Source organism: Phaeospirillum tilakii (genome assembly GCF_042683125.1).
Taxonomy (GTDB): domain Bacteria; phylum Pseudomonadota; class Alphaproteobacteria; order Rhodospirillales; family Magnetospirillaceae; genus Phaeospirillum; species Phaeospirillum tilakii.
In genome coordinates this window covers 1-113,515 of record NZ_JBHUIY010000001.1, presented here as the reverse complement: position 1 = coordinate 113,515, position 113,515 = coordinate 1, and the positions used below count along the sequence as shown (strand labels likewise).

100 protein-coding genes, 2 tRNA genes and 1 other RNA gene (1 of these 103 cut by a window edge) are annotated in these 113,515 nt (G+C 70.2%); 60 read left to right on the top strand and 43 right to left on the bottom strand.

Annotated features, from left to right (window positions below):
* Nucleotides 1-130 carry the 3' portion of a tetratricopeptide repeat protein gene (locus ACFSNB_RS00515; RefSeq protein WP_377313451.1) on the top strand. Its footprint begins 2,159 nt before the window's first position, so only the last 130 of its 2,289 coding nucleotides appear in the window; the start codon falls outside the window, past its left edge; its stop codon occupies nucleotides 128-130.
* Nucleotides 131-139: 9 nt separating this feature from the next.
* Here the strand turns inward: ACFSNB_RS00515 and ACFSNB_RS00510 are convergent, their stop codons facing one another.
* Complete coding sequence (locus tag ACFSNB_RS00510; protein ID WP_377313449.1) at nucleotides 140-634, bottom strand: hypothetical protein; 495 nt, start codon at nucleotides 632-634, stop codon at nucleotides 140-142.
* A 208-nt stretch (nucleotides 635-842) separates the two neighbouring features.
* Between ACFSNB_RS00510 and ACFSNB_RS00505 the strand changes: the two genes are divergently transcribed.
* The 9 genes from ACFSNB_RS00505 to ACFSNB_RS00465 all read left to right on the top strand — a co-directional run bounded on the left by ACFSNB_RS00505 (nucleotide 843) and on the right by ACFSNB_RS00465 (nucleotide 9,821).
* Nucleotides 843-2,129 carry a GGDEF domain-containing protein gene (locus ACFSNB_RS00505; protein ID WP_377313447.1) on the top strand — a complete coding sequence of 429 codons (1,287 nt, stop codon included), beginning with the start codon at nucleotides 843-845 and terminating at the stop codon, nucleotides 2,127-2,129.
* A gap of 349 nt (nucleotides 2,130-2,478) precedes the next feature.
* Nucleotides 2,479-3,306 carry a nitrogenase iron protein gene (gene nifH / locus ACFSNB_RS00500; protein ID WP_465264555.1) on the top strand — a complete coding sequence of 276 codons (828 nt, stop codon included), beginning with the start codon at nucleotides 2,479-2,481 and terminating at the stop codon, nucleotides 3,304-3,306.
* 142 nt (nucleotides 3,307-3,448) lie between these two features.
* Entirely contained in the window at nucleotides 3,449-5,011 is a 1,563-nt protein-coding gene (anfD, locus tag ACFSNB_RS00495; RefSeq protein WP_377313445.1) for a nitrogenase iron-iron protein, alpha chain, read from the top strand.
* 12 nt (nucleotides 5,012-5,023) lie between these two features.
* A complete protein-coding gene (gene anfG / locus ACFSNB_RS00490) occupies nucleotides 5,024-5,374 on the top strand; it encodes a Fe-only nitrogenase subunit delta (RefSeq protein ID WP_377313443.1) in 351 nt (116 codons plus the stop codon).
* 13 nt (nucleotides 5,375-5,387) lie between these two features.
* Entirely contained in the window at nucleotides 5,388-6,776 is a 1,389-nt protein-coding gene (gene anfK, locus ACFSNB_RS00485) for a Fe-only nitrogenase subunit beta (protein WP_377313441.1), read from the top strand.
* Nucleotides 6,777-6,885: 109 nt separating this feature from the next.
* Complete coding sequence (gene anfO, locus ACFSNB_RS00480; protein ID WP_377313439.1) at nucleotides 6,886-7,629, top strand: Fe-only nitrogenase accessory protein AnfO; 744 nt, start codon at nucleotides 6,886-6,888, stop codon at nucleotides 7,627-7,629.
* Nucleotides 7,626-8,264, top strand: a complete 639-nt coding sequence (locus ACFSNB_RS00475; RefSeq protein WP_377313437.1) for a gamma-glutamylcyclotransferase — start codon at nucleotides 7,626-7,628, stop codon at nucleotides 8,262-8,264. The genes anfO and ACFSNB_RS00475 overlap by 4 nt, the downstream gene beginning before the upstream one ends.
* Before the next feature lie 77 nt (nucleotides 8,265-8,341).
* A complete protein-coding gene (locus ACFSNB_RS00470) occupies nucleotides 8,342-8,737 on the top strand; it encodes a hypothetical protein (RefSeq protein WP_377313435.1) in 396 nt (131 codons plus the stop codon).
* A 79-nt stretch (nucleotides 8,738-8,816) separates the two neighbouring features.
* Nucleotides 8,817-9,821, top strand: coding sequence for a DUF3298 domain-containing protein (locus ACFSNB_RS00465; protein ID WP_377313433.1), 1,005 nt, complete (start codon nucleotides 8,817-8,819; stop codon nucleotides 9,819-9,821).
* 438 nt (nucleotides 9,822-10,259) lie between these two features.
* On the opposite strand, the gene ACFSNB_RS00460 is transcribed toward ACFSNB_RS00465, so the two are convergent.
* Both ACFSNB_RS00460 and ACFSNB_RS00455 read right to left on the bottom strand, forming a co-directional pair.
* Nucleotides 10,260-10,808, bottom strand: a complete 549-nt coding sequence (locus ACFSNB_RS00460; RefSeq protein WP_377313431.1) for a sigma-70 family RNA polymerase sigma factor — start codon at nucleotides 10,806-10,808, stop codon at nucleotides 10,260-10,262.
* Nucleotides 10,809-11,004: 196 nt separating this feature from the next.
* Complete coding sequence (locus ACFSNB_RS00455; protein ID WP_377313430.1) at nucleotides 11,005-11,709, bottom strand: response regulator; 705 nt, start codon at nucleotides 11,707-11,709, stop codon at nucleotides 11,005-11,007.
* 189 nt (nucleotides 11,710-11,898) lie between these two features.
* On the opposite strand from ACFSNB_RS00455, the gene ACFSNB_RS00450 reads away from it, so the two are divergent.
* The 7 genes from ACFSNB_RS00450 to ACFSNB_RS00420 all read left to right on the top strand — a co-directional run bounded on the left by ACFSNB_RS00450 (nucleotide 11,899) and on the right by ACFSNB_RS00420 (nucleotide 22,549).
* The gene (locus ACFSNB_RS00450; protein ID WP_377313428.1) at nucleotides 11,899-12,855 is read left to right on the top strand and encodes a phytochrome family protein; all 957 of its coding nucleotides are present in this window, start codon (nucleotides 11,899-11,901) and stop codon (nucleotides 12,853-12,855) included.
* Between the two features lie 407 nt (nucleotides 12,856-13,262).
* Nucleotides 13,263-16,157, top strand: coding sequence for an autotransporter outer membrane beta-barrel domain-containing protein (locus ACFSNB_RS00445; protein ID WP_377313427.1), 2,895 nt, complete (start codon nucleotides 13,263-13,265; stop codon nucleotides 16,155-16,157).
* A gap of 2 nt (nucleotides 16,158-16,159) precedes the next feature.
* Nucleotides 16,160-17,014: an alpha/beta hydrolase gene (locus tag ACFSNB_RS00440; protein ID WP_377313426.1), complete on the top strand. Its 855-nt coding sequence runs from the start codon at nucleotides 16,160-16,162 to the stop codon at nucleotides 17,012-17,014.
* Between the two features lie 129 nt (nucleotides 17,015-17,143).
* Entirely contained in the window at nucleotides 17,144-18,175 is a 1,032-nt protein-coding gene (locus tag ACFSNB_RS00435; RefSeq protein WP_377313425.1) for a PstS family phosphate ABC transporter substrate-binding protein, read from the top strand.
* Nucleotides 18,176-18,450: 275 nt separating this feature from the next.
* Nucleotides 18,451-19,977, top strand: a complete 1,527-nt coding sequence (locus ACFSNB_RS00430) for a bifunctional aminoglycoside phosphotransferase/ATP-binding protein (RefSeq protein ID WP_377313424.1) — start codon at nucleotides 18,451-18,453, stop codon at nucleotides 19,975-19,977.
* A gap of 87 nt (nucleotides 19,978-20,064) precedes the next feature.
* Nucleotides 20,065-20,937, top strand: a complete 873-nt coding sequence (locus ACFSNB_RS00425; RefSeq protein ID WP_377313423.1) for a universal stress protein — start codon at nucleotides 20,065-20,067, stop codon at nucleotides 20,935-20,937.
* 349 nt (nucleotides 20,938-21,286) lie between these two features.
* The gene (locus tag ACFSNB_RS00420; RefSeq protein WP_377313421.1) at nucleotides 21,287-22,549 is read left to right on the top strand and encodes a methyl-accepting chemotaxis protein; all 1,263 of its coding nucleotides are present in this window, start codon (nucleotides 21,287-21,289) and stop codon (nucleotides 22,547-22,549) included.
* A 36-nt stretch (nucleotides 22,550-22,585) separates the two neighbouring features.
* On the opposite strand, the gene ACFSNB_RS00415 is transcribed toward ACFSNB_RS00420, so the two are convergent.
* A complete protein-coding gene (locus tag ACFSNB_RS00415; protein WP_377313420.1) occupies nucleotides 22,586-25,876 on the bottom strand; it encodes a response regulator in 3,291 nt (1,096 codons plus the stop codon).
* A 333-nt stretch (nucleotides 25,877-26,209) separates the two neighbouring features.
* Nucleotides 26,210-26,295, bottom strand: a tRNA-Leu gene (locus ACFSNB_RS00410).
* Nucleotides 26,296-26,484: 189 nt separating this feature from the next.
* Here ACFSNB_RS00410 and thrS point away from each other — a divergent pair.
* Both thrS and infC read left to right on the top strand, forming a co-directional pair.
* Entirely contained in the window at nucleotides 26,485-28,401 is a 1,917-nt protein-coding gene (gene thrS / locus ACFSNB_RS00405) for a threonine--tRNA ligase (RefSeq protein WP_377313418.1), read from the top strand.
* Between the two features lie 95 nt (nucleotides 28,402-28,496).
* The gene (gene infC / locus ACFSNB_RS00400; protein WP_377313416.1) at nucleotides 28,497-29,018 is read left to right on the top strand and encodes a translation initiation factor IF-3; all 522 of its coding nucleotides are present in this window, start codon (nucleotides 28,497-28,499) and stop codon (nucleotides 29,016-29,018) included.
* Between the two features lie 89 nt (nucleotides 29,019-29,107).
* On the opposite strand, the gene ACFSNB_RS00395 is transcribed toward infC, so the two are convergent.
* Nucleotides 29,108-29,878, bottom strand: a complete 771-nt coding sequence (locus ACFSNB_RS00395; RefSeq protein WP_377313414.1) for a hypothetical protein — start codon at nucleotides 29,876-29,878, stop codon at nucleotides 29,108-29,110.
* Between the two features lie 207 nt (nucleotides 29,879-30,085).
* Here ACFSNB_RS00395 and ACFSNB_RS00390 point away from each other — a divergent pair, with 207 nt between their 5' ends.
* Nucleotides 30,086-30,568 (top strand): YdcF family protein, encoded by a 483-nt coding sequence (locus ACFSNB_RS00390; protein WP_377313412.1) that lies wholly within the window; start codon nucleotides 30,086-30,088, stop codon nucleotides 30,566-30,568.
* An 81-nt stretch (nucleotides 30,569-30,649) separates the two neighbouring features.
* On the opposite strand, the gene ACFSNB_RS00385 is transcribed toward ACFSNB_RS00390, so the two are convergent.
* The 7 genes from ACFSNB_RS00385 to ACFSNB_RS00355 form a co-directional block, all read right to left on the bottom strand.
* Nucleotides 30,650-31,741 carry a glycerol dehydrogenase gene (locus ACFSNB_RS00385; RefSeq protein ID WP_377313410.1) on the bottom strand — a complete coding sequence of 364 codons (1,092 nt, stop codon included), beginning with the start codon at nucleotides 31,739-31,741 and terminating at the stop codon, nucleotides 30,650-30,652.
* Nucleotides 31,742-31,933: 192 nt separating this feature from the next.
* Nucleotides 31,934-33,118, bottom strand: a complete 1,185-nt coding sequence (locus ACFSNB_RS00380) for a sensor histidine kinase (RefSeq protein ID WP_377313408.1) — start codon at nucleotides 33,116-33,118, stop codon at nucleotides 31,934-31,936.
* Nucleotides 33,119-33,150: 32 nt separating this feature from the next.
* Nucleotides 33,151-33,588: an NUDIX hydrolase gene (locus ACFSNB_RS00375; protein WP_377313407.1), complete on the bottom strand. Its 438-nt coding sequence runs from the start codon at nucleotides 33,586-33,588 to the stop codon at nucleotides 33,151-33,153.
* Nucleotides 33,585-34,358, bottom strand: coding sequence for an N-formylglutamate amidohydrolase (locus ACFSNB_RS00370; RefSeq protein WP_377313405.1), 774 nt, complete (start codon nucleotides 34,356-34,358; stop codon nucleotides 33,585-33,587). The genes ACFSNB_RS00375 and ACFSNB_RS00370 overlap by 4 nt, the downstream gene beginning before the upstream one ends.
* Nucleotides 34,359-34,412: 54 nt before the next feature.
* Nucleotides 34,413-35,741 (bottom strand): phenylacetate--CoA ligase PaaK, encoded by a 1,329-nt coding sequence (gene paaK, locus ACFSNB_RS00365; protein WP_377313403.1) that lies wholly within the window; start codon nucleotides 35,739-35,741, stop codon nucleotides 34,413-34,415.
* A 135-nt stretch (nucleotides 35,742-35,876) separates the two neighbouring features.
* Nucleotides 35,877-36,323 (bottom strand): hydroxyphenylacetyl-CoA thioesterase PaaI, encoded by a 447-nt coding sequence (gene paaI / locus ACFSNB_RS00360; RefSeq protein WP_377313402.1) that lies wholly within the window; start codon nucleotides 36,321-36,323, stop codon nucleotides 35,877-35,879.
* A gap of 193 nt (nucleotides 36,324-36,516) precedes the next feature.
* Nucleotides 36,517-37,548: a methyl-accepting chemotaxis protein gene (locus ACFSNB_RS00355; RefSeq protein WP_377313401.1), complete on the bottom strand. Its 1,032-nt coding sequence runs from the start codon at nucleotides 37,546-37,548 to the stop codon at nucleotides 36,517-36,519.
* A gap of 376 nt (nucleotides 37,549-37,924) precedes the next feature.
* Here ACFSNB_RS00355 and ACFSNB_RS00350 point away from each other — a divergent pair, with 376 nt between their 5' ends.
* Both ACFSNB_RS00350 and rlmN read left to right on the top strand, forming a co-directional pair.
* Entirely contained in the window at nucleotides 37,925-39,034 is a 1,110-nt protein-coding gene (locus ACFSNB_RS00350; RefSeq protein WP_377313400.1) for a GGDEF domain-containing protein, read from the top strand.
* Between the two features lie 47 nt (nucleotides 39,035-39,081).
* On the top strand, nucleotides 39,082-40,230 hold the full coding sequence (gene rlmN / locus ACFSNB_RS00345) for a dual-specificity RNA methyltransferase RlmN (protein ID WP_377313398.1): 1,149 nt from the start codon (nucleotides 39,082-39,084) through the stop codon (nucleotides 40,228-40,230).
* Nucleotides 40,231-40,284: 54 nt separating this feature from the next.
* Here the strand turns inward: rlmN and ACFSNB_RS00340 are convergent, their stop codons facing one another.
* Nucleotides 40,285-42,225, bottom strand: coding sequence for a protein-disulfide reductase DsbD family protein (locus ACFSNB_RS00340; RefSeq protein WP_377313397.1), 1,941 nt, complete (start codon nucleotides 42,223-42,225; stop codon nucleotides 40,285-40,287).
* Between the two features lie 176 nt (nucleotides 42,226-42,401).
* Between ACFSNB_RS00340 and ACFSNB_RS00335 the strand changes: the two genes are divergently transcribed.
* Complete coding sequence (locus ACFSNB_RS00335) at nucleotides 42,402-42,842, top strand: rhodanese-like domain-containing protein (protein WP_377313396.1); 441 nt, start codon at nucleotides 42,402-42,404, stop codon at nucleotides 42,840-42,842.
* A 176-nt stretch (nucleotides 42,843-43,018) separates the two neighbouring features.
* On the top strand, nucleotides 43,019-44,743 hold the full coding sequence (locus ACFSNB_RS00330) for a L,D-transpeptidase family protein (protein ID WP_377313395.1): 1,725 nt from the start codon (nucleotides 43,019-43,021) through the stop codon (nucleotides 44,741-44,743).
* A 16-nt stretch (nucleotides 44,744-44,759) separates the two neighbouring features.
* On the opposite strand, the gene ACFSNB_RS00325 is transcribed toward ACFSNB_RS00330, so the two are convergent.
* From ACFSNB_RS00325 to ACFSNB_RS00270, 12 genes are all read right to left on the bottom strand, one after another.
* Nucleotides 44,760-45,869 carry a saccharopine dehydrogenase family protein gene (locus ACFSNB_RS00325; protein ID WP_377313393.1) on the bottom strand — a complete coding sequence of 370 codons (1,110 nt, stop codon included), beginning with the start codon at nucleotides 45,867-45,869 and terminating at the stop codon, nucleotides 44,760-44,762.
* 29 nt (nucleotides 45,870-45,898) lie between these two features.
* Nucleotides 45,899-46,333 (bottom strand): CoA-binding protein, encoded by a 435-nt coding sequence (locus tag ACFSNB_RS00320; RefSeq protein ID WP_377313392.1) that lies wholly within the window; start codon nucleotides 46,331-46,333, stop codon nucleotides 45,899-45,901.
* Nucleotides 46,330-47,115 (bottom strand): enoyl-CoA hydratase, encoded by a 786-nt coding sequence (locus ACFSNB_RS00315; protein ID WP_377313390.1) that lies wholly within the window; start codon nucleotides 47,113-47,115, stop codon nucleotides 46,330-46,332. Before ACFSNB_RS00315 ends, ACFSNB_RS00320 begins: the two co-directional genes overlap by 4 nt.
* A 113-nt stretch (nucleotides 47,116-47,228) precedes the next feature.
* Nucleotides 47,229-47,305: transfer RNA gene (locus ACFSNB_RS00310), tRNA-Arg, on the bottom strand.
* 10 nt (nucleotides 47,306-47,315) lie between these two features.
* Nucleotides 47,316-47,630: an ETC complex I subunit gene (locus tag ACFSNB_RS00305; protein ID WP_377313389.1), complete on the bottom strand. Its 315-nt coding sequence runs from the start codon at nucleotides 47,628-47,630 to the stop codon at nucleotides 47,316-47,318.
* Nucleotides 47,631-47,665: 35 nt separating this feature from the next.
* Nucleotides 47,666-48,100 carry a hypothetical protein gene (locus tag ACFSNB_RS00300; RefSeq protein ID WP_377313387.1) on the bottom strand — a complete coding sequence of 145 codons (435 nt, stop codon included), beginning with the start codon at nucleotides 48,098-48,100 and terminating at the stop codon, nucleotides 47,666-47,668.
* A gap of 150 nt (nucleotides 48,101-48,250) precedes the next feature.
* Nucleotides 48,251-48,799 (bottom strand): peptidoglycan L,D-endopeptidase MepK, encoded by a 549-nt coding sequence (mepK, locus tag ACFSNB_RS00295; RefSeq protein WP_377313385.1) that lies wholly within the window; start codon nucleotides 48,797-48,799, stop codon nucleotides 48,251-48,253.
* Nucleotides 48,800-48,945: 146 nt separating this feature from the next.
* A complete protein-coding gene (locus ACFSNB_RS00290) occupies nucleotides 48,946-50,958 on the bottom strand; it encodes a sensor histidine kinase (RefSeq protein ID WP_377313384.1) in 2,013 nt (670 codons plus the stop codon).
* Nucleotides 50,959-50,997: 39 nt separating this feature from the next.
* Complete coding sequence (locus tag ACFSNB_RS00285; RefSeq protein ID WP_377313383.1) at nucleotides 50,998-51,522, bottom strand: adenine phosphoribosyltransferase; 525 nt, start codon at nucleotides 51,520-51,522, stop codon at nucleotides 50,998-51,000.
* A gap of 57 nt (nucleotides 51,523-51,579) precedes the next feature.
* Complete coding sequence (locus ACFSNB_RS00280; RefSeq protein ID WP_377313381.1) at nucleotides 51,580-52,575, bottom strand: glycosyltransferase family 9 protein; 996 nt, start codon at nucleotides 52,573-52,575, stop codon at nucleotides 51,580-51,582.
* A 229-nt stretch (nucleotides 52,576-52,804) separates the two neighbouring features.
* Entirely contained in the window at nucleotides 52,805-53,434 is a 630-nt protein-coding gene (purN, locus tag ACFSNB_RS00275) for a phosphoribosylglycinamide formyltransferase (RefSeq protein ID WP_377313379.1), read from the bottom strand.
* Entirely contained in the window at nucleotides 53,431-54,690 is a 1,260-nt protein-coding gene (locus ACFSNB_RS00270; RefSeq protein ID WP_377313377.1) for a DUF1015 domain-containing protein, read from the bottom strand. Before ACFSNB_RS00270 ends, purN begins: the two co-directional genes overlap by 4 nt.
* 257 nt (nucleotides 54,691-54,947) lie before the next feature.
* Here ACFSNB_RS00270 and ACFSNB_RS00265 point away from each other — a divergent pair, with 257 nt between their 5' ends.
* The 5 genes from ACFSNB_RS00265 (at nucleotide 54,948) to ACFSNB_RS00245 (ending at nucleotide 60,402) form a co-directional block, all read left to right on the top strand.
* Entirely contained in the window at nucleotides 54,948-55,235 is a 288-nt protein-coding gene (locus ACFSNB_RS00265; protein ID WP_377313375.1) for a hypothetical protein, read from the top strand.
* A 94-nt stretch (nucleotides 55,236-55,329) separates the two neighbouring features.
* Nucleotides 55,330-55,647, top strand: a transfer-messenger RNA (tmRNA) gene (ssrA, locus tag ACFSNB_RS00260).
* A gap of 65 nt (nucleotides 55,648-55,712) precedes the next feature.
* Nucleotides 55,713-56,210, top strand: coding sequence for an SspB family protein (locus ACFSNB_RS00255; RefSeq protein ID WP_377313374.1), 498 nt, complete (start codon nucleotides 55,713-55,715; stop codon nucleotides 56,208-56,210).
* Nucleotides 56,211-56,429: 219 nt separating this feature from the next.
* Nucleotides 56,430-57,290, top strand: coding sequence for a nucleotidyltransferase family protein (locus ACFSNB_RS00250; RefSeq protein ID WP_377313372.1), 861 nt, complete (start codon nucleotides 56,430-56,432; stop codon nucleotides 57,288-57,290).
* The gene (locus tag ACFSNB_RS00245) at nucleotides 57,283-60,402 is read left to right on the top strand and encodes a tetratricopeptide repeat protein (RefSeq protein ID WP_377313370.1); all 3,120 of its coding nucleotides are present in this window, start codon (nucleotides 57,283-57,285) and stop codon (nucleotides 60,400-60,402) included. Before ACFSNB_RS00250 ends, ACFSNB_RS00245 begins: the two co-directional genes overlap by 8 nt.
* A 64-nt stretch (nucleotides 60,403-60,466) precedes the next feature.
* Here ACFSNB_RS00245 and ald read toward each other — a convergent pair whose 3' ends face one another.
* Nucleotides 60,467-61,567: an alanine dehydrogenase gene (gene ald, locus ACFSNB_RS00240; protein WP_377313368.1), complete on the bottom strand. Its 1,101-nt coding sequence runs from the start codon at nucleotides 61,565-61,567 to the stop codon at nucleotides 60,467-60,469.
* Between the two features lie 308 nt (nucleotides 61,568-61,875).
* Here ald and ACFSNB_RS00235 point away from each other — a divergent pair, with 308 nt between their 5' ends.
* Entirely contained in the window at nucleotides 61,876-63,492 is a 1,617-nt protein-coding gene (locus ACFSNB_RS00235) for a fumarate hydratase (RefSeq protein WP_377313366.1), read from the top strand.
* 45 nt (nucleotides 63,493-63,537) lie between these two features.
* Here the strand turns inward: ACFSNB_RS00235 and rarD are convergent, their stop codons facing one another.
* The 3 genes from rarD to ACFSNB_RS00220 all read right to left on the bottom strand — a co-directional run bounded on the left by rarD (nucleotide 63,538) and on the right by ACFSNB_RS00220 (nucleotide 66,454).
* A complete protein-coding gene (gene rarD / locus ACFSNB_RS00230; protein WP_377313364.1) occupies nucleotides 63,538-64,428 on the bottom strand; it encodes an EamA family transporter RarD in 891 nt (296 codons plus the stop codon).
* Between the two features lie 98 nt (nucleotides 64,429-64,526).
* A complete protein-coding gene (gene murA / locus ACFSNB_RS00225) occupies nucleotides 64,527-65,825 on the bottom strand; it encodes a UDP-N-acetylglucosamine 1-carboxyvinyltransferase (RefSeq protein WP_377313363.1) in 1,299 nt (432 codons plus the stop codon).
* A gap of 230 nt (nucleotides 65,826-66,055) precedes the next feature.
* Nucleotides 66,056-66,454, bottom strand: coding sequence for a NifB/NifX family molybdenum-iron cluster-binding protein (locus tag ACFSNB_RS00220; RefSeq protein WP_377313361.1), 399 nt, complete (start codon nucleotides 66,452-66,454; stop codon nucleotides 66,056-66,058).
* 223 nt (nucleotides 66,455-66,677) lie between these two features.
* Between ACFSNB_RS00220 and ACFSNB_RS00215 the strand changes: the two genes are divergently transcribed.
* The 7 genes from ACFSNB_RS00215 (at nucleotide 66,678) to ACFSNB_RS00185 (ending at nucleotide 73,131) form a co-directional block, all read left to right on the top strand.
* Nucleotides 66,678-67,337 carry a response regulator gene (locus ACFSNB_RS00215; RefSeq protein ID WP_377313359.1) on the top strand — a complete coding sequence of 220 codons (660 nt, stop codon included), beginning with the start codon at nucleotides 66,678-66,680 and terminating at the stop codon, nucleotides 67,335-67,337.
* Nucleotides 67,338-67,466: 129 nt separating this feature from the next.
* Complete coding sequence (gene murI, locus ACFSNB_RS00210; protein ID WP_377313357.1) at nucleotides 67,467-68,339, top strand: glutamate racemase; 873 nt, start codon at nucleotides 67,467-67,469, stop codon at nucleotides 68,337-68,339.
* Between the two features lie 145 nt (nucleotides 68,340-68,484).
* A complete protein-coding gene (locus ACFSNB_RS00205; protein ID WP_377313355.1) occupies nucleotides 68,485-69,036 on the top strand; it encodes a SiaB family protein kinase in 552 nt (183 codons plus the stop codon).
* A gap of 1 nt (nucleotide 69,037) precedes the next feature.
* Nucleotides 69,038-69,436 carry a DUF1987 domain-containing protein gene (locus tag ACFSNB_RS00200; protein WP_377313353.1) on the top strand — a complete coding sequence of 133 codons (399 nt, stop codon included), beginning with the start codon at nucleotides 69,038-69,040 and terminating at the stop codon, nucleotides 69,434-69,436.
* 5 nt (nucleotides 69,437-69,441) lie between these two features.
* A complete protein-coding gene (locus ACFSNB_RS00195) occupies nucleotides 69,442-70,455 on the top strand; it encodes a sensor histidine kinase (RefSeq protein WP_377313351.1) in 1,014 nt (337 codons plus the stop codon).
* A 34-nt stretch (nucleotides 70,456-70,489) separates the two neighbouring features.
* Nucleotides 70,490-71,893, top strand: coding sequence for a diguanylate cyclase (locus tag ACFSNB_RS00190; RefSeq protein WP_377313349.1), 1,404 nt, complete (start codon nucleotides 70,490-70,492; stop codon nucleotides 71,891-71,893).
* Between the two features lie 131 nt (nucleotides 71,894-72,024).
* On the top strand, nucleotides 72,025-73,131 hold the full coding sequence (locus tag ACFSNB_RS00185; RefSeq protein WP_377313348.1) for a tetratricopeptide repeat protein: 1,107 nt from the start codon (nucleotides 72,025-72,027) through the stop codon (nucleotides 73,129-73,131).
* A gap of 186 nt (nucleotides 73,132-73,317) precedes the next feature.
* Here the strand turns inward: ACFSNB_RS00185 and ACFSNB_RS00180 are convergent, their stop codons facing one another.
* Entirely contained in the window at nucleotides 73,318-73,695 is a 378-nt protein-coding gene (locus ACFSNB_RS00180) for a c-type cytochrome (RefSeq protein WP_377313642.1), read from the bottom strand.
* A 332-nt stretch (nucleotides 73,696-74,027) separates the two neighbouring features.
* Entirely contained in the window at nucleotides 74,028-74,396 is a 369-nt protein-coding gene (locus ACFSNB_RS00175; RefSeq protein WP_377313346.1) for a c-type cytochrome, read from the bottom strand.
* A gap of 117 nt (nucleotides 74,397-74,513) precedes the next feature.
* On the opposite strand from ACFSNB_RS00175, the gene hrpB reads away from it, so the two are divergent.
* Nucleotides 74,514-77,015: an ATP-dependent helicase HrpB gene (gene hrpB, locus ACFSNB_RS00170; RefSeq protein ID WP_377313344.1), complete on the top strand. Its 2,502-nt coding sequence runs from the start codon at nucleotides 74,514-74,516 to the stop codon at nucleotides 77,013-77,015.
* A 194-nt stretch (nucleotides 77,016-77,209) separates the two neighbouring features.
* Here hrpB and ACFSNB_RS00165 read toward each other — a convergent pair whose 3' ends face one another.
* Entirely contained in the window at nucleotides 77,210-78,619 is a 1,410-nt protein-coding gene (locus ACFSNB_RS00165; protein ID WP_377313342.1) for a homospermidine synthase, read from the bottom strand.
* A gap of 493 nt (nucleotides 78,620-79,112) precedes the next feature.
* On the opposite strand from ACFSNB_RS00165, the gene ACFSNB_RS00160 reads away from it, so the two are divergent.
* The 11 genes from ACFSNB_RS00160 (at nucleotide 79,113) to ACFSNB_RS00110 (ending at nucleotide 87,161) form a co-directional block, all read left to right on the top strand.
* Nucleotides 79,113-79,562, top strand: coding sequence for a response regulator (locus ACFSNB_RS00160; RefSeq protein ID WP_377313340.1), 450 nt, complete (start codon nucleotides 79,113-79,115; stop codon nucleotides 79,560-79,562).
* A gap of 350 nt (nucleotides 79,563-79,912) precedes the next feature.
* The gene (locus ACFSNB_RS00155) at nucleotides 79,913-80,914 is read left to right on the top strand and encodes an FAD:protein FMN transferase (protein ID WP_377313338.1); all 1,002 of its coding nucleotides are present in this window, start codon (nucleotides 79,913-79,915) and stop codon (nucleotides 80,912-80,914) included.
* Between the two features lie 53 nt (nucleotides 80,915-80,967).
* Nucleotides 80,968-81,456 carry a SoxR reducing system RseC family protein gene (locus ACFSNB_RS00150; protein WP_377313336.1) on the top strand — a complete coding sequence of 163 codons (489 nt, stop codon included), beginning with the start codon at nucleotides 80,968-80,970 and terminating at the stop codon, nucleotides 81,454-81,456.
* Between the two features lie 14 nt (nucleotides 81,457-81,470).
* Nucleotides 81,471-82,052, top strand: a complete 582-nt coding sequence (gene rsxA, locus ACFSNB_RS00145) for an electron transport complex subunit RsxA (protein WP_377313334.1) — start codon at nucleotides 81,471-81,473, stop codon at nucleotides 82,050-82,052.
* Between the two features lie 12 nt (nucleotides 82,053-82,064).
* Nucleotides 82,065-82,610 (top strand): RnfABCDGE type electron transport complex subunit B, encoded by a 546-nt coding sequence (locus ACFSNB_RS00140; RefSeq protein WP_377313332.1) that lies wholly within the window; start codon nucleotides 82,065-82,067, stop codon nucleotides 82,608-82,610.
* Nucleotides 82,611-82,661: 51 nt separating this feature from the next.
* Entirely contained in the window at nucleotides 82,662-84,140 is a 1,479-nt protein-coding gene (gene rsxC / locus ACFSNB_RS00135) for an electron transport complex subunit RsxC (RefSeq protein ID WP_377313330.1), read from the top strand.
* Nucleotides 84,137-85,216: an RnfABCDGE type electron transport complex subunit D gene (locus ACFSNB_RS00130; RefSeq protein ID WP_377313329.1), complete on the top strand. Its 1,080-nt coding sequence runs from the start codon at nucleotides 84,137-84,139 to the stop codon at nucleotides 85,214-85,216. The genes rsxC and ACFSNB_RS00130 overlap by 4 nt, the downstream gene beginning before the upstream one ends.
* Nucleotides 85,213-85,812 carry an electron transport complex subunit RsxG gene (gene rsxG / locus ACFSNB_RS00125; protein WP_377313327.1) on the top strand — a complete coding sequence of 200 codons (600 nt, stop codon included), beginning with the start codon at nucleotides 85,213-85,215 and terminating at the stop codon, nucleotides 85,810-85,812. Before ACFSNB_RS00130 ends, rsxG begins: the two co-directional genes overlap by 4 nt.
* Complete coding sequence (locus tag ACFSNB_RS00120; RefSeq protein WP_377313325.1) at nucleotides 85,812-86,483, top strand: electron transport complex subunit E; 672 nt, start codon at nucleotides 85,812-85,814, stop codon at nucleotides 86,481-86,483. Before rsxG ends, ACFSNB_RS00120 begins: the two co-directional genes overlap by 1 nt.
* A gap of 16 nt (nucleotides 86,484-86,499) precedes the next feature.
* On the top strand, nucleotides 86,500-86,775 hold the full coding sequence (locus ACFSNB_RS00115) for an RnfH family protein (RefSeq protein WP_377313323.1): 276 nt from the start codon (nucleotides 86,500-86,502) through the stop codon (nucleotides 86,773-86,775).
* The gene (locus ACFSNB_RS00110; RefSeq protein WP_377313321.1) at nucleotides 86,772-87,161 is read left to right on the top strand and encodes a hypothetical protein; all 390 of its coding nucleotides are present in this window, start codon (nucleotides 86,772-86,774) and stop codon (nucleotides 87,159-87,161) included. The genes ACFSNB_RS00115 and ACFSNB_RS00110 overlap by 4 nt, the downstream gene beginning before the upstream one ends.
* A gap of 183 nt (nucleotides 87,162-87,344) precedes the next feature.
* Here the strand turns inward: ACFSNB_RS00110 and ACFSNB_RS00105 are convergent, their stop codons facing one another.
* A complete protein-coding gene (locus ACFSNB_RS00105; RefSeq protein WP_377313319.1) occupies nucleotides 87,345-87,962 on the bottom strand; it encodes a DUF4337 family protein in 618 nt (205 codons plus the stop codon).
* A 105-nt stretch (nucleotides 87,963-88,067) separates the two neighbouring features.
* On the opposite strand from ACFSNB_RS00105, the gene ACFSNB_RS00100 reads away from it, so the two are divergent.
* The 3 genes from ACFSNB_RS00100 (at nucleotide 88,068) to ACFSNB_RS00090 (ending at nucleotide 91,460) form a co-directional block, all read left to right on the top strand.
* Nucleotides 88,068-88,343 (top strand): YciI family protein, encoded by a 276-nt coding sequence (locus ACFSNB_RS00100; RefSeq protein WP_377313317.1) that lies wholly within the window; start codon nucleotides 88,068-88,070, stop codon nucleotides 88,341-88,343.
* A 274-nt stretch (nucleotides 88,344-88,617) separates the two neighbouring features.
* Nucleotides 88,618-90,552: an acetate--CoA ligase gene (gene acs, locus ACFSNB_RS00095; protein WP_377313315.1), complete on the top strand. Its 1,935-nt coding sequence runs from the start codon at nucleotides 88,618-88,620 to the stop codon at nucleotides 90,550-90,552.
* A 47-nt stretch (nucleotides 90,553-90,599) separates the two neighbouring features.
* A complete protein-coding gene (locus ACFSNB_RS00090; protein WP_377313313.1) occupies nucleotides 90,600-91,460 on the top strand; it encodes an alpha/beta hydrolase in 861 nt (286 codons plus the stop codon).
* A gap of 225 nt (nucleotides 91,461-91,685) precedes the next feature.
* Here the strand turns inward: ACFSNB_RS00090 and ACFSNB_RS00085 are convergent, their stop codons facing one another.
* The 4 genes from ACFSNB_RS00085 to ACFSNB_RS00070 are packed head-to-tail and all read right to left on the bottom strand — an operon-like array spanning nucleotide 91,686 to nucleotide 96,720.
* On the bottom strand, nucleotides 91,686-93,743 hold the full coding sequence (locus ACFSNB_RS00085; protein WP_377313311.1) for a glucosyltransferase domain-containing protein: 2,058 nt from the start codon (nucleotides 93,741-93,743) through the stop codon (nucleotides 91,686-91,688).
* A gap of 33 nt (nucleotides 93,744-93,776) precedes the next feature.
* Nucleotides 93,777-94,712, bottom strand: coding sequence for a WxcM-like domain-containing protein (locus ACFSNB_RS00080; protein WP_377313309.1), 936 nt, complete (start codon nucleotides 94,710-94,712; stop codon nucleotides 93,777-93,779).
* Nucleotides 94,713-94,715: 3 nt separating this feature from the next.
* Nucleotides 94,716-95,675 carry a glycosyltransferase family 2 protein gene (locus tag ACFSNB_RS00075; protein ID WP_377313308.1) on the bottom strand — a complete coding sequence of 320 codons (960 nt, stop codon included), beginning with the start codon at nucleotides 95,673-95,675 and terminating at the stop codon, nucleotides 94,716-94,718.
* Nucleotides 95,665-96,720: a DegT/DnrJ/EryC1/StrS family aminotransferase gene (locus tag ACFSNB_RS00070; protein WP_377313306.1), complete on the bottom strand. Its 1,056-nt coding sequence runs from the start codon at nucleotides 96,718-96,720 to the stop codon at nucleotides 95,665-95,667. Before ACFSNB_RS00070 ends, ACFSNB_RS00075 begins: the two co-directional genes overlap by 11 nt.
* A gap of 418 nt (nucleotides 96,721-97,138) precedes the next feature.
* Between ACFSNB_RS00070 and aspS the strand changes: the two genes are divergently transcribed.
* Complete coding sequence (gene aspS, locus ACFSNB_RS00065) at nucleotides 97,139-98,929, top strand: aspartate--tRNA ligase (RefSeq protein WP_377313304.1); 1,791 nt, start codon at nucleotides 97,139-97,141, stop codon at nucleotides 98,927-98,929.
* Nucleotides 98,930-98,989: 60 nt separating this feature from the next.
* On the opposite strand, the gene ACFSNB_RS00060 is transcribed toward aspS, so the two are convergent.
* The 3 genes from ACFSNB_RS00060 to mce form a co-directional block, all read right to left on the bottom strand.
* Nucleotides 98,990-99,643: a hypothetical protein gene (locus ACFSNB_RS00060; RefSeq protein WP_377313302.1), complete on the bottom strand. Its 654-nt coding sequence runs from the start codon at nucleotides 99,641-99,643 to the stop codon at nucleotides 98,990-98,992.
* 156 nt (nucleotides 99,644-99,799) lie between these two features.
* The gene (locus tag ACFSNB_RS00055) at nucleotides 99,800-100,339 is read right to left on the bottom strand and encodes a DNA-3-methyladenine glycosylase I (RefSeq protein ID WP_377313300.1); all 540 of its coding nucleotides are present in this window, start codon (nucleotides 100,337-100,339) and stop codon (nucleotides 99,800-99,802) included.
* Between the two features lie 14 nt (nucleotides 100,340-100,353).
* Entirely contained in the window at nucleotides 100,354-100,758 is a 405-nt protein-coding gene (mce, locus tag ACFSNB_RS00050) for a methylmalonyl-CoA epimerase (protein WP_377313298.1), read from the bottom strand.
* 174 nt (nucleotides 100,759-100,932) lie between these two features.
* Between mce and ACFSNB_RS00045 the strand changes: the two genes are divergently transcribed.
* The 6 genes from ACFSNB_RS00045 (at nucleotide 100,933) to ACFSNB_RS00020 (ending at nucleotide 110,689) form a co-directional block, all read left to right on the top strand.
* Nucleotides 100,933-103,290, top strand: a complete 2,358-nt coding sequence (locus ACFSNB_RS00045; protein ID WP_377313296.1) for a penicillin acylase family protein — start codon at nucleotides 100,933-100,935, stop codon at nucleotides 103,288-103,290.
* 201 nt (nucleotides 103,291-103,491) lie between these two features.
* Entirely contained in the window at nucleotides 103,492-104,403 is a 912-nt protein-coding gene (locus ACFSNB_RS00040; RefSeq protein ID WP_377313294.1) for an EamA family transporter, read from the top strand.
* 204 nt (nucleotides 104,404-104,607) lie between these two features.
* Nucleotides 104,608-105,873 (top strand): TolC family protein, encoded by a 1,266-nt coding sequence (locus ACFSNB_RS00035; RefSeq protein WP_377313293.1) that lies wholly within the window; start codon nucleotides 104,608-104,610, stop codon nucleotides 105,871-105,873.
* Nucleotides 105,873-107,027, top strand: a complete 1,155-nt coding sequence (locus ACFSNB_RS00030; protein ID WP_377313291.1) for an efflux RND transporter periplasmic adaptor subunit — start codon at nucleotides 105,873-105,875, stop codon at nucleotides 107,025-107,027. The genes ACFSNB_RS00035 and ACFSNB_RS00030 overlap by 1 nt, the downstream gene beginning before the upstream one ends.
* Nucleotides 107,028-107,112: 85 nt before the next feature.
* Nucleotides 107,113-110,277, top strand: coding sequence for an efflux RND transporter permease subunit (locus ACFSNB_RS00025; protein WP_377313290.1), 3,165 nt, complete (start codon nucleotides 107,113-107,115; stop codon nucleotides 110,275-110,277).
* Between the two features lie 28 nt (nucleotides 110,278-110,305).
* On the top strand, nucleotides 110,306-110,689 hold the full coding sequence (locus ACFSNB_RS00020; protein WP_377313288.1) for a cupredoxin domain-containing protein: 384 nt from the start codon (nucleotides 110,306-110,308) through the stop codon (nucleotides 110,687-110,689).
* 7 nt (nucleotides 110,690-110,696) lie between these two features.
* Here the strand turns inward: ACFSNB_RS00020 and ACFSNB_RS00015 are convergent, their stop codons facing one another.
* Nucleotides 110,697-111,410: an alpha/beta fold hydrolase gene (locus tag ACFSNB_RS00015; protein ID WP_377313286.1), complete on the bottom strand. Its 714-nt coding sequence runs from the start codon at nucleotides 111,408-111,410 to the stop codon at nucleotides 110,697-110,699.
* A gap of 34 nt (nucleotides 111,411-111,444) precedes the next feature.
* Nucleotides 111,445-112,020, bottom strand: coding sequence for a hydrolase (locus tag ACFSNB_RS00010; protein WP_377313284.1), 576 nt, complete (start codon nucleotides 112,018-112,020; stop codon nucleotides 111,445-111,447).
* A gap of 196 nt (nucleotides 112,021-112,216) precedes the next feature.
* Between ACFSNB_RS00010 and ACFSNB_RS00005 the strand changes: the two genes are divergently transcribed.
* A partial coding sequence (locus ACFSNB_RS00005) for a DEAD/DEAH box helicase (protein WP_377313282.1) occupies nucleotides 112,217-113,515 on the top strand: 1,299 nt, incomplete at its 3' end.

Below are 113,515 nucleotides of genomic sequence, written 5' to 3'. Positions count from 1 at the left end.
CTGGCGGCGGCGACGCGGCGAGATCCGCGCCGCCCTCGCCACCTCGGCGCTATGCGACGGCCCACGCTGGACCCGCCAGCTGGAACGGCTGTATCGCGCGGTGTGGCGGCGGGCGCTGGGCGCGGGCTGAGCGCCCCGCTCAGCCCCCGACCGAGGGCGCGACCGGCAGCCAGAATTCGCGATTGCGCAGAATCAGGGTGGAAACGGTCTGCGTGCTGCTGCGATTGTCGCAGGACACCATCTGGGCGTGGGGAATCCCGTCCACGGTGACGCGGATCGCCACCACCTTCCAGCTTCGTCCGCGCGGATTGCCCGCCTTGACGAACAGATCGCCCTCACTGACACCACAACTGTCCCGACTGATCATTCTACCCCCGCATGGTCCCTTGGCCGGCGCGCCGCCCGCGCGCCCGACCGGCTGACCCGGCCGATCATTACAAGCCGCGACCAAAAAGGAAAGAGACGATGCCCGGGGAAAATCGTCGTTTTCGCCAACGCCGACCCGGGCGGGGATCATCGCGGGCATCCCCCCACCCAGGATCGCGCCTTGCGGGTCGGTCGGGCGCGACGGAGTGTTGTCGCGCCGGAAAGGCATGCGCCGAAACCGCTGACGGGATATGATCGGGGCCGTCATGACGTCGGCACAGTTTTCCCGGGGCGGAGAATTCATCGACCCCCGTCAGGAAGCCGCTTTCCGCCAGTCTCATCTGGACGAAAGCGGCCGTCGTCTGGTGCTTGCCTTCAAATGGGCCGCTCTGGTTAATATTCTATTCTATGCGAACGACCTGAGGTTTCTTTCCGGGCCGCATTTCCCGGCCGCTGTCGCGGCGCGGACCGACATCGTGCTTGCCTCGCTGCTGTGCTGGCTGCTGGCGCGGCGCGGCACCACCCTCGCCGGCCAGCATCGCCTCGCCCTGCTGTGGGCGGCGCTGACCATTCCGGCCTGCGCCGTGCTGGTCACCCCCCATTCCGAACCGGCCTTGCTGATCCTGTTCGTGCTGCCCCTGATCTATTACCTCCTGCTGCCGCTGCGCTTCGCCTGGGCGGTGGGCTGCGGCGCGGCCTGTAGCCTCGCCACCCTGGCCGGCTATGTCGCCGTCACGCCGCCGAGCCAGGCCGATCTCGGCGTCGCCCTCGGGGTGGTGACCGTCAACGTGGTGCTGGCCCTGGCCCTGGTCGGGGCCAACCGCGCCCATCGCCAGGAATGGGCCGCGCTGGCCTCGGAACGCGCCGCCCGCCAGGAATTGGCCGAGCACCGCGAGATGCTCAACCAGCTTCTCCTCGCGGTGCCGGCGCCCTTGCTGATCCTGGCCCTGCCCGAAGGATCGCTGATCCGCGCCAACCGGGCCGCGTTCGACTATTTCGGCCCCGCCGCCGGCGGATCCGGCACGGTCGAGGGGGCGCTGGCCCGCCGCGATCTGACCCGTCTGGCCGCCCTGCTGCGCCGCCACGGTCACGTCACCGGCTTTGAAACCCACCTCGCCCTGGCTGACGGCCAACGCCGCGACGTGCTGCTCGACGTCACCGTGGCCCCGCTCGGCCAGCGCCGCGCCGCCCTGGCGGTGGTGGTGGACATCACCGAGCGCAAACGGATGGAGCGCACCCTGCAACGGCTGGCCCTGACCGATCCGCTGACCGGACTGGCCAACCGCACCCGTTTCTTCGCCGCCGCCGCCGCCGAGATCCGCCGCAGCCGCCGCTACGGCCATCCGCTGGCGGTGGTGATGATCGACATCGACTTCTTCAAGCGCATCAATGACGGCTTCGGCCACGATGCCGGCGACCGCGCCCTGCGTGGGTTCGCCGGGCTGTGCCGCGCCCTGGTGCGCGATCAGGATCTGGCGGCCCGCATCGGGGGCGAGGAATTCGCCCTGCTGCTGCCGGAAACCGCCCCGCCCGACGCCCTGGCGCTGGCCGAGCGCCTGCGCGCGGCGACCGAGGCCGGCCAGGGCCTGGACGGCCTGCCGCCGATGACCGTCAGCCTCGGCCTCTCTTCGCTGCGCCCGGGCGAGACGGCGATCGACCCCGCCCTGTCCCGCGCCGATCAGGCGCTTTACCAGGCCAAACGGGGCGGCCGCAACCGGGTGGTCTGCGCCGATCCGCCCCGCCCCGAACGCAGCCAAGCCTGACGGCGGGCGGATTTACCCGTTCCGCCCCTCCATCGGGCGAATTTACCGAACCGGAACAGGCGGTCTCGATCAATTAAAATTCGCAGGCCGCTGCGGGATTCACCGGATTGTAAAAATGATCCCGGGCTGAACCGGGAGCGGACATTCCGCCGCTCCCCGGCCGCACCGCGTTCGGGGCGAAAGCGTTATGTATCCTTGCTTTATAGCGTGGGGAGCCAACCGACCCGAAAAAAAGAGCGGGTCGAAGCGGGAGTGACCCGGCATCTGGCACGGTGGTTGCTTTCCTAATAACCACGAAGACGGGCTGGGTCCGTCGCAGAGGTTCCACCGACTAGGGAGTTCCCCCATCATGACCCGCAAAGTCGCCATTTACGGCAAGGGCGGTATCGGCAAGTCCACCACGACGCAAAATACTGCCGCTGCGCTGGCCCACTTTCACAACAAGAAGATCTTCATTCACGGCTGTGATCCCAAGGCCGACTCCACCCGCCTGATCCTCGGCGGCAAGCCGCAGGAGACCCTGATGGACGTGCTGCGCGAGCAGGGCGCCGAGAAGGTGACCTTCGACAAGGTGGTCAAGACCGGCTTCATGGACATCCAGTGCGTCGAGTCCGGCGGGCCGGAGCCGGGGGTTGGCTGTGCCGGCCGTGGCGTGATCACCGCGATCGACCTGATGGAATCGCTCGGCGCCTACACCAACGACCTCGACTTCGTCTTCTTCGACGTGCTGGGCGACGTGGTGTGCGGCGGCTTCGCGATGCCGATCCGCGACGGCAAGGCGCAGGAAGTCTACATCGTCGCCTCGGGCGAGATGATGGCGGTCTACGCCGCCAACAACATCTGCAAGGGCCTGGTCAAGTACGCCAAGCAGTCCGGCGTGCGCCTGGGCGGCATCATCTGCAACAGCCGCAAGGTCGATGGCGAGCGCGACTTCATCGAGGAATTCACCTCGGCGATCGGCACCAAGATGATCCACTTCGTGCCGCGCGACAACATCGTGCAGAAGGCGGAGTTCAACAAGAAGACCGTCACCGAGTACGACAACAAGGAAAACCAGGCGCTGGAATACGCCACGCTGGCCAAGAACATCATCGAGAACACCGACTTCGTCATCCCGAAGCCGCTGTCGATGGACCAGCTGGAAGTGATGGTCGAGAAGTACGGCCTGCTCGACTGACGCCGCCCTCTCCGGCGTCAGGCGGCGAAGCGTTCGATCGGGACCGGGGCGTCTGTCTGCCTGCCTGTCTCGCTCACCCCCGATTAACGCTTCGCCGCGCGCCGGCGCCGACCGCCCGCCCATTCCGCGAGGAGTTCCCCCTATGCCGTATCATCTGTTCAAATGCAGTGAATGCATCCCCGAGCGGGGCAAGCATGCCGTGATCAAGGGTCCGGGCGAAGACCTGACCCACGCCCTGCCGCTTGGCTATCTCAACACGATCCCCGGGTCGATTTCCGAGCGCGGCTGCGCCTATTGCGGCGCGAAGCACGTGATCGGCACCCCGATGAAGGACGTGATCCACATCAGCCACGGCCCGATCGGCTGCACCTACGACACCTGGCAGACCAAGCGCTACATCAGCGACAACAAGGACTTCCAGCTCCATTACACCTTCGCCACCGACGTGCGTGAAAAGCACATCGTGTTCGGCGCCGAGAAGCTGCTGAAGCAGAACATCGTCGAGGCGTTCAAGGCCTTCCCCCACATCAAGCGCATGACGATCTACCAGACCTGCGCCACCGCGCTGATCGGCGACGACATCGACGCCATCGCGGAAGAGGTGATGGAGGAGATGCCCGACGTCGACATCTTCGTCTGCAACTCGCCGGGCTTCGGCGGCCCCAGCCAGTCGGGCGGCCACCACAAGATCAACATCGCCTGGGTCAACAAGAAGGTCGGCACCGTCGAGCCCGAGATCACCAGCGACTACGTCATCAACTACGTCGGTGAATACAATATTCAGGGCGACCAGGAGGTGATGCAGGACTATTTCAAGAAGATGGGGATCCAGATCCTCTCCACCTTCACCGGCAACGGCTCCTATGACGACCTGCGCGCGATGCACAAGGCGCAGCTCAACGTGCTCGAATGCGCCCGCTCGGCCGAATACATCTGCAACGAGCTGCGCGTCCGCTACGGCATTCCGCGCCTCGACATCGACGGCTTCGGCTTCGGCCCGCTGTCGGCCTCGCTGCGCAAGGTCGGCATGTTCTTCGGCATCGAGGACCGCGCCGAGAAGATCATCGCCGAGGAAACCGCCAAGTGGAAGCCCCAGCTCGACTGGTACAAGGAGCGCCTGAAGGGCAAGAAGGTCTGCCTGTGGCCGGGCGGCTCCAAGCTGTGGCACTGGGCCCACGTCATCGAAGAGGAAATGGGCGTCAAGGTGGTGTCGGTCTACACCAAGTTCGGCCACCAGGGTGACATGGAAAAGGGCATCGCCCGCTGCGGCGAAGGCGCGCTCGCCATCGACGATCCCAACGAGCTTGAAGGCTACGAAGCCCTCGAGATGCTGAAGCCCGACATCATCTTCACCGGCAAGCGCCCGGGCGAGGTGGCCAAGAAGGTCGGCGTGCCCTACCTCAACGCCCACGCCTACCACAACGGCCCCTACAAGGGCTTCGAAGGCTGGGTCCGCTTCGCCCGCGACATCTACAACGGCATCTACTCGCCGATCCACCAGCTCGCCGCGCTCGACATCAGCAAGGACGAGATCCCGACCGACCGGGGCTTCGCCACCACCCGGATGCTGGCCGACGCCAGCCTCGACCCCGAGGTCGCCAACGATCCGAACCGGTGCGAATACACCGGCCAGTATGACCTCGTCAAAGACCTGCGCTCGCGGACCTATCCCGAGTTCCCGCGCAAGGCCGATGCGGCCGAATAAGGAGCTGACCCCATGAACGAACTGAGCAAGGACCGGGTCGAGCAGCTTCTCGACTGCATCATGAAGAATTGCCTGTGGCAGTTCCATTCCCGCGCCTGGGACCGCCGACGCCAGAACGAGGAAATCCTCAAGAAGACGGCACAGCTTCTGTGCGGTGAAGAGGTCGATCTCAGCACCCCGCATGACCGCTGCTACCACGTCGACGCCTACTGGCTGGCCGAGGCCTATCGCAAGGACTATCCCTGGATCAACGCGATGTCCAAGGACGAGATCAAGGCGTTGATCAAGGCCCTGCATGAGCGGCTCGACTTCGTCACCATCGACGGGTCGCTCAACGAAGAACTCACCGATCAGAAGTACTAGGAGGGCTCCCCCCATGTCCTGTGAAATGAAGCTCAAGGAGCGGATCGGCACCATCAATCCGATCTTCACCTGCCAGCCCGCCGGCGCCCAGTACGCCTCGATCGGCCTCAAGGACTGCATCGGTCTGGTCCATGGCGGCCAGGGCTGTGTGATGTTCGTCCGCCTGCTGATCTCGCAGCACCTCAAGGAGAGCTTCGAGATCGCCTCCTCCTCGGTCCACGAGGACGGGGCGGTGTTCGGTGCCCTCAACCGGGTCGAGGAAGGCGTCGACGTGCTGCTGATGCGCTATCCGCACGTCAAGATCATCCCGATCATCACCACCTGCTCCACCGAGGTGATCGGCGACGACGTCGACGGCGTGGTCACCAAGCTCAACAACGGGCTGCTGAAGGAGAAGTATCCGGGCCGCGAGGTCCATCTGATCCCGGTGCACACCCCGTCCTTCGTCGGTTCGATGGTCAGCGGCTACGACGTCGCGGTGCGGGACTTCGTCAAGTACTTCTCGCAGAAGAACAAGCCCAGCCTGAAGATCAACCTGATCACCGGCTGGGTCAATCCGGGCGACTGCAAGGAGCTGAAGCACATCCTGTCCGAGATGGACATCGAAGCCAACGTGCTGTTCGAGATCGAGAATTTCGACTCGCCGCTGGCGCCCACCAAGGATGTCGTCTCGCATGGCGACACCACCATCCAGGACCTGATCGAGACCGCCGACGCCCAGGGCACCATCGCGCTCAACCGCTATGAGGGCGGCGCGGCGGCCAAGTACCTCGAAAAGCGCTGGGACGTGCCGGCGATCATCGGCCCGACCCCGATCGGCATCCGCAACACCGACACCTTCCTCGCCAACCTCAAGGCGATGACCGGCAAGCCGATCCCCGCCTCGCTGGTCAAGGAACGCGGCATCGCCATCGACGCCATCACCGACCTGGCCCACATGTTCCTGGCCGACAAGAAGGTGGCGATCTACGGCAACCCCGATCTGGTGATCGGCCTGGCCGAGTTCTGCCTCGACCTCGGCATGAAGCCGAAGCTGCTGCTGATCGGCGACGAGAACCCCGGCTACGCCGATGATCCCCGGCTCAAGGCGTTGCAGGAAAACGTCACCCACGAGATGGAGATCATCACCAACGCCGATTTGTGGGAACTGGAAGACCGCATCAAGAACAAGGGCCAGGAATTCGACCTGATCCTCGGTCACTCCAAGGGCCGCTTCGTCTCGATCGACTACCAGATCCCGCTGGTCCGGGTCGGCTTCCCGACCTACGACCGCGCCGGTCACTACCGTCACCCGGTGGTCGGCTACAACGGCGCGATCTGGCTGGCCGAGGCGATGGCCAACGCCCTGTTCACCGACATGGAGTACAAGAAGAGCCGCGAGTGGATCCTCAACGTCTGGTGATATCCCCGGGGAATGGGATGTGGGCTCCGCCCACACCCGCCGGGGCCGCAAGGCCCCGGACCCCGTGACCCTTCTCCCCCCCCGCCCTTCGGCAGGAAAGGTCGCCGCCATGAAGATCGCCGCCTATGTCGATCAGTCCGGCCATGTCACCGGGCTGTTTTCCCCCGGCTCGCTCCGGGTCTACCAAAGCCAGGGCGATGCCTGGGCCGAAATCGGAGCCTTCGCCCTCACCGTCGATCCGGCCCAGGGGCTGGGGGCGATGAAGGCCCGCCTGCGCGACCTCTGCGCCCTGCCCGAATTGCAGGATTGCCGGGTGCTGCTGGCCGAGGGCCTGACCGGAATCCTGCCCACCCTGCTTGAATCCTTCGGCTTTCATTGCTGGAGCAGCGACGGCTACGCCAAGGCCCTGCTCGACGAGGTCGCCGGCCAGGAGCGCGCCCGCGCCGAGGCCGAGGCCGCCGCCCAGGCCGAAGCCTGTGCCAGCGCCGAGGCCTGTGGCACCACCACCGGCGGCGGCGGCTGTGGCGGCGGCTGTGGCGGCGGCGGCGGGACCTCGCGCCCGATCGGCCTCGGCCTGCCGACCCTGCCCGAGCCCGAGGCGCTGGGCGGTGGCCGCTTCCACCTCGACCTTGCCGCCGCGCTGGCCGGCGGCGGCGGGCTCAATTCACGCGATATCCTGCTGCCGTTCCTGCATCGCGGCGGCTTCGAACGGCTCGACCTCGATTGCGACCACCTGCCGCGCTGGTTCGGGCCGACCCTGGCCGAACTGGGCCTGACCGCCACCACCGAGGCGGCCGGGGCCGGGCTGCATGTGGTGGTCCGGCCCCGCCCCGGCGCGGAGCGTCCGGCATGAGTGGGGACGACGACACCCTCCCGGCCGAGAGCGGCGAGGACCTGCCCCCGCTGCTCTATTTCCTCTGCGGCCTCGACCTTCACCCCGAGGTGATCGCCCAGCGCTGCCGCAACCCGCGCTATTTCGGCCTCGCCACCCTGCCCGACCACGCCCTCGCCTTCCGCGGCTACAGCAAGCGCTGGGACGGGGCCGAGGCCACCGTGGTCGAGGCGCCGGGACAGACCCTGTTCGGCGCGCTGTACTGGCTCGACGCCGAGGATTCCGAGCGGATCGATTTGTGGCTGGGGGTGCGGTTCAACGGCACCGGCAGCGCCTTTCATTTCCCGGTCGAGGTGATCGACCAGGACGGGGTGATGCAGGAGGCGCTGATGCACAAGCCTGACAGCCTCGGCCCGCCCGGCCTGCCCAGCCGGGAATACCTCGCCCTGCTGATCGCCGGGGCCGAGGCGCGCGGCCTGCCCGCCCCCGAGATCGCCCGGCTGAGGGCGACGGCGTCGAAGCCGGCCGCCTACCCGGTGCCGCGCCGCAACCTGCTCGACGAGATCGATCTGGCCGGCGCCCTGCCCTGCTCGGCCTGCGCCAATTTCATCAGTCAGGACGAGGAAATGGACCAGGACACCGGCGAGGGATTCTGACCCCGCGCCGGCCGCCACGAAAAGGCCGCATTGGCGGCGCAGGCTGCGTTCTGCCTTCGAAAGAAGAGGAGGCCGCGATGAAAGCCTTGACCGTTTGCGGCGCCGCCGCGCTGGCCCTGACCATCACCCTGTCGGGATGCGCCACCCCCGAGGCCGGCCCCGCCCCCGGCTGGGGGCAGCCGGCCGCCCGCCGCGCCGGCCCGCCGGTCGCCATCGGCAACGGCCTCGGCAGCGAATTCGGCAATTACCCCGCCCGTCCCGATGGCGTGGCGACCGGAGCCAATGGCGAGACATGCACCCTGTTCGACTGGGACCGCCCGCTCGGCCACGATCTGGCGCTGCGGCTGCGCTCGGCCTCATGCGAGGCGCCCGGCCGGCCCGGCACGATGGTCTCGACCGAACTGTCGCGCGCGGTGATCCCGCTGGCCGCCAGCCCGCTGCGGACCGATTCGACGGTGACGCCGCCGCTGTAACCCGGATCAATATCCTCCCTGGTTGCTTCTTGACGCCAATGGGATAATCATTGGCTGAAATCGCCGCCGGGGGCCGCCGATGATCCAGCGCCCGTTTCCCCTTGCCGTCGCGGCCGCCGCCCTGATGCTGGCGGCCGCGCCACCGTCCCGGGCCGAGCCGCCCAGTTTCGACTGCACCCACGCCACGGGCAACGTCGAACAGGCGATCTGTGCCAGCGCCGACCTGTCGGCGCGCGACCGAGCCCTCGCCGCCAGCTTCGCCCAGGCACTGACGCAGTTGCCCGAGGACGGGCAGCAGGCGCTGCGCAATGGCCAACGCCAGTGGCTGCGGCTGCTGCATCGGTCCTGCGACGGCAGCCACCGCCCGGACGACGGCGACAGGGCGACGTGGCAGCAGGAATGCCTGACCCGCACTTACGAAATGCGCCAGAACCAGCTCGACCACACGGTCGAGCGACAGGGCGGACTGGTGTTCCGCCGGGTCGACCGTTTCGCGGTGTTCCCCCTCCCCCGCACCCCGCTCCCCTACGAGAATCCGGCCACCCTGGCGGTGTCCTACCCCCAGCTCGTCACGCCGGACACGCCGTCCCGGCAGGCATGGAACCGGGCCATCGCCGCCCGCTTCGACCGGATCACCGGCGACGCGGCGGAAGACGTCGCGATCGATTACCGCCTCGGCTGGGTTTCGCCCCGGCTGATCTCGCTCGAGGTCAGCGACTACCGCTTCGGCCATGGCGCGGCACATGGCAATGAAACCATCAGCCAGAGCCACTGGCTGCTCGAAGCCGGGCGTCCGCTGCGTGCCGGGGACCTGTTCCTGCCCGGCCGCGACTGGCGTCGGGCGATCGCCACCCATTGCCTCCAGGAGCTGTCGCGGCGCCCGCGCACCTGGGCCGAGAGCGCCGCCAAGCTGGCCCCGATCGCCGGCGATCCCGCCCGCTGGAGCTTTGGCGCCGACGGACTGACCATCCATTTCGATCCCTACGAGGTCGCTTCCCACGCCGATGGCCCCCAGCAGGTGCTGGTGCCGTGGGACCTGCTGCGCCCCTATCTGGTCGCCGATCCGCCGGTTCCGGTCCGCTAGGCCGGCGATCCTATCCCCATTGTTGTCGTAATCCCCCGACCAACAGCAACAATTGGGGGGCGGGATCGGTGGGAAAAACCGAACTCATCCCCATTTTCCGTGGGGAAAACTGTGGAAAACCACGTGAGATCGGCAGTTTCCCTGGCGATTTCACCGCCGCCCAATATTTAGGCACCGCCACGCCGCCCCAGACCCGCCGTCCCGCCCCGGGGGATGGAACAATGCGGCACGGGAGTCTTTCCCCATTTTTGGTGGGAAACGCTGTGGAAAACCGGGTGGGATTGGCAGTTTTCCTGGCCGGGGCCTGCCAGCCCGCTTTTTAGGCACCACCACGGGGCGGTGCCTGCCACGCGGGCGTTCACGGCGTGCAGAAACGGGAAAGGGCCAGGAATCCAAGGGCCTGCGGCCCTGGGCGGGCGCGGGCGGCGCCCGCCTCGTTCAGGTGACGTCCGCCACCCCGGTGACGCCGCGCCGGACCAGCGCCCCCCGCAAGGCGCGCTGGCCGCGCCCCAGCAGGGTTTCCACGACGGCGACCGGCAGATCCATCACCTCCGCCACCCGGGACACCGACAGGTCGGCGAAATAATGCAGGGCCAGCGCGGCGCACTGACGGCCGGGGATCTCGGTCAGGGCTTCGGCGATGATGTGGTCGCGCTGGCGGGCCTGAACCAGATCGGGCCGGACGGAGGCCTCGCCCCGGCTCCGGCGACAGCGGTCGAGGCTGGCATTGAGCACCCCGCGATAAAGCCAGGTCGAAAAGCGGGCCTCGCCCGGCCAGCGCCCGGCCAGTTCCGACACCTTGAGCAGGGTTTCCTGCAGGATTTCGTCGGCCTCGTCGGGACGGCGGGTGACCCGGACCGCCAGTGCCAGCATCGAGCGGACGTGGCGCGCCACCAGCACGGCGAAGGCGTCGCGGTCGCCGCCGGCGATCGCCGCCAGCAGACGCTCGTCGCCGACCCCGGCGAAGGCGACGCTCCGCTCCGCCACGTCCGGATCCGCGCCGGCCGCCGCCCTGACGGCCTGATTGTCACGGTCGTGCCCCACCCCATCCCCTTTTCTCGCCGGCCGGCGCCACCCCGCCGGCTGCCGCACTGTCGGCGCTCCGCCGCCGAAACACCATCCGGCCGGCAGAAACCGACACCCTGCCGAAGGATCTGGCGGCGCGGCGATCCCGCAGCGGGACTCAGCCGCCGACCAGACGGTAGCCGACGCCGTGCACGGTCAGAATGATCGCCGGGTGGCGGGCATCGCTTTCGATCTTGCGCCGCAGACGACCGACCAGCACGTCTATGGTACGGTCGATCACCGCTTCTCCGTCGTGCTGAGTGAGATCGAGCAGCTGATCGCGGCTGAGGGCGCGGCCGGGATGGCGGGCCAGCGCCGCCAGCACGTCGAATTCCCCCCGGGTCAGCCGCACGTTTTCCCCCCGGGGCGACAGCAGCTGGCGGGAATCACAGTCCAGCGTCCAGCCGGCAAAGCTGTAGACCCCGCTGCCGGACCGTTCCGCCGCCATGCTCGGCCCGACCCGGCGCAGCAGGTTGCGCACCCGCACCGCCAGTTCGCGTGGATTGAACGGCTTGGTGATGTAATCGTCGGCGCCGATCTCGAGCCCGACGATGCGGTCGGTTTCGTCGTCGCGCGCGGTGACCAGGATGATCCCCATCGTCGATTTGGCCCGCAATTCACGGGCGAGGATCAGGCCGCTCTCGTCGGGCAGGTTGATGTCAAGCAGCACCAGATCGGGCAGGGCATGGGCGATGATCGACTTGGTCTCGTGGACGTCGCCGGCCTCGCTGACCTGGAACCCTTCGGCCGCCATATAGGCAGCCAGCTTGCTCCGGGTGACCGGGTCATCCTCGACGATCAGGACATGCGCCTTACCCGCCACCACGCCCTCCTCCCGCACCAACTCTACCGGAGGCTATTCACCAAACATTTATATCGTATTACCGCGTTTTTCAATCTCAGGCAAAAATCCGTTGCCGGGGCGGGATTATAACGAAATCAACGGGAGGGCCCGCCATGGCCGGCGGCGGTCTCCCCCGCCCAGCTTCTTCCGGCCCACGATTCCTCCGCCATGACCGCCTCGCCCAGCCGCACCTACCAGCCTTTCGCCCGCCTGCTGCCGTTTCTCGGCGCGGCCGGGGTGGTGATGGTGTGGCTGTTCGGCGCCGATGGACTCGAGCCGCTGGCCCGCCGGCTGCCGCTCGGCGGCCTCGACGCGCTGGCCTGTCCGGTGCCGTTCGAGGTCGGCGAAATGGTGGCGACGGTGCTGCTCGGCCTGATCGGCGGCGGCCTCGGGGTGGTCCTGACCCGGGCGATCCGCCACCGCGCCCCGCATCCGGCCCGGCCCTCGCCATGGCGGCGGCGCGAGCTTGACCTGGGCGGACGCGGCCGGCTGCGCCAGCGGCTCGACGAACTGGAACGGTTCGCCGACATCGTCCGCACCGACCTCCACCCGCCGATCCAGCAGATGCTGCGCTCGGCCCAGTTGCTGGCCGCCACCGACCGGGGCGGGCTCGACGATGCCGCCCGGCTCTATCTCGGGCAATTGCTCGACGGGACGTTGCAGGTGGCCGAACTGCTGGCCGGGCTCGACCGCCTCGCCGCCAGCGCCGAGGCGGTCGGCATCGCCCCGGCCGGACCGCTGGCCCTGGCCCGGCGCCGTCTGGCCGCGACGCTGGGCCGGGCCGACGCCGTGCTGGTGGTCGGCCCGTTGCCGCCGGTGCTGGCGGTGGCCGAAGACCTGACCGAGATCTTCACCCGCCTGCTCGATGAGGCGGTGCGCGACCGCCCGCCCGGACAACGCCCGGTGCTCAACCTCGCCGCGACGACGGAGGAACGGACCGTCCTGTTCCATCTGCGCGGCGGCAACCCGCCCGGCGAGGACAGTGCCGACGGTGCGGCCGAGCCCGGCCTCGGGCTGGCGCGGCGGCTGATCGAGCGGCTGGGCGGCCAGCTGTGGCGCGAGGGGGACGGCACCCTGGCCTTCACCCTGCCGGCGGCGCCGGCAACCGGTGCGGCCGAAGACTGAAGCAGCCCGCGCCGCCAGGTCCTGGCCGGCCGCCATCCGCCTCAATTTCCTGACGATTTTCTCAAGAGCGCAGGGCGCCGCCCTGCACCCGCCAAGGGCCGAGGGCCCTTGGAACCCAGGTCTTTGCCTCAATCCGGAAGGAACCAAAATACCAAAAATTATCATAAAAACCAAACATTTGCCATTATAGCGGGTGGTCATTATCCTGCGCGCTTCCTTTAGGACTTTCGTGACGAGACGATGATCCCGCCCTGACCGCCCCCGCCCGTTCCGACGGTCCCCACGCCAGCGCCGCGATCGCGACCGCGATGGCCTGATCCCCCGGCCCGTCCCGCCCATCCATTCCCGGACCGCTCGCCAGAATCCCGGCGAAACCATCCGCCCCATCGGAGAGGAGAACCTCGGCCATGCGCGCGCGCGCCCTCTTTTTGCTTGCCACCGTTTCCCCCCTCGGCCTGCTTGCCACCCCCGCCGCCCGTGCCGACGACGGCATCAACCGGGCGACGGAGATCGTCAACGGCACCAGCTACAGCAACAACGGCGCCAACCTCGCCGGCGCCACCGGCGACGACGGTACCGGCACCGGCTGGGGCGGCGACGGCACCACCGTGGCGGTGACAGGCAGCGGCAGCCACGTCACCCTGACCGGCGGCACCATCACCGGCGGCACCGGTGGAGTTGGCGCCACCGGTGCCGACGGCGGCATCGGCACCACGGTCCACGTCGAGAGCACCGCCGACCTCACCACGGTGACGATCGGACACGGCACCACCGTCCAGGGCGGCACCGGCGGCGCGGGTGGGGCCGGCGGCACCGGCGGCGCCGGCTTCGCGATCGTGGTCGATGGCACCAACACCACCGTCGACAACAGCGGCACCGTGCTCGGCGGCACCAGCACCACCCCCTATTTCGGCGCCGCCGCGATCGGCGGTCCGAACTCGACCCTGTACAACCGGGCCGGCGGGGTAATCGACGGCCGGGGCGGCTGGGGCGTCGGCCTCGCCGGCACCGGGGTTTTGCTCGACAATGCCGGCACCATCCGCACCAGCGGCGGCAACCGGGCGGTGCTGGTCACCGATCCCGAGGTCCACGGCCAGCCCGCCGCCGTCGTCAATCAGACCACCGGCAGCATCAGCGGCGGCGACGGCCAGCAGACCCCGACCGCGGCGAAGGCCGGCAGCGGGATCGAGGTCGATGACACCGTCACCGGCGTGGCGATCATCATCAACCGGGGCACCATCACCGGCGGTGCGGGCGGGACCGGCTATCTTGCCGGCGCCGCCGTCGACATCCGTTCGGCCGGCACCACCACCATCGACAATTACGGCACCCTCGCCGCTGGCGCCGCCGGCGACGCCACCCTGCCGCGCATCGCCCTCGGCCTCGATCAGACCCTGCACGGGGTGAGCTTCATCAATTACGGCGGCAGCATCGACGGCGGCATCGCCACCTCGCAACACGGCGACCTGCTCAATTTCCTGGGCGGCCGGCTCAACGGCGACATCTACGGCAACGCCGCCGGAAACTCGACCGGCGGAGGCGCCACCGTGACGTTCGTCACCGGCACCACCACCCTGGCCGGCTCGATCGGTCAGGCCATCGGCGAGTCGGTCACGGTGCAGGGGACCACCACCTATTGGGGCCCGGTCAAGGAGATCGTGGTCGCCAACGGCGCCACCCTGGCGTTCGACGCCGACAGCAGCCTGCATGCCGGCGCCCTCAGCTTCCGCAATGGCGGCACGCTCGACCTCGGCACCCACCAGGTCCATCTGTACCGCTATGCCGGGCTGGGCGTCAGCGGCACCGACAGCGGGGCGATCGGGCTGCGCACCACCATCGACACCACCGCCGGCCGCCACGGCACCCTGGTGATGACCGAGATCGGCGGCACCGCGAGCCCGCTGTTCGCCAGCAACGCCCCGACCATCAATCCGGTGGTGATCGGCAGCGTCGCCACCGGGGCACAGTACATCGTGATCCAGGACAGCAACGGCCGCGCCGTCGCCAACCTGCCGTCGGTGGTCAATGGCGGCGGCTGGCGCTGGAGCGTCGCCAGCGTCGGGACCGCCGCCGGCTCGACCGCCGCCGACACCGACGGCTTCCTGTTCCGCAACGGCGCCAGCGCCGCCGGCGACAACACCACCAACATCGTCCTCACCGCGCTTGGCCGCAACGTCGCCGGCACCGCCGGCGGCAGCAACGGCGCGGCGGTGCAGGCGCTGGCCGGCTATGGCGGCGGCAACAACGGCCTGCTGGCGCTGTCGCAGGCGGTCAACGACCTGACCGCCCCCGCCGACATCCAGCGCGCCGGGGCCCAGTTGCGGCCCGAGACCACCACCAACACCGCCCAGGCGGCGATGGGGGCGGTGACCCAGGCGGTCAACACCATCGCCGCCCGCGCCGATGCGGTGCGCACCGCCGCCGCCGGCTACGGCACCGGCATCGCCACCGGTGAAACCCCGGTCGGGCTGGGGATCTGGGGACAGGCGTTCGGCGCCACCGCCAGCCAGGACAAGCGGGCGGAGATCGACGGCTACGATGCCGACACGGTCGGCCTCGCCTTCGGCGGCGATCTCAAGGTGATCGGGCCGCTGCGGGTCGGGCTGTCCTTCGCCTATGCCCGCACCAACGTCGATGCCACCGGCGACCGCAGCGGCAGCGGCCAGGAGATCGATTCCTACGTCACCAGCCTCTACAGCAGCTATTCGGCCCGGCGCTGGTATCTCGACACCAGCCTGACCTACGGCTACCACCAGTACGATTCGACCCGCGCCGTCACCTTCGCCGCCGGCAACGCCCAGAGCCTGACCGCCAGCTATGGCGGCCGGCAATTGGGGGCGCGGGCCGAGGCCGGGGTGCCGCTGCCGCTCGGCCGGGTGCTGGTGACCCCGCTGGTCTCGTTCGCCTACAACAACCTGCGCCAGGACGGCTACACCGAGCGCGGCGGCGCGGCGGCGCTGGTGGTGGGCTCGTCCTCGACCGATTCGCTGCGCTCGGGGCTGGGCGCCAAGCTGTCGAGCAAGGCCGCCACCATCGGCAATTGGGAAATCCGCCCCAACGCCCGGGCGGTGTGGCTGCACGAATTCGACGGCTCGGCCCCCACCCTGACCGCCGGCTACGTCGCCGGGGGCAGCGCCTTCACCACCCCCGGCAACGACACCGCCACCGAGCATGTCGATCTCGGCGTCGGCATCGATCTCGCCTCGGTGCGCGACATCACCCTGTCGGCCCGCTACGACGCCGATCTGGCCGATCGCTATGTCGGCCATTCCGGCTCGCTGCAAGTCCGGGCGGAGTTCTGACCATGCCCCCCCTCCCCCGGTTCCACCGCGCCCGGCTGGCCCGCCCGCTGGCCGCCCTGCTGCTGCTCGGCGGGCTGGCCGGCTGCGCCAGCCTCGACCGCGACGCCAACGCCGAGGCGATCGCCGCCCCGGCCGGGCTCAAGCGGATGCTGATCCGCACCGACCCGTTCTGGCTGACCACCTTCGCCCGGCTGAGCGACCCGGCCCGGCCGGTGACGGTCTATATCGAGGGCGACGGGCTGGCGTGGCAGTCGCGCAGCGAGCCGTCGCGCGATCCGACCCCGGCCGAGGCCCAGGGGCTGGCCCTGGCCGCCGCCGACCCCGGCGCCAACGTGGTCTATCTCGCCCGCCCCTGCCAGTTCACCGCCCGCGCCCGCAACCCGTCCTGCACCCCGGCCTACTGGACCGGGCGCCGTTTCGCCCCCGAGGTGATCGGCTCGATCGGACAGGCGCTCGACCAGATCGCCGCCCAGGCCCCCGGCCAGAAGCTGCATCTGGTCGGCTATTCCGGCGGCGGAGCGGTGGCGGTGCTGGCCGCCGCCCGCCGCCAGGACGTCGCCTCGCTGCGCACCGTCGCCGGCAACCTCGATCCGGCCGAGGTCAGCCGGCTGCATCAGGTCTCGCCGCTCGACGGCTCGCTCGATCCGCTCGCCGCCGCCGGGGCGGTGGCGCGGATCCCGCAGCTTCATTTCAACAGCGCGACCGACCGCGTCATCCCGCCGGCGATCGCCGAACGCTTCGTCGCCGCCACCGGCCCGGCCTGCGCCCGCGCGGTGACGGTGCCCGGCCCCAGCCACGATCGCGGCTGGACCGAACGCTGGCGCGGCCTGCTGGCGACCGAGCCGGTCTGCCGCTGAGCCCCCCGATGCCGGCCGGTGTCGGAAAATCTGTCATGATTCATTAACTCCGGCCGGCTCGGGAGCGCCTATATATTCCGGGCTCAGATTGTCGAGAACCGAACCCGGTTTTTCAGCAAGGAGCCTTTCATGAAGTTCCCGACCCACCTGATGATGACGACCGCCCTGGTCGCGGCGACCATCGCGCTGGCCCCGGCCGCCGAAGCGCGCGACCAGATCCGGATCGTCGGATCGTCGACGGTTTATCCCTTCTCGACCACCGTCGCCGAGCATTTCGGCAAGGCCGGCAAGTTCAAGACTCCGGTGGTCGAAAGCACCGGCACCGGCGGCGGTCTCAAGCTGTTCTGCTCGGGCGTCGGCCCGGACTTCCCCGACATCACCAACGCGTCGCGCCGGATCGAGCCGTCCGAGGTCGAGACCTGTGCCAAGGGTGGCGTCACCGCGATCACCGAGGTGGTGGTCGGTTATGACGGCATCGTCTTCGCCAATTCCAACCAGGGCCCGACCTTCACCCTGACCCGCGACCAGATCTACCGCGCCCTGGCCAAGGACGTGCCGGTCGACGGCAAGCTGGAAGCCAACCCCTACAAGAAGTGGTCGGAAATCGATAAGAGCCTGCCCGACATCGAGATCCAGGTGTTCGGCCCGGCCCCCAACCACGGGACCCGCGACGCCCTGCTCGAGCTGGTGATGGACCCGGCCTGCGGCAAGCATGCCGAGATCAAGGCGCTCGACAAGGACGCCAAGAAGAAGGCCTGCCACATGATCCGCGAGGACGGCGCCTTCATCGAGGTGTCGGAATCCTACAACGTCACCCTGCAGAAGATCGAGGCCTCGCCGACCGCTCTCGGCGTGTTCGGCTTCAGCTACCTCGACCAGAACCGCGACAAGGTCAAGGCCGCGACCGTCGACGGCATCGAGGCGACCTTCGAGACCATCGCCGGCCGCACCTATCCGGTGTCGCGCCCGCTGTACTTCTACGTCAAGAACGCCCATGTCGGCATGATCCCGGGCATCAAGGAATTCGTCAGCGAATTCGTCTCGGACAAGGCCTCGGGCAAGACCGGCTACCTGTCGGAAATCGGCCTGATCCCGATGCCCGACGCCGAGCACAAGGAAGAGGCCAAGAAGGCCACCTCCTTCTCGCCGCTGAAGCTGTAGTCTCCGGCGGATCGGTCGAGCGCGGCGCTCCCCCGGGGGGCGCCGCGCTTTCTTTTGGCGGGCTGCCGCCCTGCGCGCGCATAAACAGGTTAGGCGGGCTGCCGCCCGCCGGCCCGCTTGGAGGCTGGCGCCTCCAAACCTCCCCCTTTTTTGAAAAAGAAGGGGGTCCGGGGCATCGCCCCGGCCGGGTGCGGGCGGGAGCCCGCCCAGCCTCTCCCGCCCCCCGGCAAAGGGGCCTATACTCCGCCCCCGGCACGGCAACGGAGGGGGAGCGGATGGACGCGGCGGCGCAGCGGGAGGTGATCGCCTTTCTGGCCGATCCGGCCAGCCATGGCGGCGCGGCGGTGGAGCGGATCGACACCCACATCTCGACCCTGTTCCTGGCCGGCGAGCGGGTGTTCAAGCTGAAGAAGGCGGTGCGGCTGCCGTTCCTCGACTACACCGACCCGGCCGAGCGCCACCGCTGCTGTTGGGCCGAGCTGGAGCGCAACCGTGCCAACGCCCCCGGCCTCTATCTTGGCGTTGCCGCGATCACCCGCACCACCGACGGGCGGCTGGAATTCGACGGCACCGGCCCGGCGCTCGACTGGGTGGTGGTGATGCGCCGTTTCGACGAGCAAACCCGGTTCGACCACCTCGCCGCCGCCGGCCGGCTCGACAATGAACTACTCGACGGGCTGACCGACGCGGTGGTGGCCTGTCACGCCGCCGCCCCGCCCCGCCCCGACCTGGGCGGGGTGGCGCCGCTGGCGGCGGTGATCGACAGCAACCACGCCGCCCTGACCGCCGCCGCCCCGGCGATCCTCGACCCGGCGGCGATCGCGGCGCTGACCACCGCCTGCAAGAGCGCGCTCGACCGGCTGGCGCCCCGGCTGGAGCGGCGCCGGACCGAGGGACGGGTGCGCGCCTGTCACGGCGACCTCCATCTCGGCAATCTCTGTCTGTTCGAGGGACGACCGACCCTGTTCGACGCGATCGAGTTCCGCGACGATTACATCGCGATCGATCCGTTCTACGACCTCGCCTTCCTGCTGATGGATCTCGGCCAGCGCGGCTTGGCCGCCGCCGCCAGCCGGGTGATGAACCGCTATCTCGACCGCACCGGCGATTACGACGGCGCCCCGACGCTGCCGCTGTTCCTCGCCCTGCGCGCCACCATCCGCGCCCACGTCACCGCCACCATCGCCCTGGCCGCCCCGGTGGCGCGGCGCGCGGACCTCGCCGCCGAGGCGCGGGCCTATCTCGCCGCCGCCGCCGCCGCGCTGGCCCCGCCGCCGCCCCGGCTGGTGGCGATCGGCGGGCTGTCGGGCAGCGGCAAATCGCGGCTGGGGCGCGATCTCGCCCCGCTGCTGGGCGTGCCCGGCGCGGTGGTGGTGCGCAGCGACGCCCTGCGCAAGCAATTGCTGGGCGCGGCGCCGGAACAGCGGCTCGGCCCCGAGGCCTACAATCCGGCGATGTCGCGCCGCACCTACCAGGCCCTGGGCGAGACCTGCGCCGCCCTGCTGGCCGCCGGCTGTCCGGCCATCGCCGACGCGGTGTTCGCCCGCCCGGACGAACGCGCGGCGATTGAGGCGGTGGCCACCGCCGCCGGGGTGCCGTTCGCCGGCTTGTGGCTGGAGGTCGCCCCCGAGCAGGCCGCCCGCCGCATCCGCGAGCGCCGGCCCGAATTGTCCGATGCCACCCCGGCGGTGCTGGAACACCAGTTGGGCTACGATCTCGGCCCGATCGCCTGGGGCCGGATCGACAGCGGCCAGGACAAGCCTGCCACCCTCGCCGCCGCCCGCGCCCTCCTCGGTTTGTGAGGGCCTCGGTTGCGCCGAAGCGCGATTTGCATCGCTTTCCACCCGGCGCATAATGAGCGCCGCATTCGGCAGAGGGGGAGAAACACCATGCCCGCTTTCCGCACGATTTTGGTTCCGGTCGGCGATTCCGGCACCGCGCTCGGCGTTCTCGACGCCGCGCTGGGGCTGGGGCGCCGGTTCGGCAGCCATGTCACCGCGCTGCATGTCCGCACCGATCCGGCGCTGGCGGTGCCGCTGATCGGCGAGGGCCTGTCGGCCGCGATGGTTGATGAGATGATTTCGCTGGCCGAGACCCAGGCCGCCAAACGGGCCGAGACCGCCCGCGCCGCCTTCGAGGAAGCCCGCCAACGCTTCGACGTGCCGCTCGCCAGCAGCCCCGACACCGAGGGCCTGTCGGCCGAATGGGTCGATGTCACCGGCCGCGAGGAGGACGAAGTGGTCCGGCGCGGCCGGCTGTCCGACCTGATCGTCTGCGGCCACCCCGAGGGCGACGAGGAAATCCCGGCGATGACCACCCTCAACGCCGCCCTGCTGACCGCCGGGCGGCCGCTGCTGCTCTGCCCGGGCCGGCCACCGGCCCCGTTCGGCCGCAAGGTGGCGATCGCCTGGAACGGCAGCACCGAGGCCAGCAACGCCGTCGCCTGGGCGATGCCGTTCCTGCGCGAGGCCGAGTCCGTCACCCTGCTGACCGTCACCGAGCATGCCAACGGCCCGATCGCCGCCCCGGCCGGCGACCTCGCCGCCTATCTGGCCTGGAACGGGATCGCCTCGGCCACGGTGGCGGCCCAGGCTCCCACCTCCCAGGCCGGGGCCGAATTGCTGCGCCAGGCGGTGGCCTGCGGTGCCGACCTGCTGGTGATGGGGGCCTACACCCACTCCCGCCTGCGTCAGTTGATCCTGGGCGGCGTCACCCGGCGAATCATCGCCAATGCCCCGATCCACTGCCTGATGTGTCACTGATGCCGTCCGGCCTCGAAGGACCCGTGGGGTCCTTCGAGGCCGGAACGGTGCAGGAGACGGCGCCGACTTGGCGCCGCGCCGCCCGGATTCGGCCGAGATCCCGGCGAGAAAAACCCAGACGTGAAATGACAGGAAGGAAATGATCGCCCCTGATCTCGGGCCTTGACCCGAGGGGAGACACCGGCGTTCACCCATGTTTTTCTTTGATTCACAAAACAAGAGTTGAAAATTTTCAATCGCGCCATTGATTGTTTTTTGAATTTTTCATGGTACTTTTGCCGCATTTAAGGACACAGCATCCGTCGCGGCACCGCCCCCGGCCGGACGCCACCGTATTGGGAGCTACGCGATGAGCAGCCTGTTCCGCAAGCGCGGCCCGGATTTTCTCGATCTGGCCCGGCAGAGTTTCTTCGAACACACCCCCGACAGCGTGCTGGTGATCGCCGACGGCCGGTTCGTCGAATGCAACGCGGCGGCGGTCCGCCTGTTCGGCTATCCCGACAAGCCGTCCCTGCTCAATCTGACCCCGCAGCAGATGTCGCCGCCGGTGCAGCCGGACGGCCAGCGTTCCGAGGACAAGAGCGCCAAGCTGATCGGCGAGGCCCTGACCCACGGCAGTACCCGGTTCGAATGGCAGCATCGCCGCGCCGATGGCAGCGATTTCCCGGCGATGGTCTCGCTGGTCGCCACCAGCCTCGATGGCCGGCCGGCGGTCTATACCGTGATTGCCGACCTCAGCGACGTGCTGGCGGCGCGCGAGGCGAAGACCCATACCCTGCTGGGTTCGATCCAGCGGTTCGAAAACGAAGCCGCCTCGGCCCTGACCACGGTCGGCGGCGCCGCCCGCCAACTGGAATCGACCGCCCAGGCGATGAGCGCCACCGCGCTCCAGACCCGCAATCAGGCCGGCAGCGTCGCCAGCGCGACCGAGGAGACCTCGGGCAGCGTGCAGACGGTGGCGACCGCCGCCGAGCAGTTGGCGGCCTCGATCCGCGAGATCGCCCGGCAGGTCGAGCAATCGAACCACGCCGCCCAGACCGCCGCCGAGGAGGCCGACCACACCAGCCACACCGTGCAGGGACTGGCGGACAGTTCGGCGCGGATCGGCGCGGTGGTGCAGTTGATCAACGATATCGCGGCCCAGACCAACCTGCTGGCCTTGAACGCCACCATCGAGGCGGCGCGGGCCGGCGAGGCCGGCAAGGGCTTCGCGGTGGTCGCCAACGAGGTCAAGGGGCTGGCCAACCAGACGGCACGGGCCACCGAGGAGATCGGCAGCCAGATCGGCGCGGTGCAGACCGCGACCCAGCAGGCGGTGGTGGCGATCAACAGCATCGTCGGGCGGATCGGCGAGATCAACCAGATCGCCACCGTGATCGCCTCGGCGGTGGAGGAGCAATCGGCGGCAACCGCCGAGATCGCCCGCAACGTCCAGCAGGCCGCCGGCGGGATCCAGCGGGTGTCGGACAATCTGGGTGGCGTCAACGCCTCGGCCGCGACCACCGAGGGCGCGGCGGGCGAGGTGCTGACCTCCAGCCGCTCGCTGACCCAGCAGGCCGGCGCGCTCCGCACCCTGATCGACAGCTTCCTGCACGCCGTCCGCGCCGCCTGAACGGCGGAAAAGCGGGAACCGGGAGCGAAAGCCCGCTCAGTCCGGCGCCGGGGGAGTTGGGGCCGGCGCCGCCGCCTCGCCATCGAGGGCCAGAACCAGGGCACTCTGGGCGGCTTCAAGCTCGGCCAGCCGGGCCGCGATCAGCCTGGGGTCGCCGTCCGGCCGCCGCAACAGGTCGTCGAGGATCTGCGCCGCCTCGAACAAGGCGGTGAGACCGAGATTCCCGCTGGCGCCCTTCAGCGAATGCACCGCGCGTTCGGCCGTGGCAGGATCGCCCGCCGCCAGGGCGCTCTTGATCTCGGCGATGTTTTCCGCGTTGCCCTGCCGCAGCAGACGCATCAGCTTCAGATATTTGTCGCTGTTGTCCCGCAGCACCCCCAGCCCCCGCGCCAGATCGATCCCGCCGGTCGCGGCGAGCCGGGCCAGGATCGAATCGACGGACGCCGTGGTGGCGGGATCGGGAACGGGGACGGGAACGGGCTCGGCCGGCGGGGCCTGGGCGGGCAGCCAGTGCAGCAGGGTGGCGTAAAGCGCGTCGGGATCGACCGGCTTGGCGATGAAATCGTTCATCCCGGCCTCCAGGCAGGCGGCACGGTCCTCGTTGAAGGCGTTGGCGGTCATCGCCAGAATCGGGCGGTCGCCCTGGCCCGGCAGGGCGCGGATCGCCCGGCTGGCCTGGAGCCCGTCCATCTCCGGCATCTGCATGTCCATCAGGATCAGCGCGTAGGTGCCGGTCCGGGCTTTCTCGACCGCGGCGCGGCCGTTCTCGGCGACCTCAACCGACAGCCCGACCGCCTGCAACAGATCCTGGGCGACCACCACGTTGAGCGGATTGTCCTCCACCAGCAGGATCGGCGCGCCGGGAGGACGGCGGCGCAGATCCTGCTCGGCGCAGGATGGCGGCCGCTCGCCGGCCGACATCACCGCCTGACCGCGTTGCAGCCAGGCGGTGAACCAGAAAATGCTGCCCTGGCCGAGACGACTGTCGCAGCCGGCGGCGCCCCCCATCATTTCCGCCAGATGCCGGCTGATGGCGAGGCCGAGGCCGCTGCCGCCGAAACGGCGGGTGGTGCTGTTGTCGGCCTGCTCGAACTCGTGGAACAGACGGCCGATCGCCTCGGGGGCGATGCCGATCCCGGTATCCTCGACCGAGAACCGCACCTTCAGCCGGTCGCCGTCCTCTTCGAGCAGATCGGCCTTGAGGGTGACGTGGCCGCGTTCGGTGAACTTGACGGCATTGCCGGCGAAATTGAGCATCGCCTGCCGGATCCGCAGGGCGTCGCCGCGCAGCCACAGCGGGACATGGTCGGTGTCCACCCGGATTTCGAGCCCCTTGGCCCGGGCGGATTCGCCGATGATCGAGGCGGTGTGGTCGAGCACCTGGGCCAGGGCGAAATCGGTCATTTCCAGCGACAGCTTGCCGGCCTCGATCTTCGACAGATCGAGGATGTCGTTGATGATCGACAGCAGATGCTTGCCCGAGGCCTCGATCCGGCTCAGCCGCTCCGCCTGTTGCGGCGTCAGCCCGTCCTTGCGCAGCAGGTGAACCAGCCCGGTGATGGTGTTCATCGGGGTACGGATCTCATGGCTCATGTTGGCGAGGAAGGCGCTCTTCGACAGGTTGGCGGCCTCGGCCGCCTCCTTGGCCCGGCGCATCTGCAATTCCAGTTCCTTGCGCGCCGACAGGTCGATGTGGGTGCCGACCGCCCGCAGCGGCTTTCCGTCCGCGTCGCGCACCATCACCTTGCCCCGGCTGAGGATCCATTTGTAGCTGCCGTCCTTGCAGCGCATGCGGAATTCGAGTTCGTAGGCCCCCACCGTCGCCAGCAGGTGACCGGCGCGGGCAACGGTCTGGTCGCGGTCCTCGGGATGCAGCCGGCCGACCCAGGTCTGGTTGGCGTCCTCGACCAGTTCATCCATTTCGAAGCCGAGCATCCGCTTGTAGGCCCGGTTGAAGTAACAGGCGTTGGTCTGGGTGTTCCAGTCCCACAGCCCGTCATTGGTGGCGTCGAGCGCGTATTCGAGCCGCTCGCGGTCGAGCGCCAGTTCGGCCAGGGTCCGGGTCAGGGTCTGCGTTCTCTCCTCGATCCTGGCTTCCAGCTGCTGCTGGTATTCGATCAGCTTCTGCTCGGCCCGCCGGCGGCGCCGGTTCTGGACCGCCAGCGCGGCGGTCAGACCGGACAGCAGCAGAAACACGCCAAACGCCGCCAGGACGAGGTCGCGGTAATCGGCCCAGATCGAAGGCGGACGGTTGAGAAACAGGGTGGTGTCGGGCAGCCGCCCCGGATCGCCCCCCCACCGCCGCACCTGCTGCCAGTCGAACAGCAGCTGTGACGGCAGGGCGATGCGGTCGTCGCCGACCTGGGACGGAGGGGCACCGGCCAGCAGGGCGGCCCCGATCTCGCCCAGGCGGCGGCCGACCGTCGCCGGCATCACCACCGAGCCGCCGACCAGACCCCGACGGACATGGGCGTCATACAGCCCCAGCACCGGGCCATTGGCCTGCCGGGCCACCTCGGTGGCGACATCGGCCGGAATGAAGCGGCGCCCGGTGCGGTCGGTGAAATAATCCGCCAGCAACACCAGAGTGTCGGGTGGCGCCGTCGCAATCCGCCGCAACATCTCCTCGTGGGACAGCGCGGCGGTGTCCTCGACCTCGACCGGCGCGCGCGCGGCGGGGAGCGCCCCGGCCACCGCGGCGCGGAAGGTGGCGTTCTGGGCCGGATTTCCCACCACCAGGATCAGCCGCCGGGTCGCGGGAAAAAGCTGGAACCCGGAGCGGAGCGTGGCGGTGATGTCGTAGCGGTTGACCACGTTGAGGACGGGGTGCGGCGCCCCGCGCCACGCCACCGAGGGACTGACGATCAGGGTGGACAGCACCGGCAGGCCGGACGGCAGCAGGTCGTAGCCCTCCTGGGCCAGGAATTCCAGCGCCGCCTGGTTTTCGGTGATCACCAGACCAACGTTCTTCCCTGCCAGTTTTTCGCGCACCAGCCCGGCCAGGAGCGCGCGCCGCTGCGGACTGTCGGCGCGCTGGAGGTCGAGATGCTCGACATAGACGTCACGGGTGGACACCCCGTTTTCCCGCAGGGTGGCGAGGGTGCTGGCGATCAGGGCGTCGGCCACCGGCAGGCCATATTGCGCGCCGACCAGGAACAGTACCGCCTTGCCCTCGCCCGGCGCCGGCGGCGCGGCGAGGACGACCGCCGGGACCAGATGCAGGACCAGGATCGCCGCAAGGAGACGGATCAGGCCGGGCAGAGGCTGGATCGGGCGAAAAGACAGGATGGCCGGCCTCCCCCGCGAGCCCGTCGCCGCTGTTGCCATCGCATACTCTCCCCGCGCGTGATCTCCAGCTTGCAGCAACGAAACCAGGGCTTTTGGCGAAGAGGCGCCGTTTCGATTTTTATCCCGAACGCGGCCGGTCTGTCAAAAATGGGGCGGTCCGCCGGCGGCGGAGCAAAGAGCCCACGGACAAGAGAGATGGGGCTTTTCCTGATTTTTTCCAGACGGCGACTGGCCGGGCCAGTTCGGGACCAACGGTCCAGCCGCCGCCGACGACCTCACGGGCATGAGCAAAATCCGCTGTCCCCGGGACGAACCGCCCATGGAGCCATCGGGGCCAATGATGTCAGGAAGAATAGCGCGCCCTCGGAAGATTGGTGCCCCGTGCCGGAGTCGAACCAGCATGACCGGAGGTCGCCGCATTTTGAGTGCGGTGCGTCTACCAATTCCGCCAACGGGGCCTGTTCCGAGGGCGCGGCGGAATAGCCTCTAGCACAGGACGCGCCGCCCCGCCATACCAAATCGCTCCCCTGCCGCCGATAAAGCGGTGAAATGGACCGCCTTTCCTTGACTTGCTTCGGTTTCGCCGTAGACTCAGCCCCCCTCGCCCGTCCAGGACGAGGCCGAGCCCCCAACAGAAGAGTTGCTCCATGGTCGCCATCACCCTGCCCGACGGTTCGATCCGCCGCTACGAGTCCCCCCTCTCCGGTCTGGAGCTGGCGCGGGACATCGGCACCGGCCTCGCCAAGGCGGCCCTGGCGATCACCGTCGATGGCGTCGCCCGCGACCTCTCCTTCCGGATCGAGCAGGACGCCGCCGTCTCCATCCTCACCGCCAAGAGCGGCGCCCCGGCGCTGGAGCTGCTGCGCCACGACGCCGCCCACGTGATGGCCGAGGCGGTCCAGGAGCTCTATCCCGAGACCCAGGTCACCATCGGCCCGGCGATCGACAACGGCTTCTATTACGACTTCGCCCGCCCCACCCCGTTCACCCCCGAGGATCTGACCAAGATCGAGCAGCGGATGGCCGAAATCGTCGAGCGTGACGAGGCGATCAGCCGCGAGGAATGGGACCGCGACGAGGCGGTCACGTTCTTCGAGGCGCGCGGCGAAAAGTACAAGGCCGAGCTGATCGCGGCGATCCCCGCCGGCCAGACCATCAGCCTCTACCGCCAGGGCGACTTCATCGACCTCTGTCGCGGGCCGCATCTGCCCTCCACCGGCAAGCTCGGCAAGGCGTTCAAGCTGATGAAGCTGGCCGGGGCCTACTGGCGCGGCGATTCGCGCAACGAGATGCTCCAACGCATCTACGGCACCGCCTGGTTCGACAAGAAGGAGCTGGACGCCTATCTGCACATGCTGGAGGAGGCGGAAAAGCGCGACCACCGCCGTCTCGGCCGCGAACTCGACCTGTTCCACCAGCAGGAGGAGGCGATCGGCGCGGTGTTCTGGCACCACAAGGGCTGGACCCTCTACCGCGCGGTCGAGACCTACATCCGCCGCCGGCTGGAGGCCAACGGCTATCTCGAGGTGAAGACCCCGCAGCTGGTCGATTACTCGCTGTGGGAGGCGTCGGGCCACGCCGACAAGTTCGCCGAGAACATGTTCACCATCACCACCCAGGATGACCGCCACCTCGCGGTCAAGCCGATGAACTGCCCCTGCCACGTCCAGATCTTCCGCCAGGGGATCAAGAGCTACCGCGACCTGCCGCTGCGGATGGCCGAGTTCGGTTCCTGTCACCGCTACGAACCGTCGGGGGCGCTGCACGGCATCATGCGGGTGCGCGCCTTCACCCAGGACGACGCCCACATCTTCTGCACCGAGGACCAGATCGTCTCCGAGACGATCGATTTCTGCCGGCTGCTGAAGCAGGTCTACCAGGATTTCGGCTTCACCGACGTGCGGGTCAAGTTCTCCGACCGCCCGGCCAAGCGCGCCGGCAGCGACGCCACCTGGGACAAGGCCGAGGCCGCCCTGCTCCACGCCTCCGAGGCGGCCGGGCTGGAGACCACCCGCAATCCCGGCGAGGGCGCGTTCTATGGCCCCAAGCTGGAATTCGTCCTGCGCGACGCCATCGGCCGCGACTGGCAGTGCGGCACCCTTCAGGTCGATTTCGTCCTGCCCGAGCGGCTCGACGCCAGCTATGTCGCCGAGGACGGCTCGCGCCAGCGCCCGGTCATGCTGCACCGCGCCATCCTCGGTTCGTTCGAGCGGTTCATCGGCATCCTGATCGAGAATTTCGCCGGCCACTTCCCGCTGTGGCTGGCCCCGGTCCAGGCGGTGGTCGCCACCATCGTCTCCGACGCCGACGAGTATGCCCGCGAGGTCCGCGCCACCCTGCGCAAGGCCGGGCTGCGGGTCGATCTTGACGTCCGCAACGAAAAGATCAACTATAAGGTGCGGGAACATTCGCTGGCCAAGGTGCCGGTGCTGCTGGTGGTCGGCAAGCGCGAGGCCGAAACCCGTACCGTCGCCCTGCGCCGTCTGGGTGGAACCGAACAAGAAGTTGTTGCGCTGGATCAGGCAGTGGCTACACTGGTGGCACAATCCGCGTCGCCGGTCTGAACCGGCGACACAAGAGCCAGGTCGGGGCGACGATGATCGCACCGGCCTTTTGGTATAACTGAATCGATGGAGATTGTTCTATAGCTAGACCGCCCATGCAGACGCCGCCCCGGTCCGACGGGCCTCGCGTCAACCGTGAGATCGATGTGCGTTCCATCCGTCTGGTGGGCGCCGACGGTGAAATGATCGGGGTCGTCACCCTGCGCGAAGGCCTGTTGATGGCCGAGGAAGCCGGGCTCGATCTCGTCGAGGTCTCCCCCAACGCCGATCCGCCCGTTTGCAAGATTCTGGATTTCGGAAAGTTCAAGTACGAAGCCCAGAAGAAGAAGAACGAGGCGCGCAAGAAGCAGAAGGTCATCGAAGTCAAGGAAATCAAGCTTCGCCCCAACATTGACGAGCATGACTATGACGTCAAGATGCGGAGCATGAAGAAGTTCCTTGAGGAAGGTGACAAGGTCAAGGTGACCATGCGCTTCCGCGGCCGCGAGCTGGCGCACCAGGATATCGGCATGAAGCTGCTTGAACGGGTGCGCGACGAACTCGACGCCCTCGGCAAGGTCGAGCAGTCGCCGAAGATCGAAGGGCGCCAGATGGTGATGGTGATGGGCCCGCGCTGATTCGCCTCTCCCCGCGCGCCGGGTTTCCCCCGGCGCGCGGAGATGCTCCTCTCACCCCCGCCTCGCTTGCGACGACCCGCCCGAACGGATCAGTGTCCGCTGTGGATCCCGGCCTCGGCCCCGGTGCGGGCGATGATCGCCGCCACCAGGGCGCGGTTCTCCTTCAGCCACGCATCGAATTCGGCGATCACCTCCGGCGCCGTCCCCGACGACAGCCGGTAGGAATCGGCGATGTGCGGCAGGGCCGGGTCATAGGCCAGCGCCACCGTCGGCCCGATCTGGGCCGCCGCCGTCAACCCGACCGCGACATTGGCGTAGGCGCCATCGATCCGCCCCGCCGCCACCTGCCGCAACAGCGGCTCGAACCCCGGATTTTCGGTCAGGGTCACCGTGCCGTCGGCGATCTGCTCCCGCCACGCCAGCGGGGTAAAGCCAGCCACCGTACCCAGGCTGCGCAGCGCGGCGCCCCCCTGCCCCACCCGCTCGCGCCGCACCAGGGTGCCATCGACATAGGCGATCACCGGCGCCGAATAGCTGAGCGCCGCGCCCCGTCGCATCGCCGCCTGCCAGTCGGGGCTGTCGGGAAATTTCAGGTCGATCCCGCCATGGATCAGTTCGGCCAGCAGCCGCTTGATCGGATAGGCGCGATAGACCAGATGATGTCCGCGCGCGGTGGCGAAGGCGTCGAGAATCTCCCGCGCCGCGCCGTGAAATTCGCCGTCACGCCAACTGTAGACCGGGGTGAAATCGATCGCCTCGACCCCAACCGTCAGGTCGCGCGCCTCGGCCGGCACGGTCGCCAGCCACACCCCAAGCCCCAGCGCGGCGGCCAGCCACCGCCCGGCCTTGCCTGCCGTCATCTCAGCAATCCTTTCCGCCCATCCCGGGCGGATTGAACCACGCCCGCCACCACCGCCGCAAGAGAGCGCCACCCAGCAATGACGCGGGCGCTGCCCGCACCCGCCAAGGGCCGGAAGGCCCTTGGATCCCACTCCCTGTTGGGAAAGGGCGCCATTGTCGTCCGTCGCGGCGCCGGGTAGGGTCGATCGAAACGGGAGAGAGAGAGGATGGAATTCGAGGCGGCGATCGTCCTGGGAGCGCGGATCGGCACCGATGGCAGCCCAGGACCGGCGCTGCGCCGCCGGGTCGCCCACGGCGTCGCCCTGGTGCAGGCGGGCCGCGCCGCCCGGCTGCTGATGAGTGGCGGCGCGGTCGGCCATCCCACCCCGGAGGCCGAGACGATGCGCACCCTGGCCCTCGCCGCCGGATTGGCCCCCGAACAGGTGTGGGTCGAGGCCACCTCGCGCAGCACCATCGGCAACGCCCGCGCCTGCCGGACGATCGTCGTGGCCGAGGGCTGGCAGAGACTGGCACTGGTCACCGATGCCTGCCACCTGCCGCGCGCCCTGTACGCCTTCCGCCGCTACGGGCTGCGCCCGGCCGGACTGGCGGCGGCGCCGTCGCGCTGGCGCGCCTGGCTGCGCGAGGGCCTCGCTTTGCCCTGGACCGTGCTGCGGATCGAACTGGGCATCGGCGAAGGCCGCCGCTGAGCCCCCCCCCCCCCCGACAAAAACAAAGGGGGTCCGGGGCATCGCCCCGGGCGGGTTCGGGCGGCAGCCCGACGCCCTGCCTCAGGCGGTCGCCAAGGCGTCGGCGGCCCAGATCGCCGCCTCGACCTTGTCGGCGGTAACCTCGAACCAGGTGGTGTGGATCGTCTCGCCCGGGGCGGTGGCGGCCTCGGCGACGAGACGGATCTCCTCGTCGCCGACATCGTCGAGGCCAAGGTCGGCCAGACAGACCGGCAGACCGACGGCGCGGCAGAAGCCCAGCACCTCGTCGATATCGGCGGCGGGGCGGCCTTCCAGCACCAACTGGACCAGGGTGCCGAACGCCACCTTTTCCCCATGCAGCCGATCATGGCAGCCGGGCAGCCGGGTCAGGCCGTTATGGATCGCGTGGGCGGCGGCGAGGCCACCGCTTTCGAAACCGAGGCCGCTCAGCAGGGTGTTGGCCTCGACGATCGCCTCGACCGCCGGGGTGACGCAGCGCCGTTCGACCGCCAGCCGGGCCTGATCGCCATATTCGAGCAGGGTGTCGTAGCACAGCCGGGCCAGCGCCAGCGCCGAGCGCAGCGGCGGGGTGGCGCCGGTCACCGGGTTGGGGCGGCAACTGCGGGCGCAGGTGTCGGCCTCCCAGTAGGTGGCCAGGGCGTCGCCCATCCCGGCCACCAGGGTCCGCACCGGGGCGTGGGCGACGATGCGGGTATCGACCAGCACGCAATCGGGATTGTGCGGCAGCGACAGATAGCGGTCGAAGCCGCCATCCTCGCGATAGAACACCACCACCGAGGAACAGGGGGCATCGGTCGCCGCCACCGTCGGCACCACGATCACCGGCCGGGCCAGGGCATGGGCCACCGCCTTGCCGGTATCGATCGCCTTGCCGCCGCCGGCAACGATCACCAGATCGGCCCCCTCCGCGCGGGCGACGCCGACCAGCCGCTCGACCTCGCGGTCGCAGCATTCGCCGCCGAAGCGTTCGGGATGACAGCCGACCCCGCGCGCGGCCAGCGCGGCGCGGATGGTGTCGCCACAGGCGGCCAGCGCCCGGGTTCCGCCGAACAGCAGCGCCCGCCGGCCCAGCCGCGCCGCGTCCTCACCGATCCCGGCGATCGCGCCCTCGCCCTGGACGTAGCGCCGGGGCGCCAGCAACACCTGACTCATCCTGTCTCTCCTCGCCTGCCGGAGGGCCACCCCTCCGCCCGCGAGGCTAGCCTTGCCGCCCCGGCCCGGCAACCCTCATACCGCCCGGCCCGTGACCTGACCCGTTGGGTCAGGTCAGGCCGAGACGGTGACACTCAAGCGCCGCGCGGGCTGGCCGGCCGCCGAACGGACCCCCTCAAAGGGCGGCCGGCATCAGCGGCGCGGCCAGCGCAGCAGGAACACCGCGCCCTGCTCGGCCGGCTCGACCCGCAGGGTGCCGCCGTGGCGTTCGGCGATCTTGCGGGCGATGGCGAGGCCGATGCCGGTGCCGGGATAGGCGTCGCGGGGATGCAGGCGCTGGAAGATGCCGAACACCCGCTCGGCCTGATCGGGCGGGATGCCGATGCCGTTGTCGATGATGCGGATCGCCCAGAACGAATCCTCGGCGACACAGGTCACCCGCACCCGGGGCGGCCGGTCGGCGGCGCGGTATTTGAGGGCGTTGCCGAGCAGATTGAGCCACAGCCGCTCCATCTCGCCCTGATGGCCCATCAGCACCGGCAGGTCGGACGGCACCGACAGCATCGCCCCGCTTTCGGCGATCTCGAAGGCGAGGTCGGCGCGGGCCGTCGCGATCACCGCGTCGAGCGGCACCGGACGATCCTCGGCACTGCGGCCGACCCGGGCATAATCGAGCAGATCGGTGATCAGCCGCTCCATCCGCCGGACCCCGTCGCGGACATAGGCGAGCGATTCGGCGGCCTCGCCGCTCAACTGGCCCTGGAGATCCTCTTCCAGCAGCGAAACGTAGATCGTCACCACCCGCAGCGGCTGGCGCAGATCATGGCTGGCGACCGAGGCGAACTGCTCCAGCTCCTCGTTGGAGCGCAGCAATTCGCGGATCAGCCCGTCCAGTTCGGTCTCGAGCGCCCGCCGTTCGGTGACGTCCTGGAGGCGCAGCACCACCCGCCGCACCCGCCCCTGGCGGTCGGATTCCGCCTCGGCGCGGGCGGCCAGCACCCGGGGGGATTCCGGGCCGGAGCGCAGCCGGATCTCGCGCAGCGGCAGGGCGCGGCCGAGCGCGGCGGCGGCGAGATCCTCGCGCAGGCGGTCGCGATCGGCCGGGTCGAGCCGCTCGAACAGCGGCTCGTCGCCGGTGCCGGGCGGTGGCGCGGTCAGGCCGAACAGGCGCAGCGCCCCGTCCGACCAGTCGAAACGCCCGTCGGGGACGCCGCGCACCAGCCGGCCGAGATGGGCAAACCGTTCCGCCGCCACCAGCTCGGCCCGGCCGCGCCGCCGCGCCGCCGCCGCGCCGCCGCGCCAGCCCAGCCACGCCGCCCCGGCCGCGACGGCCGGCAGGCTGGCGGCAAGGACGGTGTCCCACCCGGCCTCGGGCATCTGTTCTCCTTCCCTATGGGCCGCCGCCGGCCTCAGCCGATCAGGCGGGCGAGACGGCCGACATTGACGCTGCACGGCCACGCCGGATCATCGATCTGGCCCGGCGTCACCCAGGCGACGGCGTCCGCGTCGTCGCCCGCCTCCCCCTCGCCTTCGCGCCAGTGGCACAGCACCACCGACAGCACGAAATGATAGCGGACCCGCCCCGACCCGTCGCGATCGATCACGTCGAACACATCGACCACCCGCCCGGCCTCGGCCGCCACCCCGGTTTCCTCGGCCAGTTCGCGCAAGGCGGCGGCGGTGACGCTTTCGCCCAGTTCGATCAACCCGCCCGGCAGGCCCCACTTGCCCCGGTCGGGCTCGCGTCCGCGCAGCACCAGCAACAGCCGGCCGTCGCGTTCGACCAGGGCCAGCACCCCGGGCAGCGGATGGGCCGGATAGGCGCGCCCGCCCGTTTCGCCGCTCATTCCGCCGCCCGGGCGGCCCCCCCGGCCGCTCCCAGCAGCGGGGCGAGGCATTCGGCCAACAGCGCGGCCCAGCGGGCCGGGGCGTCGGCGGCGGCCAGCAGATCCTGGCGGATCTCGATCGAGACATGCGGCAGGCCGGCGGCCCCGGCATGGCGGTCGAGGGTGTGGTTGGTGTCGCGGCCGGAATAGGGCTCGTTGTCACCGACCACCAGCCCCGGCCGCGCCCTGAGCGCCGCCAGCAGCGGCGCGGCGAGGCGGTCGTCGCGGTTCCACAGCACGCCGACCTGCCACGGCCGGGGGTCGGGCCGGCTGGCGAGGCAGGGGGTGAAGCTGTGCACCGCCACCAGGGCCGGCGCCGGCCCGGCAGCGGCCAGGGCGGCGGCGACCGCGTCATGATAGGGGCGGAACCAGCGTTCGATCCGCGCCTCGATCGCGGCGGCGGTCAGGCCCCGGTTGCCCGGCACCGCCACCCCGTCCGACTCGGCCGGCACCGAACCGGCCCCGCCGGGCGGGCGGTTGCAGTCGATCACCAGCCGGCTGACCCCGCCCAGCACCGCCCAGGCCCCGAGCCGGCGGGCCAGATCCCGCGTCACCGCCGCCGCGCCGGGATCCCAGGCGATGTGGCTGTCGCGCGCGGCGGCGGGCAGGCCGAGATCGCCGAGGTCGGGCGGAATCGCCGCCGAGGCGTGGTCGCAGATCACCACCACGGCCGCCCGCCCCGGCACCAGCGCGAACGGCGCCGGCGGGGCGATCTCCTCGCTGTCCCTCATCGCCTCTCCCTGACAGAGGGGGCGGCACCGGCACGGCACCGCCCCGGGCACGCCCTATTCCTTCGGCCGCAGATCGATCACCCGCCGGGCCTTGCCCATCGAGCGTTCGATCGATTCGGGGGCGAGGACGCGGATGCGGGTGGTGATGCCGACCAGGCTCTTGATATGGTGCTGGAGGTCGCGCGAAACAGCCTCGGCCACCGAACCATCGCCGGCATTGTCGGGGCGCAGCTCGACATTGACGGTGACCTGATCGAGGTGCTTGTCGCGGCTGACCTCGATCTGGTAGTGCGGGCTCAACCGCCCATCGCGCAGCACCAGTTCCTCGATCTGGGTCGGGAAGACGTTGACGCCGCGGATGATCAGCATGTCGTCGGAACGGCCGGTGATCTTGCCGATGCGGCGGAACGAGCGGGCGGTGCCGGGCAGCAGCCGGGTCAGGTCGCGGGTGCGGTAGCGCACCACCGGCAGCGCCTCCTTGGTCAGGCTGGTGAACACCAGCTCGCCGATCTCGCCGTCGGGAACCCGCTCGCCGGTGGCCGGGTCGATCACCTCGGGGTAGAAGTGATCCTCCCACACATGCGGGCCGTCCTTGGTCTCGATGCATTCGCAGGCGACGCCGGGGCCGATCACCTCGGACAGGCCGTAGATGTCGATCGCGTCGATGCCGAGGCGATCCTCGATCTCGGCCCGCATCGCCCCGGTCCACGGCTCGGCGCCGAAGATGCCGATCTTCAGCGGGCAGGTGCGCGGATCGTAGCCCATCCGCTCCATCGCGTCGGCCATCGCCAGCATGTAGCTGGGGGTGACCATGATGATCTCGGGCTGGAAGTCGAACATCAGCCGGATCTGCTTCTCGGTCTGGCCGCCCGACATCGGGATCACGGTGCAGCCCAGCCGCTCGGCGCCGTAATGGGCGCCAAGGCCGCCGGTGAACAGGCCATAGCCGTAGGAAATGTGGCAGCGGTCGCCGCGCCGGCCGCCGGCGGCGCGGATCGAGCGGGCCATCACCGTCGCCCAGGTGTCGATGTCGTTCTGGGTGTAGCCGACCACGGTGGGGCGGCCGGTGGTGCCGGAGCTGGCATGGACCCGCACCACCTGATCCATCGGCACCGCGAACATCCCGAACGGGTAGGTCTGGCGCAGGTCGTCCTTGGTGGTGAAGGGGAAGCGGACCAGATCGTCGAGGCTTTTGAGATCGTCGGGATGGACGCCGCGGGTCTGGCAACGCTGCCGGAACGAAGCGACGTTGTCGTAGGCGTGACGCAGCGACCAGGACAGGCGGCTCAACTGGAGCGCGGCGATCTCGTCACGGCTGGCGGTTTCGATCGGGTCGAGCAGCGAGGCCGGCGGCGGGCTGCGACGATCAAGGCTGGTGGTCAAGGATCAGGTCCTCCCTCGCGGGGTTCGCGCCAGCCCCGGCCACGACCCGGCCGGGAACTGGCGGCAGTCAGTCGATGAGAACGGGGCCGGGCGCCGCCCCCGCGGACAGGCGCCGGGTCGTGACGGCGCCATCGCTCACGCCGCCCCGTCCTCGAGATGATGGCCGTCGAGAAAACGGCAGTGGCCCCGGAACAGCGCCACCGTCACCCCGGCGGCGGTGGCGACCACCACGTCGTAGACGCCGCTGCGGCCCTGGCGGAACACCTCCCGCCCGGTCGCCACCAGCCGGTCGCCCAGCCGGGCCGGGGCCGGGTAGCTGACGGTGCAATGCTGCCCGACCGCGATCCGGTTGTGGGAATTGCAGGCATAGGCGAAGGCGTCGTCGGCCAGCTTGTAGGTGAAGCCGCCATGGCAGATGCCGACGCCGTTCAGCATCGATTCGGTCACCGTCATCGAAAGCTGGGCGGTGCCCGGACCGATCGCGTCCAGGGTGATGCCGAGGAAATGCGACGAGGCATCGCGCTGGAAAATCAGCGCGCCCACCCGCTCGGCCAGGCCCTGGGCCTTGGCGTGGTCGGTCATCGGCGTCCCCCTGCCGCAGTCGCAAAGCGAGTGTGATAGCGGCTCGGCCGCGCCGACGCAAGCCGACGGCGGGGCGGCCGGACCGAATTCCGCCGCCGCCGCTTTCCCGCCGGGGTTGCCCCCAGCGCCGCCCCGTGGGGGCCGGCAGCCGATCCGGCTTTTATTTCAACAAGATGACCAAGAAGCCGTGCCCTCAGTGCTGCTGCTGGACGATCACGCCGTACCAGCCGAGACCGCGATAGGTCTCGTAGCCCGGGGTGCGGGCATAGGCGACCAGGGCGCCCTGCTCGTCGGTGTAATAGCCCATGCTGGAGGCGGCGGCCCGCAGCGGGAAGGTCTCGCTCAGCACCCCGGCCTGATCCGAGGCGGCGATGACGCGATGACGGGAATCGAGCAGCAGGCAGCGGCTGCGCGCCTTGTCCTCGGGGGCGAGGCGGACGCCATCGACCACCGCCTGGGCCTGGACCTGCCAGTCGAAGAAGATGCCGAGCGCGCCGATCGGACGCCCCTCGGCCTCGCCGCCCTCGCGCACCGCGGTCGAATAGGTGGCGACCAGCGACTGGCCGAGGCTGGAGGCACGCTCGATATCGACCACGGCGAAATCGGCGCCGGTGCCGGTGGCCATCGCGTCGCGGAACCAGGGCTGGCGCGACACGTCGCTGCCGATCGCCCCGGGATAACGGTCGGGGCGGCCATTGGCGATCACCCGCCCGCTGGCGTCGGCCACCCACAGATCGAGATAGACGGTATAGGAATCGAGGATCACGCCCAGCCGGCGGCAGGCCTCGGCGCGGGCCTCGGCGCTGTCGGCGGCGACCGCCTCGACCACGGCGGCGTCGGTGGCCCACCAGCGCACGTCGCACGAGCGTTCATAGAGATTGCGGTCGATGATCTCGACGGTGTTGTGGGCGAGGTCGGACAGGCGCTCGCCCTGGACCTCGCGGATGCGGGCGGCCATCTCGGCGCCGAATTTCGACAGGTGGTCGAGCCGGCCGCGCAGGTCGCTTTGCAGCGAGCCGGTCAGTTGGGAGATTTCCTGCGAGATCGCCTTGACCTCGTCGGCGACCACCGCGAAGCCCCGGCCGAGCGCACCGACGCGGTGGGCCTCGATGGTGGCGTTCAGGGCCAGCATGCGCGAGCGTCGGGTGATGCCGTTGATGCGGCGGATCTTTTCGTCGGTAGCCTGGGCCACGCCCCCGGTGATTTCCAACAATTGATCGATCATCCCGCGCCTCTCGTCGTCCTGTGACAAACTTTAATGACCAAATGCTTCTTTCTGTCGCGTTATAACCACATGGGTGATAACGCGTGCCGTAGTCGTAAGCAAGAAATGTGCCGAAACGTTCCCCAAGGGAATCGGCGCCCCGAGGCGAGCTGCCTCACTTCAATGCACTCTGTGCGGGCACCCCCTGCCCGCTTACTAAGCACAGGTCCCGACCGCATTGCGATTAGGCGCTCGACCTATGCCTTTGGGATAGAACCTCTGCCGCGAGCGGCCGAATCGAACGCGGTGACGGAAGCGGCGGGGTGCTTGCGTCGCCGCCGGGGGCCGGGGTACGGTCGGGTGCGGCGGGACGGGGCCCGCCGGACGGAGGGGCGCGATGGTTCAGGGGGCAAGGCAAGGATTGCGGGCCGCGCTGGCCGCGCTGACGGCACCGCCCTGGCCCGGCCTGCTGGCGCCGTGGGCGCTGTCGGCGGCGGTGCAGACCCGGCGGGCGCGGCTGGCGATCGGCCGGGTGCGGCTGGTGGCCGGGCTGTTCGCCGCGCTGACCCTGCTGTGGATTCCGCTCGACCTCGCGATCTTCAAGCCGGCGCTGGCGTTCGACCTCGCCGCGCTCCGGGTGCTGGCCAGCCTGGCCTTCGCCACCCTGGCGCTGTCGTTCCGCCGCGCCGACGGGCCGATGCCGGCGCTGCTGGCGCTGACCTGGCTGCTCGGCATCCCCACCCTGTTCTTCCTGGTCAGCCATCCGCTGCTGGCCGGCTTTCCGCTGCCCGGAGCGGGGGCGCAGGTGGTGGCGACCGGCTATGCCTTCCTGCCGTTCGTGATGCAGGCCGGGCTGGCGCTGTTCCCGATCACCGCGCTGGAAGGGATCCTGCTCAGCCTGATGCCGCTGACCGCCTTCGTGCTGACCGGGCTGGTCAGCGACCAGTTGCTGCCGTTCGCCTCGCATCTCGGGGCGGAATGGCTGCTGCTGCTGCTGGCGGTGGTCGCCACCCTGGCCGGGATGAGCCAGCTGCATTTGCTGGCGCTGCGAATCGACCAGGGGGCGATCGATCCGGTCACCGAGGCCTTTTCGCGTCAGGCCGGCGAGCGGCTGCTGACCCAGGCCGACGGCACCGCCGCCCGGCTGCGCGCGCCGCTGAGCCTCGCTTTGGCCGAGATCGACGAACTGGGCGCGCTGATCGAGCGCCACGGCCCCGACGAGGGCGACGCCGCGCTGCGCGCCCTGGCGGCGGCGCTGCGGCGCCAGCTCGGGCCGGGCGACCTGCTGATCCGCTGGGACGAAACCCGGCTGCTGGCCGCCCTGCCCGACACCCCGCGCGCCGACCTCGCCCGCCGGATCGAGCGGCTGCGGGCCGAGGGAATCGGCCCCCGCCCCGACGGGCGGCCGCTGACCGCGACGGTGACGCTGGCCGAGCGCGGCGCCGAGGCCGCGGAAGACTGGCGCGCCGCGCTCGACCGCCCGGTGCTGGCGGAAAGCGCCGCCTGACGTTTTGCCCTGGCATCGCCGCCGGGACCTCGCTTATTGTTCCGGCGATGAGCGAAAGCCTCGATCCCAGACCCAACCTGATCGGCCTGTCGCGCCCCCAACTGGTGGCGGCGATGGCGGAGATCGGGGAAAAACCGTTCCGCGCCAAGCAGATTTGGCACTGGCTCTACCATCGCGGCGAATCCGATTTCGCGGCGATGAGTTCGATCGCCAAGACGATGCAGGCCAAGCTGGCCGAGCATTTCGTGGTGCGCCGCCCGACGGTCGAGCGTGCCCTGCTGTCGGCCGACACCACCCGCAAATGGCTGCTGCGCTTCGAGGACGGCCAGGAGGCGGAAACCGTCTACATCCCCGACGGCGACGAGGAGCGCGGCGCCGCCTGCGTCTCGACCCAGGTCGGCTGTACCCTGACCTGCCGCTTCTGCCATACCGGCACCCAGATGCTGGTGCGCAACCTGACCGCCGCCGAGATCGTCGGTCAGGTGATGGTGGCGCGCGACACCCTCGGCGAATGGCCCACCCCCGACGATGTCGGCCGCAAGCTGTCGAACGTGGTGGTGATGGGGATGGGCGAGCCGCTCTATAATTTCGAGAATGTCGCCACCGCGCTGGAAATCGTGATGGATGGCGAGGGGATCGGCATCTCGCGCCGCCGCATCACCCTGTCGACCTCGGGGGTGGTGCCGATGATGCGCGAATGCGGCGCCCGGCTCGGGGTCAACCTCGCGGTCAGCCTGCACGCCGTCACCGACGAGCTGCGCGACCGGCTGATGCCGATCAACAAGAAGTACCCGCTGAAGGAACTGATCCAGGCCTGCCGCGACTATCCCGGCGCCTCCAACGCCCGGCGGATCACCTTCGAATACATCCTGCTGAAGGGGGTCAACGATTCCCCCGCCGACGCCCGCGCCCTGCTGGCGCTGATCAGGGGCCTGCCGGCCAAATTCAACCTGATCCCGTTCAATCCCTGGCCCGGCTCGGAGTTCGAGAGCCCGGAGATCCGCTCGGTCAAGGCGTTCTCCGACATCCTCCAGGACGCCGGCTATTCGGCGCCGATCCGCCTGCCGCGCGGCCGCGACATCCTCGCCGCCTGCGGCCAGCTGCGCTCGGCCAGCCAGCGGGAGAAGGCCAGCCGCGCCAAGGCCCGCGCCGCCGCCGGGATCCCGGACGAGCATGAGGCCCCTGGCCCCCTTTAATCGAAGCAGGTCCAGGAGCCGCTGGCTCCTGGCGGGTGCGGGCAGAGCCCGCGTCTACGGCTTTGCCGCCCGCTCAAGCGCCGCCGTCACCGCCCCGGACGTCAACAGCTCCGGCAACGCCACCCCCTCCGGCAGCCCCGGCCCATAAACCGCGTTGAACGGAATGGCGTAACGGTCGAACCGCGCCAGATAGGCGGTGATCGCCGGATCGGGCCGGGTCCAGTCGGCGCGCATCGCCACCACCCCGGGCGCGGCGAGACGCAAGGCGACCGGCTCCCGCTCCAGCACGGCGGCGTCGTTGACCTTGCAGGTGATGCACCAGTCGGCGGTGACATCGACCAGCACCACCTTGCCCGCGGCGACCAGCCCGGGGATCGCCGCCGGATCGAACGCGACCCACGGCACCCGACCGGACACGGCCGGGGGGGTGCCGGCGGCGGGCGCCCGCAGCACGTCCACCAGCACCGACCCGAGCCACAGCGCGGTGGCGGCCAGCGCCACGCCGAGGGCGGCGCGCAGCCGCAGCATCCAGCGCCCCGGCCGGGGCAGACGCAGCACCGCGTCGGGCCACGCCGCCACCAGCAGGAACGGCGCCGCCATGCCGAGGCCGAGGGCGAGGAAGATCGCGACGATCTCGACCGGACCCCGGCCGAGGGCGAAGGTGATCGCGGTGCCGACGAACGGCGCCGAACAGGGGGTGGCAAGCAGGGTGGCGAAGGCCCCGGCGAGGAAATTGCCGCCGATCCCCCCGGGTCCGGGCCCGGCCGGCAGCCGGTCGAGCAGCCAGCGCGGCAGGGCGATCTCGTACAGCCCCCACAGATTGGCGGCGAAGGCCAGCAGCAGGGCGATCATCACCGCGAGGAAAACCGGCTGCTGGAACTGGATCCCCCACCCCACCGCCAGCCCGGCCGCGCGCAGCCCGGCGGCGAGCCCGGCCAGCAGCAGGAACGAGGCGACGATGCCGGCGGCGGAGGCGAGGAAGCCGCGCCGGGCGGGGCCACGCTCGCCGCCGCCATGGCCGAGGATGCCGAGCAGCTTGATCGACAGCACCGGCAGCACGCAGGGCATCAGATTGAGCACCAGCCCGCCCAGCAGCGCCACCAGCAGCATCCCCGCCAGGGCGGTGTCGCCGCCGGCCGGGGCGGCGGCGACACTCACCGCCGCCTCCAGGGCGCGGCCGCCGTCGGTCAAAGTCACCGTCACCGGGGTGCCGGCCAGCGGCGCGGCGGGCGGCTCGGCCGGGGCGATCTCGATCTCCAGCCGGCGGCGGTCAGACGACAGGCGCAGCTTGGGCTGGCCGAACGCCGGAATCGCGGCCGATTCAACGAACAGATCGGGGTCGGTGAAGGGCGGGTCGGCGCGGGCGATCAGGCGCAGGCGGGCCTCGGCCCCGGTGCCACGCGCCTCGACCCGCTCCAGCGTCAGCCCAACGGCGGCACCATCGCCGGGCACCGCCGCCTCGGCGGCGGCGACCGCGTCGGCATAAGCCGAAGCCGCCCCGTCGCCCGCCGGCAGGTCGAGGGCGAGGTCGGCCTGCTGCGGCACGCACAGGGTGGCGCAGGCCAGGAACGACAGCCGCGCCCGCAGCGCCACCCCCCGCCCCGGCACGGCCGGACTCACCGCCAGCGGCAGCGCCACCCGGCCCTGATAGCCGTAATTCTGCAAGCCCCCCAGCACGAAGCGGTGCGGCGCCGGCCAGCGCAGCGTGGCGGCGGCGAGATTGTCCGACCCGCCCCAGTCGAGCGCGGGCGGATAGCCGGCATCGCCCGGGGTGCGCCAATAGATCTTCCAGCCCGGAGCGAGATCGAAGTCGAGCGCGAGGCGCAGCGGGGCGGCGCCGGGGCCGACGCTGTCGGCGGCGGCGATCAGCCGCACCCGCCCCGCCTCGCTGGCGGCCCAGGCCGAGGCACCGGCCCCGCCCTGCCCGTCCGCCGCCGCCGGCAGCGCCAGCAGCAGCGGCAGGATCACCGCGAGAAAGACCGTCACCCAGCGCATCGCCGCCTCCGTGCCCGTCGCAACCGGGGGCGACAACAGCATCGCGCCCCGGCCGAGTCAACGCCCGCCGCCATCGCCGAAAATCCCTACCATTCAAGTGGTCTAAACATTCCTATTGTGTAAAATCATCAAATATGACATTGTCCTCATGTGCTTTGCGATACAGGAGACGCATGATGAGTTCCTCCGCCGCCCTCTCGCTCGGCTATGCCGGCGAAATCGCCCCGGCCGACGCCTGGCGCCGGCTCGAACAGGATCGCCGCGCCCATCTGGTCGATGTCCGCACCCAGGCGGAATGGGCGTTCGTCGGCCTGCCCGACCTGTCCAGCCTGGGGCGCAGGCTGGTCCAGGTGTCGTGGCAATTGTTCCCCGACATGCGCCCCAACGAGGATTTCCTGGCCCAGCTCGCCGCCGCCGGGATCGACCCGGCCGATCCGGTGCTGCTGCTGTGCCGGTCGGGCGCGCGCTCGCGCGCGGCGGCGGAATATCTGACCGAAATCGGCTATGCCGAGGCCTGGAACGTCACCGACGGGTTCGAGGGCAGCCCCGACCGCCAGGGCCATCGTGGTCTGGTGTCGGGCTGGAAGGCCGGCGGCCTGCCCTGGCGCCAGGGCTGAACGGCATAAAGGACACGGTGACAAAGAAACCGTCGGTTCGAGCGGAGAAGGACGCGGTTCGACGTTGACACTCCGCTGGATTGGATCGATATCGAGTCCGAGACTCCCTCCCTCCCCCCAGGGGGGTCCCGGGGTCTGGTTCGTCAGCCCCCCGAGTTCGGGGTCCGAGGTCGCCCGTGTCCGTCGTCCGCCCCTTTGGTTTCTGTGTTGCCCTCGGTCTCGCCCTGCTCGATCCCGGCTCGGCCGTGGCGGCGGCGACCGACAGTGCCGCCGCCTTGCAGCGCCGCATCGCCCAGGCGATCGCGGTCACCCCGGTGGTCAATCCGGCCAGCGAGGACCGCGCCCTGCGCGCCTTTTATTCCGGCCGCTCCCGTCTGGTCTGGAGCGGCCCGCACGCCGGCCATGCCAACCGGCTGGCCGAGGCGATCCCGGCGGTGGCGCGGGCCGAGGGACTCGATCCCCGCGCCTATGCCGTGCCGTCCGGCGGCGACGAGGTCGAACACGACGTCCGACTCAGTGCCGCGCTGGCCCGGCTCGGCCATGACATCGCGGTCGGCCGCGTCGCCCCCGACCGCGCCCTGGGCGGATTCGGCGGCGCCAGCCGCACCGGCTATGACGGTGTCCATTTCCTGCGCCTGCTGAGCGAGGGCAAGTCGCTGGAGGATGCGGCGACGCAGATCCAGCCGCCCTTCGTCGGCTATCTGCGGCTGAAGGAGGCGCAGGAACGTCTGCGGGTTTTGGCCCGGGCCGGCGGCTGGGGCACCCTGCCCGACGGCCCCAAGCTGGTGGCGGGCGAAACCACCGACGACCGCATCCCGGCGCTGCGCCGCCGGCTGATCCTGTCGGGCGACCTTGATCCGGCCGAGGGCGGCAACGAATCCACCCTCTATGACGGCGCGGTGGTCGAGGGCGTGCGCCATTTCCAGCGCCGCCACGGGCTGGAGGCCGACGGCACCCTCGGCCCGCGCACCCTGGCCGCGCTCAACGTCCCGGTCGAGGCCCGGCTCAACCAGATCGCGGTCAATCTCGAACGCTGGCGCTGGATGCCGCGCCAGCTCGGCCGCCGCCATGTCAGCGTCAACATCCCCGCCGCCTGGCTCGATCTGGTCGAGGACGGCGCGGTGACCCTGTCGATGCGGGTGGTGGTGGGCGACACCCGCCACCCCACCCCCAGCATGGATTCGCGGATGAGCTCGCTGGTGCTCAACCCGCCCTGGTCGGTGCCGAGCAGCATCGTCGAGAAAGAAATCCTGCCCAAGCTGCGGCGTGATCCCGATTACCTCGCCAGCAACAATCTCCAGATCGTCGGATACCCCGAGGACAGCCCGGATTCCGCCGGCGACGGGATCGACTGGAACGCCATCGGCAAGAAGTTCCCCCGTCTGCGCCAGTCGCCGGGGCCGGACAACGCGCTGGGGCAGATCAAGTTCAACCTCGCCAATGCCGACGACATCTACCTGCACGACACCCCCAATCACCGGGTGTTCAGCCGGGCCTACCGCGCGTTGTCGCACGGCTGCGTCCGCCTCGACGAGCCGGTGGCGCTGGGCGAGGCGCTGATGGGAGCGCACTGGCAGGGGCGGCTGTCCGGCAATCTCGGCACCGGCAACCCCACCCGCACCGTGCCGCTGGAACGCAGCGTGCCGGTCTATCTGGTCTATTTCACCGCCTGGACCGACGGCGCGGGCGAGATCAATTTCCGCGACGACCTGTACGGCCACGACCGCCGCCTGAGCACCGCCTTGCGGGGCCTGCGCGCCGCGCCGCCGCCGCCGCCCGCCCCGGTGGCGGTGCCGGCCTCGGCCCCAGTGACGCCCCCCGCCCCGGCGGCGTCTCCGGCCCCGGCGGCCCCCGCGCCGGCCCCCAACGCCGTTCCAGCGGTCGCCCAGCCGCCGGCCTGACCGGGACGGGGGCGCTTCAGGCCGGCGCCCCGCCCGAACGGCCGACCGTCAGTCCGAGCCCGGCCAGATCGTCGAAGAACACCGCCGGATCGACCAGCATCCCCTGATGGATCAGGCCGGGCCGCCGTAGCGTCCCGTCGAGCAGCCGCCGCAGGCAGGCCACCGCTGGCGCGGCGGTCATCCGGTAGGGATCGTCGCCGCCGACCGTCATCGCCGCCGTGCCGCCCTCGCCTTCGGCGATCAGGCGCAGTTCGAGCCAATGCGGCGGCGGCGCCCCGGCACAGCGGGCCAACACCAGCCGGGTCAGGGCGATGGTCTGCCGCCGCAGCGCGGGAATGCGGGCCAGCGCCATCAACAGCGGAAACGCCACCCCGTCGGTGAAGGGATTGAACCCGCCGACATAGAATCCCGCCGTCTCCAGCCCCGGCATCGCCGCGACCAGCGCCCGCATCTCGTCAAGAGGCATCGGCGTGCAGGCGCGGCGGCCGATCGGCGGGGCAAAGTCAATCACCGGCAGATCGCGCAGGCGCAGCCGGCGGAGGCGGCCGCCGACCCGGGCGGTCAGGTCGCAGCGGGCGAATTCCTCGACCGCCTCGGCCAGGGTGCTGTCGGCCAGCCGTTCGGCCCGCCAGTCGATCCGCATTCCGGCATGAATGTCGGCACGGCGCAGCCGCCCCAGCCGCGTCGCCGCCCAGCGCGCCATCGCCGCCGGCAGACCGGGATGAAAGCCGCCGTCGGTGACGAAACAGCAGCCTCGGGCGTGGATCTCGGGCGCCAGCGCCGCCAGCGCATCGAGCTTGCGCCGGCTCGACAGCATCAGGTCGAACCAGTCGGCACCCGCCGCCAGCGTCGCCCGGGCCAGTGCGCCGGTCTGCTCCGGCAGGCTGGCGGCGACCACCACCAGCCGGGCGCCGGCAACGGCGCGGCGCGTCTCGTCCTGGTCGGTCAGATCGTGCCGGGCCACCGCCGCGACCGCACGCCCGGCGGCGGCATCGACCCGGTCGCGGGCAGCGGCGAGGCGGCCCGGATCGCGCCCGACCAGGACCAGTTCAAGATCCGGCGCCAGCCCCGGCGCCAGCAAGACGGCCAGCGCGCCGCCGGCCTGACCGGAGGCGCCGAGGATCACGATCCGTCCCGCCCCCGCTCCGCCCGCCATCACAGCCCGAGGCGGATCAGTTCGAGCTTGGGGCAGCGATCCATCACCACGGCGAGGCCGGCCGCCGCCGCCCGGTCCGCCGCGGCATCGTCGCGCACCCCGAGCTGCATCCACACCACCTTGGCGCCGATCGTCACCGCCGCGTCGGCGAACGCCCCGGCGGCGTCGGAATTGCGGAAGATATCGACCATGTCCACCGGCCCGGGCAGCGCGGCGAGGTCGGGATAGACCGTCTCGCCCAGCAGGGTCTGCCCGGCCAGCCCGGGATTGACCGGCAGGCAGCGATAGCCCCGCCCCTGGAGGAAGGCCATCACCTCGTGGCTGGGACGGTCGGGATTGGCCGAGGCCCCGACCAAGGCGATGGTCCGCACCGAGGCCAGGATCGCCCGCAGGACGTCGTCGGCATAGTGCAGCGGCTCGCCCGGCGCGCTCATCGGCCGCACCAGGACGGCGCGCGTTTGTCGAGGAAGGCGGCGATGCCTTCGTGGGCATCCTCCGCCTCAAGATTGCGGGCCATCACCCCCCTGGTATAGGCATAGGCCTCGGCCAGATCCATTTCGCGCTGGCGGTAGAACGCCTCCTTGCCGATCGCCAGGGTCAGCGGCGACTTGGCGGCGATCCGGCCGGCCAGCGCGGCGGTGTGGGCGACCAGTTCGGCCGCCGGCACCACCGCGTTGACCAGCCCGAAGCGCAGCGCGGTGGCGGCGTCGATCATCTCTCCGGTCAACAGCATCTCCATCGCCTGCTTGGGGGCGATATTGCGCGACAGCGCGACCATCGGGGTCGAACAGAACAGGCCGATATTGACCCCGGGGGTGGCGAAGCGGGCCTCCTCGGCGGCGACGGCGAGGTCGCAGCTCGCCACCAGCTGGGCGCCGGCGGCGGTGGCGATGCCGTGGACCCGGGCGATCACCGGCTTGGGCAGATGGACGATCGCCTGCATCAGCTGGGCGCAATCGGCGAACAGCGCATCGACATAGGCGCCGGCATAATCGGCGGCGCGCAGTTCCTTGAGGTCATGGCCGGCACAGAAGGCCGGCCCGGCCCCGGCCAGCACCACCACCCGCACCGTTTCGTCACCGGCGAGCGCGGCGAAGGTAGCCAGCAGGGCGCGCAGCATCCCGCCGGACAAGGCGTTGCGGGTCTCGGGGCGATTGAGGGTCAGGGTGGCGACGCCGTCGGCGTCGTGGCGCAGGACGAGGGGATCGTCGGTCATGGCGAGGCTCCGGCTCCTGGGGCGCGAACCCCGAAAATAGCAGCGAAGCGACCGGGGCGGCAATGACGGGGGGCCGGAGGGGCGCGGGACGAGGGGGATCAGGGGGAGGAAGGTGGCGCGCCCTGCAGGATTCGAACCTGCGACCTGCCGCTTAGAAGGCGGCTGCTCTATCCAGCTGAGCTAAGGGCGCCGGACCACCGTCAGAACCGACCGAACTCCCGCTTGTCGCTGCGGAAATTGTCGGCGTAGGATTTGGGTTTCTGCCTCCGAGCCGGCTCGTTGTCAACCCGATAGTCGTATCCCTGCCGCCGGGCGTAGGCGATCGCCGCCTCGCGGGTCGGAAAAGTCAGCCGAATCTGGCTCGCGGTGTCGCCCGAACCGGCCCAGCCCATCAGCGGATCCGGCAGTTTGGCCTCCGACAATTCCGGCTCCAGCACCCACGCCCGGGCGAGGCCGCCCGGCCCCGACTGCATCGCCGATTTGCCCGGACGGTAGATCCGCACCTCGATCGCCATCGTTTCTCCTCCTTCGCGGCCCGGGGCCATCATTGTCACTGCGGCGGCGCCTGCACCGTCTGCCACGGCATCAGGCAGGCCGAGACCTGGGGGTAATAGCCGGCCGGATTGGCGCAATAATAATATACCCCCGGCACCATCACCGGTGCCGGCGCCGGTGCCGGCACGTATACCGGCGCCGGGGCGGGATAGATCGGCTGGGGATACCAGCGCCACATCCCGCCGGTCACCCACCACCAGCCGTCGCGGCCCTCGTGCCAGCCGTGCCACCAGCGGCCGCGATGCCACCCGCCGAAATCGGGCGGCGGACCGCCGGGCGGCCCCCAATGCGGATGATGCGGACCGGGGCCGGGACCGGGCGGTCCGCCCCACTGGGCCAGCGCCGGAGCGGACGCCAGCGCCAGCACGGCCACCAGGGCGCCGCCGCGCAGCGCGGCGGTCAGCAACACTCCAGGTCGGCAGCCAGACATCGTTCATGTCCTTCCGCCCCGGCGCGGGCCGGGGCCAAACGGGGAAACGCCTCCTCGCGCGCCAACCGGGACGGTAGACGCGGGCGGGAGGCGGATATGATATGATCGACAAAAGCCGGCGCGTCGAGTGTTTCGACCGCGCCCGCCGGCCTACCAGACCCGGACCTTGCCGGTATCGACATGGACGAAGTCGGATTCCGGGTAGGTGCCGACGCCCCCGGCCCGCAGCGAACGGGCGGCGCGGCCGACCGAATTGACCGAATGGCCGGGCAGCCGGATGTCGATCGCCCGCCCCTGGGTATGCAGGCTGTGGGTGGCGACGCCGTCGCTGGCGCTGGCCAGCATCGCGTTGGAGGCGGGGGAGCGGTAGCCGCTGACGACGTGGATCGGTCCCTTGACCCCCATCCGCTTCTGCAGCGACACCAGCAGATCGAGCAGGTGGGGATCGATCGCATGGGTGGCGCCATTGCGGTAATCGCGCAGGAACCGGGTAATCTGCGCCAGGGCGCGCGGCTGGTAACGCCCCTCGCCCCAATAGACCGCCTTGAGACTTTCGCCGGTATGCAGGCTGTATAGATGCAGCGAACGCTCCGGCAGACGACGGATCGCGGCCTCGACCGGGGAGGTCACCACCATCGCGGCCGCGGCTCCCAGGCCCAGGGTCAGGAACCCTCGCCGGTTCTTCACCTGGTCGATCATCCTTTCTCCTTTCGGACCACCCCGGAGGCGGGGCGGGTCCTTCATACCACCCGCGGGCGGTTCGGAGTCAACCCTGTCGCCACCCGGACACCCTCTTTCAGTGCCGGATTTCAAGGGGGGTCACGACCAAAGGAGGTGTCGGCGGGTCAGGAGGCCCCGAGCGGGGTGATGCGCCAGGCCGGCAGCGTCACGGTGGCGGTGGTGCCCTGGCCGAGACGGCTGTCGAGCTCGAAATGGCCGCCATGGGCCTCGACCAGCGCCTTGGTCAGCGGCAGGCCCAGGCCGCTGCCCTCGTAGCGGCGCGACAGCCGGCTGTCGGCCTGGACGAACGGCTCCATCACCCGCACCAGTTCCTCGGCGCTCATGCCGATGCCGGAATCGGTGACGACGATGACGAAACCGTCGGCGTCGGCACGGGCGGTGATGGTCACCGCCCCGCCCTCGTCGGTGAACTTGACCGCGTTCGACAGCAGGTTGAGCACGATCTGGCGCATCCGCCGCTCGTCGGCCAGCAGCAGCGGCAGGCCCTCGGGCAGATGGGCCTCGACCGTCAGGCCGGCATTGGCCGCCCGCCGCGCCAGCATCCGGGCCGAGGCGCGGATGATCCCGGCGACATCGACCACCGTCTCGACCAGATCGGTCATCCCCGCCTCGGCCTTCGACATGTCGAGGATGTCGTTGATCAGTTCGAGCAGATGCATCCCGCTGTCGTGGATGTCGTCGAGATAGGGCCGGTAGCTGACCGGGGTGATCGGGCCGAAGATCTCGTGCTTCATCATCTCGGAAAAGCCGATGATGGCGTTGAGGGGGGTGCGCAGTTCGTGGCTGATGTTGGCGAGGAAGGTGTTCTTGGCGCGGTTGCCGCGCTCGGCCGCCTCCTTGGCGTCGCGCAGGGTCTGCTCGGTGCGCTTGCGCTCGGTGATGTCGGTCAGGCTGAGGATCACCCCGCCGCCCGGCATCGCCGAGGCCCGCACCTCCAGCACCGTCCCGGCGGCGCCGCGCTGCTCGAACACCATGTCCTTCTGCCGCCGCAGCGCCTCGGCCAGGCGCACCGTCTCGCCGACCGGGGCCGGGCCGGGCGTCGTCTCGGCCGGCACCAGCAGGGCCAGCAGCAGGGTCAGCTCGATCGCGCCGGGTTCCAGTTCCGCCTCGGGCAGGCCCAGCATCCGCCGCGCCGCCTGATTGAGCGCGCTCAGGGTGTCGTCGGCGCCGAACACCGCCACCCCCTGGGCCATGTTGTCGATGATCGCCTGGAGCCGCGAGGCCTGCTGGCGGAACCGCGCCTCGCCCTCGATCAGGGCGGTCTCGACCCGCTTGCGCTCGGTGATGTCGCGGATCACCCCGATGAAGGTGGTCATGTCGCCCTGGCGCATCTCGGCGACGCTGATGTCGAGCGGGAATTCGCTGCCGTCGCGCCGCCGCCCGCGCACCTCGCGGCCGAGGCCGATGACGTGGCGCTGCTGGGTCTTCATGTAGCGGTCGATGTGGTCCTGATGGCCGGCGGCGAACACCGCCGGCATCAGCATCGTCACGTTGCGCCCGACCACCTCGTCGGCGTCATAGCCGAAGATGCGCTGGGCCGCCGGATTGAAGCTCAGCACCATCCCGGTCTCGTCGATGGTCAGGATGCCGTCCAGCACCGTGTCCATCACCCCCTTCAGCCAGGTGACGGTGCTGCCGAGGCTTTCCTCGACCTGCCGGCGCTGGGTGATGTCGCGCAGCACCCGCAGCTGGCCGCCATCGGGCAGCGGATAGGTATGGACGGCGACCCAGCGCCCGTCGGCGCAGACATCCTCCTCGCCGACCATCCCGGCGCGCCAGCTCACCAGCTTGGCGGTCCGCCACGACTGGTCGCGGCCGAGCGCCTCGCCGCCGACCTCGACCACGTCGGCGAAGCGCATCCCGGTCTCCAGCCGATCCAGGCCGGGGCGGAAGAAGTTCTGATAGGCTTCGTTGCTGGCGATCAGCCGGGCGCGGCCGTCATAGACCGCGACCCCGTCGATGCGACCGTCGATCGCACGGGCGACGCGGCGGCGATAGCGCCGCCGCCGCCAGCCGAGCCAGGCCAGGGTGCCCCCGATCCCGGTCGCCAGCCCCCCCCCGGCGGCGGCGGCCAACACCGACACCACGCTTTGCGTCGCCTCGAGGGGAAGATCCATGCCAACGCTCCCGGCCGCCGGGGCCGACGCGCCCTTCGCCTATTCGTCGTAGGCGGCAAGCGAGGTGAAGGGAACGCCCAGTTCCTTGAGCCGCTGCCGCCCGGGCAGGAAGGACAGCTCGATGATGCTGGCCGAGCCGGTGACCTCGGCCCCGATCTTGCGCAGCAGTTCGATGCCGGCGGTCATGGTGCCGCCGGTGGCGAGCAGATCGTCGAGCACCACCACCCGCTGGCCCTCGGTGATGGCGTCGTGCTGGATCTCGATGGTGTCGGTGCCGTATTCCAGGGCGTATTCGTGGCGGACGGTCTTGCCCGGCAGCTTGCCCTTCTTGCGCAGCATCACGAACCCACAGCCGAGCTTCAGCGCCAGCGGCGCCGCGACCAGGAAGCCGCGCGACTCGATGCCTGCCAGCACGTCGGGCTGGAACCGCCGCACGTCGCGCGCCAGCCGCCCCATCGCCACCTGCCAGGCATCGGCATGGGCCAGCAGGGTGGAAATGTCATAGAACAGGATACCCGGCTTGGGAAAATCGGGGACGCTGCGAATATGGTCCTTGATGTTCATGTCCGCGCTCTGAGAGAGAATAAGGAGCCGGCATGGTAACCACAGCCCGGAGGATGGTCAAAAGCAATCCGGGGCCGGGCCGAGCATCGCCGCCAGCGTTTCCGCCACCGCCGCGACCGGGATCGACTGCATCGTGTCTCCGCCGAACTCTTGCGCCCGCAACAAGCGCAACCCCGGGGTCGAAGGGGCGAACTTCGCCGCCGGAGTCGGCCCGAACAGCGACAGCAGCGGGATGTCAGCCGCCGCCAGCATGTGGCCGGCGCCGCTGTCGTTGGCCACCGCCGCCCGCAACCGCCGCCCCAGCGCGATGGTCAACAGCGGCGACGGATCCGCCGCCTGCTGCAACGGCAGCAACGCCCCCGGCAGCGCGGCGCGGACCGGACCTTCCCACTCCGCCGCCTCGGCCGGCCCGAGCAGCACCACCGGCACCCACCCGGCCGCCGCCACCCCCTGCGCCACCGCCAGATAACGGTCGAGCGGCCAGCATTTGTAGCGCCCCCCCGCCCCCGGCGCGAAGCCGACATAGCCCCGCCCCGGCGGCAGCAGAAGCTCGGCCTCGGCGGCGCGGGCCGGATCGGCCGGCAGCGGCGCCAGCGGCCCGACCGGCCGCCCCGAGGCCAGCTCGACCAGCCCCAGCAACTGCGCCGCCATCGCCGCCGGCCGCGCCTGCCCCGGCGCCGGCCGCAGATCGGACAGACGGTAGCCGGCGGCGGCGGACAGGAACCGTCGATGGCGGATCCGCTTCAGGATCAAACTGGTCAGCAGCCGCCGCTGGGTGTCGATGATCAGGTCGAACGACCGCCCCGGCAGCGGCCGCCGCAGCAACTCGACCGGGCGCGAGCCGATCCCGCCCTGGTCGATCACCTCGTCGAGCAGCCCGGCCACCAGCGGCGCCAGCGTCCCGGCATAGACACTGTGCCCCTTGCCCGCCAGCCAAGTGATCCGCGCCGCCGGAAACGCCGCCCGCAGCGCCCGCACGAACGGCAGCTTGATCAGACCGTCGCCGACCGCGTCGAGCCCGACATAGACCAGCAGCGAAGCGGGATCGCTCATCAGAAAAGTCCCCGGATTTTCGCGGGCTCCGCCCGCACCCGCCAGGAGCCAGCGGCTCCTGGACCAGCATCGGTTGGTCGTGTGCGACAAACGCCTTTCAGCTTGGGCTCTTGCCGCCCGGGAGACGGGAGAGCCCAAGCTGAAGGCTGATCGGGGCCCCGACCATTGATGCAGGTCCAGGAGCCGCTGGCTCCTGGCGGGTGCGGGCGGAGCCCGCGTTTTGGCTTAATTAAGACAGAAAGGCTCTTTTGCCCTCGACCCGGACCCGTCCTTCGGCCAGCAGGCGGAGCGCGCGGGGATAGGCGTGGTGTTCCTGTTCCAGCACCCGGGCGGCGAGGCGATCCTCGTCGTCATCATCCTCGACCGGCACCGCCGCCTGGATCAGGATCGGGCCGGCATCGAGGTCGGGGGTGACGAGATGGACGGTGCAGCCGTGCAGCCGCACCCCGGCCTCAAGGGCACGGCGGTGGGTATCGAGCCCGGGGAAGGACGGCAGCAGCGAGGGATGGATGTTGAGCATCCGTCCCTGCCACGCGGTGACGAACCCGCTCGACAGCAGCCGCATGAAGCCGGCGAGACAGACGATATCGACCCCGGCCGCGCGCAGGGCGCGGTCGAGTTCGGCATCGAACGCCTCGCGCGACGGATAGTCGCGGTGGGGGATCACCCGGTGCGGCACCCCGGCGGCGTCGGCGCGGTCGAGCGCCTTGACCCCCGGCACGTTGGAGATCACCAGCGCCACCTCGGCCGGGAAATCGGCGGCGGCGCAGGCATCGAGCAAAGCCTGGAGATTGCTGCCCCGGCCCGACACCAGCACGCCGACCCGGGCCCGGCGCGCCGGGCTGAACGGAGCCGTCACGCGCCCTCGCCGTCGAGCAGGAGGCTGACCAGACCGTCGGCCAGTTTCGGCTCGAACCAGGTCGATTTGGGCGGCATCACCTGACCGGCGTCGGCCACAGCGATCAGATCCTCCATCGCGGTCGGATAGAGCGCGAACGCCGCCGCCGCGCCGGAATCGACCCGGGCCGCCAGGGCCTCCAGTCCGCGCCGGCCGCCGATGAAATCGATGCGCGGGTCGCGGCGCGGGTCGCTGATCCCCAGCAACGGCTCGAGCAGGCGGTCGGACAGCAGGCTGACGTCGAGCCGGGCGACCGGATCGGCCGGCGGCGGCTCCTTGAGGCCGAGACGATACCATTTCCCGGCGAGATAGAGGCCGAACCGCCCCGCCGCCTCCGGCCGGGCCGGGCCGTCCGACGGTTCGACGGTGAAGGCGGGCTCCAGCGCGGCGAGGAACCCCGCCGGGTCGCGCCCGCCGAGATCGGCGACGACGCGGTTGTAGTCGAGAATCCGCATCTCGCCGATCGGGAAGCTGACGGCGAGGAAGGATTGGGCCGAGGCCGCGCCGGGCCGGGCGGCGGCCACCCGCGCCGCCGCGGCGGAACGGTGGTGACCGTCGGCGATGTAGACCGCCCGCATCGTCTGGAAGGCGCGGGTGATCGCGGCGATGTCGCTCGGGCGGCTGACCACCCACAGCCGATGGACCACGCCGTCGGGGGTGGTGGCCTCGGCATCGGGCGCGGTGCGCCGGGCGGCGTCGGTGACCACCGCCAGCGAGGGATGGGCGGGATGGGCCAGCAGCACCGGGCCGGTCTGGGCGTCGCAGGCCTCGATCTGGTGGACGCGGTCGTCCTCCTTGTCGGGCCGGGTCACCTCGTGACGGCGGATCCGGTTGGCGCGGTAATCGGCCACCGCCGCCGCGCCGACGATCCCGGTCTGGACGTGGCCGTCGCCTTCGAGCTGGTAGACGTAATAACGCGGGCCGGGATCGCGGACCAGCTGGCCAGCGGCGATCATCGCCCGCAGATTGGCCCCGGCCTTGGCATAGACCGCCGCATCGTGCGGATCGGTGCCGGGGGCCAGATCGATCTCGGCCTTCGAGACATGCAGGAACGACAGCGGATTGTCCGCCGCCAGCGCCCGCGCCTCGTCCGACGACAGGACATCATAAGGCGGCGCCGCCATCCGGGCGGCAAGCCCCTCGGCCGGACGCAGACCGGCAAAGGGACGGAACAGCGGCGGAATCGCGGGTTTCGGGGGCACGGGCTGCGGGGACACGGTCGGGCGCACCTTTCGGCTGGCGGATGGCCGGAGCAACGGCCAGACGGGGCCGTCCCGGGGAAATTTCCTCCGTCGGTCTTAGCCCGGATTCACGCCGCTGTCATCCCGCCAGAACGGCCGCCCGCCGCGATCGCGCCCGAGGAGGGGAGAGAAATTTGACGCGTGGATATTGTTCTCGGGGCCGCTTGGTTCTATATTACTTTAAGCTTACCACCAAATACGTAATCGACCCCACAATCCCCGCGACGGGGGGAATGACCACGTACAAGGCGAGGTCTCCCATGCAAATTGAGGTTGTTAATGGCCAGACCGTGATCGGCCGAATGGAAGTGGATGATCCCAGCCGCTCGTACCTGCTGCTCTATCGCATTCCGCTCAATGACCAGCAGGAGAAATCCTTTGACCATGCCTCGGCCCAGTTCGAAACCCTGACTCTTCCGATTGACTGGGTTTCGATCCAGGGCGAACGGCGGCGCTGCCTGCTGGCGTCGGGAACGGACATGACCGGAATCATCAATTTCCACCCGATGAGCCGGAACTGAGCGCAGCGGTGTTGGGGCGTCAGCGTGCCGCCGCCTGTCTCGGGCCGGGCGATCGCCGGCCCGCGTCATCCGATTGCCCGGATTTCTGACAACCGGGCTGGCGCGCGGCGAGGAGCTGGATTATAGTGGGCGTGTCGGGAAACCGACTATGACGCTAAACGCCATGCGGAATAGACGTTGCGGACCCGGGGGCGGTACCCGGCGCCTCCACCAGAACGTCCGGCCGGCGGCCGGGCTCCAAGGGGGCGAAACAGGATCGACGCGCGCAGTAAAGGCTTGGTTTGCGTTCGGCATGATACCACCGTCATCGGGTCAATCCTAACAAGTGCCAACGACAACGTTGCTCTTGCCGCTGCGGCTTAACCCGTAAGCGCGGTCCGGGGGGACACCGGGCAACAGAAGTCCCCCCACTTCCTTTTGGGCGATGCCGGTCCGGCGGCTGGCGTCGCTGTCGGCGTCTACGGGGGAATGTGGCGGATGGGTCAGGACGGTTTGCGCTACGATAAAATGGTCGAAGAGGCGTTGCGTAGCGTGGTGCGCGAATCCCTCTCCTTCGCCGCTGAGAATGGCCTGCCCGGCGATCACCACTTCTACATCACCTTCCGCACCCACCTGCCCGGCGTCGCCGTGCCCGATTACGCCCGCGCCCGCCATCCCGAAGAGATGACCATCGTCCTCCAGCATCAGTTCTGGGACCTCACGGTCGATCACGAAAGGTTCGCGGTGACCCTGTCCTTCTCCGGCAAGTCGGAACGGCTGGAGATCCCGTTCAGCGCGGTGACCGGTTTCGCCGATCCCTCGGCCAAGTTCGGGCTCCAGTTCCAGGGTATCCCCGGGCTCGAGGACGACGGGGATGACGAAGCCCCCGCCGCCGTTTCCGCCGCCGCTACCCCGGCGGCCGAACCCGTCCGCGACGGCGCCGAAAGCGAAGGCGACGGCAAGGTCGTCACCCTCGACCGTTTCCGCAAGAAGTAAGCCGAAAAGGCGGGCTCTGCCCGCACCCGCCAAGGGCCGCAAGGCCCTTGGAACCCATCGATGGTCGGGACACCCTGCTGCCGGATGACAACGGAGCAGGGTTTTTTGTGTCCCCAGCCAAGCAGCTATCGGCCGATAATTATCGGAGGCTGCATTTATTTTGTAGTGCAGTTCTTCATTTTTGAATAAATTCGGAGGGTGGATGGAGGAGATCCTCGCATGCCCCAGCTTCCCCCGACGGCCCAGGCCCGTCTCGACGCGATGTACGCCGAAGCGGCCACCCGCAAGCCCGCTTTTGACTCGGCCATTGCCGAAATTGCCACGCGTTTCGGCGGAGAAGCCCGACTGGTACCGCTCAAGGGCCGGGCACGCGCGGAAGCCAAGATTCTGACCGACTATGCCGGCGAACCATCGCGGATCCAGGACCTATTGCGCGCCACCATCATTGCTCCCGACCTCGACCGGGCCCGTCAGATCCTAGCGGCGCTCGAACAGCGGTTCGCCGTGCTGGCACAGGGACGACGGAACCTGCTCGATCCGGCGATCACCCCCGAGGATGGCTATCGCGATGCCAAGGTAAACGTCGGCCTCGACGGGCATGTCGCCGAGATTCAGGTATCGATCCCGGAAATGCTGGCGGCGAAGACGCTGGCCCATTCTTATTACGAGGAACGACAGGCTCTGCTGCGGACCACCGCCGATGGGCGAGACCTTTCCCCCGAAGACGTGGCACGGGTGGACACCCTCCTGGTCGCCATGCGACAGATCTATTCGGCGGCCTGGAGCCAGGTCGCCCGCAACGCACGGAACTCGGCCTCGGAAATGGGGGCGCCGTTGCGATACGCCGAATCGGCGGGGAACGGCCGTGGCTCGGGACCATCGAACGCTCGGGTCATGTATGACGGGCCGACCCAGACCGGGATACCCTCGACGTCGAAGAACCGCGAGCCCGGGGGAAACCCCAACTCCGTGGACATGGCAACCTCCTCATCGTTCCCGGAAGACCGGGGAGGCGAAACGGACGAACCCCAATTGAACCCGTGCCCCAATATCGGCCCGAACGAACCAGACTATGATTAAGATACGTCCTGGACTCAACGTCTACAATCAGGATCGCCTCGACGACGCGACCTTCGTCGCCGGCTTCGTCGCCCGCCACGAGTTGCTGGAGGCGATTCTCGACCAGCTTCGTCATCAGGCCGGAGGCGGCGACGCCATCCATCAGATCCTGATCGGATCGCGTGGGATGGGCAAGAGCATGCTGCTGCGCCGGCTGGCGATCGCGGTCAAGAAAGACGAGGCCCTGCGCGCCGCGTTTCTGCCGTTGCGTTTCCGCGAGGAGCAATACAACGTCATTTCGCTCGATGCGTTCTGGCGCAATTGTGGCGAGGCGCTGGCGGAATGGAATGAAGCCGCCGGCCGGACGGCGGACGCCGCCGAGCTGGACCGGGCGATCGAAACCGAGGCCTGGCGCGACCCCGAACAGGCGGCGGAGCAATTCCTCGCCGCCTGCCGCCGGGCCGGTGGGCGGGCGCTGCTGCTGCTCGACAATCTCGACCTGATCCTCGATGGGATCGGCCCCCAGGGCGGGTGGGCCCTGCGGCGAATCCTCCAGGAGCGCGGCGGGCCGGTGGTGATCGGCGCCGCAACCCGATTGCTGGCCCAAGGCGGCGACCGCGACGCGCCGTTCCACGAGTTCTTCCGCCCCCATTTCCTCGAACCGCTGAGCCAGCCGGAATTGCTGCGCTGCCTGCATGCCTTGGCTGAGTTGCGCCAGGAGCAGGGAGCGCCGGTCAAGGCGGTGCTGGCCCGCCAGCCGGAGCGGCTCGCCACCCTCTACACCCTGACCGGCGGCAATCCCCGGGTGCTGGCATTGATCTACCAATTGCTGGAACGGGCCGAAACCGACACGATCTTCGGCGACCTCGAAGTGCTGCTCGATCAGGTGACCCCGTTCTACAAGGCCCGGGTCGAGGAGTACCAGACCCCGCAGCAACGGGCGGTGATCGACGCGATCGCCCTGGCCTGGGATCCGATCACCTCGGGAAAACTGGCCGAGATCACCGGAATCGAGGTGACGACGATCTCGTCACAACTCACCCGGCTGAAGCGCGACGGCTTCGTCGAGGAGGTGGCGACCTCCGGCGCCCGGGCCGGCTACCAGATCAGCGAGCGGTTCCTCAACATCTGGTACCTGATGCGCCACGGCACCCGCCGCACCCGGCAACGGCTGCGCTGGCTGGCGATCTTCCTCAGCCGACTGTTCGGCGCCGAAGAACTCGACCGCCTCGCCGCCGAGGCCCGCGACCCGGCCCGCGCCGACCACTGGCACGCAGATTACCGCGCTGCGGTACTGGAAGCCTGCGAGATGATCCGGCAACCCGCCACGGCAGCCGGAGGGACGGCAGGGCAAGCCGGCCGGGCAGCTGCCGACCGCGCCGCAGAGTCGAGTTTGGTCGCAATACTGAAGGCAGAAAGCCAAGGCGACTTTTCCGCGCTTGTCGCACAGAGCGACGCGTGGCTCTCCGCCACCTCCGTTCCGCACCCGCCATCCTCCGTCGCACTGATATTGACCATCAAAGGGTTCGCGCTGGAAAAACTTGGGCGCACCGACGAGGCGATTGCCGTCTATGACGACCTCCTTACCCGCTTCGGCGACGAGCCGGACACGAAAATCCGCCAAACGGTCGCCAATGCCCTCTTCAACAAGGGCGTCGCCCTCGGCCAACGCGGGCAGAGCGAGGCGGCGATTGCCGTCTATGACGACCTCCTTGCCCGCTTCGGCAACGGGCCGGACATGGAAATCCGCCAACTGGTCGCCAAAGCCTTCTTCAACAAAGGCGTCAGACTCGGCCAACGCGGGCAGAGCGAGGTGGCGATTGCCGTCTATGACGACCTCCTTACCCGCTTCGGAGACGAGCCGGACACGGAAATACGCCAAACGGTCGCCAGAGTCTTCTTAAACAGGGGCGTCGCCCTCGGCCAACGCGGGCAGAGCGAGGCGGCGATTGCCGTCTATGACGACCTCCTTGCCCGCTTCGGCGACGAGCCGGACACGGAAATACGCCAACAGGTCGCCAAAGCCCTCTTCAACAAGGGCTTCAGACTCGGCCAACGCGGGCAGAGCGAGGCGGCGATTGCCGTCTATGACGACCTCCTTTCCCGTTTCGGCGACGTGCTGGACACGGAAATCCGCCAAACGGTCGCCAGAGCCCTCTTCAACAAAGGCTTCACCCTCGGCCAACGCGGGCAGAGCGAGGTGGCGATTGCCGTCTATGACGACCTCCTTGCCCGCTTCAGCGACGAGCCGGACACGGAAACACGCCAAACGGTCGCCAGAGCCTTCTTAAACAGGGGCGTCGCCCTCGGCCAACGCGGGCAGAGCGAGGCGGCGATTGCCGTCTATGACGACCTCCTTGCCCGCTTCGGCGACGAGCCGGACACGGAAATACGCCAACAGGCCGCCAAAGCCCTCTGCAACAAGGGCGTCACCCTTGGCCAATGCGGGCAGAGCGAGGCGGCGATTGCCGTCTATGACGACCTCCTTGCCCGCTTCGGCGACGAGCCGGACACAGAAATCCGCCAAGTGGTCGCTTGGGCACTGATGGGAAAAGGAAACAGCTTGTGCGACCTGTACGGGGACCTTGCCGCAGCCGAGGCGACCTATCGGCGCGGGTTGGAGATCGCCGGCGATGATCTGTTCCTGAAAGAAAACCTCGCCTGGGTGCTGGTCGTCGGCGGACGGATCGAGGCGGCGCGGGAAATTTCCGAGCAGCTTGACGGGTTGGACCCGGTCGGGCGGGATCTGCTGCGGGCCGGGATGGCGTTGGGGCGAGACAATCTGGGCGACGCCTTCGAGGCGCTGCGGGCGGCGCTGGAGACCGGCCTGGACTCCGCGACCTCGCCGTTCTTCGACGACCTGTTGCGACTGCTGCGGCTGGCGGCGGGACGGGGACATGGGGAACGGATGCTGGAATGGTGGCGGACGGAAGGCTTTGCCGAGCGTTATGCCCCGATCCACGCCGCCTTCACCGCCTTCATCAAGGGAGATCGCTTCCTGCTCGACTTCGCCCCGGAAATCCGGCAACCGGCGGAAAGGCTGTTGCGCCGGCTGGCCCCGCAGCGGGAAACGGCGCCACCACCACCAGCGACCAAACGCCGGGGCCGCCCCCGCAAACGGCCGACGTCCTGACGGGAGACTCCCGTCAAGGGTTCCAAGGGCCCTCGGCCCTCGGCGGGTGTGGGCGGAGCCCACGTCACAGCGGCTGGTACGGTTTCCCCAGCGCCTCGGCGACCGCCTGATGGGCCACCGCCCCGGCATGGATGTTGATCCCGGCGGCGAGGTGCGGATCGCGGCGGGCGGCCTCTTGCCAGCCCGCGCCGGCCAGCGCCAGCACGTAGGGCAGCGTGGCGTTGGTCAGGGCCAGGGTCGAGGTGCGCGCCACCGCCCCCGGCATGTTGGCGACGCAGTAATGCACCACCCCGTCCACCACGAAGGTCGGCTCGGCGTGGGTGGTGGGGCGGCTGGTCTCGAAGCAGCCGCCCTGGTCGATCGCCACGTCCACCAGCACCCGGCCGGGGCGGATCCGGGCCAATTGGTCACGGCGGATCAGCTTGGGCGCCGCCGCCCCCGGCACCAGCACCGCGCCGACGATCAGGTCGGCGGTGGGGAGATGCTGCTCGATCGCCTCGGCGGTGGCGAACAGGGTGCGCAGGCGCGGACCGTACAGGGTGTCGAGTTCGGTCAACCGCCGCATCGAGCGGTCGAGCACCACCACCTCGGCGCCGATCCCCAGCGCGACCCGGGCGGCATTGGCGCCGACCACCCCGCCGCCCAGGATCACCACCCGGGCCGGCTCGACCCCGGGGGCGCCGGACAGCAGCACCCCGGCTCCACCCCGCGCCTTCTCCAGGCCGGCGGCGCCGACCTGGATCGCCATCCGTCCGGCGATCTCGCTCATCGGCGCCAGCAACGGCAGCCCGCCCCACGGGTCGGTCACCGTCTCGTAGGCGATCGCGGTGACGCCGGATTCGAGCAGCAACTCGGCCTGCTCGGGGTCGGGGGCGAGATGCAGATAGGTGAACAGCACCTGACCGGGGCGCAGGCGACGGCATTCGGCCGGCTGCGGCTCCTTGACCTTGACGATCAGTTCGGCCTGGGCGAACACCGCCTCGGCCCCGGCGACGATCTCGGCCCCGGCGGCGCGATAGGCGGCGTCATCGAAGCCGATCCCCGCCCCGGCTCCGGCCTGGACCAGGACCCGATGGCCCTGCCCGACCGCCTCGCGCACCCCGGCCGGGCTCATCCCGACCCGGTATTCGTGGATTTTGATTTCGGCGGGAACCCCGATCAGCATGATTTCATCTCCCCGCGTCTCATCAACGGGCCGGATTGCCGGCTCTTCTCAACAGCAATTACTTATATTAATAGAATAAATCCTGTCACAGACTTTGTGAAGGTGGTTTTTCCCAACGCGGACCGCGCGAAGAAGAGGGAAAGGGTTCCAAGGGCCCCCGGCCCTTGGCGGGTGCGGGCAGCGCCCGCGTCTCTGGCTCCAGAGGCGGGTTGACGCGAACCGGGAAAGGTGGTTGACCAGGACCGCGCCGGCGGCCGCCCCGAACGGGGTGCGTCGTCCCCACCCCCTTCAGCCAGAGGCCGACGAGCATGAGCGATTTCGCCTATCATGAACTTTTCCCGCTGGGGCCGGATGAGACCCCCTATCGCCCGCTCGGCGCCGAGGGGGTGGCCACCACCCGCCTCGACGGCCAGGAGATCCTCACCGTCACGCCCGCCGCGATCACCCGGCTGATCAAGGAGGCGATCCGCGACACCTCGCACCTGCTGCGGCCGGGCCATCTCGCCCAGTTGCGGGCGATCCTCGACGATCCCGAGGCGTCGGACAATGACCGCTTCGTCGCCTACGACCTGCTGAAGAACGCCTGCATTGCCGCCGGCGGGGTGCTGCCGATGTGCCAGGACACCGGCACCGCGATCATCATGGGCAAGAAGGGCGAGCGGGTGTGGACCGGCGGCGGCGACGAGGCGGCGATCTCGCGCGGCGTGGCCGAGGCCTATACCGAACTGAACCTGCGCTATTCGCAGACCGCGCCGCTTTCGATGTACGAGGAGGTCAACACCGGCACCAACCTGCCGGCCCAGATCGACCTGTACGCGACCCCGGGCAACGCCTACAAGTTCATGGTGATGGCCAAGGGCGGCGGCTCGGCCAACAAGACCTTCCTCTATCAGCAGACCAAGGCGCTGCTCAACCCGACCAGCCTGCTGAAGTTCCTCGACGCCCAGATCCGCACGCTGGGCACCTCGGCCTGTCCGCCCTACCACCTCGCCATCGTCATCGGCGGCCTGTCGGCCGAGATGACCCTGAAGACGGTCAAGCTGGCCTCGGCCCGCGCGCTCGACAGCCTGCCCGGCGAAGGGAGCGCCCACGGCCAGGCCTTCCGCGACCACGAGCTGGAACGGATCGTGTTGCAGATGACCCGCGACATGGGAATCGGCGCCCAGTTCGGCGGCAAGTATTTCTGCCATGACGTGCGGGTGATCCGCCTGCCGCGCCACGGCGCCTCCTGCCCGGTGGCGATCGGGGTGTCGTGCTCGGCCGACCGCCAGATCAACGCCAAGATCACCGCCGACGGCCTGTTCCTGGAGCAGATGGAGACCGATCCGGCCCGCTTCCTGCCCGACATCGACGAGGCGACCCTGGGCGGGCCGGTGGTCAAGATCGACCTCAACCAGCCGATGGACCAGATCCGCCGCACCCTGTCGCAATATCCGATCCGCACCCGGGTGGCGCTGACCGGATCGATGGTGGTGGCGCGCGACATCGCCCACGCCAAGCTGAAGGAGCGGCTCGACCGCGGCGAGGGCCTGCCCGATTATTTCCGCCAGAGCGCGGTCTATTACGCCGGCCCGGCCAAGACCCCGAGCAATTTCGCCTCGGGCTCGTTCGGCCCGACCACCGCCGGGCGGATGGATTCCTACGTCGATCAGTTCCAGGCCGCCGGCGGCTCGATGGTGATGATCGCCAAGGGCAACCGCTCGAAGGCGGTGACCGAGGCCTGCAAGACGCATGGCGGCTTCTATCTCGGCTCGATCGGCGGTGCCGCCGCCCGTCTTGCCCGCGACTGCATCAAGAAGGTCGAGCTGCTGGAATATCCCGAGCTGGGGATGGAAGCGGTGTGGCGGATCGAGGTGGTCGATTTCCCCGCCTTCATCGTCGTCGATGACAAGGGCAACGACTTCTTCGCCGACTTCGCCCACTGACGGCGGGGCGCCGCCGGGGGCCTTGCGGCCCCTGGCGGTTGCCGCTCAGCCGCGCGCCTGCCGCCAGCCGTCGAGGCTGTAGAGCAGGATCGCCGCCCAGATGCAGGCGAAGGTGATCAGGGTGGCCGGGGTCGGGCTTTCCCCGAACGCCAGCACCGCCAGCAGGAAATGGCCGGTGGGGGCGAGATACTGGAAGAAGCCGAGAGTCGAATAGCGCAGCCGCAGCGCCGCCGCCGCGAACCACAGCAGCGGCAGGGCGGTGACCGGCCCACCGGCGATCAGCGCCAGCGCCACCCCGATGTCGCCACCGAACACCGCCGCCCCCCCGGCGGCGCAATAAATCAGGTAGCCGAGCGCCAGCGGCGCCACCAGCCCGGTCTCGACCGCCAGCCCGGCCAGCGGCGCCACCGCCGGCAGCCGCTTGCGCAACAGCCCGTAGATCCCGAAAGACAGCGCCAGGGCGATCGCGGTCCACGGCACCGCCCCACCGCCCAGCACCGGCCCGGCGATGCCAGCGGCGGCGATGGTCACCGCCAGCCATTGCAACGGCCGCAACCGTTCCTTCAGCACCAGCACGCCGAGGGCGACATTGACCAATGGATTGAGGAAATAGCCCAGACTGGCCTGCAACACCTGCCCGTCGGCGACGGCGGCGATGAACACCAGCCAGTTGAAACTGACGCAGAGGGTGGTGCCGCACAGCACCAGCAGGGTGCGCCGCCGCCCGAGCAGGGCCCACACCTCGCCGCCCCGACGCTGCCACGCCAGCGTCGCCGCCACCACCAGCAGCGACCACAGGATGCGGTGGGCCAGCACCTCGGCCGGCGGCACGGTCGCCACCAGCTTCCAGAAGGCGGGAAACAGCCCCCAGGTCCCATAACAGGCCAGAGCATACAGCACCCCTTCCCGGGTGCTTCCGACCGACGGCGTGTTCATCGTTTTCGCCCTCCCCCGCCCCCTCGTGACGGGATCCAAGGGCCCATGGCCCTTGGCGGGCCCGGGCGGCGCCCGGACCAAGCGCCCGCGCGCGGGCGCTACTCGGCGGCGGCGCCCTTCAACCGCTCGATCTGGGCCCCGCAGGCGGCAAGCTTCTCCTCGACCCGCTCATAGCCGCGGTCAAGGTGATAAACCCGGTTGACCACGGTTTCGCCCTGGGCGGCCAGCGCCGCCAGCACCAGCGACACCGAGGCGCGCAGATCGGTGGCCATCACCTCGGCCCCGGACAGACGCGGCACCCCCCGGATGATCGCCGAGGCGCCGTGAACGTTGATCCGCGCCCCCATCCGCCCCAGCTCCGGCACATGCATGAAGCGGTTCTCGAAGATGGTCTCGGTGATCATCGAGGCGCCGTTGGCGGTGGCCATCAGCGCCATCATCTGGGCCTGCATGTCGGTGGGGAAGCCGGGATAGGGCTCGGTCATGATGTCGATGCCCCGGATCTCGCGCCCCTCGGCGGCGACGCGCAGCCCGCGCGGGGTGGGCTCGACCAGCACCCCGGCCTCGACCAGCAGCTTGGTGACCGAATCCATCAGCTCGGGCCGGGCCCCGATCAGCTCGATGTCGCCCCGGGTGATCGCGGCGGCGACGGCATAGGAGCCGGTCTCGATCCGGTCCGGCACCACCGAATAGGCGGCGCCGTGCAGCCGATCGACCCCCAGCACCCGCAGGGTGGCGGTGCCGATGCCGTCGATCCTGGCGCCCATCGCCACCAGACATTGGGCGAGGTCGGTGATTTCCGGCTCGCGGGCGGCGTTGCCGATCACGGTTTCACCCTCGGCCAGGGTGGCGGCCATCAGGATGTTCTCGGTCCCGCCGACGGTGACCTGGGGGAACACCACCTGGGCCCCCTTCAGCCGGCCGGCGACGCTGGCGACGATGTAGCCGCCGTCGAGTTCGATCCGCGCCCCCATCTTCTCCAGCGCCTGGAGGTGGAGATCGACCGGACGGGTGCCGATGGCGCAGCCGCCGGGCAGCGAGACGCGGGCCTGGCCCTCGCGGGCCAGCAGCGGCCCCAGCACCAGCACGCTGGCGCGCATCTTGCGGACCAGATCGTAGGGGGCGGTGGTGCTGGTGATGGTGGCGGCGGTGAGGTCGAGCACCCGGCCGGTATGCCCGCCGGCGGCCGAGGCGCCGTTGAGCAGCATCCCCACCCCGTGCTGGGCCAGCAGGTTGGCCATGGTGGTGATGTCGACCAGATGCGGCAGGTTCGACAGCGACAGGGTTTCGTCGGTCAGCAGGCAGGCCGGCATCAGCGCCAGCGCCGCGTTCTTGGCCCCGCCGATCGGGATCGCGCCCCGAAGCGGGGTGCCGCCGATGATGCGAATCCTGTCCATGCTGCTGCCGTGTCCTTCGCGCGCCGGGGGCTGTACGGAAAACGCCCCGTTTATCCCCCCGCCCGGCCGGGGTCAAGCGGATTGGCGCCCGCGCAGCGGTTCTCATTTTGGCTTTCGCCAAGCGGGCTGCCGCCCGCGCCCGCTCGGGGTGTGCCCCGAACCCCCTTTTTTTCGAAAACGAAGGGAGGGGGGGGCATCGCCCCGGTGGGTTTGGGCGCAAGCCCGATCCCTTAGCCGCCGTGGGCGGGCGGCAACAGCCGGTCGAGCAGCTTGCAGACCAGATCGCCGATCGGGCGCGGACGCGGCGGCGGCAGGCTGTCGCTCAGATAGGCCTCGACCGCCCGGCGCGGGTCGCGCTCGGCGGTGAGGCGGATGTCGATGCCGCGCCGCTTCATCTTGGCGACGAAGCCCTCCCCCGCCGACTGGGTCAACAGCGCGTCGATGCCGTCGAGCGGATGCGGCCGCCCGTCGGGATGGTGATGGAACACCGCCCCCGGTTCGAGCAGCAGACGCTCGGGCGCGGCGGCGGGGCCGGATTCGTCGCAGGTCCACACCAGCCAGTGGCGGGCGCGGCCGGCATGACCGGACAGGCGGGAATAGCGGGGATTGACGGCGAGGGCGATCTTCATGGCGGCAGTCTAGAACGCCCGGGGCCGGCGGGGAAGAGGCTGCCCGGACCGTCCGGCCGGAACGGAACGGCCGATAGGGCCAAACCCTTACATTTCGCCCCGTTCTGTTTCACCTTGCCGTCTGCGCAATCATGCATAGAGTGTGCTAGGATTTTCTGGTCAGCTAGTTCGACCAAGGAAAAAGAAATCCGGGGCGGCAGCCCCGTGGGGGAAGGAGGCCGCCGTGACGACTCGCATCGTCATTGCCGAAGATCAGCAATTGGTCCGCCAGGGCCTGATGGCCCTGCTGGCCGCCGATGGCGCGGCCGAATCCTGCGGCGGCGGCGCCCCGTTCGTCATCGTCGGCGAGGCCGACAACGGCCGCGCCGCGGTGGAGATGGCCCGCGCGCTTGGCCCGGACGTGGTGTTGATGGACCTGTCGATGCCGGAGATGGACGGGGTCGAGGCGACCCGCCAGATCAAGCGGCTGGCCCCCGGGGTGCGGGTGCTGGTGCTGACGGTGGCCCATTGCGAAAAACGGGTCGCCGAGGCGCTGGCCGCCGGCGCCGACGGCTACGCCCTCAAGAAGGCCAGCCACGGCGAGCTGAAATCGGCGATCACCGCCGTGCTGTCGGGGCAATCCTATCTCGGCCCCGGTTTGTCGGAGGATCTGGTGCGCGAGCATCTGTCCGGCGCCGAGCCGGGCGGCGGCGCCCTGACCGGACGCGAGCGCGAGGTGCTGCGCCTGATCGCCCAGGGCCTCAAGAACCGCGAGATCGCCGCCGACCTCGGCATCGCGATCAAGACGGTCGAAACCCACCGCACCAAGATCATGCAGAAGCTCGATTTGCACAATTCGGCCGAGCTGGCCACCTACGCGATGCGGCGCGGGATGATCGAGTAGCCTTCCCGCGCCCCGGGGGCGAGACCGCGCCGCGCACGGCTGCCGTGCGGGCATGGGAGTGGCGCTCCGCGCCGGGGCGGGGTAAAGCCATGTCCCGGTTCTCCCCCCCCTGTTCCAGGTCACGGCCCGATGAATTGCCAGCCCAACGCCCCGGCGATCCCGGATCTTCCCGTCGGCATTTTCGATTCCGGCGTCGGCGGGCTGACCGTCGCCTCGGCGATCCGGCGGCGGCTGCCGGACGAAACCCTGCTCTATCTCGGCGACCTCGCCCGCATGCCCTACGGCACCAAATCGCCGCAGACGGTGGCGCGCTATGCCGTCAACGCCGCGGATTTCCTGGTCCGGCGCGGGATCAAGGCGCTGGTGGTGGCCTGCAACACCGCCTCGGCGCTGGCGCTCGAGGCGATCGCCGCCCGTCATCCCGACCTGCCGGTGATCGGGGTGGTCGAGGCCGGCGCCGCCGGCGCGGCGCGGGGCTCGGCGGCGGGGCGGATCGTGGTCGCCGCCACCGAGGGCACCTGCCGCTCCGGCGCCTATGAGCGGGCAATCGCCCGCCGCCGTCCCGGCGCCAGCGTGGTCTGCGTCCCCTGCCCGCTGTTCGTCGCCCTGGCCGAGGACGGGCTGACCGACGGCCCGATCGTCGAGGCGGTGGCGCGCCATTATCTCGGCGCCGCGCTCGATCCCGCCGCCGCCGCCGATTGTCTGGTGCTGGGCTGCACCCATTTCCCGCTGCTGGCCCCGGCGCTGGCGCGGGTGGCCGGGCCGGGGGTGCGGCTGGTCGATTGCGCCGAGGCGACCGCCGACCTGCTCGCCGCCGCGCTGGCCGGTCCGCTCGCCGCCCGCCCCGGCGCCGCCGGCGGGCTGACCCTGGTCGCCACCGACGCCCCCGACCGCTTCGCCCGCATCGCCCAGCGTCTGTTCCCGGCGCTGGCGGGGCTGCCGCCGGTCGAACTGGCCGATCTCGGCCGCCCCCCGGCCCCGGCGGCGGCGCCCGCCGCCTGAGCAAGCGCAAGGGGCTCGATCCCACCTGCGATTTGATCTAATTTGATGGGATGGCTTGAGCGGCGCGACCGCCGGTGCTACCACTGCCCGGTGGCGACGGTGTGGTTCCGCCGCGCCCCGGCGCAGCCTTCGAGCGAGAATCGTCATGCTTGCGAAATATTACCGGGCATTCAAACAGGATCTCGATCAGCGCGGCATCATCTTTTCTTTTTCGGGCTACCTGTCCGAGGGGATCCTGTACTCCCTGGGCGAAGCGTTGCGCCAGAAGATGACCCTGGAGGAAACCGACCTCGGCACGATCAAGAAGGTGTTCTCGGTCTTCGTCGAGCAGTCGCAGAACATCATCCGCTACTCGGCCGAGAAACTGGCCAGCGACAGCGGCCGTCCGATCGAGCTTTCCTCGGGCATGGTCACCATCGGCACCGAGAACAACCGCTTTTTCATCGTCTGCGGCAATGTCGTCCTCGCCGATGACGAGCCCCGCCTGCGCGAGCGGCTGGAGCGGCTGCAACGGATGGACAAGGATCAGATCAAGGCCTACTACAAAGAGCAATTGCGCGAGGCGCCCGACGAGCAGAGCCGGGGCGCCACCATCGGTCTGATCGAGATCGCCCGCCGCGCCACCGACCCGATCGAGTTCGATTTCGACCCGATCGATTCCAGCACGTTCTTCTTTTGCATGAAGGTATCGATCTGAGATGAGCAGCGAGGTTCTCAGAATCGCCGCGACGGAACGGTCTCCCGAAATCGAACTCGACGTCGAGCGCGGTCTGCTGCGGCTGCGCGGCGAATCCTACCCCGAGGACGCCTCGTCGGTGTTCGCCCCGGTGTTCGTCGCCCTCCAGGCGGCGCTGGCCAATCCCGCCCCGACCGGACTCGAGGCCGAGTTCGCGCTGATCTATTTCAACAGTTCCAGCGCCAAGGCGCTGATGAACATGTTCCTGCTGCTTGAGCGCGCCGCCGCCAGCGGCATCCCGGTGCGGGTGCGCTGGCTCTACGCCGCCGAGGACGAGACGATGCGGGAATTCGGCGAGGATTTCAGCGAGGATCTCAGCCACGTCGCGTTCGATCTGGTCGCGGTCGGGGCCGAGGACTGACGGCGATGTCGTTCGACCTGTTCGATGCCGAGGAAAAGGTCCTCGAACAGGCGGAATCCCTGCGTGGCCTGCTGGCCGACACCCCACCGCCGCTGCGCGAGGGGGTCGAGGCCCTGATCGAGGCATTCGGCCGCAGCGTGCGCGAGCAGCGCCGGCTGGTCAAGGTCAGCGACCGGCTCCAGGCCCAGCTCGCCAGCCTCAACCACGAACTGGCCCGCCGCCGCGCCGAGGCCGAGCAGGCGCTGTCCGACCTCGAGGCGGCCCAGGATTCGCTGATCCAGGCCGAGAAGCTGGCCTCGCTCGGTGCCCTGGTCGGCGGGGTGGCGCACGAGATCAACACCCCGGTCGGCATCGCCCTGTCCTGCGCCTCGCTGCTGGCGGATTCGACCGAGACGATCCGCGCCGCCTATCAGGCCGACGAACTCGACGCCGACCGCTTCGAACGCTATCTCGACACCGCCGGCGACAGTTCGGCGCTGATCCTGTCCAACTGCCGCCGCGCCGCCGAACTGATCGGCAGCTTCAAGCAGGTGGCGGTCGATCGCGCCTCGTCGGAACGGCGCCGCTTCGATCTCGGCGCCACCCTGCGCGAGACCCTGGCCAGCCTCGGCCCCCGGGTGCGGCAGGCCGGCCACGCGGTGACGATCGACTGCCCGAGCGGAATCGTGATGGACAGCCATCCCGGCGCCCTGTCGCAGGTGATCGGCAATTTCGTCATCAACAGCCTGATCCACGGCTTCGATCCCGGCCAGACCGGCCGTCTGTCGCTCGCGGTCAGCCAGACCGGCCCCGATCAGGTCCGCATCGTCTATGCCGATTCCGGCAAGGGCATCCCCGAGTCCGACCGGGGACGGGTGTTCGACCCGTTCTTCACCACCCGGCGCGGCAGCGGCGGCACCGGGCTGGGCCTGCACATCGCCTACAATCTGGTCACCGGGCCGCTCGGTGGCGCCATCGCCCTCGATCCCGCGCCGGGCGGCGCCACCTTCGCCCTGACCCTGCCGCTGCGCGCGCCATGACCCCCCCGACCGCCGCGCGAGGAGCCCCGCCGCGATGAAGCCCGCCCCCCCGCCCGGCGAAACCGCCCCCCGCCGCCTGTTCCGCCGCCGTCCCGCCGCCGAGACCCCGCCGGCCGCCCCGGCCGCCGCCCCGCCGCCGCCCTGGCGGGTGCTGGTGGTCGATGACGATCCCGACATCCACGCGATGACCCGGATCGTGCTGCGCGACTTCTCGTTCCAGGAGCGCCCGTTCGAGGTGATCAGCGCCCATTCCGCCGCCGAGGCGCGGCGGGTGCTGACCCATACCCCCGACATCCCGGTGATGCTGCTCGACGTGGTGATGGAGACCCCCCATGCCGGCCTCGACCTGATCCACCACATCCGCGAGGAACTGGGCAATCACCGCATCGCCATCGTGCTGCGCACCGGCCAGCCGGGCGAGGCGCCCGAGCGCGAGGTGATGCTGGCCTACGACATCAACGATTACCGCAACAAGACCGACCTGACCGCCCAGCGGCTGTTCACCGCCCTGGTCGCCGGCCTGCGCTCCTGGATCAGCCTGACCCGGATCGAGGCGCTGACCCAGGTGCTGGAACAGCAGGTGGGCGAACGCACCCGGGCGCTCGAGGCGGCGCTGCGCTTTTCCGACGCGGTGCTCGACCGCCTGCCGCTGCCGGTGTGGGTCGAGGACGGCGCCGGGCTGCTGACCCGCTGCAACCACGCCTTCCGCGACCTGTTCGGGCGCGAACCGGAATCCTGGCAGGGCCGCCCCGCCACCTCGCTCCTGCCGCCGACCCCGGCCGGGCAGCCGGTCGAGCTGACGCTGGCCACCGCGATCGGCACGATCGAGGCGATCCTGCGCCGCCAGCCGCTGGCCCCGCCCGATTGCGGCAGCATCGGCACCCTGGTCGACATCACCCTCAGCAAGGAGATGGAACGCCGGCTGCGCGAGCTGGCCACCATCGACGACCTGACCGGGGCGCTCAACCGCCGCGCCTTCTTCGACGCCGCCACCCAGGAAATCGAGCGCGCCGGCCGCTATGCCATCCCGGTGTCGGTGGTGATGATCGATCTCGACCATTTCAAGCAGATCAACGACCGCCACGGCCACGCCATCGGCGACGCCGTGCTGCGCGCGGCGGCGGCGGCGATCGCCGCCAGCCTGCGCGAGGTCGATCGGCTCGGCCGGCTCGGCGGCGAGGAATTCGCCGTGCTGCTGCCCCAGACCCCGCTGGCCGGGGCGGTCGAGGTGGCGGAACGGCTGCGCCGCGCCATCGCCGCCGTCGCGGTGCCGCTCGGCCCCGGCGCGGCGACGGTCGGCCTGACCGCCAGCCTGGGCGTCGCCGAGCATCGCCTCGGCACCCTCGGCCCCGACGCGGTGCTCAACCGCGCCGACGCCGCCCTCTACCGCGCCAAGCGCGAGGGGCGCGACCGCGTCAGCCAGGATCCGCCATCCTGACCGCCCGCCCCGGCGCGACCCCGCCCGACGCAAGGCAGGAAACCGGTCGTTTCGGCCACGCTCCGATTGCGCTCCCGGGCGGGAAGTGGAATCATGCGGCCCCACCCCGAGGCTACGGAAAGTTTTCGTTGATGAGGACCGCCGCCTGCGCCGCCGCGCTGATCGCCCTGACGTTCCCCCTGACGGCGATCGCGGCCGGCCCGGGCAAGGCCACCACCGGCGAGCCCGCCCGGGCCGCCGCCACCGCCGCCCGCGGCGATGCCGAGGCCCAGTACCAGGCCGGCCTCGCCGCCCGCAAACGCCGGGGGGCCGAATCGCTGCGTCAGGCCTATGTCTGGTTCGGCCTTGCCGCCGTCCATGGCAGCGCCGCCGCCGCCGTCGAGGCGGCCAGGGCCTGCGAGGAAGGCGCCGGGGTGCCGCGCAGCCTGGAACGCGCCGGGCAATGGTGGTACCGCGCCGCCCAGCTCGGCGACATGAAGGCCCGCCAGCGCTGGGCCGACCTGTTCGTCGCCGGCCAGATCCGTTCGGTCGGCGGCATCGAGGGCGCCAGCTGGATCGGCGACCTCGCCCGGCGCGGCCAGCCCCGCGCCGCGATCGCCCTGGCCGCCGCCTATGAAGCCGGCGCCGGCATCGCCCCCGATCCGGCCCAGGCCGAATCCTGGCTGCGCCGCGCCGCTTTGCTCCAGGGCGATTCCGAGGCCCGCACCGGATTGGGCCGGCTGCTGCTGTCCCGCCCCGCCGCGTGGCGGGTGCCCGACGAGGAATCCTGGACCGTCAAGGACGCCGAGCGCCACAACCGCCCGCTCGGCCCGATCTGGTACGCCACCCCGCCCGCCGATGCCGGCGACAAGGCGGTCCATCTCCGCCCCGGCATCGACGAGGGGGCGCGCTGGCTGACCCTGGCCGCCGAGGATGGCGACGCCGAGGCCCAGTACACCCTGGGCAAGACCCTGGCCGAGGGCAGCGAACTGGCGATCGACCAGATTTCGGCGGCGCGCTGGCTCGAAGCCGCCGCCCACCAGCGCCACCCCGCCGCGACGATGCTGCTGGCCGGCATGGCCGCCCGGGGCGAGGGCTTCCCCGGCAAGGATCCGCTGCGGGCCTACGTGCTCTATGATCGTGCCGCCCAGCTCGGGCAGGCCGGCGCCGCCGAGGCCCGCGACGCCCTGGGCAAGAGCCTGGGCCGTCAGCTCGGTCGCGCCCGTTCGTTGGCCGAGGACCTCAACGCCCGGCGCTGAGGGACAAGGACGGGGCTAAACCGTTCGCGGGCGCCGCCCGCACCCGCCAAGGGCCGCAAGGCCCTTGGAACCCTTTCCCAGACCTTCGCGCGGCCAACACCCGCGCCGACATCATCCCGACGCAAAAAAGCCGCCGTTCCCCAGCCAGGGCACGGCGGCTTTTCGGCGAGGTCGCCGGGGATCAGCCTACTTGAGGCTCTTCAGGTAGGCGATCACCGCGGTCACGTCGGCCGGGTTCTTGAGACCGGCGAAGATCATCTTGTTGCCGGGGATGACTTCCTTCGGGTTGGCCAGGTACTTGGTCAGGAAGGCTTCGTCGATGGTCTGGTCGGCATGCGACAGGTGGGCCGGCGAATACTTGTAGTTCGGGGCCTGACCGATCTTGCGGCCATAGGCGCCGAACAGGCTCGGGCCGACGCCATTCTTACCGGCTTCCGGGCTGTGACAGGCGCGGCACTGCTTGAACGCGGCCGGCTCTTCGGCGGCGGAAGCGGCAAACGGAGCGGCGACAATGGCGACGGCAGCGACGGCGGCAGCCAGGGCCAGCTTTCTGAAGGTCAACATCAACGGTATCTCCCACTGCGCAGAATGGTTTGAGGCGCGAGGTCCCGGTTATCCCTTATGACTGTGACAAATTCAAGAGCGAGGTTGGCCCTGGAGTAGGGAAAAACCTACTCCAATCGAGTAGCTTGGAGCCCTCCTCGCGGCCCGGGCGAACACGCCGAACCGGGACCCCTGCCCCGGTCAAACCGATAGATGGGGGCGACGCCGTCGTTTTTCGCGGTTTGGAAAATAAAAGCTGCCGGACCGGCCGGCACGGCGGCGGAGGGCGCGCCCCCCGGGCGGGCGGGAGCCGTGGGGCGGCGGCCCCCCGCCACCGCCCCACGGGCCGTCGCCTATTTCAGGGTCTTGAGATAGGCGATCACGGCATTGACATCGTCGGCGCTCTTGAGGCCGGCGAACACCATCTTGTTGCCGGGGATGACCTCCTTCGGATTGGCCAGATACTTGGTCAGGAAGGCGTCATCGACGGTCTGGCTGGCGAACTTCAGATGGGCGTCGGAATATTTGAAGCCCGGCGCCTGACCGAGCTTGCGGCCATAGATGCCGGCGAGGCTGGGGCCGACCCCGTTCTTGCCCGCCTCGACGCTGTGACAGGCCTTGCAGGCGGTGAACGCCGCCGGCGCATCGGCGGCCGACGCCATCGCCGGCAGCGCCAGCAGCGCGGCCCCAACCATCATCCCGGAAATCTTGCTGACCTTCATACTGACCTCCTTGCAACCAAGCCCCCCACGGGCCATACGGGGTGACTCTTTCCTAAGATCGTGCCGATTGCAAGCACCCCCGGGAAATTATTCGGCGAGAAACAGGCCCTATAAGTAATGACCCTGCCCCCTCCTGCGCCCCTGCCGATCGATTCGGTCCTGCCCGAACTGCGCGCCGCCCTCGCCGCCCATTCCGGCGCGGTGCTGCTGGCCCCGCCCGGCGCCGGCAAGACCACCCGGGTGCCGCTGGCGCTGCGCGACGCGCCCTGGCTGGGCGGCGGCAAGATCGTGATGCTGGAGCCGCGCCGGCTGGCGGCGCGCGCGGCGGCGCGGCGGATGGCGGCCGAACTGGGCGAGGAGCCCGGCGCCACCGTCGGCTGGCGGGTGCGGTTCGAATCCCGCGTCGGCCCCGCCACCCGGATCGAGGTGGTGACCGAGGGAATCCTGACCCGGATGTTGCAGGACGATCCGTCACTGCCGGGAATCGGGCTGGTGATCTTCGACGAGTTCCATGAACGTTCGCTGCACGCCGATCTCGGCCTCGCCCTGGCGCTGGAAGCCCAGCAGGGGCTGCGCGAGGATCTGCGCCTGCTGGTGATGTCGGCCACCCTCGACGGCGCCCCGGTGGCCCGGCTGATGGGCGAGGTGCCGGTGATCGACAGCCCCGGCCGCGCCTTTCCGGTCGAGACGGTCCACCTCGCCCGCCCCGAGCCCCGCCGCTTCGCCGAGGCGGTGGCCCAGGCCGCGCTTCAGGCGATGGAAGACAGCGACGGCGACGGGCTGGTGTTCCTGCCCGGCAGCGCCGAGATCCGCCGCGTCGCCGCCCGCCTCGGCGAGCGGCCCGGACGGAGCGGACTCGACGTCGTCCCGCTGTATGGCGACCTGCCCGCCGCCGCCCAGGACGCGGCGATCGGCCCGGCCCCGCCCGGCCGGCGCAAGCTGGTGCTGGCCACCGCGATCGCCGAGACCTCGCTGACGATCGAGGGGGTGCGGGTGGTGGTCGATGCCGGCCTCGCCCGCGCGCCGCGGTTCGATCCCGGCTCGGGGATGACCCGGCTGGTGACCCTGCCGGTGTCGCGCGCCGCCGCCGACCAGCGGCGGGGCCGCGCCGGCCGCGTCGCCCCCGGCCGCTGCGTCCGGCTGTGGAGCGAGGCCGAGGACCGCGCCCTCGCCCCCCGCCCGCCCGCCGAGATCGAGGTCGCCGACCTCGCCCCGCTGGCGCTCGACCTCGCCCGCTGGGGGGTGGCCGACCCCGCCACGCTGGCCTGGCTCGACCCACCCCCCGCCGCCCACCTCGCCGCCGCCCGCACCCTGCTGATCGGGCTCGGCGCGCTCGACCGCGCCGGCCGCATCACCGCCCACGGACGCGAGATGGCCCGGCTGCCGCTGCATCCCCGCCTCGCCCACATGCTGCTGGCGGCGCGGCAAGAGGGGCTGGGCGGGCTGGCCTGCGACCTCGCCGCCCTGCTGGAGGAACGCGACCCGTTGCGCGGCACCGCCCGCGACGCCGACCTGCGCCGCCGGCTGCGCCTGCTGCGCGGCGAGGGCGACCCCGCCGCCGATCGCGGCGTGCTGGCGCGGATCCGTCAGTCGGCGCGCGACGTCCGCCGCCGGCTCGGCCTGCGCGGGGGGGAACAGGATGGCAGCCCCGACGAGGCCGGCCGGGTGCTGGCCTTCGCCTATCCCGACCGGATCGCCCGCCGCCGCCCCGGCGGCGAGCCGCGTTACCTGCTGAGCGACGGCCCCGGCGCGCTGCTCGACCCGGCCGACCCGCTGGCCGGCGAGCCGTGGCTGGTGGTGGCCGATCAGGACGGCGACCGGCGCGAGGCGAAAATCTACCTCGCCACCCCGATCACCCTGGCCGAGATCGAGCAGGATTTCGCCGAATCGATCGAAATGGTGGAGATCTGTGCCTGGGACCCGCGCGAGGAAAGCGTCGCCGCCCGCCGCCAGCGCCGGCTCGGCCGGCTGGCGCTGGAGGACAAGCCGCTCGACCGCCCCGACCCGGCGGCGCTGGCCCAGGCGATGGCCGAAGGCGTGCGCGGCCTCGGCCTGGAATGCCTGCCCTGGACCCCGGCGCTGCGCACCCTGCGCCGCCGGGTCGCCTTCCTGGCCGGCCTCGACCCCGAAGCCGGCTGGCCGGATTTGTCCGACCCAACCTTGCTGGCAACGCTGGAAGACTGGCTGGTGCCCTACCTGCCCGGCCTGACCCGGCGGGCCCATCTGGCCCGGCTCGACCTCGCCGCCGCGCTGGAGGGCCTGCTGCCCTACGACCAGCGCCGCCGGCTGGACACGCTGGCCCCGACCCACGTGACGGTACCGTCCGGCTCGCGCCTGCCGATCGATTACGATGGCGAGGTGCCGGTGCTGGCGGTGCGATTGCAGGAAATGTTCGGCTGCGCCGAGACGCCGCGCATCGCCGAGGGCCGGGTGCCGCTGCTGCTGCACCTGCTGTCGCCGGCCCGGCGCCCGGTCCAGGTGACACGGGATCTGGCCAGCTTCTGGGCCAACGCCTACCGTCAGGTGCGGGCCGACCTCAAGGGCCAGTACCCCAAGCACTGGTGGCCGGACGACCCGATGCAGGCCGAACCGACCGCCCGGGCCAAGCCGCGCAAATAGCGGGGCTGCCGCCCCCGCGCGCCTTCGGCGCGCAATACCAACACGTTACGCGGGCTACCGCCCGCGGCCCCGCCTGGAGGCTGACGCCTCCAGACCTCCCCCTTTTTCGATCGAAGCAGGTCCAGGAGCCGCTGGCTCCTGGCGGGTGCGGGCGGAGCCCGCGTGCGGGTGCGGGCAGAGCCCGCGTTTTTTTTCTACAGCACCCGAATATTGCGGAACTGCCAGGGATCGTCGCGATCGATGTCCTCGGGGAACAGCGCCTCGCGCCCGTCGAGCGGGGTCCAGTCGGTGAAGGCGCCGACCACCGGCCCGAGATAGGGCCGGCACAGGTCGAGGATCCGCTCGAAATCGACCTCGTCCGGCTCGACGATGCCGCGATTCGGGTTCTCCATCGCCCAGATCATCCCCGACAGCACCGCGGCGGTGACCTGAAGGCTGGTGGCGTTGTTGTGCGGGGCCAGCGAACGGGCCTCGCCCACCGACAGCTGCGAGCCGTACCAGTAGGCGCCCTTGCCATGCCCGGCCAGCAGCACGCCGAGTTCGTCGATACCGGCGGTGATCTCGTTCATCATCAGCCGCTGCACCGGCTGCTGCTGCCAGGTCTTGCCGGCCAGTTCATGCAGCGAGGTGATGGCGTCGTCGCAGGGATGATAGGCGTAATGACAGGTCGGCCGATAGACCACCGCGCCGTTGTCGCGCACGGTGAGGAAATCGGCGATCGAGATCGATTCGCTGTGGGTGATCAGGAAGCCGTGGAACGGCCCTTCCTGCGGGGTCCAGGTCCGCACCCGCTGGCTGGCGCCCGGCCGCATCAGATAGATCGCCGAATCGCAGCCGAAATCGTGGCGGCGGCCGTCGGGCGGCAGCGCCTTTTCATGGCTGCCCCAGCCGAGTTCGGCCGGCTGGCAGCCCTCGCCGACGAAGCCGTCGATCGACCAGGTGTTGACGAACTCACCGCGCTGCTTGGGACGGTCGGCGATCTGGGTGTCGCGCTCGGCGATGTGGATCACCTTGACCCCGGCGCGGCGGGCCAGATCGGCCCAGCCGGCCCGGTCGGCCGGGCGGGTGGCGTCGAGGCCGCAGGCGGCGGCGACGTCGAGCAGCGCCCGCTTGACGAAATGCGACACCAGCCCGGGATTGGCGCCATGGGTGATCAACGCGGTGGGGTCATTGGCCCCCGCCCCGGCGCGCAGGCCGAGCATCGATTCGCGCAGGGCGTAGTTGGAGCGCAGGCTGGGGCTGAGGCTGGGATCGGTATAGCCGCCGGCCCAGGGCTCGATGCAGGTGTCGAGATAGAGCGCGCCGCGCTGGCGGCACAGCTCGACCAGGGCGATCGAGGAGACATCGACCGACAGGTTGAGCAGGAAATCGCCCGGACCGAGCAGGGCCGACAGGCGGTCCTGATAATCGGCGCGGGTCAGAGCCTGATTGATGAAGCGCAGACCATATTCGTTGGCGACGTCATGGCCGCGTTCGTCGGCGGTGATGATGGTGATCCGGGCCGGATCGATCGCGATGTGACGCAAGATAAGCGGCATCACCCCCTGTCCGATGCTGCCGAACCCAACCACCACCAATCGTCCGTCAAACGCGAAATGCTTCATTTCATGGGATCTCCCGTCGTTGTCGTCGTTCCCGAGCCATTGTGGATTGCGAATCGCACACGGGCTTCGCACCCGCGCCCCTCGGACAAGGGGGGCAGGAGCCGAAAACCGTTCGGCGGCCGCAACGCCCGGAGCCCCGGCTCCGGCGCGGCCGCCGTCACATACTTTTTTCCATTCGGGGGATTTGAGCCCCTTCGCGGGTCACAACCATGTCCACCTCCCTTTCGGGGACCGGCCGTTACAGCCGTCTTCTCCAAAAAGGACGCGATCGTCGTTGCATAACCCCAACGGGCCATAGGCACGTGCGTGTGCGTCTCTGGCGGCGTGTATACCCAATCATCCCCCGGATGGCAAGGGGGGTTTGCAAAAAACACCGGGGCGCTTGGCACGCCGCCCGCGTCGGCGCTAGGATGACCGTCTTCGGCCGGCCCGCCGCCACAACCTCGGCGAGGGATAGGAGCCGCACCCACCCCGAAAGGTACCCCCGCCGCGCATGAATCCCCCCACCCCCTACCGCGTGCTGGTTGTCGACGACGACGCCGGCGACATCGCCCTGGTGTCGGAAGCGATCGGAATCGGCCCCTATCCCTGCGTGGTCGAACATGCCCGCGACGGCATCGAGGCCCTGGCCCGGCTGCGACCCGCGTCGCCTCCCCACGAATCCCCCGCCCCGATCGCGCCGATGCCGCATCTGGTGCTGCTCGACATCAACATGCCACGGATGAACGGGTTCGAACTGCTGGGCGAGATCCGCGCCGACCCCCGCCTCAGCCACCTGCCGGTGGTGATGATGTCAACCTCGACCGCCAGCAGCGACGTCGCCTCGGCCTACCGCGCCGGCGCCGGCGGCTACTTCGCCAAGCCGTTCGACATCGACGCGCTGTTCCACGCGATCCATCGGGTTGAGGATTACTGGTTCGGGCTGGTGCGGCCGCCGGGGTGAATTATATCCTTCCGGATAGTTATCCTTATGTCACTTCGCTGTCACACCCGCCCAGGCGTGAATTTTCGTGGCGCCGCCCCCCCATTTTTCGGTTAAACATGCCAGCCATGCGCAAGTGGTGCATCGCACAATAGGCGAAGTCCGCCAAAGTCGGCGCTCGGGTCATCAACCCAGCGTCGAACCAAGGCGGGGAGGTAGGGCTTGCACCCTGCTTTCGGGTAGCCTAGGATACACCCCAGGCGCTTTTTTGAGCATGTTTGACAAAATGGCTAGTTTTTGAGCATATCCATCCCTTCGGGGGCGACGCCGCCCCGACCGTGGATAGCCCGCTGGAGGAGGCATCAGGTTCCATGTCCGTCCGTATCACCCGCCGTCGCGCCATCACCGTGCTGGCCGCCGCGGCCGGCCTGCCGCTGATCTGGCACGCCAGCCAGGCCCAGGCCGCCCGCCTGATCCGCTGGGAGGGCACCACCCTCGGCGCGCCGTCCACCATCCAGCTTTATCACACCGACGAGGCCCAGGCCCGCGCCGCGATCGAGGCGGGGCTGGCCGAACTGGCCCGGCTGGAGCAGATCTTCAGCGTCTATCGCGCGGATTCGGAACTCTCCGCCCTCAACCGTGACGGCCGGCTCGAGTCCGCCTCGCCCGAGATGATCGAGATGCTGACCCGCGCCCGCGAGCTGGCCCGGATCAGCGACGGCGTCTACGACCCGACCATCCAGCCGGTGTGGCAGCTCTATTTCCGCCATTTCACCGCCGCCAACCCCGATCCCAACGGCCCCGCCGCCGAGGACCTCAAGGCCGCCCTGGCCCTGGTCGACTGGCGCGGGATCGAGATCGACCCGCTCGCCCGCCGCGTCACCCTGGCCCGGCCCGGCATGGCGGTCACCCTCAATTCCGGCGCCCAGGGCTACATCACCGACCGCGTCGCCCAGATCCTGCGCGACCACGGCTTCTCCAGCATGCTGGTCGACATGGGCGAACAGCGCGCGCTTGAGCCCAAGCCCGACGGCTCGGCCTGGAAGATCGGCATCGCCAACCCGGCCGATCCCAACCGCGCCGTCAGCGAGATCGACGTCGTCAACAAGGCGGTTTCGACCTCGGGCGGCTACGGCACCCTGTTCGACGATGCCGGCCGCTTCACCCACCTGATCGATTCCCGCACCGGCCAGACCGCGCCGGCGCTGGTCGGCGTGTCGGTGGTCGCCCCCACCGCGACCCAGGCCGACGGGCTGTCGACGGCGCTGCTGCTGGCCCCGGCCGAGCGGCGTCAGGCGATCCTGCGCGCCGCCGGCGGCGAGACCGCGATCTTCGTCACCCCCGACGGCGTCACCGCCACGGTGACGGCCTGATCGGCTGACCGGAGGCGATGATGGGCACGGATCCGGCGACAGAACCGGCGGGGATGCCGGTGGGAGAAGGCCCGCTCGAGGCGGTGGCCCGGGTGGTCGGCTTCGACCGCGGGCTGGCGATCCTCGAACCCGAGCCGAGCAGCTCCTGTTCCGGCTGCATGTCGGCCGCCCTGTGCGGGACGGCCGGCCCGGGCTCGGCCCGGCGCAAGCTGGCCAAGCGTTTCACCATGGCCACCCCGCCCGGCGTCGAGATCGGCGACCGGGTGGTGGTCGGCCTGGGGGCGGAACGGCTGGTGCGCGCCTCGCTGACCGCCTACGCCATCCCGCTGCTGACCATGATGGGGTCGATGGTGGTGATGGATCAGGCCGGGGGCGGCGAAACCCGCACGATGGTCGCCGCCGCGGTCGGACTGGGGGTCGGCATCGGCCTCGCCCGCCTCGTCGCCGCCCGCCTCAGCCGCCGGGGCGATCTGTCGCCTCACTTCATTCGTCGCGCCTATGGCCCCGGCACGGGTCAGGGCTGCCATACCGACCTTGGGTAAGGGATTAGGTCTCGATGCACGATTTATTGCTGCTGATCGTCGGCGCGGCGCTGGTCAACAACGTGGTGTTGGCCCGCTTCCTCGGCCTCTGTTCGTTCATGGGCGTGACCACCAAGCAGGAAACCGCGATCGGCATGAGCGCGGCGACCACCTTCGTGATCACCGTCTCCTGCATGGGCGACTGGGCGGTGCAGAAATATCTGCTCGAGCCCTATGACATCGGCTATCTGCGCACCGTCACCTTCATCCTGGTGATCGCGGCGGCGGTGCAGTTCACCGAAATGACCGTGCGCAAGGTGTCGCCGTCGCTGTTCAAGCTGCTCGGCATCTACCTGCCGCTGATCACCACCAACTGCGCCGTGCTCGGCCTGGCCCTGCTGCTGGTCGAGGGCGAGATGTCGTTCGTCAAGGCCACCGTGTTCGGCTTCGCCTCGGCGCTCGGCTACAGCCTGGTGATGATCATCTTCGCCGGCCTGCGCGAACGCATCGCGCTGGCCCAGGTGCCGCGCCTGTTCGCCGGCCCGCCGGTCGGCTTCCTCACCGCCAGCCTGCTGGCCCTGGCCTTCATGGGCTTTTCCGGCATGGCCACCAACTAGGGAGAGCACACCATGTTGATCGCAGTCGGCGGCCTCGCCGCCATGGGCGTCACCCTGGGCGGCCTGCTCGGCATCGCCGCCCGTTACCTCGCCGTCGAGGCCGATCCGCTCGAGGCCGAACTCCAGGCGATGCTGCCCGGCTCGCAATGCGGCCAGTGCGGCTTCGTCGGCTGTCAGCAGTTCGCCGCCGCTTTGGCCGAGGGTCACGCCTCGGTCTCCGCCTGCATCCCGGGCGGCGCCGCCACCGCCGAGGCCCTGGCCAAGCGCCTGGGCGTCAGCCTCGACGGCCATGACGTCGCCGAGGATGTCGGTCCCCAGGTCGCCTTCATCAACGAGGACCTGTGCATCGGCTGCCTGCGCTGCGCCAATGATTGCGGCACCGACGCCATCGTCGGCGCCGCCAAGCAGGTCCACACCGTCATCGCCGACGTCTGTCACGCCTGCGGCAAGTGCGTCAAGGTCTGCCCGACCGAGGCGATCGCGATGCGCCCGGTGCTGCCGACCCTGGCGACCTGGCACTGGGCCAAGCCCGGCACCCCGCTCGCGGCGGCGAAGTAATCCGCCGTCCCCGTTGTCTGATCTGCAAGCGCTCGAGGAGCGACGGTTGAGATGAAGTTGTTTCCCATCAAGGGCGGGATTCACCCCGAATACCGCAAGGAACTGACCAGCGAGAAGCCGATCGTCGCGCTGCCGATCCCGGCGGTTCTCACCCTGCCGGTCCAGCAGCACATGGGCGCCGCCGCCAGCACCGTGGTCAAGGTCGGCGATCAGGTGCTGAAGGGCCAGATGCTGGCGCGGGGCCAGGGGGCGGTGTCCGCTCCGGTCCATGCCCCCACCTCCGGCACCATCATCGCGATCGAGGAGCGCACCGCGCCCCACCCGTCCGGTCTGCCGATGCTGACCATCGTGCTGAAGAGCGACGGGCGTGATCAGTGGGCCGAGCTGCCGGCCCCGATCGCCGATCCGTTCCAGGCCGGCTCGCAGGAGATCCGCGCCCGGGTCGCCGAATGCGGCATCGTCGGTCTCGGCGGCGCCACCTTCCCCTCGGCGGTCAAGCTCGGCCTCGGCGACCGCAACCGGCTCGAGATCCTGCTGCTCAACGGCGCCGAGTGCGAACCCTACCTCACCTGCGACGACCGGGTGATGCGCGAGAAGGCCGACGAGGTGATCGACGGCGCCCGCATCATGGCCCACGCCCTCGGCGCGCCCCAGGTGGTGATCGCGATCGAGGACAACAAGCCCGAGGCCCAGGCGGCGATGCTGAAGGCCGCCACCGCCTTCGCCAACGTCCGCATCGTCGGCGTGCCGGTGCAGTATCCGATGGGTGCCGAACGCCACCTGACCCAGGCGGTGACCGGGCGCGAGACCCCGGCGCGCAAGCTGACCGCCGATGTCGGCGTGCTGGTCCACAACGTCGCCACCGCGCGGGCGGTCCATCACGCCGTCCGCCACGGCCGGCCGCTGCTGTCGCGCGTCGTCACCGTGTCCGGGCGCGGCGTGGTCACCCCCAACAACGTCGAAGTGCCGCTCGGCACCCCGATCGACGACCTGCTCGCCTTCTGCGGCAACCTCACCAAGGAGGTCAAGCGGCTGGTCAGCGGCGGGCCGATGATGGGCCAGCCGATCCCCGACACCCGCGTGCCGGTGGTCAAGGGCACCTCGGGCGTGCTGGCGCTGACCGCGGCCGAGGTCAACGAGCGGCCGACCCAGCCCTGCATCCGCTGCGGCACCTGCGTGTCGATCTGCCCGTGCGGGCTGGTCCCGGTCGAGATGGCCGCGCTGATCCGCAACGAGCGGCTGGAGGAAGCGGCGGCGATCGGGCTGCGCGACTGCGTGTCGTGCGGGTCCTGTTCCTACATCTGCCCGTCCTACGTTCCGCTGGTCCATTACTTCAACTACGCCAAGGGCCGGCTCAACGCGCTCGACGCCGAGCGCCGCAAGACCGAGCAGACCAAGGCGCTGGTCGCCGCCCGCACCGCCCGCCTGGAGCGGGCGGCCGAGGCCAAGCGCGCCGCCGCCGCCGCCGCCGCGGCCGCCCGCGCCCAGGCCGCATCGCAAACCACCGACGTGAACAAGGCTGAGGCATGAAAATCGCCGTCGATAAGAGCGGACCGTTCACCCACGCTCCGTCCAGCGTCTCCCGCACCATGACCCTGGTGCTGGTGGCGCTGCTTCCCGCCACGCTGTACGACATCTGGCTGTTCGGCTGGCCGGCGGCGTTGATGTTCCTGGTCACCGTGCTGTCCTGTGTCGGGCTCGAGGCGCTCTGCCTCTTCCTCGCCAAGCGCCCGGTGTCGGCCACCCTCACCGACGGTTCGGCGGTGCTGACCGGCTGGCTGCTCGCGATGAGCATGCCGCCGTGGGCGCCGTGGTGGGTGTGCTTCATCGCCGCCGTCTTCGCGATCTGCATCGCCAAGCAGGCGTTCGGCGGCCTCGGCCAGAACGTGTTCAACCCGGCGATGGTCGGCCGCATCGCGGTGCTGGTCTCGTTCCCGCTGCCGATGACCAGCTTCGTCGCGCCGACCCATCTCGGCGACGCCGGCACGCCCGGGCTGCTTGACGCGATCGGCATCATCTTCGGCGGCTCGCACGCCTTCGACAGCGTCAGCGCCGCCTCGGCGCTCGGCCACATCAAGACCGAGCTGTCGCGCGGCATCCCGGTCAGCCAGTCGATCACCGACATCCCCGATCTGACCTCGCTGGCGATGGGGGCCCATGCCGGCAGCTTCGGCGAGACCTCGGCGGTGCTGATCCTGCTGGGCGGCCTGTTCCTGCTGGCCAAGCGGGTGATCTCCTGGCACGTCCCGGTCGCGGTGATCGCCACCCTGTTCGTGCTGGGCACCCTGTTCAACGCGATCGACCCGGCCCGCTTCACCCCCGGCTGGTTCCACGTGCTGTCGGGCGCCACCATGCTCGGCGCCTTCTTCATCGCCACCGACTACGTCACCTCGCCGGTGTCGAAGTCCGGCCAGCTGGTGTTCGGCTTCGGCGTCGGCCTGCTCACCTGGGTCATCCGCACCTTCGCCGGCTATCCCGAGGGCATGGCCTTCGCGGTGCTGCTGATGAACGCGCTGACCCCGATCATCGACCACCATGTCCGGCCGCGTGCCTTCGGCCGTACCCGCAAGGGCGAGCCGCTGCCGCTGAACGAGGGAAACAAATGAGCCGCGCCACCTGGATTCACGCCTCGATCCTGGGGGCGTTCTGCCTGGCCTTCGGGGTCGTGCTGGCCGAGACCGACGACCTGACCCGCAACGACATCAAGCAGCGGGTGCTGGAAGACAAGGAACGTTCGCTGGCCCAGGTGCTGCCCGCCGCGATCCACGACAATTCGCCGGTGCATGACATCGTCACCCTCAAGAACGAGCATGGCGAGGACGTCACCGTCTATCGCGCCACCAAGGGCGGCGTGGTCACCGGCGTCGCCTACCAGATCACCGGCAGCGGCTATGCCGGCCCGATCCGGCTGATGCTTGGCCTCGACGCCGAGGGCAAGATCCTCGGCGTGCGGGTGATCACCCACAAGGAGACCCCCGGCCTGGGCGACAAGATCCAGGTCGACAAGGGCGACTGGATCCTGCGCTTCAACGGGCTGTCGCTCGGCAACCCGGTCGAGGAAAAGTGGAAGGTCAAGAAGGACGGCGGTCAGTTCGACCAGTTCTCCGGCGCGACCATCACCCCGCGCGGGGTGGTCGGAGCGATCCGCCAGGGCCTGCATTTCTTCGAGGACCATAAAACCGCGCTGCTGGAGGCCCGCTGATGGCTACCCCGTACAAGACGATCATCAAGGACGGCCTGTGGGAGAACAACGGCGTCATCGCCATGCTGCTCGGCATGTGTCCGACCATGGCGGTGACCACCAGCGCCACCAACGGCCTCGGCCTCGGCATCGCCACCACCCTGGTGATGGCCGGATCGAGCCTGCTGGTCGCGCTGTTCCGCAACACCATCACCCAGGAAGTCCGCATCCCGGTCTACATCCTGATCATCGCCTCGCTGACCACCCTGGTCGACCTGTCGATGAACGCCTGGATGCACGAGATGTACAAGGTGCTCGGCCTGTTCATCCCGCTGATCGTGTCGAACTGCCTGCCGCTGGCCCGGCTTGAAGCCTTCGCCGCCAAGGAGCCGGTGTCGCGTTCCTTCATGGACGGCCTGTTCATGGGGATCGGCTTCACCCTGGCCCTGATGGTCATCGGCGCCTTCCGCGAGATGATCGGCAACGGCACCATCTTCGCCGACGCCGCCCTGCTGCTGGGCCCGGCGTTCCACTTCATGGAACTGCGGGTGATGCCGGCCGACAGCGGCGTGCTGCTGGCGATCCTGCCGCCCGGCGGCTTCCTTGCCACCGGCCTGGTGCTGGTCGCCAAGCGGATGATCGACCTTGCCGCCGGCAAGGAAATCCGCATGGCCGGCGCCCACAGCGTCTAACGGAGGGATTGGAGAGATGAAGGTCGGAGTCGTCTACGCCACCCCGGCGCGCCAGTCCTGGCTCAACATCGACGTGCCGGACGGCAGCACCGTCAAGGACGCGATCGAGCGCTCGGGCATCCTGCGCCAGTTCCCCGAGATCGACCTCGAGACCCAGAAGGTCGGCATCTTCGGCAAGGCCACCGCGCTCGACGCGGTGGTCGAGGAAGGGGCCCGGATCGAGATCTACCGTCCGATCACCGCCGATCCCAAGACGGTGCGGCGCCGTCCGCGCGAGGGAGCGGCGTCATGAGCCTCGGCGACGATCTCACCATCGCCCAGTCGGTCGCCTTCGCCATCCTGCACGCGCTGGAGCAGGAGAAGGCCACCGTCTGGACCGAGTGGGCCCATGGCTGGCTGCGCGGCGACGATCGCAGCGCCGCCACCGCCACCGCCGCCGCCGAGGCGGCGGCCAGCCCGGCCGGCCGCCACGCCGCCCGCGCCGCCGCCCTGTTCGATCAGGCCCAGGCGCTGGGGACCGAGGCGGCGATGCTGTCCGCCGAGGGCCGCAATGCCGGCTGGAGCCTCGACAATACCGAGCGGCACAACACCGATTGCCTGATCGAGGCGGCCGAGGCGATCCGCCTCGCCGGCGGCGAAAACGCCAGCCTGCGCGAACGGGCCCGACAGGCGCTGTAACAAGGGGGCCTGGCCTTTTTTTCTGGCCGCTTCGCCGGGCTCCGCCCGGACCCGCCAAGGGCCGCAAGGCCCTTGGATCCCTTTCCCTGACCTTCGCGCGGCAAACGCCCGCGCCCGACCATCGACGGGGTCCAGGGGCCTTGCGGCCCCTGGCGGGTGCGGGCAGCGCCCGCGCTGGTTCCCTTACAAGTGAATCAGCGTCGGCGCCAGCCAGGCCAGCAGGGCGAAGCCGACCCCGACCAGTCCGAGCCCACCGGCCCCCAGCGCCAGCACGGTGGCCCCGGTGACTGTCGCCGCCGAACAAAGCACGATCGCGATCTGCAACGCCGCCGCGCCGTATTCGTACAGATGGTACGAAGCCAGCGCGTGGTCGCGGGCTTCCTCCGCCGCCTTGGCCCGCGCCGCCAGTTCCTTGCGGCCCTCGCCGGTTTCCGGCTCGGAGCGGTAACGCTGGGCGGTGGCGCGCCAGTCGGCAACCTTCTTGGCCACCGCCTCGCTGGTGGCCTCGGGCAGGCCGGCGCCGGTGGTCAGGCCCTCGACCGCGTCGGCGGCGGTTTCCATCGTCGTCATGCGGATGGTCTTGGCCTGGAAGAACGACCACAGATTGGCCGCCTCGATGTTGGCCGAGATCGAGTTGTTCTGGGCACTCTTGCCGGCGGCCTCGACGATCGCCAGCGCGGCGGCCAGGATGCTGATCCCCACCGCGATCTTGCGGTTGAGCGAGACCTTGTCGCCGGCGCCATGTTCGCCGTGACCGTGGGCCGCCTCGTGGATTTTTTCATGGGTTTCGTGGGCTTCCATCGCTACCCTTCAGCTTGCTTGGCCTCGTCTCGAGGCGAGGCCGGTTTGATTTGCCAAGGCCATGCCCCCAGCGTGGCCTGATTTAATTTCATGGAGGGTCATATCATGTTCGTGGTTCGCTGTCAGGACAAGCCGGGGCAGCTTCAGGTCCGTCTCGACAACCGCGCCGCCCATCTCGCCCATCTCGACGCCCACGCGGCGCAGGTGGTGCTGGCCGGGCCGCTGCTCGACGCGGCCGGCGAGGCGATGGTCGGCAGCCTGCTGGTGCTCGACTTCCCCGATCGCGCCGGTCTCGACGCCTTCCTCGCCGCCGATCCTTATGCCAAGGCCGGCCTGTTCGCCTCGGTCGAGGTCAGCTTGTTCAAGCGCGCCCGGCCCTGAGGAAAACGGGGCGGCGCCGCCGCCCCACCCCGCCGCCGGGGGGTGGATGCCCCCCGTGCCGGCGGCAGGCCGCCCGCCCCGAGGGGTGGTGCGGCGAGAGCGGGTCTCTCCCAGCCCGTTCGGGTGGCCGCAAGGCCCTTCCCAGTCATGCTTGTTTCGCATGGCAGACTCGCACATAATCCCACCGTCGTTCGCGACGAGGAAAGGCCCTTTCCCGCCCGGCTGGCCTTGGCGGCGAAAGGTAAAACATAAAAAATTTGGGAGACTGCCCGCGATGACCGAGGTTTATTCCGTTCCCGCCGAGCTTGCCAAGTCCGCCTGGATCGATGCCGAGACTTATGCCGCCTGGTATGAGCGCTCGATCCAGGATCCCGAGGGGTTCTGGGCCGAGCACGGGCGCCGGATCGACTGGATCAAGCCGTTCACCAAGGTCCGCGATGTTTCCTTCAGCGGCGATGTTCACATCCGCTGGTTCCATGACGGCAGCCTCAATGTTGCCGCCAACTGCCTCGACCGCCACCTCGCCACCCGTGGCGACCAGACCGCGATTCTGTGGGAAGGCGACGACCCGAACGAATCCGCGGCGATCACCTATCGCGACCTGCACGAGCGGGTCTGCCGCCTCGCCAATGCGATGACCGCGCTCGGCGTCGCCAAGGGCGACCGCGTCACCATCTACCTGCCGATGATCCCCGAGGCGGCGGTGGCGATGCTGGCCTGCGCCCGCATCGGCGCGATCCATTCGGTGGTGTTCGGCGGCTTTTCGCCGGATTCGCTGGCCGGGCGGTTGCAGGACTGTGCCTCGTCGCTGCTGATCACCGCCGACGAGGGCCTGCGCGGCGGGCGCAAGGTGCCGCTGAAGGCCAATGCCGACAAGGCGCTGGAGACCTCCGGGTCGGTCCGGAACGTGATCGTGGTCAAGCGCACCGGCGGCGCGGTCCAGATGACCGCCGGCCGCGATCATTGGTATCACGAGATCACCCAGGCCGCCGCGCCGACCCACCAGCCGGTGGAGATCGACGCCGAAGATCCGCTGTTCATCCTCTATACCTCGGGCTCGACCGGCAAGCCGAAGGGCGTGCTGCACACCAGCGGCGGCTATCTGGTCTATGCCTCGATGACCCACCAGTACGTGTTCGACTATCACGAGGGCGACGTCTACTGGTGCACCGCCGATGTCGGCTGGGTCACCGGCCATTCCTACATCGTCTATGGCCCGCTCGCCAACGGCGCCACCACCCTGATGTTCGAAGGCGTGCCCAACTACCCGACCGTGTCGCGCTTCTGGGAGGTGATCGACAAGCACAAGGTCACCATCTTCTACACCGCCCCCACCGCGATCCGCGCCCTGATGCGCGAGGGCGAGGAGCCGGTCAAGAAGACCAGCCGCGCCAGCCTGCGCCTGCTCGGCTCGGTCGGCGAGCCGATCAATCCCGAGGCCTGGACCTGGTACCACCGCGTCGTCGGCGACGATCGTTGCCCGATCGTCGACACCTGGTGGCAGACCGAGACCGGCGGCATCCTGATCACCCCGCTGCCCGGCGCCACCCCGCTGAAGCCGGGCTCGGCCACCCGCCCGTTCTTCGGCGTCAAGCCGGTGATGGTCGATGCCGAGGGCAAGGTGCTCGACGGCGCGGTCGAGGGCAACCTCTGCATCGCCGAATCCTGGCCGGGCCAGATGCGCACCGTCTATGGCGACCATGAACGCTTCGTCCAGACCTACTTCTCGACCTACAAGGGGATGTATTTCACCGGCGACGGGGCGCGGCGCGACGCCGACGGCTATTACTGGATCACCGGCCGGGTCGATGACGTGATCAACGTCTCCGGCCACCGCATGGGCACCGCCGAGGTCGAATCCGCCCTGGTCGCCCATCCCAAGGTGGCCGAGGCCGCCGTGGTCGGCTATCCGCACGAGATCAAGGGCCAGGGCATCTACGCCTACGTCACCCTGGTCGCCGACGAGGAGCCGACCGAGGAACTGCGCAAGGAACTGGTCAATTGGGTGCGCAAGGAGATCGGCCCGATCGCCAGCCCCGACCTGATCCAGTGGTCGCCCGGCCTGCCCAAGACCCGCTCGGGCAAGATCATGCGCCGCATCCTGCGCAAGATCGCCGAGAACCAGTTCGACGCCCTCGGCGACACCTCGACCCTGGCCGATCCGGGCGTGGTGGACGATCTGATCGAGAACCGGATGAATCGCGCCTGATTTCCTCGTAAAGTCTGTCTCGGCGGGGCCCACGGACATCGTCGTCCGTGGGCCCCGATCGTGCGGGAGAGATGACGATGGTGACGGCGTTGCTGGCGGCGACCGGTCTGGTGGCCGGCCTTTATCTGCTCGGGCTGCTGGGCCTCGCCCTGTTCCAGCGCGAGATGATCTACCGCCCCGACCCCACCCGCACCGATCCCGCCGACATCGGCCTGTCCGATCTGGTGCCGGTGCCGGTGCGCGGCGCCGACGGCCGCCTGATCACCTCGTGGTACGCCCCACCGCTGCATCCGCTCGCCGCCACCCTGGTGATGTTCCACGGCAATGCCGGCACCAACGCCGCCCGCGCCCACAAGGCCCGGCTGCTGCTCGATGCCGGCTATGGCGTGTTCATGGCCGAATATCGCGGCTATGGCGGCAATTCCGGCCGGCCGAGCGAACGCGACCTCACCGCCGACGGCGCAGCCATCCTCGACTGGCTGGCCGGGCGCGGCGTCCCCGCCAACCGGATCGTGCTGTGGGGGGAATCGATCGGCTGCGGCGTGGCCCTGGCCCTGACCGAGCGGATCAGCCCGCGCGGGGTGATCCTCGAATGCCCGTTCACCGCGCTCGCCGACCTCGCGCCGCCTTACGTGCCGGTGGCGCTGGCCCGGCTGCTGATGCGCGACCGCTTCGACAATCTGCGCCGGATCGGCCGCCTCGCCGCGCCGCTGCTGATCGTCCATGGCCAGCTCGACCGCCTGACCCCGCCGGCGATGGCCCAGGCCCTGCTCGCCGCCGCCCCCGCCGCGGACAAGGAAGCGGCGTTCCTGCCGCTGGCCCACCATGACGATCTGTGGGACCAGGGGGCGGAAAAGCCGATCCTCGATTTCCTCCAGCGTCTGCGCAACGGCACCCCGTTCGACTGATCGTCGGGTTTCGGGGGAATGTGGGCTCCGCCCACCCCCGCCAAGGGCCGCAAGGCCCTTGGAACCCTTTGATGGTCGGGCCCGGACAGGATGTTCAGCTTGGGCGCGGAGGTTTGCCGCGCGAAGGGCAAGGAAAGGGTTGCAAGGGCCGCAAGGCCCTTGGCGGGGGTGGGCGGAGCCCGCGAATCGAGCCTTGCCAGGGGGCTCCCCGGTGACCCTGTTTTTTTACCGCGGTTCCACCGCCGCGCAGGACAGGGTCAGTTCGGCGAGGCGGATCCGCTGCGCGGAATTGACCGGATCGAAGCGGAAAGCATCGACAAAACCGGACGGGCTCGCCACCTCGAGCGTCACATCGGACAGGCCGCCGTCGGCGCGCGGCCGGATCGCGCTCAGCACCGAGGCCTCTTCGCTGAAGTCGGCCTGACCGGGCACCCGGTAGAACAATTGGACGACGTCCTCCTTCTCCACCGCCAGCCGGGCACGCAGCACCACCCGGAAGCAGGCCGCCAGCGCCGGCGGGGCGACGGGCCGGACCACCAGTTGGGGATCGGCTTCGGCGACGACGGTCAGCAGGCCGGCGGGATCGGGCGTGGCCACGGCGTTGACCACGGTCCAGCTGGCCCGGGGCGCGGTCGACAGGCGGAAGAACGGCGGCGGCTCGACCGGGGCAGACGCGGTCTGGTCGCCGCCCGGAGACGGCTTCGCCAGCTTGACCAGCACGGTGTGCTCATCCAGCCGCCGCACCGCCCCCAGGGCCGGCCAGGCCGGCATCTGGGCGAACAGGGCGTCGCGGCGCCGGGCCTCCTCGGGCCCGATCTGGCTCCGCCCACCAACCTGATAGCCGAGATGGCGCAGATAGGAGACGATGCGGGCGGCATTGCCATTGTCCCAGGCGAAGAAGGACGCCCCGATGCTGGTGTCGGCAACCGGGGGATAGGGCGGGACGAACGGCAACCCGCCGGAAACATAGATCGACAGCCCGGCACGCGGCCGGTTGGGATCAACGAACTGGGCCAGACGCTCTCCCAGCGCCGCTGCGATCTGCTGGTCATGGATCTGCCCCAGCGCCCGGTTGGTGTCGTAACGCCCGTTGACCACCAGGATCGTCACCAACACCGCCCCGGCCAGGACGAACCCGGCCCGGCGCAGCCGGAGCGGCGCCGCGGTCAGCCCGATCAGCCCGAGACCGGCCAACGCCACCGGCGCCGCGAACAGCGAACGGGTCGGCATGGCGCCCCGGTTCATCAGATTGATGGCGAAGGGCAGCGCCAGCACCACCGCCACCACCGCCGCCGCCAACACCGCGCCACGCCCCCCCTGGCGCCGCCAGCCGGCCGCCACCACCAGCGCCGCCACCGCGAACGAAAACACCCCGAACAGCGGTTCCGCCTCGCCATAGGCCGCCGCCCGGCCGCCATAGACCGCCACCGCCTGCCCCAATGCCGTGCCGATCACCGCCAGCGGGGAGTCCAGCAGCAGGCCGGGCTGGACATAGGCGAGGATGTAGTCGGTCGGCGCCTGCGGGTCGTCGGACCCCGCGGTCACCAGGACCATCATCAGACGCTGGATCGCCAGATAGACCGCCAGGATGCCGAGCAGGGTCAGCCCGGCGCGGCCGATGTCGCGCCGCAGCGCGCCCGCCGGCCGCTCCTCCGCCTTCAGCGCCGTCGCCAGGATCGTCAGCGCCAGTCCCACCGCCACCACCAGCACGAACGACTGGTAGCAGCCGACCGCCACCGCCCCGGCCAGCAACAGCGCGCCCAGGCCGGGCAGACGGGGCATCCCGGCCGGCCCCTCGCCCATCTCGCGGAACAGCCAGGCGGCGTAGCCGGAGGCCGCCAGCCCGATTCCGACCGACGGGGTGTTGCTCTGGAAGGCGAGCAGATGCGCCCACAGCGGAAAGGCGCAGAACAGCGGAAAGCAGACCAGCGCCGCCAGCCGCTCCCCGCTCAGCCGCCACGCCCGCAGCAGCAGCAGGTAGCCCACCACCGCCCCCAGGCCGAACAGCAGGGTCGGCACCACCGGCATCACCTGACGGCTGATCAGGAAGCGTTCGACCAGATAGGGGATGAACCGCCCCTGCCCCAGCCAGACCGACGCCGGACGCGACAGCAGGGCGAATTCGTCGTCGATCGACAGGGCGAAATTGGCCAGTTGATAAAAATGGAACAGCACGAACAGCGCGGCGAGACCGAGCAGCAGGCGGCCCTCGTCCGGGGTCGGCCGGGGCCACAGCGCGGACAGGCCGCCACGGGCGGGGACAAGGTCGGATCGGACGGTCATGTCATCGAAGTCCCTGGTGGGGTGCGGCCGGCCTCAACCGGCGGCGAGGGCGAGGAAGTCGCCATAATCGCGGATGTAGTCCGCCGGGTCGTAGAAATCCGAGGCGAACACCAGCAGCACCGCGTCCCGGCTGTAATTATAGAGCGTCCCCCACACCATCGGCGGGAGATGAACCCCGAGCGAGGGACGGCCAAGCACGAATTCGCGCCGGTTGGTCCCGTCATCGACCAGCAGGTTGCAACTGCCGGCGACGCAGATCAGGAACTGGTGACAGGCGCGGTGGGCGTGCTGGCCCCGGGTTTCGCGCGACGGCACGCCATGGACCAGGAAGTAGCGCCGGGGGGTGAACGGCACCGAGCGTTCGAACTCGCCCACCGACAGGTCGCCGCGCGAATCGCGGAACTGCGGCAGGTTGTGAAGCCGCACCCCGCCCACCCCGCTTTCGACCAGCGGCGCCGCCGGATCGACCGTCTCGCACCCCGCCCGCCCCGATGGCGCGCCGTCATCGACATAGCCGATGATCCGGGCCGGATTGCCGACGGCGATGGCGTTGGGCGGGATCGAGCCGGTCACCACCGCCCCGGCGCCGACGCAGGCCCGGACCCCGATCTCGATCCCCGGCAGCAGGGTGGCGCCGGCCCCGATCGAGGCCCCGCGCCGGACGATGGTGGTCAGGAAACGCTCGGGATAGACCTTGCTGCGGGGAAAACGGTCGTTGGTGAAGCTCACGTTGGGGCCGATGAACACGTCGTCCTCAAGCCGGACCCCGTCCCACAGCTGGACCCCGCTTTTGATCGTCACCCGGTCGCCGACCACCACGTCGTTCTCGATGAAGACATGGTCGCAGATGTTGCACTCGGCGCCGATCCGCGCTCCGGGCAGGACGTGGGTGAAGGCCCAGATCCGGGTGCCGGCACCGATCGCGGCGCTTTCGCACAGCCCCCTGTCATGGACGAAGAACGCCGTCATCGCCTAGTCCCGTCCGAACCGCCGCGTCTCGCTGACGATCGCCAGCGGCCGCCGCTTGGTGTTTTCATAGGTGCGCCAGGCGTAATGCCCGACCAGTCCGATCCCCAGGGTGTTGAGGGCGCCGAAGAACATCACCATCAGCAGGGTCTGGGCATAGCCCGGCACGGTGATCACCCCGAGCAGGCGGGCGACCACGGTGACCAGCCCGATCACCGACATCACCAGGGTGCCGACCAGCCCGAACAGCGACAGCAGCCGGATCGGCAGGTCGGTGAAGGCGAACAGATTGTCGAGCAGATAATCGAACCGCTTGCGCAGGCTCCAGCCGCTGCGGCCATGGCGGCGGGCGCGGCGGCGATAGCCGACCTCGACCCGGCGGAAGCCGACCCAGTAGACCAGCCCGACCAGCGAGCTGTGCGCCTCGCCCAGCCGCACCAGCTGGTCGCGCACGGTTTCGGTGCAGGCGAACAGATCGACCCCGCCCGCCGGCATCTCGTGATTGACCAGCCGGCGGTAGAGCCGCCAGAACAGCGCCGAGCCGAGCCGGGTGCCGGCCGGATCCTCGCGCCCCTCGCGCACGCCGACGACGATGTCGGCCGATCCGCCGACCAGCGGTTCAAGGAAGGAAACCAGCAGCTCGGGCGGTTCCTGGAGATCGGCGGCGATCATCCCGACATGGCGCCCGCGCGCGGCGGCCAGCCCGGTGCGGATCGCCGCGAACGAGCCGAAATTGCGGCTGTGGCGGATCAACTGGGCCGGAAACGACACCGTCGGCAGCAGCCGTTCCAGCACCGACGCGCTGTCGTCGGGGCTGCCGTCGATCACGAACACCGCCTCGGTGACCAGGGCGAAACGGTCGCGCACCGTCGCCGCCACCTGATCGAGCACCGCCACCAGCTCGGGCAACGAGGCGGCGTTGTTGTAGACGGGAATGACGATCGAATACACCGGCTCACCACGCATTGACGGCATCGATGACGGCCGCGACCTCGTCATCCTCCAGCTCGGGATAGCAGGGCAGCGACAGGATCTCGGCCGCCCGCCGCTCGGTCACCGGCAGCGTCCCGGCCCCGGCGTCGGCGTCGCGCCAGCCGGGCTGGCGATGGTCGGGCACCGGGTAATGCACCGCGCAGCCGATCCCCCGCGCGGCGAGATGGGCGGCCAGCGCGTCACGCCCGGCGCAGCGCAGCACGAACAGATGGGCGACGTCGTCGGCGCCGCCGGGCGGCGGGCAGACCACCCGGGGATGGCGCAGCCCGGCGCGGTAGCGGTCGGCGATGGCGCGGCGGCGGCGGTTCCAGCCGTCGAGCGCCGGCAGCCCGACCCGCAGGAACGCCGCCTGCATCTCGTCGAGCCGGCTGTTGCGCCCGCCCGGCAGCTCGACATGGTATTTGTCGCCCCAGCCATATTGGCGCAGGGCGCGGAGCCGCCCGGCCAGGGCCGGATCGTCGGTGACCAGGGCGCCGCCGTCGCCGAGCGCGCCGAGATTCTTGGTCGGGTAGAAGCTGAAGCAGCCGACCGCGCCGAAGGCCCCGGCCCGCCTTCCGTCGCGTTGCGCCCCGTGGGCCTGGGCGCAATCCTCGATCACCGCCACCCGGCGCGGCCGGCACAGCGCCAGGATCTCCGCCATCGGCGCCAGCCGGCCGTAGAGATGGGGCACGATCAGCGCCGCCACCGGCCCCGCCGCCAGCAGCGGCCCCAGGGCGGCGGGATCGAGCAGACCGGTCTCGGCCGCGACATCGACATAACGGGGGGTGGCGCCGACCGCCAGGATCGCGGCGGTGGCATAGAAGCCGGCATTGGCGACGGTGACGACCACCGCCCCCGGCCCCAGCCCGAGGGCGCGCAACGCCAGTTCCAGCGCGTCGCTGCCGCTGGCGACGCCGACGGCGTGGGCGAGGCCGCAATAGGCGGCGAATTCGCGCTCGAATCCGTCCAGTTCCGGGCCGAGAACATACCAGCCGCCAGCGATCACCCGCCGGGCGGTGGCGTCGAGCACTTCCGCCATCGCCGCGCTCCGCCGGGACAGGTCATTGAACGCGATACCCCCGGCCATCCCCGAACCCGTCGTGCAATCAAGCGCTTATACCGAGGTCGGCACGTTAGCGGGTTTCCCCCGGCGAGGCAAGGTCCGGACAATTTATGGTAAGGCCGGACATCGAAAGATCGCCCCAGGCAGGATGTGGGCGCCGCCCACACCCGGCCCCGGGCCGAGGGCCCTTTGGATCCCGTCGAGGGTCGGGAGTCCGCAGGACAAGGCCTGGGGTCCAAGGGCCTTGTGGCCCTCGGCGGGTGCGGGCGGCGCCCGCTGCTTTCCTTCCCTCGGAACCACGCGATTCCCGCCTTGACAAACCGGGGCGGCCGGTGCGTTTCTTCGCGGTTCCGGGCCGCGAGGCCGTCCGAAGAAGCACGGAGTCACCCCCACCATGCACGTCTACCGCACCCACACCTGCGGCCAGTTGCGGGCCAGCGATGCCGGCAGCCAGGTTCGGCTGTCGGGCTGGGTCCACCGCAAGCGCGACCACGGCAACCTGCTGTTCGTCGATCTGCGCGACCATTATGGCGTGACCCAGTGCGTCGCCGACATTTCGAGCCCGGTGTTCTCGATCCTCGAAGGCGCCCGGCCGGAAAGCGTGGTCACCGTCACCGGCGAGGTGGTGCTGCGCTCGGCCGAGACGGTCAATCCCCGCCTGCCCAGCGGCGAGATCGAGCTGAAGGTGGCGGCGGTCGAGATCCAGGCGATGGCCGAGGTGCTGCCGATGCAGGTGGCCGGCGAGCAGGAATACCCCGAGGACATGCGGCTGAAATACCGCTTCCTCGACCTGCGGCGCGAGGACGTCCACGCCAACATGATCCTGCGCGCCAAGGTGATCGCCTATCTGCGCAACGCGATGCAGGCCCAGGGCTTCACCGAGTTCCAGACTCCGATCCTGACCGCCAGCAGCCCGGAAGGGGCGCGCGACTATCTGGTGCCGTCGCGCCTGCATCCCGGCAAGTTCTACGCCCTGCCCCAGGCGCCGCAGCAGTTCAAGCAGCTGCTGATGGTCGCCGGCTTCGACCGCTATTTCCAGATCGCCCCCTGTTTCCGTGACGAGGCCGGGCGCGCCGACCGCAGCCCGGGCGAGTTCTACCAGCTCGATTTCGAGATGAGCTACGTCACCCAGGACGACGTGTTCGCCGCGATCGAGCCGGTGCTGGAAGGGGTGTTCCGCGAATTCGGCGGCGGCCGCGCCGTCACGCCGGCGCCGTTCCCCCGCATCCCCTATGCCGAGGCGATGCTGAAATACGGCTCGGACAAGCCCGATTTGCGCAACCCGATCGTCATCGCCGACGTCACCGAGGCGTTCCGCGATTCGGGCTTCGGCCTGTTCGCCAAGCTGGTGGCCCAGGGCGCGGTGGTGCGCGCCATCCCGGCCCCCGGCGCCGCCACCCAGCCGCGCTCGTGGTTCGACAAGCTCAATGAATGGGCGCGCGAGAACGGCGCCGGCGGGCTCGGCTACATCCAGTTCGCCGCCGACGGCCCCAAGGGTCCGATCGCCAAGAATCTCGACCCCGAGCGGGTCGCGCAGATCCGGGCCGCCGCCAACCTCCAGGACGGCGACGCGGTGTTCTTCGCCTGCGACAAGGCGCTCCCGGCGGCCAAGTTCGCCGGTCAGGTCCGCATCAAGCTGGGCAACGAGCTGGATCTGCTCGAAAAGGACGTGTTCAAGTTCTGCTGGACCGTCGATTTCCCGATGTACGAGCTGAACGAGGACACCGGGTTGGTCGAGTTCTCGCACAACCCGTTCTCGATGCCGCAGGGCGGCATGGAAGCGCTGCTGACCCAGGACCCGCTGACCATCAACGCCTATCAGTACGACATCATCTGTAACGGCGTCGAACTGTCGTCGGGCGCGATCCGCAACCATCGCCCCGACATCATGTACAAGGCGTTCGAGATCGCCGGCTACAGCGCCGCCCATGTCGAGGAGCATTTCGGCGGCATGCTCAACGCCTTCAAGTACGGCGCGCCCCCGCATGGCGGCGCGGCGCCGGGGGTCGATCGCATCGTGATGCTGCTGGCCGACGAGCCCAACATCCGCGAGGTGATCCTGTTCCCGATGAACCAGCAGGCCCAGGATCTGCTGATGCAGGCGCCCGCCGCCGTCCTGCCGGAACGGCTGCGCGAACTGCACATCAAGCTCGACCTGCCCAAGACCGCCAAGAAGGAGGCCTGAGCCTCCGCGCCATCCGCCCCCCTCCGGAGCCCTCTCCTCCGGAGAGCGGGGCGGACGGTCCTAATGGATCGTCAGCCAGGGCGCCTTGTATTCGAACGCCCCGTCGGCACCGCTGTCGAACTGGGCGGCGAAATCGGCCTGGACCGCCTCGGCCGCCGCGTCGGCGAACATCGCCTTGAGGATCAGCCGCTCGCCGACCGGCTCGGCCTCGACCGCCACCACATGCTCCAGATGCTTGCCCAGCATCGCGCTGAGGAAGGTCTGGTGCCGGATCTGCGGCCCGTCGGGCAGGATCAGCTCCATCTGCGGCTTCCATTCACCCTCGGCCAGATCGCGGGCGTGGCGAACCTCGCCCTGCAACTGCGCCCGCACCCCGGGGCCCCGGCGCAGCCACCACGGATGGGCGTCGAGCCAGGCGAGATCGGCCCCGGTCGCGTCGCGAAACGCGTCGGCGCCGTCACGGACGACGAAGGCGGTGATCCCGGCAAGGAAACCGAACCCCTCGTCACGGGTCGGTACCACCACCATCGCGTTGATGGCGTCCAGGTCGCGCACATCCTCGTAGAACAGGGCGAACCGGTCTTCGAGGAAGGATTCGTCGCGCCGGGCCTGGATCAGGGGACGGTCCCCGGCGGCCGCGAGCGTCGGGCTGTCGCCGTCGATGCCCGCTTCGGCGAGATGAAGGGTCTCGCCATCCCAGATGATCACTTGCACGTTCCACACTCCTTTTCTTGTCGGAACCGGAGTGATGGTGGCCGATCCTTGCCGCGCCGACAAGAATCGGTCGTTTTTATGGGCTCCGCCCATACCCGCCAAGGGCCGCAAGGCCCTTGGAACCCGTCAATTGTCGGGCGCGGCGAGGACAAGGGATCAGCCGCCGCGCGCCCAGGGCGGATCGAGGGCGCGGATGCGGGCCTGGACCGGGCAATCCTCGCGGTGGGCGCCGGGCAGGATGGCGATGCTCATCAGGAACTCGCCGACCACCTCGCCGCCGGTGAAGCGGAAGGTCTGGCCGAACAGCCGCACCCAGGAAGCCTTGTCACGGGGATGGTGGGCGGCGATCCAGGCGGCGAACGAGCCATGTTCGGCCCGCAGCCGTTCGACGGTCGCGGCGTTGGCGATCACCGCGTCGATCTTGCGGCGGTTGCGGATGATGCCGGCATCGGCCAGCAGGCGGGCGCGCTCGGCCTCGCCATAGGCGGCGACCCGGGCCGGCTCGAACCCGTCGAAGGCGGCGACCAGCGCCGGCCGCTTCTTCAGCACGATCAGCCAGGACAGCCCGGCCTGGAAGATTTCGAGACAGAGCCGCTCGAACAGCGCCCGGTCGTCGTCGAGCGGGAAGCCGTATTCCTGCTCGTGATAGGGGCCATGGAAGGGATGGCCGGGGGCGACGTCGCAATATCCGCTCATCGCCCCCTCCGCCGTCAGGCCTGTTCCAGCTCGACCAGGGTGCCGAGGAAGTCCTTGGGATGGAGGAACAGCACCGGCTTGCCGTGGGCGCCGATCTTCGGCTCGCCGTCGCCCAGCACCCGGGCGCCGCTGGCCTTGAGCCGGTCGCGGGCGGCGAGGATGTCCTCGACCTCGTAGCAGATGTGATGGATGCCCCCGGCCGGGTTCTTGGCGAGGAAGCCGGCCAGCGGCGAGCTGTCGCCGAGCGGATGGACCAGCTCGATCTTGGTGTTGGGCAGGGTGACGAACACCACGGTGACGCCATGGGCCGGCTGGTCGAGCGGCTCGGACACCGAGGCGCCGAGGGTGTCGCGATACAGCGCGGCGGCGGCGGCCAGATCCGGCACCGCCAGGGCGACGTGGTTCAACTTTCCGATCATCTTGCGAACTCGATATCCATTGCGGTGAGAGCACAGCAGCCTGCCCCTATAGCACGCCGGCCGGCCCGCGCCCAGTCCCGCCGAGGCCGCTTTCGCTTTACAGCTTCGGGGGGATGGCGGTACCTGTGGATATGTCGGCAGCGACATCCGGCTTCAACCAGGGTGGGGACACGCATGGTCACGGAACTCGCCGCGGCCGCCGGCCGTCCGCTCCGCCGTCGCCGGCTGCGGACCGCCGCCGGCTTCGCCCTGCTCGGCCTGCTGCTGGCGGTCGCGGCGGGCTGGCTGTGGCTGATGAGCCCGCTGCCCCGCCTGTCGGGGCGGATCGAACTGGCCGGGCTGTCCCAGCCGGTCACCATCGCCCGTGACGAATATGGCGTGCCCCATCTGCGCGCCGCCAGCCGCGACGATCTGTGGTTCGCGCTCGGCTTCGTCCACGCCCAGGACCGCTTCGCCCAGATGGAGCTGATGCGCCGGGCCGGGTCGGGCCGGCTGGCCGAACTGGTCGGGCCGGCCGGGCTCGACAATGACCGCTTCATGCGCACCCTCGGCCTGCGCCGCCTCGCCGAGGCCACCCTGCCCCGGCTCGACCCCGCCACCCGCGCGGCGCTGGGCGCCTATGCCGCCGGGGTCAATGCCTGGCTGGCCCAGCCCGGCCGCTCGCTGCCGCTTGAGCTGACCCTGCTGGGCGACAGCCCCGAGCCGTGGCAGGCGGCGGATTCGCTGCTGTGGCACAAGCTGATGGCGCTCAACCTGTCCGGGGCGTGGCGCGACGACATCCTGCGCGCCCGCCTGCTGCGCCATCTGCCGCCGCAGCGGCTGCGCGAACTGTTCCCCGGCCTGGGCGACGGCGCCGCCTTGTCGGACGCGGGCGCCCGCGCCCTGCTCGCCGCGCTGCCGGCGGCGGCGCGGGCCGAGCCGGCCTCGAACATCTGGGTGGTGGCGGGCGGCCGCAGCGCCAGCGGCAAGCCGCTGCTGGCCAACGACCCCCATCTCGGCCTCGCCACCCCCTCGCCCTGGTATCTCGCCGAACTGGAGGCGCCGGGGCTGCATGTGGTCGGGGCCACCGCCCCCGGCCTGCCCTTTCCGGTGATCGGCCGCACCGACCGCTTCGCCTGGGGGATCACCTCGGCCGAGGCCGACACCGTCGATCTGTTCGTCGAGAAGCTGGAGGGCGAGCGGGGCTACCGCACCCCGGAGGGGATCCGCCCGTTCACCACCCGCGACGAGACGATCCGGGTCAAGGGCGGCGCCGACGTGGCCATGACCGTGCGCGAGACCCGGCACGGCCCGGTGATCTCCGACCTGATCGCCCCCGATCTGGCCGGGCCGGGCGAGGTGGTGGCGCTGGCCGCCACCCTGCTGTCGAACGACGATCCGGCGGCGCAGGCGCTGATGCGGATCGGGCTGGCCCAGGACTGGGCGGGGGTGTCGGCCGCGCTGCGCGAGGTGCAGGCCCCGGCGCTCAACATCGGCTATGCCGACCGCGACGGCACCATCGCCCTGGCCACCATCGGCCGGATTCCGTTGCGGCGCAACGCCAGCGGGCTGCTGCCGGCCAAGGGCTGGACCGGCAATGGCGACTGGATCGGCTGGCTGCCGCCCGGCCGGCTGCCGCAGACGGTCAATCCGCGCGGCGGGGTGCTGATCAACGCCAACGACCGCCCCACCACCGATTCCAAGCTGGCGGCGCAGATCGCCGGGGCGTGGCCGCCGCCCTACCGCAGCCGCCGGCTGCACGAACTGCTCGACCAGCGCCGCGACCTGACCGCCGAGGCGATGAACGCGATCCAGGGCGACATCGTCTCGTTGCAGGCGGTCGAGCTGAAGGACCTGCTGGCGGCGGTCGAGCCGGCCTCGGAACGCGGCCGCGCCGCGGTGCGGCTGCTGGCCGACTGGACCGGCGAGGCCAGCCGCGACCGCCCCGAACCGCTGCTGCTGGCGAGCTGGGCCCAGCATCTGGCCCAGGCGATCTTCGCCGACGAGGCGCCCGAACTGGCCGAGCCGGACGCCCCCGCCCGCATCGCCCTGCTGATCGAGGTGCTGACCCACCATCGCGGCTGGTGCGACGACGTCTCGACCCCGGCGGTGGAAGGCTGCGACGAGATGATCGAACGCAGCCTGGAACAGACCCTGACCGACCTGCGCGCCGACTGGCACCGCGAGCCGGCGGCGCTGCGCTGGGGCGAGGCCCACGCCGCCCGCTTCGTCCCGCCGGTGCTGGCCCGGGTGCCGCTGCTGCGCGACTGGGCCGCCCGCACCGTGCCGACCGACGGCGACAACGCCACCGTCAACCAGGGCGGCTACCGCCTCGACGGGCCGCGCTTCCCCCATGTCCACGGCCCCGGGCTGCGCGCGGTGTTCGACCTCGCCGATCCCGCCGCCAGCCGCTTCGTCATCGTCCCCGGCCAGTCGGCCCACCCCCAGTCGCCCCATTACGCCGACCTGCTGCGGGCGTGGCGCGACAATCGGCCGGTCCGGCTCGACGGTGGCGGGACCTGGCTGCTGACCCTGGCGCCGCCGGCGGAGTAACGCGCATACCATGAAGTTATGCGGGCTCCGCCCACACCCGCCAAGGGCCGCAAGGCCCTTGGAACCCATTGGGGGTCGGGCATGGACCGGCCTTTCAGCTTGGGCGCGGGCGTTTGCCGCGCGAAGGGCAGGGAAAGGGATCCAAGGGCCTTCGGCCCTTGGCGGGTGTGGGCGGAGCCCGCGAGGGGAAGGAGGAACAGGATGGGATGGCTGTTGGGCTGGCCGCTGCTGACGGTGGCGGCGGCGGCGGCGCAGACCGCGCGCAACGCGATGCAGCGGGATCTGACCGGGCGGCTGGGCACGGTCGGCGCGACCCATGTCCGCTTCCTGTTCGGGGCGCCGTTCGCGCTGCTGTTCCTGGGCGGGCTGGTGCTGGCCTCGGGCGAGGCGCCGCCGCTGCCGCCGGCCTCGTTCTGGGGCTGGGTGGTGGCGGGGGCGCTGACCCAGGTGCTGGCGACCGCGCTGATGCTGGCGACGATGAGCCGGCGTTCGTTCGTGGTCTCGACCGCCTACATCAAGACCGAGCCGGTCCAGGTGGCGCTGTTCGGGCTGGTGCTGCTGGGTGATCCGCTGCGCCTGTCCACCGCGCTGGCGATCGGGCTGGCGACCCTGGGGGTGATCCTGCTGGCGCGACGGGGCGACGGCGCCGCCGCCGACCGCCGCGACGGCCTGACCGCCGCCGGGCTGGGCCTGGGGGCGGCGGCGCTGTTCGCGCTGTCGGCGGTGGGATTTCGCGGCGCGGTGACCAGCCTGCCGCATGCCGACCTGCTGACGGCCGCCGCCGTCACCCTGGCGGCGGCGCTGACCCTCCAGGCCGCCGCGCTGTCGCTGTATCTGCTGTGGCGGCAACGGGCGACCCTGGTCGCGCTGCTGCGCCTGTGGCGCCCGTCGCTGCTGGCCGGGCTGATGGGGGCGCTGGCCTCGCAATTCTGGTTCCTGGCCTTTGCCCAGACCAGCGCCGCCAATGTCCGCACCCTGGCCCTGATCGAGGTGCCGTTCGCCCAGTTCGTCGCCCTGCGCGCCTTCCGCCAGCGCCCCAGCCGCCGCGACAGCCTCGGCATCCTGCTGATCGTCTTCGGCTGTCTCCTGTTGCTCCATAGTGAAATGAACTGAAAAAACCGGAGGCTTGGAGGCGGCGCCTCCAAGCGGGGCGCGGGGCGGCAGCCCCGCTTGCCTGCGGCTTTTACTTACAATGACTTTTGCCATATCCCCTCCCCTTCCATGAACGCTTGATGAACCCGCCATTCACGGCAGGGTCATCGCCCCGGCGCTAGGGTCGTCTTGTGCTTTTCCTCCCCCGCACAGGACGCCCCGCCCGTGTTCCGTACCGTCTCCTCCGCCCCGCTGCTGCTGTCCGCCCTGCTGCTGTCCTGCCCCGTCGTCGCCGCCGAGGCGCCGCTGGCGCCGTGGCGGCCGTTCCTCGACCGGGTGCTGTCCGACCACCCCCGCGCCGCCCAGGCCGAAAGCGGCGTCGCCCAGGCCGAGGCCGAGGCCGAGGTGCTGGCCCAGCCGCTCTACAATCCCGAGATCGGCTATGCCGGCGAATACAAACGCAGCCCGGCCGGCAGCGGCAGCGACAGCGTCGGCGACACCAGCCTGAAATCGGTGGTCGAGGTGGCGCTGACCACCGATTTCGGGGTCAAGCAGGAAAGCCGCCGCCTGATCGGCCAGCGCGGCATCGCGGTGGCCCGGGCGGATTCGGCCGAGGCGCGGCTGGCCCTGGCCGGCGAGGCGCTGGCCGGGCTGGCGCGGTTCCAGGGCGCCCGCCGCCAGGAGGCGCTGGCCGCCCGCCAGCAGGCGGCGATGGACTCGTTCCTGCGGCTGGCCGAGCGGCTGCGCCAGGCCGGCGACAGTTCCGCCGCCGACCTCGCCCTCGCCCGCCTTGCCCTGGCCGAGACGGCGCGGGTTGCTGCCGACGCCCGGATCGAACTGGCCCAGGCGCGCGAGGCGCTGCGGGGCCTGTGCGATTGCGATCCGGCCGGGATCGCCGCCCTGCCCGACCCGCTGTCGCCCGAGCTGCTGGGCGGCCCGGGGGGCGACGAGGCCCGGCTCGACGATCTGCCGGCGGTGCAGGCCGGCCGGGCCCGGATCGAGACGGCGCGGGCCGACCTGCGGCTGGCCCGCGACGAGCGGGTGCCCGACCCGACCTTCCGCCTCGGCGGCGGGCGGGACGGTTCGGCGACGCTGGTGACCTTCGGGGTGTCGCTGCCGATCCCGGTGCTGAATTCCGGCTCGGCCCGGGTGGTCAGCGCCGGGCGCGGCCTCGCCAGCGCCGAGGCGGCGGAGATGACCGCCCGCCGCGCCGCCCGCACCGAGATCGCCGCCACCCGCGCCGCCGCCACCGAGGCATGGCAGGGCTGGCAGGCGTGGCGGGCCCAGGCCGGCGCGCCGCTCGACCAGCAGATCGCCCTGCTCGACCGGCTGTGGGTCGGGCGCGAGATTTCCGCCACCGACTATTTCGTCCAGTTGCGCGAGACCGTGCGCGCCGCCCAGCAGGGGGCCGAGCTGTGGACCCGGGCCTGGACCACCCTGGCCGACGGCCTGCGCGCCGCCAACCGCATCGATAATGTCGTGGGGCTGTGATGAAGATGATCCGCCGCCTGCTGCCGCTTTCGCTCGCCGCCCTGGCCGGTGCCGCCGTCGCCGGCGGGCTGGCCTTCGCCGTCGCCCCGTCCGGGGAACCGGCCGCCCCGCCCGCCCCCGCCGCGCCACCCGCCGCGCTCCAGCCCGCCGCCGGGCAGACCCTCTCCGACGCGCAGCGCGCCGCCGCCGGGGTGACGATCGGCACCGCCGAGCGGCGCGCCCTGGCCGGCCGCGAGACGGTGCCCGGGCTGGTCCAGGCCAACGCCTACCGCTCCGCTTTGGTGTCGAGCCGGATCGCCGGGGTGGTGCAGCAGCGCCACGCCACCCTGGGCCAGACGGTGCGGGCCGGCCAGCCGCTCGCCACCCTGTTCAGCCCCGAGATCGCCGAGGCCCAGGCCGCGTTCCTGCTGGCCGAGCAGGAATGGCGCCGGGTGCGCGAGATCGGCCGCGACATCGTCGCCGGCCGGCGCTGGGCCGAGGCCGAGATCGGCCGCGAGGCCGCCCGCGCCCGGCTGACCACCCTCGGCCTGCCCGCCGGTCAGGTCGAGGCGCTGGCCCGCGCGGGCCGGCTGGCCAGCCCCGGGCTGCTGACCCTGGCCGCCCCCCAGGCCGGGATCGTCACCGCCGATGCGTTCCGGGTCGGCGAGCGGGTGGAGGCCGGTCACCCGCTGTTCGAGGTCTCCGATCCGGCGACGATGTGGGTCGAGGCGCGGCTGCCCCCGGCCCTGGCCGCCAGCGCCGCCCCGGGCGCGCAAGCGTGGGTGCTGGCCGGCGGCGAACGCCTGCCGGCCGAGATCCGCCAGATCCTGCCGGCGCTCGACGAGCAGACCCGCACCCTCGGCCTGCGGCTGGAGGTGGCCAATCCCGGCCGCAGGCTGACCCCCGGCCAGTTCGTCCAGGCCGAGATCGCCGCGCCGCCGCGCGAGGCGGTGGTGGTGCCGGCCGGGGCGGTCGGGCGCGACGGCGACGGCCACGACACCGTGTTCGTGGTCGAGACCGATGGACGCTTCATCCCCCGCGCGGTGACGGTGAGTGCCGCCGTCGACGGGCTGGCGGCGGTCGAGGGATTGGCCCCCGGCACCCGGATCGCCACCGCCGGGGTGTTCCTGCTCCAGTCGGAACTGGCCAAGGGCGCCGCCCCCGACCGTCCCTGACCCGATCCTCCGCCCCGCCGTCTCCCCGCCGCCGGCCCCGCCGGCGCCGGACGCCCCCCTTTTGCCCGCAAAGCGACCCGCCGCCATGCTCAACCGCCTGATCGACCTCGGCATCGACCACCGCCAGATCGTCGTCCTCGCCCTGCTGGCGCTGGTCGCCGCCGCCGCGCTGGTGCTGCCCCGGCTCAATCTCGACGCCTTCCCCGACGTCACCAACGTCCAGGTGGTGGTCAACACCGAGGCCCCCGGCCTCGCCGCCGAGGAGGTCGAGCAGTTGATCACCTATCCAGTCGAGGCGGTGATGCATTCCGCCCCTGCGGTGGCCGAGGTCCGCTCGGTGTCGCGCACCGGCCTGTCGGTGGTGACGGTGGTGTTCAAGGAGGGCACCGACCTCTATTTCGCCCGACAGATGGTGTTCGAGCGGTTGCAGACCGCCCGCGCCCAGATCCCTGCCGCCGCCGGCCAGCCGCAGATCGGTCCCGACACCTCGGGGATCGGTCAGGTGTTCCAGTACGTGCTGCGCGCCGACGATCCGGCCCGGCACGACCTGATCGCCCTGCGCGGCCTCAACGACTGGGTGGTCAAGCTGCTGCTGATGCCGGTCGAGGGGGTGACCCAGGTGCTGTCGTTCGGCGGCGAGGTGCGCCAGTACCAAGTGCGGGTCGATCCCGACCGGCTGCTGGCCTACCGCCTGCGCATCGACGACGTGCGCGCCGCGATCGCCGCCAGCAACCACAATGTCGGCGGCCTGTTCCTCGACCAGGGCGCCGAGCAATTGGTGATCCGCGGCATCGGCATGATGCGCGGCGGCGCCCAGGGCCTCGCCGATCTCGGCGCGGTGCCGGTCAAGCAGGAGCGCGGCGTGGTGGTGCGGGTGCGCGACGTCGCCGAGATCGGCTTCGGCGGCGAGGTGCGCCAGGGCGCGGTGACGATGACCACCCGCGCCGATGACGGCACCGTCACCGCGCGCGGCGAAGTGGTGACCGGGATCGTGCTGAAGCGGGTCGGCGCCAACACCAAGGCGACCATCGACGGGATCGAGGCGCGGCTGCCGCTGATCCGGCAGGCGCTGCCGGCCGGCGTCACGCTGGAGCCGGTCTACGACCAGGCCGATCTGGTCGCCAAGGCAGTGGCGACGGTGACCCGGGCGATGCTGGAAACCTTCGTCCTGATCGTGGTGGTGCTGATCCTGTTCCTGATGAACCTGCGCGCGGCGCTGCTGGTGATGCTGAGCGTGCCGGTGTCGGCCGGGCTGGCGCTGATGGCGATGGCCTGGCTCGGGATGTCGGCCAACCTGATGTCGCTCGGCGGGCTGACCATCGCCATCGGCATGATGGTCGATGGCTCGGTGGTGATGATGGAGAACATCTTCGTCCATCTCGCCCGCCCCGGCGCGACCGAGGGCGGTGGCGGGCTGGCGCTCCGGATCCAGCAGGCGGCGCGCGAGGTCAGCCGGCCGGTGTTCTTCGCGGTGGTGATCATCATCGTGGTGTTCGCCCCGCTGTTCAGCCTGGAAGGGGTCGAGGGCAAGCTGTTCCAGCCGATGGCGGTCAGCATCGTGCTGGCGATGGCCGCCTCGCTGCTGGTGGCGCTGGTGGTGCTGCCGGCGCTGGCGACCACCCTGCTGGCCGGCGGGATCCGTCACCGCGACAGCTGGGTGTTCCCACCGTTCGAGCGGCTCTATGCCCGGGCGCTGCCGGCGGCGCTGCGGCGGCCGCGCCAGGTGGTGGCGGCGGCGCTGGCGCTGTTCATCGCCGCGCTGGCCACCCTGCCGCTGATCGGCAGCGAGTTCATGCCCGAGCTGGAGGAAGGCTCGCTCAACATCCGCGTCACCCTGCCGGCGGCGTCGAGCCTCGACACCGCGCTGGCGGTGGCCAACACCCTGGAACAGCGCCTCGCCGCCTTCCCCGAGGTAACCCTGGCCTCCAGCCGGATCGGCCGGGCCGAACTGGGCGGCGACCCCGAGCCGGTCAGCAACATCGAGATCCTGGTCGGGCTGCGCCCGCTGGCCGAATGGCGGACCGCCACCACCCGTCCCGCGCTCCAGGCGCGGATGCAGCAGGCGCTGGCCGAGCTGCCGGGGATCCAGGTGTCGTTCTCGCAGCCGATCGCCTCGCGGGTCGATGAATTGCTGTCGGGGGTCAAGGCCGAGCTGGCGATCAAGCTGTTCGGACCGGACCTCGCCGTGCTGGCGGCCAAGGGCAAGGCGATCGAGGCACTGGTGCGCCGCACCGCCGGCACAAGCGACGTGGCGATGGAGGCGATGAGCGGCGAGGCGCTGCTGACCGTCACCCCCGACCGCGACCGTCTCGCCCGCGCCGGCATCCCGGTCGGCGCGGTGATGGAGCTGGTGTCCGACGCGATCGGCGGCAGCTCCGCCGGCCAGATCATCCAGGGCAACGAACGCTACGACATCGTGGTGCGGCTGGCCCCGCGCTTCCGCGCCAGCCCCGAGGCGATCCGCGCTTTGATGCTCCAGGCCCCCGACGGCGCCTGGGTCCGGCTGGGCGAAGTCGCCAGCGTCACGATCGGCAACGGCCCGCCGCAGATCCGCCGCGACGACGTGCGCCGCCGGGTGGTGATCGAGGCCAATGTCGAGGGCCGCGACATGGGCGGGCTGGTGGCCGAACTGCGCGACTCGATCGCCCGCGAGATCGCCCTGCCCACCGGCTACAGCCTCGAATTCGGCGGCCAGTTCGAAAACCAGCAGCGGGCCCAGGCCCGGCTGATGGTGGTGGTGCCGGCCTCGCTGGCGCTGATCTTCCTGCTGCTTTACTTCGCCTTCGGCTCGCTCGGGCAGGCGGCGCTGATCATGCTGAACGTGCCCCTGGCCCTGATCGGCGGCCTGTTCGCCCTGTTCGCCAGCGGCCAGTATTTGTCGGTGCCGGGCTCGATCGGCTTCATCGCCCTGTTCGGCGTCGCGGTGCTCAACGGCGTGGTGATGGTCAATGCCATCAACCAGAACGTGCTGGGGGGGATGACCGTCCCCCGCGCCGTCGCCGCCGGCGCCCAGTCCCGCCTGCGCCCGGTGCTGATGACCGCCTTCATCGCCGCCCTCGGCCTGATCCCGATGCTGCTGTCGCACGGGGTCGGCTCCGAGGTGCAGCGCCCGCTCGCCACCGTGGTGGTCGGCGGGCTGGTGACCTCGACCCTGCTGACCCTGGTGGTGCTGCCGGTGCTGTACCGGCCGTTCTCCCGCGCCCTGCTGTGGCACTGGCGCACCACCCATCAGGCCCCGGCCGCGTCCTGATCCAATTTCAACCTAAGGAACCCATCCGATGACCAACCAACTCCGTTCCCTGCTGCTGCTGCCGCTGCTGGCCCTCGCCGCCGCCGGCTGCACCGACCGTCCGGTCCGCTCGCTGGTGATCCAGTCCGGTCAGGTCCATCCGCAGACGATCACCGTCCCGGCCCACACCCCGTTCGACCTGACCGCCGCCGCGATCGGCCCGCGCGCCGGACTGGTGACGGCGCCGGAGATCGGCCTCGCCGGGCTGGAGGCGCCGGCCAACTGGATCAACCCGATCCCGCCCAAGGGCGCGCTGTCGCCTGGCAGCCTCACCCGCAACCGGGCCGAACTGGGGCCGCTCAGCCCCGGCCGCTACCCGCTGACCTACGAAAGCGGCGGGCGGCGCCAGACCATCCTGCTGATGGTGGAATGAGCCCGGGTCAGGCGGCCGGCCGGTCAAGCCAGCGCGCGAGGGCGGCGGCGACCGCCTCGGGCCGCTCGATCGGGGCGAGATGGCCGGCATCGGCGACGATCTCCAGCACCGCGCCGGGGATCGCCGCCGCGATCGCCTGTTGCAGCTCGGGCGGAGTCAGCCGGTCGAGCCCGCCGCCCAGCACCAGGGTCGGGCAGGCGATGGTGGGCAGGGTCGGGGTCGAATCGATCCGCCCCATGATCGCCTGCTGCTGGTGGGCGAAGCCCTCCGGCCCGATCGTGTCGGCCATCGCCCGGAACAGGGCGGCCAGGGCGGAATCCTCCTGCGCCGCCGGCGAGAACAGCACCGCCGCCTGGGCGGCGACCACCTGCCCGAACCGCCCGGCGCGGGCCAGCGCGATCGCGTCGAGCCGGCGCTGGCGCTGGGCCTCGGCATCGGCATGGGCGTTGCTGCACACCAGCGCCAGCCGCTCGACCCGCTGGGGCGCACGGCGATAGATCTCCAGCGCGAGATAGCCGCCCATCGACTGGCCGCCGAGCGAGAAGCGCGGCGGCGCCGCCGCCAGCACCCGCTCGGCCATCGCCCCCAGGCTGTCGTCGCGGGCAAGGTCGGGACAGACCACCCGGACCCGCTCGGCCAGGGCCAGGGCCTGCCCCCGCCACAGACGATGGTCGCACAGCAGGCCGGACAGCAGGATCAGGGTGGGGCGGGCATCGGTCATCGGCGGGAGCCTTTCCGGGCGGCGCGATCCAGGATCAGCGGATCAGCGGCGACAATTCCTTGAATTCGGGGGTGCCGGCGCGGTGCAGCCATTCGAACAGCACCATCTCGACCGTGGCGACGGTCACCCCGGCGGCGGCGAGGCGGTCGAGCGCGGCGTGGTAATTGCCTTCGGCGCGCGAGGCGCAGGCGTCGGCCACCACCACCGGCTGATAGCCGAGCTGTTTGAAGCCGAGCGCGGTCTGGAGCACGCAGATGTGGGATTCGATCCCGGCCAGCACCACCCGGGGCCGGCCGAAGCCCTCGACCCGGGCGCGGATCGCCGGATCGGCGGCGCAGGAGAAATGCAGCTTTTCCATCACCGCGTCGTCGGGCACCAGCTCGCGCAGCTCGCCGACGGTGCGGCCGAGGCCCTTGGGATATTGTTCGGTCACCAGCAGCGGCAGGCCGAGCCGGGTCGCCGCCCGCAACAGGATCGCGCCGCCGCGATAGACCCGGCGCGGATCGAACATCGTCGGCGCCAGCGCCTCCTGGACATCGACGATCAGCAGGCAGGAGCGGTCGGCATCGATCAGCAGCGGCGTTTCGGCCGGGGCAGCGGCGGTCGGCATCGGCGGCGGGTCCTTTCCTCGGGCGGGGCGACGGGGCAAATGACGGGCGAGGTCAGGGTATCGGCCCGACCGGAAGGGTGCAATCCTTCCGTTTCACGGCATTTTCATTGACTTGACCGCGTGTTTGCCTATATAGCGACCGCACATGACATCCCCCGAACAACATGGCCGCTCGGACGGCCCGGAAAGTGCCTCGATGACGTTTGAGACTCTGGGTCTTGGCCCCGAACTTCTCAAAGCGCTGGCCGAGGTCGGATACGCGACCCCCACCCCGATTCAGGCTCAGGCCATCCCGGTGGTGCTGATGGGGCGCGACGTGCTCGGCTGCGCCCAGACCGGCACCGGCAAGACCGCGTCCTTCACCCTGCCGATGATCGAGATCCTCGCCGCCGGCCGGGCCAAGGCGCGCATGCCGCGCTCGCTGATCCTGGCGCCGACCCGCGAGCTGGCCGCCCAGGCCGCCGAGAATTTCGACAATTACGGCAAGTATCACCGCCTGACCAAGGCCCTGATCATCGGCGGCGAGTCGATGGCCGATCAGACCGCCCTGCTCGATCGCGGCGTCGATGTGCTGATCGCCACCCCCGGCCGCCTGCTCGACATGTTCGAGCGCGGCCGCATCCTGCTCAACGACGTCAAGATCCTGGTGATCGACGAAGCCGACCGGATGCTCGACATGGGCTTCATCCCCGATGTCGAACGCATCGTCAGCCTGCTGCCCAAGATCCGCCAGACCCTGTTCTTCTCGGCGACGCTGGGGCCGGAAATCCGCCGCCTCGCCGACGCGTTCCTGATCAATCCGAAGGAAATCACCGTCTCGCCCGGCAATTCGACCGCGACCACGGTGACCCAGCAGCTCGCGGTGGTCGAGGAGATCGACAAGCGCGAGACCCTGCGCCGGCTGATCCGGCTCGAGAACGTCAAGAACGCCTTCATCTTCTGCAACCGCAAGCGCGACGTCGACATTCTCTACCGCTCGCTCAAGAAGCACGGCTTCGACGTCTGCCAGCTCCATGGCGACATGGCCCAGTCGGCGCGCGGCGAGACCCTCGACAGCTTCAAGCGCGGCGACGTCAAGCTGATGGTCTGCTCCGACGTCGCGGCGCGCGGCATCGACGTCTCGGCGGTCAGCCACGTGTTCAATTTCGACGTGCCGATCCACGCCGAGGATTATGTCCACCGCATCGGCCGCACCGGCCGCGCCGGGATGGAAGGCCGCGCCTTCACCATCGCGGTGCCCGAGGACGGCAAGGCGGTGGTGGCGATCGAAAAGCTGATCGGCAAGGACATCCCCCGCATCACCATCGACGGAGTGCCGGCGCTGGATCTCGACATGACCGCCCGCAAGGGCCGGGGCGGACGCGGCAAGACCCCCGCCCGCCCGGAACGCGCCGAACGCCCGGAACGCGCCGAACGCGCCAAGCCGGCCCGCAGCGAGGACGCCCCCGCCCGGCAGCAGACCCCGGCGCCCGCGCCGGCGGCGGCCAGGGCCAGC

Coding starts and splice junctions, on each gene's coding strand:
- ACFSNB_RS00510 (WP_377313449.1), bottom strand. CDS start 634: ATGACGGCCCCGATCATATCCCGTCAGCGGTTTCGGCGCATGCCTTTC.
- nifH (WP_465264555.1), top strand. CDS start 2,479: ATGACCCGCAAAGTCGCCATTTACGGCAAGGGCGGTATCGGCAAGTCC.
- anfD (WP_377313445.1), top strand. CDS start 3,449: ATGCCGTATCATCTGTTCAAATGCAGTGAATGCATCCCCGAGCGGGGC.
- anfG (WP_377313443.1), top strand. CDS start 5,024: ATGAACGAACTGAGCAAGGACCGGGTCGAGCAGCTTCTCGACTGCATC.
- anfK (WP_377313441.1), top strand. CDS start 5,388: ATGTCCTGTGAAATGAAGCTCAAGGAGCGGATCGGCACCATCAATCCG.
- anfO (WP_377313439.1), top strand. CDS start 6,886: ATGAAGATCGCCGCCTATGTCGATCAGTCCGGCCATGTCACCGGGCTG.
- ACFSNB_RS00475 (WP_377313437.1), top strand. CDS start 7,626: ATGAGTGGGGACGACGACACCCTCCCGGCCGAGAGCGGCGAGGACCTG.
- ACFSNB_RS00470 (WP_377313435.1), top strand. CDS start 8,342: ATGAAAGCCTTGACCGTTTGCGGCGCCGCCGCGCTGGCCCTGACCATC.
- ACFSNB_RS00465 (WP_377313433.1), top strand. CDS start 8,817: ATGATCCAGCGCCCGTTTCCCCTTGCCGTCGCGGCCGCCGCCCTGATG.
- ACFSNB_RS00450 (WP_377313428.1), top strand. CDS start 11,899: ATGACCGCCTCGCCCAGCCGCACCTACCAGCCTTTCGCCCGCCTGCTG.
- ACFSNB_RS00445 (WP_377313427.1), top strand. CDS start 13,263: ATGCGCGCGCGCGCCCTCTTTTTGCTTGCCACCGTTTCCCCCCTCGGC.
- ACFSNB_RS00440 (WP_377313426.1), top strand. CDS start 16,160: ATGCCCCCCCTCCCCCGGTTCCACCGCGCCCGGCTGGCCCGCCCGCTG.
- ACFSNB_RS00435 (WP_377313425.1), top strand. CDS start 17,144: ATGAAGTTCCCGACCCACCTGATGATGACGACCGCCCTGGTCGCGGCG.
- ACFSNB_RS00430 (WP_377313424.1), top strand. CDS start 18,451: ATGGACGCGGCGGCGCAGCGGGAGGTGATCGCCTTTCTGGCCGATCCG.
- ACFSNB_RS00425 (WP_377313423.1), top strand. CDS start 20,065: ATGCCCGCTTTCCGCACGATTTTGGTTCCGGTCGGCGATTCCGGCACC.
- ACFSNB_RS00420 (WP_377313421.1), top strand. CDS start 21,287: ATGAGCAGCCTGTTCCGCAAGCGCGGCCCGGATTTTCTCGATCTGGCC.
- ACFSNB_RS00415 (WP_377313420.1), bottom strand. CDS start 25,876: ATGGCAACAGCGGCGACGGGCTCGCGGGGGAGGCCGGCCATCCTGTCT.
- thrS (WP_377313418.1), top strand. CDS start 26,485: ATGGTCGCCATCACCCTGCCCGACGGTTCGATCCGCCGCTACGAGTCC.
- infC (WP_377313416.1), top strand. CDS start 28,497: ATGCAGACGCCGCCCCGGTCCGACGGGCCTCGCGTCAACCGTGAGATC.
- ACFSNB_RS00395 (WP_377313414.1), bottom strand. CDS start 29,878: ATGACGGCAGGCAAGGCCGGGCGGTGGCTGGCCGCCGCGCTGGGGCTT.
- ACFSNB_RS00390 (WP_377313412.1), top strand. CDS start 30,086: ATGGAATTCGAGGCGGCGATCGTCCTGGGAGCGCGGATCGGCACCGAT.
- ACFSNB_RS00385 (WP_377313410.1), bottom strand. CDS start 31,741: ATGAGTCAGGTGTTGCTGGCGCCCCGGCGCTACGTCCAGGGCGAGGGC.
- ACFSNB_RS00380 (WP_377313408.1), bottom strand. CDS start 33,118: ATGCCCGAGGCCGGGTGGGACACCGTCCTTGCCGCCAGCCTGCCGGCC.
- ACFSNB_RS00375 (WP_377313407.1), bottom strand. CDS start 33,588: ATGAGCGGCGAAACGGGCGGGCGCGCCTATCCGGCCCATCCGCTGCCC.
- ACFSNB_RS00370 (WP_377313405.1), bottom strand. CDS start 34,358: ATGAGGGACAGCGAGGAGATCGCCCCGCCGGCGCCGTTCGCGCTGGTG.
- paaI (WP_377313402.1), bottom strand. CDS start 36,323: ATGACCGACCACGCCAAGGCCCAGGGCCTGGCCGAGCGGGTGGGCGCG.
- ACFSNB_RS00355 (WP_377313401.1), bottom strand. CDS start 37,548: ATGATCGATCAATTGTTGGAAATCACCGGGGGCGTGGCCCAGGCTACC.
- ACFSNB_RS00350 (WP_377313400.1), top strand. CDS start 37,925: ATGGTTCAGGGGGCAAGGCAAGGATTGCGGGCCGCGCTGGCCGCGCTG.
- rlmN (WP_377313398.1), top strand. CDS start 39,082: ATGAGCGAAAGCCTCGATCCCAGACCCAACCTGATCGGCCTGTCGCGC.
- ACFSNB_RS00340 (WP_377313397.1), bottom strand. CDS start 42,225: ATGCGCTGGGTGACGGTCTTTCTCGCGGTGATCCTGCCGCTGCTGCTG.
- ACFSNB_RS00335 (WP_377313396.1), top strand. CDS start 42,402: ATGAGTTCCTCCGCCGCCCTCTCGCTCGGCTATGCCGGCGAAATCGCC.
- ACFSNB_RS00320 (WP_377313392.1), bottom strand. CDS start 46,333: ATGAGCGCGCCGGGCGAGCCGCTGCACTATGCCGACGACGTCCTGCGG.
- ACFSNB_RS00315 (WP_377313390.1), bottom strand. CDS start 47,115: ATGACCGACGATCCCCTCGTCCTGCGCCACGACGCCGACGGCGTCGCC.
- ACFSNB_RS00305 (WP_377313389.1), bottom strand. CDS start 47,630: ATGGCGATCGAGGTGCGGATCTACCGTCCGGGCAAATCGGCGATGCAG.
- ACFSNB_RS00300 (WP_377313387.1), bottom strand. CDS start 48,100: ATGTCTGGCTGCCGACCTGGAGTGTTGCTGACCGCCGCGCTGCGCGGC.
- mepK (WP_377313385.1), bottom strand. CDS start 48,799: ATGATCGACCAGGTGAAGAACCGGCGAGGGTTCCTGACCCTGGGCCTG.
- ACFSNB_RS00290 (WP_377313384.1), bottom strand. CDS start 50,958: ATGGATCTTCCCCTCGAGGCGACGCAAAGCGTGGTGTCGGTGTTGGCC.
- ACFSNB_RS00285 (WP_377313383.1), bottom strand. CDS start 51,522: ATGAACATCAAGGACCATATTCGCAGCGTCCCCGATTTTCCCAAGCCG.
- ACFSNB_RS00280 (WP_377313381.1), bottom strand. CDS start 52,575: ATGAGCGATCCCGCTTCGCTGCTGGTCTATGTCGGGCTCGACGCGGTC.
- ACFSNB_RS00265 (WP_377313375.1), top strand. CDS start 54,948: ATGACCACGTACAAGGCGAGGTCTCCCATGCAAATTGAGGTTGTTAAT.
- ACFSNB_RS00255 (WP_377313374.1), top strand. CDS start 55,713: ATGGGTCAGGACGGTTTGCGCTACGATAAAATGGTCGAAGAGGCGTTG.
- ACFSNB_RS00250 (WP_377313372.1), top strand. CDS start 56,430: ATGCCCCAGCTTCCCCCGACGGCCCAGGCCCGTCTCGACGCGATGTAC.
- ACFSNB_RS00245 (WP_377313370.1), top strand. CDS start 57,283: ATGATTAAGATACGTCCTGGACTCAACGTCTACAATCAGGATCGCCTC.
- ald (WP_377313368.1), bottom strand. CDS start 61,567: ATGCTGATCGGGGTTCCCGCCGAAATCAAAATCCACGAATACCGGGTC.
- ACFSNB_RS00235 (WP_377313366.1), top strand. CDS start 61,876: ATGAGCGATTTCGCCTATCATGAACTTTTCCCGCTGGGGCCGGATGAG.
- rarD (WP_377313364.1), bottom strand. CDS start 64,428: ATGAACACGCCGTCGGTCGGAAGCACCCGGGAAGGGGTGCTGTATGCT.
- murA (WP_377313363.1), bottom strand. CDS start 65,825: ATGGACAGGATTCGCATCATCGGCGGCACCCCGCTTCGGGGCGCGATC.
- ACFSNB_RS00220 (WP_377313361.1), bottom strand. CDS start 66,454: ATGAAGATCGCCCTCGCCGTCAATCCCCGCTATTCCCGCCTGTCCGGT.
- murI (WP_377313357.1), top strand. CDS start 67,467: ATGAATTGCCAGCCCAACGCCCCGGCGATCCCGGATCTTCCCGTCGGC.
- ACFSNB_RS00205 (WP_377313355.1), top strand. CDS start 68,485: ATGCTTGCGAAATATTACCGGGCATTCAAACAGGATCTCGATCAGCGC.
- ACFSNB_RS00200 (WP_377313353.1), top strand. CDS start 69,038: ATGAGCAGCGAGGTTCTCAGAATCGCCGCGACGGAACGGTCTCCCGAA.
- ACFSNB_RS00195 (WP_377313351.1), top strand. CDS start 69,442: ATGTCGTTCGACCTGTTCGATGCCGAGGAAAAGGTCCTCGAACAGGCG.
- ACFSNB_RS00190 (WP_377313349.1), top strand. CDS start 70,490: ATGAAGCCCGCCCCCCCGCCCGGCGAAACCGCCCCCCGCCGCCTGTTC.
- ACFSNB_RS00185 (WP_377313348.1), top strand. CDS start 72,025: ATGAGGACCGCCGCCTGCGCCGCCGCGCTGATCGCCCTGACGTTCCCC.
- ACFSNB_RS00180 (WP_377313642.1), bottom strand. CDS start 73,695: ATGTTGACCTTCAGAAAGCTGGCCCTGGCTGCCGCCGTCGCTGCCGTC.
- ACFSNB_RS00175 (WP_377313346.1), bottom strand. CDS start 74,396: ATGAAGGTCAGCAAGATTTCCGGGATGATGGTTGGGGCCGCGCTGCTG.
- hrpB (WP_377313344.1), top strand. CDS start 74,514: ATGACCCTGCCCCCTCCTGCGCCCCTGCCGATCGATTCGGTCCTGCCC.
- ACFSNB_RS00165 (WP_377313342.1), bottom strand. CDS start 78,619: ATGAAGCATTTCGCGTTTGACGGACGATTGGTGGTGGTTGGGTTCGGC.
- ACFSNB_RS00160 (WP_377313340.1), top strand. CDS start 79,113: ATGAATCCCCCCACCCCCTACCGCGTGCTGGTTGTCGACGACGACGCC.
- ACFSNB_RS00155 (WP_377313338.1), top strand. CDS start 79,913: ATGTCCGTCCGTATCACCCGCCGTCGCGCCATCACCGTGCTGGCCGCC.
- ACFSNB_RS00150 (WP_377313336.1), top strand. CDS start 80,968: ATGCCGGTGGGAGAAGGCCCGCTCGAGGCGGTGGCCCGGGTGGTCGGC.
- rsxA (WP_377313334.1), top strand. CDS start 81,471: ATGCACGATTTATTGCTGCTGATCGTCGGCGCGGCGCTGGTCAACAAC.
- ACFSNB_RS00140 (WP_377313332.1), top strand. CDS start 82,065: ATGTTGATCGCAGTCGGCGGCCTCGCCGCCATGGGCGTCACCCTGGGC.
- rsxC (WP_377313330.1), top strand. CDS start 82,662: ATGAAGTTGTTTCCCATCAAGGGCGGGATTCACCCCGAATACCGCAAG.
- ACFSNB_RS00130 (WP_377313329.1), top strand. CDS start 84,137: ATGAAAATCGCCGTCGATAAGAGCGGACCGTTCACCCACGCTCCGTCC.
- rsxG (WP_377313327.1), top strand. CDS start 85,213: ATGAGCCGCGCCACCTGGATTCACGCCTCGATCCTGGGGGCGTTCTGC.
- ACFSNB_RS00120 (WP_377313325.1), top strand. CDS start 85,812: ATGGCTACCCCGTACAAGACGATCATCAAGGACGGCCTGTGGGAGAAC.
- ACFSNB_RS00115 (WP_377313323.1), top strand. CDS start 86,500: ATGAAGGTCGGAGTCGTCTACGCCACCCCGGCGCGCCAGTCCTGGCTC.
- ACFSNB_RS00110 (WP_377313321.1), top strand. CDS start 86,772: ATGAGCCTCGGCGACGATCTCACCATCGCCCAGTCGGTCGCCTTCGCC.
- ACFSNB_RS00105 (WP_377313319.1), bottom strand. CDS start 87,962: ATGGAAGCCCACGAAACCCATGAAAAAATCCACGAGGCGGCCCACGGT.
- ACFSNB_RS00100 (WP_377313317.1), top strand. CDS start 88,068: ATGTTCGTGGTTCGCTGTCAGGACAAGCCGGGGCAGCTTCAGGTCCGT.
- acs (WP_377313315.1), top strand. CDS start 88,618: ATGACCGAGGTTTATTCCGTTCCCGCCGAGCTTGCCAAGTCCGCCTGG.
- ACFSNB_RS00085 (WP_377313311.1), bottom strand. CDS start 93,743: ATGACCGTCCGATCCGACCTTGTCCCCGCCCGTGGCGGCCTGTCCGCG.
- ACFSNB_RS00080 (WP_377313309.1), bottom strand. CDS start 94,712: ATGACGGCGTTCTTCGTCCATGACAGGGGGCTGTGCGAAAGCGCCGCG.
- ACFSNB_RS00075 (WP_377313308.1), bottom strand. CDS start 95,675: ATGCGTGGTGAGCCGGTGTATTCGATCGTCATTCCCGTCTACAACAAC.
- ACFSNB_RS00070 (WP_377313306.1), bottom strand. CDS start 96,720: ATGGCGGAAGTGCTCGACGCCACCGCCCGGCGGGTGATCGCTGGCGGC.
- aspS (WP_377313304.1), top strand. CDS start 97,139: ATGCACGTCTACCGCACCCACACCTGCGGCCAGTTGCGGGCCAGCGAT.
- ACFSNB_RS00055 (WP_377313300.1), bottom strand. CDS start 100,339: ATGAGCGGATATTGCGACGTCGCCCCCGGCCATCCCTTCCATGGCCCC.
- mce (WP_377313298.1), bottom strand. CDS start 100,758: ATGATCGGAAAGTTGAACCACGTCGCCCTGGCGGTGCCGGATCTGGCC.
- ACFSNB_RS00045 (WP_377313296.1), top strand. CDS start 100,933: ATGGTCACGGAACTCGCCGCGGCCGCCGGCCGTCCGCTCCGCCGTCGC.
- ACFSNB_RS00040 (WP_377313294.1), top strand. CDS start 103,492: ATGGGATGGCTGTTGGGCTGGCCGCTGCTGACGGTGGCGGCGGCGGCG.
- ACFSNB_RS00030 (WP_377313291.1), top strand. CDS start 105,873: ATGAAGATGATCCGCCGCCTGCTGCCGCTTTCGCTCGCCGCCCTGGCC.
- ACFSNB_RS00025 (WP_377313290.1), top strand. CDS start 107,113: ATGCTCAACCGCCTGATCGACCTCGGCATCGACCACCGCCAGATCGTC.
- ACFSNB_RS00020 (WP_377313288.1), top strand. CDS start 110,306: ATGACCAACCAACTCCGTTCCCTGCTGCTGCTGCCGCTGCTGGCCCTC.
- ACFSNB_RS00015 (WP_377313286.1), bottom strand. CDS start 111,410: ATGACCGATGCCCGCCCCACCCTGATCCTGCTGTCCGGCCTGCTGTGC.
- ACFSNB_RS00010 (WP_377313284.1), bottom strand. CDS start 112,020: ATGCCGACCGCCGCTGCCCCGGCCGAAACGCCGCTGCTGATCGATGCC.